Genomic DNA, 115,343 nt, shown 5'->3' with positions numbered 1-115,343 from the left:
TTGCTTACATTTCGCAACACTATGATCCACTTCCGCCAAACTAGCAGCCCACGAGAATCGCGCTGCAATATCAGGTCCAAAGACTGGTTTCTCGTTCTCAATCCAAGCGCCATGAGTTTCCCAAATTTCATTCCCCTGCAATTCTCTAAAAACATCCATCCAGACCTTTAACCCCTCCAAAGCAATCTCTATCTCCATGAGATGATCTGCCCCGGATCGCAAACACCTTAATCCCTCCGATAAAATAGCTGCATTCTCCAGATTAACCAAAGCCCAGCAGTCAGTAGCAACAAATAAAGTACCCATTGTGTTTTTGTCTTCAATATTCTTTTTTACCTTGTTCTCCGGGCCGATCTCTAAAATTTTATCCGTACTCTTCTCAGCACTCTTCTCAATACGTTTCTCCAAAATCGTTTCTAAACTTTCCTTCTGGCTCTTTTCTAAATTATTTTTATCAGTCTTCACCATGTCTCCCTCTAAGTTGTTCTCTAAATTTTCCAATACATTCTTCTCTATGCTCTTCCCTACAGTTTCCTCTATACTACTTTCTATTTTCTTCGCCGTCTTCACAGATGTACTCCCAGCCACAAGCAACACTTCCCCTACCTGCTGGAGCACATCCAAACGATCTGACATCCAGCCAATGGTATCAAAAGCCGGAGATAATGGAATAACACCTTGGAAATCCACAGCTCCATGCGTTGGTCGAAAGCCATATACTCCGCAATAGGAGGAAGGTACTCGAATTGAGCCACCAGTGTCCGTACCGAGCGCAAAATCAACACTACCAGAAGCTACCGCTACTGCCGAACCACTTGAAGATCCGCCCGGGATACGACCTACAGCACGCGGATTAATCGGCGTTCCAAAATGATGGTTCTCGCCGCCCAGACTATACATCAGCTCATCCGTATGGGCAGCACCACGAAGTGTAGCACCCGACAACAGTAAACGATGTACAGCCACCGCATGCTCCGTGGACGGATGGTGGCTATGCAGCCAATCAGGATTACCTGCAGAAGAGCTGTGTCCAGCTACAGCGAATACATCTTTTACTGCAAAGGTCAGTCCATCCAATATCCCGCTACCTAAACTCTCAACCGTAAGCTCAGGATCTATAAACGCACCATACCGATTATCCAAAACCATAATTACTCCTCCTCCCTTCACCATTACTATCACAATCCCTCTAGTAGCCTTTCAGATCCGTCACCTTTTCTCCTACGATTCCTTCAGAGTCCTTCCGGCCGCTCCATCATTCCTATACTTACCACCCAATCGCCGCACCATCGCAGCGCGGGTCCGTTCCCCCACTGCGGTATCCATTGTCATCTATCGAAATCACATGAGCGTGCCCCATAACCCCATCGTAGTCATCTACTTTCCGGACAGTATGACCGGCTGCGGCCAAATCTGCCAGCACCTCATCAGCTACCCTACTCTCCACCTTCAGTTCTTGCGTAGGCTCTCCCCACGTTCTCCCCCACACAAAACGTGGCTCATTCACAGCTTTTTGTGGATTCATGCCATAATGCAGCATCCTTGTGAGCAGCAGAGTTTGAGTCTGTGGTTGACCTTCGCCACCTTGCGTCCCATACAAAATCACAGGTTTGCCCTCGCGGCAGGCCATCGCTGGCATCAGTGTGTGGAAGCTGCGCTTATGCGGCTCAAGCGTATTGATGTGCCCGGGGTCCAGCGAAAAAAACGAACCTCGATTCTGCAGCAGAATCCCAGTATCCCCAGCGACCACGCCCGAACCAAATTCAAAATACAGACTCTGAATAAAAGAGACCGCATTCCCGTCTTCATCCACAACCGCAGCATAAGCTGTATCACTGCCGATAGGCTGACTTGTCAGTTTTGCAGCTTTTTGCATCGAGATCGCCGACGCTACTTGTCCTGCATAACGTTTATCCAGCAGCTGCTCCAAAGGTATAGCACTAAAATCCGGATCCGTAAGCACCCTATCCCGATCGCGGAAGCTTAGCTTCAACGCTTCAACAAGCAGGTGGTAGTATTCATACGATCCATGCTCGATTGCTTCAAAATTGAAATACTCCAACATATTAAGACTCATTAGTCCTGTGAAACCTTGAGAGTTAGGCGGCACTTGGTACACCGTATGCCCGTGATAATCCGTATGAAGCGGCTCGCCCCACTCGCCCTGATGATCCGCAAAGTCATCCCGAGTCAGATACCCGCCAGTTGCCAGCATAAAGTCACAGATGTCCTCCGCAATCTTCCCCTTATAAAAAGCATCCCGCCCACCCGCCGCCAATGTCCGCAGGGTGGCCGCCAGCTGTTTTTGCTGGAATCGCGATCCAGCACAAGGAATCACGCCGCCTGGCGTGTAAATCGCTGCCGCCTCCGGCGACAGCGCAAAGCCCGCAACAGCCGTGTTATTCCGCTGATCCGGAGACAGCGGAAACCCCTCCAAAGCGTAACCAACGGCAGGCTCCAGTACTTCCGCCAGCGTAAAACGGCCATACTTACTCAGTATGGCATCCCAACTGTCTGCCATCCCCGGCACCGTAATGGCGCTGCGAATCCCCCGCCGTGGGATGAAAGCTTCCCCGGCGTAGCTGCTTCTGCGGACTCCATATCCGGAGCGCCCGCTTCCGTTATAGGCCCGAACACGCGCCTCTTGCGTGTTATAGGTCAACCAAAAGGAATCTCCGCCTAGCCCCGTCATATGCGGATATACTACAGCTAATGTCGCACTGATCGCCACCGCTGCATCAAAGGCATTCCCCCCTTTTTCCAACATACGTGCACCAGCAGCCGAAGCTAAATAATGGGGACTAACTACCATAGTTTTTGTGCCTATTACGGGTTTTTCCGCCATATCCCATCCCCCTATGTTTTACGGGTTTCACCGCCATGCCTATCCCTCTACGTTTTACGGGTTTCTCCCCTCCACCATGCCCATCCCCCTATGTTTTACGGGTTTTTCCGCCATGTCCCAACTCCTTATTTTTTGCGGCGGGATTCTTCAACATATTCAATCTCCTATATTCTGCGGCAGGTTCCTCTGCGAGCCCCCTATAACTTCTGGTTTAATTAGTGTCATTTAACATTACACGAAAATCCTTTGTCAATCGGTTACGCTGAAACGCAAAATAAACCTCTTCTTTTTGTGAGCTATGCACAAATAAGAGGTCATCTTTGTTTAACCTTGTAGATTCACGCCTACGAATATTATAAGATCATTTTAATTACAGGGAGCCGCATACTACCATGGCGTACTACCGTGACCTTTTGCCACCAAATCGCTACCTATCTCGAATATATATAGTCACCTTTTGCCACCAAATCGCTACCTATCTCGAATATGTCTAGTCACCTTTTGCCGCCATATAGCTACCTATCTCGGTTATGTCTTGTGGCTGCCTATCTCAGATATATCTAGCTGCATCTAACCTTAGTAAACTTAGCCACTTTTACTTAGGGGGGCTTGTGCTTTGGAACACCGAATAAACAATTTATTTTAAAATATATTGCGATAACACGGCCTGCACCTCGTAAATATTTACGGATTTATTGAAGGTCTTCTTCACCGGAAGCGTGCTGCTGGAAATGTAGATACATAGCTCCGCATCCAGATCAAAATGCCCTGCCGTCTCCACGGAATAATGCGAGATGCTTTTGTAAGGGATCGAATGATATTCTGTTTTTTTGCCCGTCAGACCTTGTTTATCCACCAAAATAAGCCGCTTGTCCGTAAAAATGAACATATCTCTAATCAGCTTATAGGCGCGTTCAATTTTCTCCTGAGGGGCAAGAATTTGTGCGTATTCCCGCTGGACCTCCGTAAGATTCACTTGCGATGCATTGCCCATTAATCCGTCAAAAAGTGCCATATCTCTTCCTCTTTTCATCCGTTAAATTTAGCTACTTGCCCCCCACTACAGAACCATATTATTCTATTTTTCATATTCTATGCTGTGTAAAAATACTCTCTGACATCTTTTTACTTGCTTATTTTTTGATTTTTGATTACACTGTCATTAAATTTACTAAGAGAGGGGTGTGGAAGGAATGGATCACAATTGGACCAACAGTGTTATGAGTCGGCTACCTAAAGCGATAGCTGGCATTGCTCATGTAAATGGCGATAACGGGAGAAGTCTGTCCATTTGTATGAATTTAATAACACTACACAATTGTGAAATGCCTTTCCTGCCATCACCCGGACGGATCAGTTAACCGGAGAATGATAAGGCCGTGGGGAAATTTCCCTACGGTCTTTTTTTATGGTTTTTTACAGGATTTCGGAGCCATTTAGGGTACTGGCGGTGCGAAGGGCATTCTTAAAGGAGAATATATATGATCATCCAATGCCAAAATGTTCAAAAATACCACGGGGCACAACTCGTGCTGAATAGCATTACCTTCGATATCCGCCAAGGGGAAAAAATTGGCCTGATCGGCCGCAACGGTTGTGGCAAAACGACACTATTCCACCTGCTGAACGGGGAAGAACGTCCGGATGAAGGGCAAATTTCAATACGCAAAGGTAGCGTAGTAGGCCTGCTGGCTCAAATACAAGAAGTTAGCGAAAAAGAAACCGTATATGATGTTCTACAGCGCAGCTTTGCTGAACCTTTGCAATGGCAGCACCGCCTGCGGGAGCTTGAGCTGGAAATGTCCAGCTTTAACAGCGGAACGGATGAAACCCTCTGGAATCGGCTGTTAAAAGAATATGGCAGCTTGCAGGATAAGTTCGAGGCCGCCGGAGGTTACGAGATCGAATCCTCTATTCAGCGCGTAGCCTCGGGTCTCGGGATCGGAACCGGACAATACAGCCGACTGTTCGCCTCTCTTTCAGGAGGAGAAAAAACAAAAGTCGGACTTGCGGAGCTGCTGCTACGCCGTCCAGACATCCTTCTACTGGATGAACCAACCAATCATCTCGATATGAATGCCATCGAATGGTTGGAGCAATTTTTACAGAGTTATGATGGAACAGTGCTGGCGATCTCCCATGACCGCTACTTTCTGGACGCTGTAGTCAAGAAAGTCATCGAGATTGAAGATGGCGAGGCTTTTACCTTCCACACCAACTACAGCGGCTATCAAGTGGAGAAGGAAACACGACTTCTTCAACAATTTGCTGATTATCAAGAGCAGCAGAAAAAAATAAAACAAATGCAGGAAAGCATCAAACGTCTCATTGAATTTGGCAATCGCGGGACTCCTCCTAACCCTTCCTTTTACCGGAGAGCAGCATCCATGCAAAAAGCACTGGATCGTATGGTGAAGGTTAAACGTCCCATTCTGGAGCGCAAATCAATGGATTTGCAGCTACAGCAAAATGACCGTTCCGGTAATCAGGTTGTCATTTTGGAGGATATCGGAAAAGCATATGGTCAGCGAAGCCTTTTCACAGAGGCAAACGAAGTGCTTCGCTACGGAGAGACTACGGCACTCATCGGCGGTAACGGGGCAGGTAAAAGTACACTTTTAAGAATTATTTTAGGGCAGGAAACCCCGGACAGCGGAAGCTGTACACTCGGTTCAAGAACTGTGGTCGGCTACCTCGCACAAGAGGCTGTTCCGGAAAATAACAAACAGTCTGTACTCCGCTACTTCCGCGAAGAAGCTGGACTTGAAGAAGGTGAAGCTCGCGGGCAGCTTGCACGTTTCCTATTCTATGGTCCCGATGTATTCAAAGACATTACGAATCTGTCCGGTGGTGAATGGACCCGCCTGCGTTTCGCTGTACTAATGCATCGCAAGCCAAACCTGCTGATTCTCGATGAGCCGACCAATCATCTGGACATAGATTCTCGTGAAGCACTCGAAGAAGCATTAGAGGAGTTTCCAGGCACAGTTCTGGCGGTATCTCATGACCGTTATTTCATCAATCGTCTATTTCACAAACTATGGTCCATTGAAGACGGGCGGTTTGGAGTGTTCAACGGAAACTATGAATATTACAAGGAAAAACAAGCTGAAAAAGCATTATTAGCTCCCTCTTTTGCGGATCAAGCTAAACCTTTCTCTGCAGAACGAACAAGTTCAGGCTCTGATAAGCCTCAATCTAACAATTCAGGGAAAGAAACCAACGCTAAATCCTCCAGTTCCCGTAGGAAAAACACCACCTTCGACTGGGAAACGGCCATTGCAGAGGTAGAGAAACGCCTTGGCGTGATCGATGCCAAGATGTTAGAGCCCCTGATCAGCAGCGATGCAGTTGAACTTGCTGAACTGCAACAAGAACGTGATGCGATACAGGAACAGTTGGATGAGCTCTATACAGGATGGATGGAGACAACTGATCTATAAATTGATCTATAAGGAGATGAGCATATGAGCAACAAAGAGAAAATTAAGTTGTTATGGAAAGAATATACCCAGCTTCATCCACAAAAAGCGGATAAATATGACGCCTGGGCCTTTGGTGACAGTCCCCAGATGGCCGATAAACTGCTCGATCTGGTGATTCATGGGATCAAGACAGGAACTGCTTCAAATTATGATATATTTGAAACTTGTGACGAGACGTTTCCGCAAGTTGGCGGGCACAGTATCGTGCTGGATGGTTCTGGTGATCCGCAGGCAATAATTATTACTACAGAGGTACAAATTATACCTTTTGATGAGGTTAGCGCTGAGTTTGCCTATACTGAAGGAGAGGGTGACCGGACGCTTAAGTCATGGCGTCATGATCATGAGCAGTTCTTCACCCGAGAATCCTTAAAATTCTTAAACAAACCCTTTGATCCAAAGATGAAAGTTGTTTGTGAGAATTTTAAAGTGGTATATACAAAAGGCTAAGATCTTCAGAAAACGCAAAAGGCTGTCTCTTCCACAAGGAAGGGACAGCCTTTTGTGTATACTATAAATTCAACAGAATTAGATCCTCATTAATTTATGGTTTAGTGCCAAAATCCCAAAATCCAGCCAATAACAGAGATCCATAACGGAATGCTGATTAAGATACCCCAAACCAGCCCAGTGGCAATATTGCCTTCTGCAGGACGCACCACATTTTCCTGTTTCAATGGAATGCTCAATTCTTCTTGTTCCATGCGATCCCCTCCTAAAATATCTTATCGTCACAGTAGAGGAAAAAATGTAGACCGCTCGACCCAAAAAATTAAAATTTTGAATTTTGGTAGATATAAAGGCTCAGCGGCCAAACCGTTGTAAGTGCTTACATATTAGATATTAACCAAATTTTGAATAATTAAAAACTTAAATTTGCGGAAGTCATACAGTATATGCAGATTCTTAGTCCAATATTACTACTTTTTCCGGATTTCGTAAATATTCAAACATCGTCCGAATCTGTGCCTCTGTATTCCGCTCTGCTGAGAGCTCAGGCAGCTTATCTTCTGCAAAAAAAGAAACTTCGCTTGTCTCTACCCCTTCCATTGCCTCTCCGCCCACAATGCGGCATAAAATAAAGAACTTATACACGTGATAAGGCTCCGGTGGATGGTTATGAAATTTCTTATCTAATACAGCCAGTAAGCGAACTGCTTCTGCCTCAAAACCCGATTCCTCTTTGATTTCTTTCACAACAACCTCACTCGGGGACAGTCCAATGTCTCCCCAACCACCAGGAAGCGCCCAATTCCCGTCCAACTTCTCGCGAACAAGTAGAATTTCATCCTCCCGGAATACAACACCACGGACATCAACTTTTGGAGTAGCATAACCCCCTTCACCCGCAAAGGAGAGTCTAATTCTCTCCTTGCTTTCGAAGGTATAATTAGCGAGGATATCTACACTGAGCTCCCGCAAAGCTTGATACCGTTCTATATCATAAACATCCTTAGCATAAGTTAATCCAGTCTGTGCGATGGCCTGAATTTCTTTGGCCCACGTTAACCATTTCTGCTCCATTGCTGCACCCCTTTTTCGGTACCTTGATTAGGATTACTGGCAAAGCATTAAATGACGCGAGAAGGCTCCTTTTTTAGCTTCACAACGGTCTATGATTGTAAATCCAGCTTCAGTGATCATCTCGTCCATCGGTTCAATCGCAACGATAACCACCCGATCTGCAATCCGGCGCGCATTCACTAGAATCGCGAACTGCTCCTCAGGTGTAATACTAGAATATAGATTATATGGCATATCTACAATGGCTACATCGTAATGATCAGTGATATCCGCAATATCCCCAAGCGTTACCTCACTGGTGAATCCAAAATGGGCAATATTTGTTCTCGCACCGGTAGCAATCATAGGGTTAATATCACGTCCAACCATGTCGATTCCCATTGACAAGGCTTCTACCATTACAGTTCCAATACCACAGCAAGGATCTATAGCACGTATACCTTCAGGATTCGGAATAGCCATATTAACCGCGGCACGGGCAACACGTGTACTAAGCGCGATAGAATAGCTGCGTGGCTTCTTCATTTGGCGGAACCAAGTTGCCTTGTTTTTATGATAAGATCCGAAGTACCAGCGTCCACCCAGCGTAACAATGCCGTATACCAGCTCCGGATGGTTAACATCCGCTTCTCCTTCAATCCGCAACCCAATTTCCCGCTCGATCACTCTGCGCTCATCATACTCTATTTTGTCTGCAGGGCCCAGATCGTTGGTCTTCACAAAAATAACCTTAAACGTCTTGCCGCCAAGCTCCACCTGCTCCGTTTGATCATAAATCTCAGGCAGACTATCCCCTTCATACATTACATCAATCCGCTCTTTAATGAAGGGACTGCGGCTGACATCCACTTCAACCTCACTCTTAAAAATAGCAGTCGGCACCTGCTCGCCAAAAAGACATCGCAGCTCCATCTGACACAGCGATAACTCGTCCTCTGAACAGGTGTAAGTATAAATAAATGTGTTTGTTCCACTTTCCGTATGCAATATAATCCATCCTCTATCCCAGTGAATTGTTCTGCTGTCTTGTTACTCCTGTGTGTCGTGCTGGTGGTCATAATCTATACGCGCTTTGGCGATCTTCCCATTGTTTTTGTTGACCCAGTCCACAAGCGAGGTTAAAGGTCCCAACAATGATTCTCCTATGCACGTCAGACCATATTCCACAGTCAATGGGACTGTAGGCGTTGCTTTACGCCAAACTAACCCATCCCGTTCCAAATGGCGCAGGGTCTGGGTCAGCATCCGTTGTGATATCCCTCCAGAGCGCCTTTGCAACTCTTTGAACCGCAAAGCTTCAATACCTAAATTGACTATGATCAGCACACTCCATTTGTCTCCCACCCTGTCCAGAATCTGGCGGGTAATGGAGCAATCCTCCAGCATCGGCATGAACCGGGTGGGTTCTTCCTTTGAATGTTCCAACTGTGGTTACCTCCATGTAACTTAAGCATGTAATAGTGCCTTCTTGTCCCTCAAGCCTATTCAGCTTATCATGGTTACTGTTAGTAATCAACAACCGGAAAGGAACTAATAAATCATGAAAAAGACCGTTGCCATCATGGGTGCAGGACCCGGCCTAGGACTCTCAATCGCCAAAAAATTCGGAGCCAACGGATTTCAAGTGGCATTAATCTCTCGAAATGAAGAGAAGCTGAACACCCTTGTTCAGGAACTGCAAGCACTGAATATCGAGGCTGCTGCTTTTCCTGCCGACGTATACAATAAAGAACAAGTAGCCACAGCCTTCGATAATATCAAGAAAAAATACGGCTTTATCGATGTGCTCGAATTCAGCCCGACAAGTGGAAATTACCCTCCTACTCCTGCTTCACAAGTAACCGAAGAAAATGCACAGGATGCCTTTCAGGCACTGGTTGTAGCCGCTATCCGCAGCGTAGCACAGGTATTGCCTGAGATGCTGGAGAAACGCAGCGGCGCACTGCTGTTCACAACTGGATTGTCCTCCGTCTATCCCATGCAGATGATGGGTAATGTTGGCATTGCGCTTAGCGGATTAAGAAACTACGCACTTAACCTGCATGCAGATTTGGCTCCACAAGGAATCTATGTAGGTCATTTAGCACTTGGTGTATTCATTAAACCCGGCACCGCTACAGATCCAGGACTCATCGCTGATGTTTGGTATGAGATGTATATGGACAAAAGCAAAGCTGAGGATACTTTTCCCAAAGGTGTGACACCGGCTACAATCATCTGGTGAGAGGTTTGCCCCATCGCTTTTGATCCATAGTGAGTTCTCCAGTATAATGGTTCCTATAGAATGCTAAACAAGACGGTCACGCATGGCCAATAAGCTTATGCCCAGGCGCTTACAAAGCCGGTTTTGCGCAGCAAAACTTAAGGAGGTACATACTCACTATGTCATACGAAACTTATTTTTCAACCCACCGGGATGAACATCTCGAAGAACTAAAACAATGGCTCAGAATTCCAAGTATTTCTGCCTTATCTGAACATAAGGACGATGTACTGAAGGCAGCCCATTGGCTGACAGACACCCTGAAAAAAGCCGGACTTGAGAACATTGAGTTGCATCCGACAGCGGGACATCCCGTTATATATGCCGATTATCTTCATGCTCCAGGCAAACCAACCATTCTCGTGTATGGTCACTACGATGTACAACCAGTAGATCCATTAAACCTATGGACCACACCTCCATTTGAACCAGAGATTCGTGATGGCAAGCTTTATGCACGCGGAGCAACAGATGACAAAGGACAAGTATTCGTTCACCTCAAAGCCATTGAGGCGATCCTGAAACAAGAAGGTACTCTTCCTGTGAATCTCAAGCTTTGCATCGAAGGTGAAGAAGAAATCGGCAGTGTGAATCTGCCTCCGTTCCTTGAGGCCAATAAAGAAAAGCTCGCTGCGGATGCGGTGTTAGTCTCCGATACATCCCTATTGGAACGCGGTCGTCCTGCCATCTGCACTGGGCTACGTGGACTAGCTTCCCTTGAAGTTGATGTAACTACCGCTTTGACAGACCTGCACTCCGGTTCTTACGGCGGCGGTGTTCCGAATGCACTGCATGCCCTAGTATCTTTGCTATGCTCGCTTCATGACGACAAAGGACGTGTATCTGTAGACGGATTCTATGATGGTGTTCCTGAACTTTCCCCAATGCTGCGGGAAGAATTCGTGAAGCAAGGTGTGAATGAAGATAAAATCCGCGAAGGTCTTGGATTGGAATCGTTATACGGGGAAGAAGGTTATTCCTTTGTAGAACGGATTGGCGCTCGTCCTACGCTTGAGCTTAACGGCGTATACGGCGGTTTCCAAGGGGAAGGCAGTAAGACGGTTATCCCTAAAGAAGCACATGCGAAGATTACCTGCCGCCTAGTTGGCGATCAGGATCCACAGCATATCCTCGATGCCGTTGAAGCACATCTGAAGGCTAATATTCAGACCGGAGCGAAAGTGCATGTTAAGCAAATGGAGAAGGCACGTGCCTTTAACATCGATCCGTCGAATCCTATTCTGCAAACTGCAGCAGACGCATATGGCAAAGTATATGGAACCCGTGCCCTCTTCACCAAAGACGGCGGCTCCATTCCGATCATGGAGAGCTTCTCCCGTGTACTGGAAGCACCTGTCGTTCTGATGGGCTTTGGTCTCGATGATGAGAACCTGCATGCACCGGATGAGCATTTCAACCTGGAGAACTTCGACAAGGGATTACTCACCATTGTTGAGTTCCTAAAGACTGTATAAGCTCCCTACAAACAATTAAAGCCAGGTTCCCTAAATTGGGAGCCTGGCTTTTTAGTATGCGGCCAAACAAAAGAGCATCATTGCTTAGTCCATTTATAAAACCACCATACCATTGCTATCACCATTATTATTAAAAGAAACATCAGGCTTTTAACTGAGCTACTTATTATTAAAGGTCTTAAATAAGCGATCATTATCCGTCCCCCATATAGAATGAATATAAAAGAGATATAATCACCATATCACTTAATACAAAATATTGAAATAGCAGAGAAACTCTGTGCTTAATCACAATTATTATCCTTCATGTAATATCTCCAGCAACAAAAATAAGCAACGTTTCAATCGTCCCTGAGATATTCTCCACTTTGCCATGACCATAAGGATGAGCTTTATCCGCAGAGCGACTCGACCATCGGACCGAGAAAAAAGCAATCAACGAAGCAACTAAATCTAAGGAGGAGTGGATCGCTTCCGAGATAATTGCTACTGAACCTGTAAGTACTCCGACCATAAGCTTTAAAGAAACGATAAATGTATTGCTAAGTACAGATAGGAACGCAATCTTTGCACCATTCAAAAGTTTCACAACCTTTTCTTAAAAGTACGCTATATTAAAGTTTTTCCATTAGGCAAATAGTATAAACAAAAAAATCCCACCAACCATTAATAGGCTGATGGGATATAAAAAAACCCTTGCATCGCAAGGATTTGGAAGTTTGAATTATGGAGCGGGTGATGGGAATCGAACCCACGCTATCAGCTTGGAAGGCTGAAGTTCTACCATTGAACTACACCCGCACTAGAAAGTGAATACAAGAGTTATTGTATCATCTCTACAAGTAAAAATCAACATTTTTTTAGTTTACAGGGAAGCGCCGAGGGGTGCCTTTTTTAAAAATATCGCCTCAAACTCTGCTGGTTGAATAGGTTTGCTGAACAGAAATCCTTGAGCTTCATGACAATGCTGTTCACGCAAAAACTGCAGCTGCTCCTTGTTCTCAACACCCTCAGCCGTAACCTTCAGCTTCAAATGATGCGCCATAGAAGTGATTGTAGAGACTATAGCAGCATTGTTGCTGTCCTCCATAACCTCTGATACGAACGACCTGTCTATTTTCAATCTGTCGATTGGCATGTTCTTTAGATAATGCAGGGAGCTGTAGCCTGTACCAAAATCATCAATACTGATGAAGACACCAAGCTCTTTCAGACGTTTCAGCTGATCAAAGGCTGTTTCTTTATCCAAGGTCATACTCTCAGTAATCTCAAGGTCGACATAACACGGATCTAATCCAATGTCGGTTAAGATGGTATGAATCCTCCCTGCTAGATTAGGCTGAAGGAATTGCCGCATAGATAGGTTGATGGAGACGCAAATCGGCACATAGCCGGCCAGCTGCCATTTTTTATTCTGCAGACAAGCTGTTTTAAGTACCCATTCCCCAATCGGAACAATGAGTCCACTCTCCTCAGCTAACGGGATAAATTCCGCAGGAGAGACCAGACCACGTTTCGGATGATTCCAGCGGAGCAGAGCTTCCATTCCTACGATCTCTTCCGTCTCCAGCAAAACCTTTGGCTGATACACCAGAAAGAATTCATTGCGTTCAAGCGCTCTGCGGAGGTCATTTTCCAGCTTTAGACGTTCCTTTGCTTTCATCTGCATAGCTGGGATATACCGGCGAATCTCCACTCCCTGTTCCTTGGCATTATGTACAGCCGTATCAGCATTCTGAATTAGATGTTCCGCAGTTTCACCGTCACCGGGATAAATACTTAACCCCATACTAAGCGAAATATGGTACTCCCCCGACTCTAAGGCAATAGGTACCTCAAACAATCGATGCAGCTCCGTAGCTCGTACCAAACATTCTCCAAGACTTGCTCTCTCCATCATAAGAAAAGCGAACTCATCCGCCCCCATACTATAAAGCTCTTCAGTAGATTTGGCCTCATTCACAAGCCGCTCAGACACCAGCTTCAATAAATGGTCTCCGGCAAAATGGCCCAGGGAGTCATTAATATTCTTGAAATGATTAATATTCATAATAGCTAACGCTGAGAATTTATCGCTCGTTTTCTTCTCTCCAGCAATAATCATCTCTTCTACACGCTGCGTCAGACGACGTCTATTGGGAAGTCCCGTTAAATCATCATGATAGGCTAAATAATTGATCCGCTCCTCAGCCAACTGCTTTTCGTAAAAAGGTTCTTCAATCGTCAGACGATATACTCCAGTAAGCAGCAAGTAGTAAGCAACTCCGCTACACACCATTCCAAAAAGATCATCTATATTGCCACTACTGAATGGACTCATAAAAAAGGCTTGGCCCAAAGAGAAAAAGATAAGTGCTCGAATAATAATAAGCAGTGAGGCTGACTTTTCATTTTTTTCAGGAAATACAATAACCGCAACACCTGCCAAGTAAACAAAAAGAACTGCTAAATCAGCAATCTGCTTCAATGGATTCATCCAAGGCTTAGTTAATAACTGAGGCAATGCCGAGTGGCTGAAAATAAACAAAACAATGGAAAGCACAATCAACATGAAGGCTATTCTAAACAATTTTCTTTTTTCAGAGACAGACACGGGCTTATCTTCCCTGCTAAAAATAAACAACATTCCTAAACCGCTGATTAGTCGTGAGAGGGTTCGCAGCCACAACGATTCTTCAAAAGTTATGAATGATGAAATCAACGGGACGCCGACAAAACCCAATGTATGCAAGAAATCAAGAATACATATTCCACCAAAAAGAGCAGCGGCATATAATCTTCCTTTAGATAATCTGCTAGAGAAGAATAACCAGCCCTGTGCAAATATTGCAAATCCAAAAGCAACATTACAGCAGCCGACAATGAGATAGAGAGAAGAAATAATATCCCAATCGTCCAATCGGTTAAGCGATGTATGGAAAATTTGAATTAAAAGGTACAGCAAGGCGCCTACAGCAGCTGCTTGAATTGTCTTTTTCTCTTCTTGTCTCATAAGTCCCTCGCGTCTGAAAATAATATCTATTAATTAACATTCAAGTATAGTTATGTCCTATGTATAAATATCGGCGGGATAGGACTTTTAAGTTACATTTCTTTTATGGGCATTCAAAAGGAAGGCGCGTTTATAAGTTATATATTCATAAATCTTGCATAAATATAAACCATTTTCTGCTAGCAGGCAACCAAAAAAGCACTTCCCCCTACGAAAGGGTTCAGTGCTTCTAAGAAACTCAAGTTTATTTGTCACCAAAGGTTACTTCTGGTGTTGTAAGCTTATCAAAAAAATCAACGGATTTATCCTTGTCTGCAGATGCACGAAGTGCCATTGCTGAACGTGGATGCTCATCAAGTGTACCTGTGATCATATAAGGAATGATATAGCCCCACTCCTCTTTCTCACGCAAAGGAATCATCAGGCGTTCAATAATATCAAGCACAGGGCGCAAGGAGTAACGTGTATTCTTCAAATGAGTTACTAACAGCTCTGTAGGGCAATTTCCTGCAGCTCGTCCCATTCCATAACAAGAAGCATCCAGTAACTCTACACCATTCTCAGCAGCAATCAACGTGTTGGAGAACGCCAACTGAAGATTATTGTGAGTATGTACGCCTAGACGTTTGTTTGGCAGATGTGTCTTGAACTTCTCAACCAGATAATTCATGTCATTGTGATCCAAGCTGCCGTATGAATCTACAATATATACCACATCAACAACGCTCTCACGGATCATTTCAAAAGCTTCCAACAATTCATTCTCCATAACATTAGACAAAGCCATAATGTTGATCGTTGTCTCATAGCCTAGATCATGGAAAGTTTGTACCAATTGCAAGGCTTTCTCTACATCTTTGCTGTAGCATGCCACACGAATCAAATCCAGCATACTTTCGCTGCGAGGCAAAATATCATTCTCATCCACGCGGCCGATATCAACCAAAGCAGATAGCTTGGTGTGACCTTTTTGCGGAATCACTTTACGCAGGAAATCATCGTCCAGAAAACGCCATGGTCCGGCACCCTCTGCTCCTTTGAGCAATTTTGGTGAATTTTTATAACCGATTTCCATATAATCAACACCAGCTTCATTCAAGCCGGCATATAAGTTTTGTACAAATTCCACACTGAAATCCCAGTTGTTCACTAGGCCCCCATCTCGGATGGTGCAGTCAACAATCTTACATTGATTAGTCTTCATAATTATCTCCCTTCAACTATTGCAATCATTATAACCGCGAATATAGCTTTACTATGCAATTTATATCGTATAATCATACTTTAATGAAGAATAAAATGTAAAGGAATTTCATCTTCTTCTCTTTAATGCTATTACCACATCGTGTCAGCGACAATGATCACAGTAAATAAGCCCTAAAAATGCTACATTACAAGAAAATCATTGAGATTGATTATCAGTCTCTTTTGGAGGGATAAAAATGGCTTCTACCTCTTGCTCATTACTGCGACTACAACCGGGTTCGACCGGATATATTCATAAAATAGAAGGAATCAACCCCATCCTGCGTCGTCGTCTGGCTGATCTTGGAGTGTCCGAGGGTGTGAGCATTCGCCTGAAAGGAAAAGGACCTTTTTTAGGACCTATTACCTTGGAATGCAATGGACAACTGTTCGCCATCCGCCGGAAGGAAGCTTCATTGATTGAGGTGAACGTGTCTTGAGTTCAATAGCACTTGTAGGTAACCCCAATACAGGTAAAACCTCTCTCTTCAATACATTGACCTCCTCATACGAATATGTTGGTAACTGGTCAGGGGTAACGGTAGAAAAGAAGATCGGCAGCCTGAAGAACGGCGCTGGCAAGCTCATTGATTTGCCGGGCATCTATTCCTTGCACCCACTCTCACGTGATGAGGGAGTTGCTGCCCAGTATTTAATAGAAGAATCTCCTGAAGCCTTAATTAATATCGTGGATGCTTCACAGCTGGAACGAAATCTGCTGCTCACGCTTCAATTACTTGAGTATGGCAAACCTACCTTACTCGGACTGAATATGATTGACGTCGCCAATGCACGTGGAATTCGCATCAATCATGAAGTCTTACAATCACGACTGGGTATAACTGTCCTCCCGCTTGTTGCAAGAACGGGAAAAGGCTGCGCACAAGTCCTCAGTATTTTAGAGAAATCCTCTGCGATTCCCGCTGTAAAGTTCAAGTTGAACTATGGTGAGATTGTAGAGCATGCGATATCTTCTATAGAAAAGGAATTACTTCCTATCAAGGACTTACCCAATCACCGCTGGATTTCTCTACAGCTTATGGAGCAGAATCCGGTTATTCTTCATTTTCTAAAGACACGTATGGACACCTCTCGCCTGCTAAACATCTGTGAATCCTGTCAGAGTGAGCTACAGATCAAAAAGCTGGCCCTGACGCTCCCCCAATGGATTCGCTCACAGCGGATGGAATATATTCACTCCATTTGTGAGGTTGTACTTGATACAACAACGCAGAAGCCTCATAACTTAACAGAAAGATTAGATTCCATATTGACGCATCGTTTTCTAGGACTGCCCTTATTTATCTTCTTTATGTATGCTCTCTTTAAGACCACATTTGACTGGGTTGGCGGACCTCTATCAGATCTCCTCGATGGCCTGATCTCCGGACCGATTAGTGATGGAGCCAATTCCCTGCTACAGACGCTTGGAGCATCCAGCTTCACGCATGCCCTGATCGTCGATGGATTAATTAGCGGTGTAGGGGGCGTCCTCGTCTTTGTCCCGCAAATCTTCATTCTCTTCCTGATCATTTCCTTCTTGGAGGATTCAGGATACATGGCTCGGGTTTGCTTATTAATGGACAGCACGATGGAACGTATGGGACTAAACGGAAAAGCATTTATTCCATTCATCATTGGCTTCGGCTGCAATGTACCTGCCATAATGGCGGCGCGCAGCATCGAACAGCCCAAAGACCGAATGCTGACCACCTTGCTAATGCCACTGATGTCCTGTTCTGCGAGACTGCCTGTTTACGCTTTATTCGCAGCAGTATTTTTCCCGGCGCAAGAGGCCGTAGCAGTTCTGTCCATGTATGTGATGGGTATTGTGTTTGCGCTGATTCTTTGTAAGGTATTCTCTAAATATTTATTCAAAAATGAATCCTCAGTTTTCATGATCGAGCTTCCACCTTATCGTATGCCGCAGATCAAGACCTTATCGCGCAGCACTTGGGAAAAGGGCAAAGGTTTCCTGCGAAAAGCTGGAACTATTATTCTTGCAGGCTCAGCAATTATTTGGTTTATGTCTTATGCGGGTCCTGGCGGGTTTGATGTGGACATGGATCACAGCTTCCTGGCTAAGTTTGGAGGTATGATCGCACCGCTACTGGCACCGCTTGGTTTCGGAACATGGCAGGCTGGCTCTACATTGGTTCCGGGCTTTTTGGCAAAAGAGGTCGTAGTCTCTACCATGAATATCATCTATCATGCACCAGATGCTGCTGGTTTAGAAAATCAAATTTCTCAAGTCTTCACACCATTGAGTTCGATCAGCTTTATGGCCTTTATCCTGCTATATATTCCTTGTTTGGCTACTGTAGGGGTGATCAAAAAAGAAACAGCATCTTGGAAATGGACCTTCTTCTCCATGGGGTATTCTCTCGTTCTGGCGTATATCGTATCTTTAATTATTTTTCAAGGCGGACGGTTATTAGGATGGTCGTAGACTTGTAAATTATAAGATTCTCATGATGAAAGTGGGGTACCATTATGATAAATGTTGTGATTGTCGCCTTAATTTTCGGTTATTCTGGCTGGACCATCTATCGACATGTGCAAAAGGGGAAGCAGGGCGCTTGTGCAGGCTGTGATAAAGGAAAAAGCTGCTCGGCAGCATCGATGGATTCCCCTCTTTCTTGTTGTTCAACACCGGTTAACAACAAGAAGTAAGCTTGTAAAACGAGCAATAAATAGAGATTTATCGTTTAGCCTCCTTAACTAACGGGTATGTTTGTTATAAGCAACTACAGACAATACCAAGGAGGTAATTCCTATGAATACCAAAAAGACATTATTTACAACAGTCGCATTGGGAGCAGTATATTTACTGAAGAATAAGGGAACTCGCGATAAAATTATGAACGGCATTCAATCCTACACTTCCCAATCGAAGGCAAAAAAATCCAGTGGTACTGTTTAAGCTTCTGCTCTTGGATTTCAATAAAGGGGTGTTCCCTAAACCAGACTCTGGTTTAGGGAACACCCCTTGTTGTTTAGAACGGACAGCTCCCCGGATGTTTAGATCTCGCTTTCGCTCAGCAGCCACTGAATGATAGAACGAACCATGACACCTGTTGCTCCCTTAGGATTAACTCCACGTTCTTTAGATACATATGCAGTGCCAGCAATGTCTAGATGAATCCATGGCAAGCCCTCAGCAAACTCACCTACAAATAATCCGCCTGTAGTAGCTCCACCATATCTTCCAGCAGTGTTACGGATATCGGCAACCTCGCTCTTTAGCATCTCACGAAATTCCGGGTATGCCGGAAGCGGCCAGACCTTTTCCCCTGAATAGCTTGAAGCGGCCAGAAATCGCTCCAGAAACGCTTCATCATTAGTCACAGCACCCGTTGCTATATCTCCCAAAGTGGACAACACAGCGCCTGTCAGCGTAGCTACATCGATAATACGTTTCGCTCCCCATTCCCTAGCATAAGTCAGAGCATCTCCCAGGACAATTCTGCCTTCAGCGTCGGTATTCAACACTTCTATCGTTCGTCCGCTCATGGAGGTAATAACATCTCCAGGCTTAAAAGCATTGGCCGATGGCATATTCTCCGCAGAAGGAATAACCATAACGACATTAATTCGTGGACGTAAGCGGCCAAGTGCCTCCATTACTCCGAGTACTGCCGCTGCCCCTCCCATATCACTAATCAGCTCTTCCATACCTGATGCTCTTTTTAAGGAGATCCCGCCGGTGTCAAAGGTAACTCCCTTCCCTACAAGCCCCACTACGTTATCCCAATTCCCTGTCCCCTGATAACGGATGACGATCATTCGTGGAGGGTTTACACTTCCTTTTCCGACGGCGAGCAATCCGCCCATTCCTTTTTGCTCAATTTCCCGTTCATCCAGCACCTCAGAAGGAAAGCCATATCGCTCAGCAACCTCTATAGCGGCCACAGCAAGGTCTGAGGGAGTCAATAGATTACCAGGCATGTTGGTCAAGCTCCGCGCCAAATTCGTGGCCTCACCGAAAGCTAGCCCCTTCTGAATGCCTTGAGTCCAATCCCGCCCGGCAGTACCCTCTAATTTCTCTTTTATAGTGAAAACAACTGCTGTTGGGCCTGTATAAAAAGACTGCACCTGCTTATAGGTAGCCCGACGATAGGAACCAAGCATTAGCCCCTCCGTCAGCGCATAAGCAATAGAAGTCACATCCTTCTCTACGGTAAGCTCCTGTAATTTGTCCGGCACTTCAAATACCAGCTTGAGCGCCTTCAAACGAAGTGCTGCACGGGCTGTCTGAGCCCCCATTTGCCTTAGATCCTCAGTCGTGAGAAGTTGGTCCCCCCTGCCAACCAAAATAACAACAGGACAACCAGATGAATTCTCAGCAGGTAGTACATAAGTCTGATTAAGCTTGCCTTTAAATAAACCTGCCTTTCCCAATAGGCGAATTCTGTCATCCCAGCCCTCGCAAAAGCCTCCATTTTCGACCTCAGACTCAGAAATAATAAGGATAAGGGCATCACCCTGCACATTGTTGGCAACACCACTGTTGTATTCTATATTCATTGTGATTCCCTCCATTTGTTTCCCCAAACCAACACCCATTGTAACATAAGCAAAGGCTGATCTCCGCATCTGTATTATCCGCAGGGATCAGCCTCTTATTACTTATTCTAATGGATTAATGGCAAAGAGATCACAAAATGAGTACCCTCGTTGACTCTGCTGCTAACAGAAATGCATCCGCCATGATTTTTGATGATGCGGTCACTTACGGAAAGACCCAATCCTGTACCATTCTCTTTAGTAGTAAAGAAAGGATTAAATAACCTGTCCAGTGTACGAATATCCATTCCTTTACCGTTGTCAGATATGAACATACGGACCTCAGAGCCTTCTCTGCGGGCACCAACCTCGATTTTCCCCATCGAATCATCTTCTCGATCCGCTACAGCCTCCATTGCATTTCTAATCATATTAAGCACAACTTGCTTCATCTGTTTGACATCGCCAGAAATCACCATGTCCTCTTGAAGAGGATGAAGATTGATCTGGCAGCCCTTCATTAAAGCTTCGCTCTCTGTAAGGAGAACAACCTCCTTGAGCAATGCGGACACGGGTATCATCCCCACCTGCGGAACTGACGGCTTAGAGGAGGACAGAAATTCATGGATAATATCGTTCGCACGATCGATCTCGGCCAATATAATCTTGGCATATTCCTCTTTCCCCAGTTGATGCAAGTATGGATGAAGCAGTTGAATAAATCCCCGGATCGCGGTCAACGGATTCCGGATTTCATGGGCAATAGATGCGGATAATTTGCCTAGCATAGCCAAGCTATCGTTCTGGTAAGCCGTTTGTTCGATTAACTTATAATCCGAGATTTCCTTGACAGTGAACAAATAACAGCCTTTCATTTGCTCTCCGCAGCATAAAGTAACCTTCCAGTAACGGCCATACTCGTCTAGAAACTCATAATTTAATTTTCCTTTGTATACCATCTCTCTGTAGCTCTGCAGTACTTGTTTTTTCTTGGAACGGCTCAGTCGAACATTAGACAGCAGATGGGAAAATGTGCAGCCCACAAGAGAGTGACGGGTAAGCTCAAGCATCCCGTACATTTGCTTATTTACAAAACTTATAACTCCCTCTTCATCAAAAAGCATGATTCCGCTGTCAATATTCTCTAGAACATCCTCGTATGTAGTATCCACAGGTCCAGTTTGATAGGTTCTTCCCGGTAATAGAAGACTTTCTTGATATTGGCTAATCACGATACGAAGTTCCCCCTTTTACTGCATTTGACGAAGACGCTTAAGCGACATCAAATTACTATGTATTTGAGTGTATGACGAAGCCGCCAGAACATTCGGTAATCGTTGCACTTTTTCCAACCGGTTCAATTATATTCCAATCATATCCAAGAGAACTAGACAACGCAATCGGAGAAACTGTCGAATGGTAAAAAAATTCATAAAATGATTCCAAAGACATATGAAACATCACATCAAATTATATTTATCGCTATTTATTCGCCTAAATGATTTAAAACAATCTAAAAAGGATCACGAAAAGCTAAAAAGGATTATAAAAAGCTAAAAAGCCCCCGCGATTGCGGAGGCTTACATGGAAAAATGGGGCATGCCCAAAAAATTAGTAATAAACTTATGCCTTTTGTTGCAGGCGTAGACGGCGCTGACTCATCACAGCTAACCTTTTTTTCAATTCCCGTTCCCACTTGGTATCCTCAATCTGTTTGGCTACAGCTAGCAGGTCAAGCGCCATATCGATCTGATTGCGTACAACGGCTAGAGGATCTTCACTCTCGACGTTAATGACGTTCTCGAATATTGCAGTTTCGTCTTCCATGACATAGTCCTGAAAGTCCACGTCGGTAACACCATCTCCATGTGCATATTCCGCTAAGATCTCATATTCATTCTCGACCTTGTAGTGAACCTCCACACGATGACATACCGGACAAAAAAGCAGGGGAACATTATGGACTTGCGTGCGATAATGTTTTAGGGTCCCCTTTGTTCCTACCATACTCGCTCCACAGCAAAAGCTCATATTTGTTCGCCCTCCTTAGAAATAACCCTTTGATTGTTTATTATTGTATTACATTACCCCAATGGAGATTCCTCCACTCGAGGACATAATATAACTTTTCGCGCCTATTTTCAAATCTATTTAGATATACAAGATCTTTTGGAGCAAAAAACCCCCTTACAGAAAATTTTCTGCAAGGAGGTAGAAATCAGAATATCAAGGATCACTATGATAACGGTCTAAAATTTACAGATTCTTATCTCCCGGCTTCCAGTTCATTGGGCATAAACCACCAGATTGCAAGGCTTGCAGAACACGAAGTGTTTCTTCCACGCTGCGGCCTACATCATTGTGGTTAACGACTTGATATTTCAATTCGCCTTCAGGATCGATTATGAACAAACCACGCAATGCGATACCTTCTTCTTCAATCAGAATGCCATAGTCTTTAGAGACTTGTTTCGTAATATCAGCTGCAAGCGGGAAATTCAAACGACCCAGGCCATTAGAATCCTTAGGGGTATTGATCCAAGCTTTGTGGCTGTGGATCGAATCGATGCTTGCGCCAAGAATCGCTGTATCAAGTGCTTCAAACTGTGCTGCTGCGTCACTGAGAGCTGTGATTTCAGTTGGACATACAAATGTGAAATCAAGCGGATAGAAGAAGAATACAAGCCATTTGCCACGATAATCAGACAAGCTTACTTTACCAAAATCCTTACCATCACCTGATACGGTTTCCATAGTAAAATCGGGAGCCGGTCTACCTACTAAACGTTCCGCCATTGCTAGAATCCTCCCTCTGATTATGTAAGAAAAAGTACCATTTGTATCTCTCAATATACTGAAATATATTGAAATTTGCAGAAATCGATAATATCTTGTCTACTAAACAAATGGTATCATCGCACAAAATCAAAGTCAAGATTAGATCAATTATTTATTTGTAATAATTATAAACTAATAATTAAGCTGTGCGGATTGCTGCAACAATCAGGTCGCCCATTTCAGTTGTACTGATCGCTTTGCTCTTATCCACGGCGATATCACTTGTACGGTGCCCTGCATCCAATACTGCAGCAACTGCAGCTTCGATTGCAGCAGCAGCATCCTCATAACCAAAGGTTAAGCGGAACATAAGGGCCAGCGACAAGATTGTTGCGATCGGGTTCGCAAGCCCTTGTCCGGCAATATCAGGAGCAGAGCCGTGAACGGGCTCGTAGAGACCATAGTTGCCGTCACCCATCGAAGCCGAAGCAAGCATACCGATAGAACCTGTCAGCATAGCAGCCTCGTCGCTCAGGATATCACCAAACATGTTCTCAGTAACGATAACGTCAAAGCTAGATGGACGGCGCAGCAACTGCATTGCGCAGTTATCAACCAGTACATGCTCTACCTCTACCTCCGGATATTCTGGAGCGATCTTATTCACAACCTCACGCCACAAACGTGAAGTTTCAAGTACATTCGCTTTATCAACACTCGCCAGTTTATTGCGGCGCTTGCCGGCAATTTCAAAAGCTTGGCGGACAATTCGTTCTACTTCCATTACGTTATATACACAGGTGTCCACAGCTTCTTCACCATGTTCTCCTTGACGGCGCAATTTATCTCCGAAATAAATCCCGCCAGTCAGTTCGCGAACTACCATAAGATCTGTGCCTTCCAGGACTTCAGGCTTCAAAGTCGAAGCATCCTTAAGACAGTCAAATACGACAGCTGGACGCAGGTTGGAGAACAACCCCAGTGCTTTGCGAATTCCGAGCAGTCCGGTTTCAGGACGAAGTTCCTTTGGATTATTATCCCATTTCGGTCCACCAACAGCACCCAATAACACAGCATCTGCGCTACGACAGATTTCAAGTGTATCTTCCGGCAGCGGAGTGCCCTTCTCGTCTATAGCGATACCGCCAAATAATGCATGCTCTGTTTCAAAGGCATAACCGAATACTTCTTCTGTTACTTTCAATACTTTTTCCGCTTCTGCTACAACTTCTGGTCCAATACCGTCCCCTGCGATAACGGCGATTTTTTTAACTTCACTCATCTCAGTCACTCCTCAAGTTTTCTGCTCTAACAGACATAGTTCTTCTTTATATTGTTGTATCATACCCAGTCGTAAAGGACAAAGATATAGATTCTATTGAACTGATAGGTATAGCCTATAAACAGTGAGAATCAGAACACCACCGTGAATGCTGAGCATATTTGCTCTTAGTTCTGAAGATGTTTACAATTACTATGAAGTCATCTATCAAAGGAGTGAATGCGAAGTGCATTATACAAAGCTTGGCAAATCCGGCATGAAGGTCAGTCGCCTATGTCTAGGAACGATGAATTTTGGCCCACAGACGGATGAAAAAGAAGCCTTCCGCATCATGGACGCTGCACTGGATGCAGGTGTTAATTTTTTTGATACCGCTAACATTTACGGCTGGGGCGAAAATTCTGGCCTGACTGAAACCATTATCGGACGCTGGTTTAAACAAGGCGGCGGGCGGCGGGAAAAGGTTGTACTAGCCACCAAAGTTTATGGAGCCATGAATGATAAGCTTGATGGTCCTAATGATGAAGAAGGATTATCCTCATATATCATTCGCCGCCATCTTGAAGGGTCCCTGCAGCGTCTTCAGACCGATCATATTGAATTGTACCAGATGCATCATATAGACCACAGTACGTCCTGGGAAGAGCTCTGGGGGGCTTTCGAGCTGGCTGTGAGTCAAGGCAAGATTGGTTATGTCGGTTCCAGTAACTTTGCAGGCTGGGATATCGCCATAGCACAACAAGAAGCAAAGGCTCGTGGTTTTCTTGGACTAGTCTCAGAGCAGCATAAATACAGTCTGACCTGTCGGCTTCCTGAACTTGAAGTTTTGCCAGCCGCTCGCCATCTGGGGCTAGGTATTATTCCTTGGAGTCCACTCGATGGAGGTCTTCTCGGAAGAAATGCACTCAAAAAAATAGAGGGCAGCCGAAGTGGCGGAAATGCAGATCGTGTAGAGCAGCACAAGAGCCAGCTTGAGGCTTTTTCCAGCTTATGTATGGAGCTAGGAGAACCACAGGATAATGTCGCTCTTGCTTGGCTACTGGCTAATCCTGCTGTAACAGCTCCTATTATCGGCCCCCGCACACTGGAGCAATTCGAGAGTGCGCTGCGCAGTCTTGAGATTGTACTAGATGAAGCTGTGCTTAAACGACTAGATGAAATATTCCCTGGACCTGGCGGTGAAGCCCCTAAAGCCTATGCTTGGTAGGTAAGTTCTATCATAAAAGGAGCTGAGGCCTCAGCAGAATCCATTCGCTGAAGCCTCAGCTCCCTTTTACTCATACTTATTCAGCTGTGTCCACGGTCACACTTCCATTACTCGTGCTTAAATCCACAGTATACGTAGCTTTACCAAGCACAGCGGTACCATAGCTATCGCCGTCCCGATCCCAGGGTACATTCCCCTTCAGCGAGCCATTACTTGTATCTGCAATAATCTTCGCATCCGACACGGCCGGTAAGCCCACTATAATCTTTCCGTTACTGGATGTACATTTCCAGTTTCCGGTCACTGCTGAGTTTATAGTAATTTTGCCATTGCTGCTCTTGGCTGACAACGCCCCATCAATGTTATCCAATACTATGGCTCCATTAGAGCTCACAAGTTCAACTTCACCTTGGATATTCTGTACGGATAGTGACCCATTGCTGGTATGCGCATCCACTTCGCCGACAATATCATGAATATTTAATGCACCATTACTTGTCTCAACCTCTATACCTGACTTAAGATTCCAGGCTTCTATAGAGCCATCACTTGTCTCAACCTCAACAGCAAGGTTATTGGGTGCACTTATATTTAAATAAGGACTTTTGGTATTGAATCCAAACTGAATGTTAGAGAACCAATTATGATCGGTATCGAGCTCCATAATCAGTGTATCTCCTTCAGTACTAACCTTCCATTTCTTTTCTAATGCACTTTCAGCATCACTTTGCGATTTTCCAGGCAGCAGTAAACTTCCCTCATAATCCAAAGAGCTTCCAGCTACACCCTCAACCTTTACTTTTCCACTTGGAAGTACGATTTTGAGCGTCGTAATATTCTCTTTCACTTCCACATTCCCACTAAGCGGAGTTAGATGTGTATTACCGATCAGATTGCTGAGTGAACCTCCGGCCATTACTGTCTGAGCACCACTTGCTCCGATCAGCACAATAATTAACAGGATGGCCCAGCCGCTTACACGGCTTTTGACATCGGATTTGATAAAAAGTCTAATCAACATCTCAAGTCCGAATAAGACCAACAACGCCGGCCATAAAAAACCAAGCACCTCATAGCTGATCATATCATACTGAGCCATCACGATAATGACACCAAGGGCAATGCAGCCCAAGGCTGCTGTGAAACTTCCTATTTTCCATCTCCCCATAGTTAAATCCCCGTTTCTTATGCTCTCGTATTGTTCCTTAACATCTTCAGTCCGTACGCAATCAGACCCACTGATAATAAGATCGTACCGATGTTGATCTCAGTCAGCATATCCCAAAGGGTAGGGAAAGCTGTGATTACCAACATAAGGAACCCAGCAACAACACAGCCGATTCCCACCCAAGCTGGATTGATCTCTTCATGTGGATATCCAGGCATAGAGGACATCCCCATGGTCCAAGGGGCTCCGAAGCTGTCTGGATGAAACATCATTCGTTCGTGTTCAGCAGCAGTTATTTTCATCCAAGCCGCCTTCTGCAGGGCATCAAACAACTGATAAAACCACAGCGCCGCCAGGGCAAACGGGAAGATCAAGGGCTCGGACGGAATAAACATTATACATAAGGAGGCCCCGATCATAAACTGTAAACCCTGCTTTTTAAAGCCTAAGTACAAATGACCTACTCCAGGTATCATAGCCAGCATAAAAGTGAGCCAACGTCTCTTCTTAATCATAATACATCCTCCTAAAATTTGGGTAGCAAAACTTTAGCCAATTTAAACATCTATTGATGATCAATTATTTTATTACTATCTCCCAAAGCCACCAAACCACTGGGTTACTGAATTCGACATATGGCCGTTTATTTCGGTAATGCCATAGGCTAAATTCTCAAATACCCCAAACTGCAACAATAACAAACTGAGGCAAGCAGCCACTCCATAATGAATCCATGAGGTTTTTGGGGCAGAACGACGTCTTACATTGGTTGCCTTAGTCGCTCGTGATCTGCGCCCTGTTTCGAGCTGCTCAATATGTGTCATAACATCTGCTGCGAGATCCGGGAAGTCCATCTGCGCCTGCAACTGTTCTCTGTCAGCATCCATTTCCGACCACAGCTCCGACATTGCTTTGGCTTCCTCCAGCCACTCTGCGCAATCAGGACATGACTCTATGTGCAATCGGATACTCAGCTCCATCTCTGGAGACAGTAGGCCGTCTATATAATGTGGCATCCATTCCTTCACTATTGCACAATTCATCGCCATTCCTCCCTTTGTTTACGCATCATCTGTCTGGCTCGATAAAGCTGCGATTCGATTGTTTTCACGGAAACTCCCTTTTGCTCTGCAATCTCTTGATAGGAATTGCGCTGAAAATAGTACAGCTGGACGACCGACCGGTACGGTTCCGCCAGACTGTTCACATTCTCTCCTAATTCAGCTGATGTTTCCTGCTCAAGTACCTCATGCTCCGGAGTTTGAGACGTTACCCAATCATTTTCTGTGTAATCAGCTGCACTTCGGTACTTCCACTCCCTATCGTTGGCCCGTTTCCAGTCCAGACAGGTTCGGTAGGCAATCCGATACAGCCATGTCGAGAAGGAGGATTGTCCTCTGAAAGAGGGGAGCGCTTTATATGCTTTTATAAAAACCTCCTGGGCCATATCTTTGGCCGATTCGGCTTCTCCTGTGATTTTGACACATACTCTGTATACCATGCCTTGGTAACGTGTCACCAAATGCCCAAAGGCTTGATGTTGACCGTTCAGCACAGCAGCAATCCATTCTGCCTCTTCCAGCTTTCTCCCCTCCTTCACCTTCATAACGTTAGACGCCAACCAATCGTTCTCCCCTGCAACCTATACATAAATTTTTTTGGATTTTTTGAAATAGGCTGAAGAGAGGAATATATAGTTTGTTGTCGAATAATGTTTAACTACTATGACTAAAAGAAAACTCTTCTTAATTATCGCATTGTTTCTTATTATACTCACTGGATTCCGTATCCTATGGGTAAAGATTTCTCCGCACACCACACAACCACCACTGATCAATGGTGTGTTGGATTTACGGGATAAACAATGGAATCAGGACAAACTCCTTATTTTAAGTGGGCAGTGGGAGTTCTATCCGGGTATGCTGCTTCCTTCATTCAACGAACAATCTGTAACTGCTGCTCCTGCAAAATATATACAAGTCCCGGGGAACTGGAAAGATGCCCTTAGCGATAGCGATAAATCTGCTTATGGCTACGGCTCCTATCGGCTACGTGTCCTAACAGATAATCATAAGAAGCAATCCTATAGTCTTCTAATTTCCGGAGCTCGGTCCTCTTCAGAAGTGTATATCAACGGTGAACGGCTGGACAGCTCTGGCACTCCTGCTGAGAGTAAAGAACACTATATTCCGTACATACTGCCTTATTCAGTATCCTTTACAACCGATAAAAGTGAACTTGAAATTGTGATCCATGTAGCCAACTATTCCTTTTCCCAAACGGGAGGAATTTCTAAAACGATTGTATTTGGCAGCGAAAAAGCTTTAACACAGGAAAGACTGCTCTCTATTAGCCTACAGTTGCTATTATGTGTTGTTCTAATACTGCACGCTGTATATGCTGTTATTTTATATATAATTGGGCTGCGGCAAAAGATGTTGATCTATTTTTTTCTACTGGTAATATCCGCTATAACTACCGTACTCATAGATGATGACAGGCTTCTATTGCACGTATTTCCCTTGAACTATCAATGGAATTTCAAACTATTTTACATCTCTTATATTGCTGTATTTATTTTTATCCTGCAGACAAGCAAACATCTTTTGTTCACGGATTTAAAAATAAAAAGTATTCGTATCCTAACCATCCTGTCCGTAGTAGACATCCTGTTCATATTATTTGGACCCGTTGTTCACTATTATGAATTTCACACACTGATTTTCGGCATAAATTTATTAGTTTTAGCATTAGGTGTCCTAATTCTTTTTCTGAGATCTATTGTTAAAAATTACGAAGGCTCTATTTTCCTGTTGTTATCTATGTTTGCCATCGTTAACAGCACACTTTGGGGAATGTTCAAGAATTATAACTGGGTTAACGTTACCTATTATCCTTTTGATCTAATTATCGCCTTTTTGTGCTTTGCGACTTTTGGATTTAAGCGATATCACTGGAATACCAAGGAGACAGAAAAACTGGCGCACAGCCTGCAGAGAAGTGTTACACAAAAGGATGCTTTTTTGGCTAACACCTCACATGAATTAAAAAATCCGCTGTACAGTATCATTAACATTGCCGAAACTGTCCTGGACAGCGAGCGTGACACTGTAACGCATCAAAATGCTGAGAATTTAAAACTGCTCATTACCGTTGGAAGACGTATGTCTCTTCTGGTAGACGATCTGCTGGATCAATCCCAGCTCCGTGAAAGCAATATACAATTGCAGCTCAGAGAACTTAAGATCCAATCCTTCGCAGTGGGTGTGCTTGATATGCTCAAATTCTTAACGGAAGGGAAATCTTTAACCTTAATCTCAGAAATACCAGATTCATTCCCTTCTATTGTGGCTGATGAAAAAAGACTCATTCAGATCTTGTTCAATCTGCTTCAAAATGCTGTTAAATATACGACTGTAGGCACGATAAGAATCCATGCAGATATTCATAAAAAATCGGCGCAGATTCATATTACGGATACGGGTCTTGGCATGAACGAGGAGACGTTGCTCAGAGCTTTCCAGCCCTATGAACAGGGCGATTCCAGCATGAACGAAGTTAGCGGTGGCATCGGGCTTGGATTAAGCACCAGCAAGCAGTTAGTTGAACTTCACGGCGGGAAAATAAGTGTAGTCTCTACACTTGGAGAAGGTACTACCTTTACATTCACAATGCCATTATACGATTCAACCAGCCGGGTATTGAGTTCAGAACTGCCCTCTATAACTGAATTCTCAGACACGCCATCTATGATCACTTTATCCAAATTAACCGCACCGGGTATCGTTTCATCAGACCATGGAAGGAGACCCAAGCTTCTGGCTGTAGATGATGATCCGGTTAATCTAAAAATACTTACCAACGTACTTTCCATCAAGGACTATGAAATCGTTACGGTGACCAGCGGAAACGATGCTTTACTATTGCTGGATACCGTTCAGTGGGATTTAATTATTACAGATGTAATGATGCCACAAATGTCCGGGTATGAGCTGGCGCATAGAATTCGTGAACGTTACACCATTGCTGAGCTTCCCATTCTGCTTCTGACGGCACGAGGCCAAGCGGAAGATATTTATACCGGTTTTATTTCAGGTGCAAATGACTATGTAATGAAGCCTATGAATGCAATAGAGCTGAAGGCCCGTGTACGCTCCTTAACAGATCTAAAACAGTCCGTAAACGAACGGCTTCGTGTGGAAGCTGCCTATCTTCAAGCGCAAATACAACCACATTTCTTGTTCAACACATTAAATTCAATATCCGCGCTGGCTTCTTTTGATATTAATAGAATGAGTCACCTTGTGGATGCCTTCAGCTCTTATTTGCGTTTAAGCTTCAATTTCCTGAATGCTGAGCCTATGATACCGATTGAACGAGAGCTTGAGCTTGTTCATGCCTACCTCTACATAGAGAAGGAGCGCTTTGAAGATAGGATGACCATTCTTTGGGATTATGAGGAAAGCTTGCATTTTCAGCTGCCGCCTCTGACTATACAGCCACTGGTTGAAAATGCTGTCCGGCATGGTATTTTGAGTCGCTCCCAAGGAGGAACGGTGTCCATAACCATCAAGGAACAAGCTGGCGATATTGAAATCACGATATCAGACAATGGCCAAGGTATGAAAAACGAACAACTCCAGCAGTTGCTCAGCAATCCGTCTAATGATGAAAGAGGAATCGGATTTTTAAATACACATAAACGGCTGCTGCGGGTCTACGGAAAAGGGCTGCAGATTAAAAGCTCCGAAGGGAAAGGAACTTCTGTGAGTTTTATTATTCCTTCTGACAAAAAAAATCCGCTTCGAAAACTTTCTGATTAACAGACAAACTATTGTGAACCGAAATATCAAGTAAGGATTCGACGTATTTTGGCTAAAATACTATATCTGAGTGGTGATTAATAATGATTCAGGCAATATTAGTTGACGATGAACGGCTTGCCCTTGTGAAATTAGAGTTTATGTTAAAAAAAATACCATCTTTACATATAGCCGCTTCCTATACGGACCCCTCACAGGCCATTCTAGAGGCTCCGTCTTATCATCCTGACGTTATTTTTATTGATATTGAAATGCCTGAAATTAATGGTCTTCAAGCTGCGGAGATGCTCCAAGAGGCCTGTCCAAATGCAAATATTATCTTCGTTACCGCGTATAACCATTATGCTGTGGAGGCTTTTGAGATTAATGCGCTCGATTATATTTTGAAGCCTGTGCGAAATGACCGACTATTGAAAGCTGTCCAGCGGTTAGAAGAAAGATTGTCACTTGCACCAAAACTCATAATTGCAAAAGAAGAGGTAACCATTCGTTGTCTTCAATCGCTTCGTTTTGAACGAGGCGGACAATCTCTGAATAATCTGCGTTGGAGAACCTCTAAGGCCCAAGAGTTATTTGCCTTTTTGCTCCATAATCGCAACCGCTTCGTAAGTAAAGACATGCTGATTGAACTGCTGTGGCCAGACTTCAATCTGAAAAAGGCCTCTACCCATCTCTATACAACAATTTATCAAGTCCGGCAATGCTTAAAGCAGAATGAAGTCGACCTGCATATCAGCAACCTTAGCGGGGGGGAAGGCTATACCCTTGAAACCGGATCAATGTTGATTGATGTAGATAAGTGGGAACAGGGTATCCTGGCTCTGGAAACCATCAGTGAAGTTAATTGTGCGGAGCATCAAGTTTTATTCGAGCTTTATTCTGGAGATTACTATGACGATTATGATTATTTATGGGCTGAAAGTGAGCGGCAACGCCTTCGTACCATTTGGCTGCACCATGCAATGGGCATAGCCCAATTTTATATAGAAAGCAACAGAATTGCCGAGGCCGTTACTGTCTATCAACGAGTAGTGCAGCTACAGCCTTATTTTGAACAAGGGCATTTAGGATTAATGAAGGTCTACGACAGCATTGGAGAACGTTCCGCTGTGGAAGAGCAGTACAAGCTGCTCAAGGATTTGTTCCAGCAGGAGCTTAACATTAATCTTCCAGCCAGCGTTGAGCAATGGTACGAGCAATGGGAACAGCTTAACCATAGAGTGCGATGAGCTAAATAACCTATCAAGACATAATAAAGACACCCGGATAAAACCGGGTGTCTTTATTATTACCTTCCTAGTTATTACGTTTGAATCGTCTTGTTAATACAAACCCTAAAAGCACCAGACTTCCACCAGCCAAGTAGATCGGAAACGCGCTGTCTTCTCCTGTTTTCGGAAGCTGAGTCGGTTTATTGCTGTTATTTCCTGGCTCAGTAACTGTACCCTTTGGTACTTCCTCCACATCAATCTCTATGAGGATTTCTTCTTCATTTCCATTCTCATCTGTAACAATAATGGTGAACTTATCTTTACCAATATAGCCCGGATCAGGTGTGTAGACCCATTTGCCATCCTTAGTAATAATTACTTTACCATGTCCCGGCTCATCTCCCAAGCTTGGCACTCCCCCAAGTGGAATTTCACCTTCAATAGGAACATCTTCATTGGTAATCTCTTTCTGCACAGGTGGAGTTACCTGCGGAACAACAGGCGTACTAGTTGCCACAGGCTGGCTTGGAGTAGCTGTTGGCGTAACCGTTGGCGTTGCCGTCGACACTGGCGTTACCATCGGTGTTGGCGAAGGTGTTGCCACCACAACTGGTGTTGCTGTTGGTGTAGAAGTAACGACTACTTCCGGAGTCGGTGATGGTGTCCAGATAGGACCTGTCGGTTCCTCTGGAGTAGACGTTGGTGTTGCTGTCGGCGTCGACGTTGGTGTTGCTGTCGGTGTCGACGTTGGCGTTGCTGTTGGCGTCGACGTTGGTGTTGCTGTCGGCGTCGACGTTGGTGTTGCTGTCGGTGTCGACGTTGGTGTTGCTGTCGGTGTCGACGTTGGTGTTGCTGTTGGCGTCGACGTTGGGGTTGCTGTCGGCGTCGACGTTGGTGTTGCTGTCGGTGTCGACGTTGGTGTTGCTGTTGGCGTTGGCGTTGGTGTTACCGTTGGTGCGGGCGTTACGGTCGGTATAGGCGTTGCTGTTGGTGTCGGAACTTTGTTTTTTACCTCAAGGCTTATCCCTGCCGTCGAAGAAATAGTCACTTCATGTGGTGTTTGATCAAGAACATAACCAGCAGGCGCTGTTTTCTCAATTAATATATATTTCCCACCTGTTAGTTTGGTAAATTCAAGTATCCCGTTTGTATCCGTAGTGCCTTCCTTAATCCAGATCTTATCGGCATCAACTACCCGATACAGATCAAAAACGGCCCCACTTAACACCTTACTCGTATTCCCGTCTTCTACTTTGGTAATCGTCAACGGTCCTCTTACGCCGCTTCCTGTGCCGGAGCCGCTAGAGAGCTTAACGATAATTTCCTCGGTGCTTACACCTGGAACTACCTTGATGTTTTTACCATCGAAACTAACCTTATTGGTTACCTTATCATTGTTTTGTGCTGTGATCAGGGAGTCATATTTCAAAATATAAGCTTCGGAAATATCCTTCAGGAAACTAAGCTTAAAGCTTTCTTTTCCGTCATTATCCGTAGTGATTTCCAGCTTATAATCTGTACCACTCACCAATTCTTGGTTGGTCGATGTTACATCCCCATTGCTTGCAACTTTCGTTTTGTAGACATGGAATGTATTGGACAGCAGGATTTGATTGTCGCTTGGAATATCCGTAATTACCGCTTCTTTTACAAAAGATTGGTTACGGTTGATGTAAACCGTCCAATGAATTTTATTGCCATCCTGCGCACCTTCTTTGTTAACGTATTCCCCGCCCTGAGGGATATTAACAGAAGCTTGCAGTTTAGCGGACTCTACTTTCGCACCGTCATATAAAGTAGCTGTATTTTTAATTTCATTTGAATCAATCGCTTGATCCGCGAACGTTGTTTTGAAAGTGACGTAGAACGCATAATTAATCGTTTTATTAAATGTCACCTTCAGCTCACTGCCATCCAGCTCCACTTTATAGTCCGCGGAATTCACACTAGCTTGAGGAGAAGGATTTCCATCCTTTCCATACTCCCATTTATTCACTTTCACAGAATCCATATTTACAACTTGGCCAGCTGAAATGGTATCAACCAGTTGAGCTTGGATTAACGTTTTCTGATTATAATTAGCCCCAATGTTCCAAGTGATTTCCTTAGTTACAGCATTGTAGGAACCACTCTTCTTCCCATTGTTTTTAACCTCATCTCTTGGATTAAAGGTTACGGTCGCTTCTTTATGCTTAGACTCCTGCACCCCATTAACCGTTTCTTTCCAATCGAGTGCACCTGTATTAGTGAATTGAGTTTTGCCCGGAGCCAGCCAATCATAGTTAAAGCTTGTTGTATAAGTAATTGTGTAAGGCTCATTTATCGGCGCATTAAAAGTAATCACAAATCCATCGTTTACTGCAACCGGATCATGCGCATTGTAAACAACACTATGGACGGTAGCAGTTCCACCTTTAGTTGGTTGAACCTTTAATGTACCCGGGACAAGCTTTAATCCAGCATTGCCAAAAGTATCTGTCACCACTAGATTTTCCATAGTCTTGCTGTCATCGTTAATTTGGATAGTCCAATCGAGGGTCTTAGTCGCATAATTAACGTTACTATAATTTTTATGGAGAATTTGCTGCTTGATATCACTGTAACCCGTTTCTGTTTTTCCATCATAAGTAATCTTGTTCGTAATCTGACCATCAACAAATACTCTGCCGTTTGCCTTTGTCTGATATTCAATACGGTAGGCAGAATTTATATCATTGTTAAATTTCAGATCAAAACCATTTAATCCCGTTACAGTTGTTGGAGTTATTGTATATTCGCTTGAAGCGATTTCCGCGCCTTTAACCCCGTTGCCATTACTGTCGATCGTTACAGGATAAACTTTAACCGAGTTGAGAATTAGATCTTGAGTGTTATTGAATGTATCCTTCAAAATAGCATTTGCCGCTGAAATTGTTTTTTCATTGTAATTGAAATTAACAGCCCAGGAAATCACCTGATTCGCTGCATCGTAATTGGTGGACTCTTTCGATAGTGGTTTGCCACGTCCTACTGTAACTGTAGTGCTAGCCTTTTCAGAAAATCCGTTATCTCCTGTTAAGACTGCCTCATTCAAAAAGGTTTTCGCATCTACACCAGTACCAGTAATATCCGTAGAGAAGCCAATCCGGTAAGCTTTAGTAAGCGGGTTATCCGCAAATTTCAGCTTTAACTCTCCCAAAGTGGATCCTGTCACATCATACTTGCTGCTGTCCACTAGATTGCCAAGACTCACAGTCCCATCGACCTTCACATCAAGCTCATAAACAGCAATAGATACCGTATTCAGTGATAATCCCACAGGAAGTGTGTCGGTGACAACTGCATTTTTTACGCTTTCCAGTGCCTTATTCACATCAACCGTCCAAGCGATGCTTGTTGGGTTATAATACTGCGGCTTAGGCGAACCGTCTTTTTCTATAGTAGAGCTAACCTTCGGCTTAAAATTAAGCTCAATAGTCTGAGTACCGCCTTGTATCGGGAAAATCAGGGTTTGCTTCGTGGAGCCTGTAATTTTCTTGGAGCTCAAAAGCGACCTTACGGAGAAAGTCCCTCCCACTTTATCGTGAGTTTCGATATAAGCATTAAATGTAAATACAACGCGGTTAGTATTTTTGTCGACGGTATAAGACCCTACAGGCTCATCGTCAAAAATAAGATCACCATTCAGATCGTTATAAAGTTCAAACTGTGTTGGAAGATCAAAGGTATAGGTGGACCCATCCTTATATCCATGCCCATCTGGAAGTGACCATGTATAGTTCAATTCCGAATAGGAATCAAGTTCATATACGCTTTCTGTAACCGTATTTGTGTATTTATCATCGGTGTATACAGCAAGCGTAACACTAGTAATGAGGTCATCTCCAATTACAGTACCGTTGCCACTCGCATATGCCTGCGAATTGACTCCAAAGCCAAAGCTGTAAGCCCATTGCGTCACAAGCAAGAATACTACGAGCAATGCGCTAATTTTCTTTTTTGATAACATTATTAAAAATGCCTCCTTTGTCACTCCGTTTATCGTGCTTTTCCTAAGCTTTATCCTTTGAATCCCGTACTCTACTCCCCCGCATTAACCTCCTTGACGCTTTCTCATGATATAAATTTGCAACCTAACAACTATTGTAAATAGTCCATCTATACATAATCTGAACAGCGTCCTATTGCAGTCTTGGAGATCTTTTTATTGCAAAAAAAAACAGGGATATGCGAAATAACTCGCATATCCCTGTCGTATTTACTACTTAGTGGAAAATAAAAATAAAATTGTACATCTTATAGACTAGCGTGATCACGTTTGGTGTAAGTCTTACGCTTCTCCAGAAGCTTGTTCAGCGCATCAATATAAGCGCGGGCACTTGCTTCTAGAATATCGGTGCTAAGTCCACGGCCTTGTGCAGCTACTTCTCCCTGCGAAAGCACCACATGAACCTCACCCTGCGCATCTTTACCACGGGAGACCGATTTAATCGAATAATCTCCAAGGGTAACTTCCTCATTCGTGGCTTTATCAATAGCATTGTAGATGGCATCTACTGAACCATTACCTTCGGCCTCAGCTACAATCGGCTGGTCTTCCGGACCCGCAATAATAACCTTGGCGGTTGGAACAGCTTCATTACCATAAGTAACGAACATCGTTTGCAGCTTAAAGACTTCTGGCGTATCAATTAATTTCTCTTCAATCAAAGCCAAAATGTCTTCATCTGATACTTCTTTTTTCTTATCTGCCAAATCCTTAAATCTAGAAAAAGCGGTGTTCAGCTCTTCTTCGGACAAATCATACCCAAGATCACTCAACTTATCGCGGAAAGCGTGCCGTCCAGAGTGTTTGCCGAGTACCAGCTTGCTCTCTTTAAGTCCAATAGTCTCCGGTGTCATGATCTCGTAGGTAGTTTTCTCTTTCAGCATCCCGTCCTGGTGAATACCCGATTCATGAGCAAATGCGTTAGCTCCTACAATCGCTTTATTCCCTGGAACCACCATACCTGTCAGCTTGCTGACCAGACGGCTTGTGCGAGAGATCTCGGATAACGTAAGCGATGTTTTTGCGCCAAAAAATTCAGCCCGTGTCTCAAGCGCTAGCGCAACTTCCTCAATCGCTGTGTTCCCGGCACGTTCACCGATACCGTTGATCGTTCCTTCGATCTGATCTGCACCATTCTGAATCGCAGCCAGCGTATTTGCTGTAGCCATACCAAGATCGTTATGACAATGGGCACTAAGCTGTACGCGTTCAATATCAGGCACATTCTCTTTTAGATATTTAAAGATAGCTCCGTACTCCGAAGGATTCAAATAACCTACAGTATCCGGGATATTAACAACATTAGCGCCTTCCCGGATAGCCATGCCGACCATTTCAGCCATGAAATCATACTCCGTACGTCCCGCGTCTTCTAATGAAAACTCGAGCTTAGGGAAATATTTTTTAGCGTATCGGATAGCAGACTGTGCAGTTTCCAGCACCTGAGCCTTATCCATCCGTAGCTTATGCTGGCGGTGAATAGGAGATGTAGCCAGAAAAATATGAATACAAGGGTCCTGCGCTCCCTGTAGTGCTTCTTTTACAGCATCAATATCTGTCTCTCTAGAACGAGAAAGGCCGATTACCGTGACGTTCTTCACAGCTCTTGCCACCGCATTAACAGAAGCTAGATCACCTGGAGAAGCTGCAGGAAAACCCGCTTCCATGCGATCAATTCCCAGCTTCTCTAACTGGTAAGCGATCTCCACTTTCTCACGCGTGTTGAGGTTCACACCTGGTGACTGCTCTCCATCTCGCAGTGTCGTATCGAACACATAAATTTTCCGCATGCTAAGCACCTCCCAAAAATTGTGCTGAAACTCTCAAATGCGGCTCGCAAAGTCACGGCCGCATTTGAAGGTAATACTATTTAATCATAAGTATGATTATGATTATTTCTTAATCCAGTGCATCATTTCACGCAATTGGCTACCTACAACTTCTACTGGGTGAGCAGCTTCGTTGCGGCGAGTAGCGGTAAGGAAAGCACGTCCGGATTGGTTCTCAAGGATAAAGTCACGAGCGAATTTACCTTCTTGAATATCTGTCAGAACAGCTTTCATAGCTTTTTTAGTATCTTCAGTTACAATGCGTGGTCCAGTTACATAGTCACCGTACTCAGCAGTGTTACTGATGGAATCGCGCATGCTGGACAATCCGCCTTCGTATACCATGTCAACGATCAGTTTCAATTCGTGCAGACATTCGAAGTAAGCCATCTCAGGAGCATATCCTGCTTCAGTCAATGTTTCGAAGCCAGCTTTGATCAGTGCGGATACACCACCGCAAAGTACAGCTTGTTCACCGAACAAGTCAGTTTCGGTTTCTTCACGGAAGGAAGTTTCGATAACCCCTGCGCGTGTACAGCCGATACCTTTTGCATAAGCAAGACCGATTTCTTTAGCTTTTCCAGTTGCATCTTGTTCGATAGCAATCAAGCCAGGAACGCCAAAGCCTTCAACATAAGTACGACGAACCATGTGACCTGGAGATTTTGGTGCTACAAGCAGCACGTCTGCATCTTTAGGAGCAACGATTTGTCCAAAGTGTACGTTAAAGCCGTGGGAGAACATCAAAGCTGCGCCTTTTTTGAGGTTTGGTTCTACTTCATTTTTATATACCGAAGCCTGTGTTTCATCTGGCATTAGGATTTGCACAACATCTGCACGGGATACTGCTTCAGCTACTGGCAATACTTCAAAACCGTCATTTTTCGCAGTTTCAAAAGATTTACCTTCACGAAGACCGATGACAACTTGAAGACCACTGTCACGCAGGTTTTGTGCTTGGGCATGTCCTTGGCTACCGTACCCGATTACCGCAATTGTCTTTCCTTTTAATACACTAAGTTCTGCATCCTGTTCATAGTACGTTGTAACTGCCATTGTCAATATCCTCCTTTAATTTGAGACCCATCATAAAGAGCGGGTGCTTCAAGAGAACTGGAATCATAGAAGATCTAGCTGCTCCTCAAGCTCCCGCTCTTTAGCGGGAAGTTCATTCATATCATATCAGATTAATGCAATCAAGCAGTAATCCGTTAAAGTCGCAAAATAAAATATTTAAGAGTTACCGCGTACCATAGCCGTAATACCCGTGCGAGACAGTTCTCTGATTCCATAAGGTTTCAAAAGCTCGATCATCGCATCAATCTTCACTGTATCTCCAACTACCTGTACTAACAATGTAGTGCTACCAATATCAACAACTGAAGCCCGGAAGGTTTCTACAACGCCCATAATTTCCGGACGCTCACTTGGATCGGCATTCACTTTAATCAGAGCCAGCTCACGAGCAACCATGGGCTTAGATCCAAGATCAACGACTTTAATTACATCAATTAACTTGTAGAGCTGCTTCTCGATTTGTTCAAGCGTATGCTGGTCTCCAAGAGTAACGATAACCATCCGGGACAATCCAACCTCTTCAGACTGGCCAACCGTTATACTCTCAATATTAAATCCGCGGCGACCGAACAAACCCGACACCCGTTGAAGCACACCCGGCTGGTCATTTACGAGTACAGAAATCGTATGTCTTGTCACTGTTATTCATCCCCCATCAGCATATGATCGATGGTTGAACCTTGAGTTACCATCGGGTAGACATTCTCGTCTTTTGGAACAACGAATTCTACCAATACTGGACCCGGTGTTTCCAGTGCTTTCTGCCATGCATCACGTGCTTCTTCCTTATTCGTCGCCCGTAGACCTTTTACACCATAGGCCTCAGCCAGCTTAACGAAGTCCGGACTGCCTGCGAGGTCTGTAAAGCTGTAACGTTTATCATAGATAAGATTCTGCCATTGGCGAACCATGCCAAGCACCTGATTGTTAATTACTACAATTTTGACTGGTATATTGTTAATCGCACATATCGCTAGCTCTTGGGAACACATTTGCATGCCGCCATCACCATTAATGGATACTACCAGCCGTTCAGGATGTGCCATCTGTGCACCGATAGCTGACGGGAATCCGAAGCCCATCGTTCCAAGACCGCCTGAAGTAATCCATGAACGCGGATGATTGAACTTATAGTATTGTGCAGCCCACATTTGATGCTGACCAACATCCGTTGTAACAATCGCTTCACCTTTAGTGGTGTCATTGATCATTTCAATCACCCATTGTGGTTTAAGCTCTGTTTCTGAATCCTTATACCGAAGCGGCTGATCTAGCTTCCACTGAGCAATCTGTGTTCTCCAAGCATCAGCATTAGATGCGCGGCCAACCTCAGGATTCAGCATTTCCAATACAGTTTTCACATCGCCTACAATCGGAATATCAGGCGATACATTTTTCCCGATTTCTGCAGGATCGATATCGATATGCACGATTTTGGCTTTTGGCGCGAAGCCGTCCAGTCTGCCAGTAACACGGTCATCAAAACGTGCACCGATATTAATGAGCAAATCGCACTGTTGGATCGCATTATTCGCGGTATACGTACCATGCATACCCGGCATTCCCATCCAAAGTTCTTCTGCACTAGGAAAAGCTCCGAGACCCAGCAAGGTTGTAGTAATTGGAATCTCTGTCCGTTTCACGAATTCGAACATAGCTTCATGTGCTCCGGAGTAAATAACTCCACCACCTGCAATGATGATCGGACGTTCAGCAACCGCAATCGCACGAACCAATTTATCAAGCTGCAGTTTGTTTGGAACTGTACAAGGATTGTAGCCCCGAAGATTCACTGTTTTCACTGGTGTGAACAACGTCTTCGCTGCTGACACGTCTTTCGGAATATCGATCAACACTGGACCTTTACGACCGGTATTCGCCACATGAAAAGCTTCATGTATAACACGCGGGAGATCCTCAACATCTCTTACAAAGTAGCTATGCTTAGTGATTGGCATCGTTATCCCGGTAATGTCTGCTTCCTGGAAAGCATCTGTACCGATCAGGCTGGAGAATACGTTACCTGTGATTACAACCAATGGAGTGGAGTCCATATATGCTGTAGCAATACCTGTTACAAGATTCGTTGCTCCGGGACCTGAGGTAGCTATACATACCCCTGGTTTGCCACTTGCTCTAGCGTAACCGTCAGCTGCATGAATAGCACCTTGCTCATGACGTGTTAACACGTGATTGAAATCCGTAAAACCGTACAATGCATCATAGATGTACAGTACAGCTCCACCCGGATATCCGAATACAGTGTCTACACCTTCTAATACAAGGCTGCGGAGTAATATCTCGGAACCGGAAATGACCTCCGGCTCCATCCATTTTTCTTTTAACTGCTCAGTAGACCGTAATTCCGGTATTTGCGCGCTCATCAGTATTCCTCCTCCGATATTTAACATTCATTATGCAAATGACGGACCGTCCTTTATACATCAGCAAATGGTTCCTTATAAAACAAAAAAACCTTTCGCCTCCCACGCACAGTATTAGCGCGTGAGGGACGAAAGGTTGATCTTCCGTGGTACCACCCATGTTTGCATTACATCTCGCGATGCAACGCCTTATCAGGTATACAAAAATCCATCGATGTAGGCAAGGGCCCTAATCTCTGTAACCTGAAGTCCCTAACGCGGACTAAACGATTTCCCCTAATAATTCCACCACTCTAGCCAGTGGACCTTTCAGGAAAACAGCTCCGAGGTGAGCTCGTATATAAGGGATTTCGGTGGAGGTTGCAGCAGATCCTCACACTCTCTGAGCAAAAGAGCCCTTAAAACTTCGTCCTCATCATTGCCGATACATGTATGTTCGATAAAATGTTTAGACACATTATATGATTCCTAACATGGATAAGTCAATACCCTTATTTTTAATATTGTCACAACTCCTACTTCTACGTGCTGGGAACCCCCACCATGCTCCCGACATATGATGTACGACAATGCGTAGAAAGGGGGCGCTCTATGATCCGTTATCGTCGACCCAAGCAGGATGACGTCATTATCCTTGATTTAATCGAGCGACAGCTTGTACCATTATCTCATTTGCCAAAGACTGAAATTGCCAAAATCAAAAAAGATATCCCCCGTCGTCTGGGACACGGTATCACCTTAGTCGCCTGTCCCGACTATGAGAGTGATCCAATGGGGTTTGTCCATTTCCTGCTGCATGGTGATTTACTTTATATCGATATGTTAGCCATAGCACCCGCAGCACGGCGCAAACACTTGGGGAATATGCTCATGGATCGAGCAGAACGATTTGCACTATCACGCGGATGTCATCGGGCTAAGGTATCCGTCGATTTAGGAAACACAGCAGCTCTTGCCTTTTATCAAAAATTGGGCTACAGCGTAGCCCGTTATCAATCCCTAAGCTTCTGTTACGAATTGGAGAAAAGGTTCATCTAGTTAAATCAAATTTCAACTGAACTTAAAAGAATCCGAAAGGTGGATAGGGTGTGCCTCCGTACCCGTAACCTCCATAAGGATTGCCATAGCCAGGACCTCCGCCATAAGGCGCTCCACCGCCATAGCCACCACCAAAAGCATAAGGTGCTGTACCAATGGCTAGCAAATCAAACAACACTAAAGGAATGATTGCTTTGGTTTGTACTTTTTTACCACTTACGCGTTGTAATATCAGACGATTTCCGGATACACGAAGCAGTTTCCCTGTCACCTGAGTACCGTCCTTTTTTACTGCAATGATCTGCTTACCCACGAGTCTCATAACCTGCTTCTTCGTAACTGGCTTAGTCATATGATCCCCTCCTAAATGTTTTGTACGCCTCTCATTTGCATCATCTACAAAACAGTCTATTCGATGGAAAGGACCTTCGCCTGTACACTTGCCCTCCTGCCTCAATGTTTATCCTTGCTGATCCTAATAAAAAAGCCGTATTTCCGGGAAAAGACCGGAAATACGGCTTTGAAAAGTTACATTTCTATCGCTTACCAGGATCGTATGGCTGTCCTAATGCCTTAGGAGCAGAGGATCGGCCTACAGCCCCTACCAGCACGATGATAGTCAGTACATAAGGGATCATAAAGATAAACTCTTGAGGAATATTTTGTGACCACTCATACAATTGAACATAGTTGCGAATCGCTTGGGAGAATCCGAAGAATACCGCTGCACCAAAGGCACCAAGTGGATTCCATTTCCCAAAGATCATCGCTGCAATGGCGATAAAACCTTGACCAGAGATTGTATTATGTCCAAAGGTTCCGGTTGTTGTTAAAGTGATTGTAGCTCCACCAATACCCGCCATCAATCCACTCAACATTACACCGATATATCTCATCCGATTAACTTTTACACCCAGTGTATCTGCAGCACTTGGATGCTCACCTACTGCACGCAAACGCAATCCAAATGGCGTCTTAAACAGAACCAAATAAATAACGATGACCAGTATTATGGCCAGATAAGTTGTAGGATAGGAATTAAAAATCCCTTCACCAATCACTGGGATTTTGGAGAGCCCAGGAATTGCAACCTTGCTAAACCCATCAATGATCGGAGTTTCAGCAGATCCATCAAACAGGAGCTTTACCATATAGAGCGTGCTTCCTGCAGCTAAAAAGTTAATAACCGTACCACTAATCGTCTGATCAGATTTAAAGGTTATAGATGCAACCGCATGAATTAGTGAGCCTAGCACACCAACAGCTATAGCACAGAGTACACCAACCCAAGGAGCCCATTCGCCCATTCCAGCGTCCTGAGCATAATAACCGCCTACTGCTGCCGCAAAGGCACCAAACATCATCAAACCTTCAAGTCCAATGTTTACGACACCGGAACGTTCAGAGAAGATGCCGCCAAGTGAGGCAAAAATGAGCGCTGTGGAAAAAACAAGCGTTGTATTAAGCAGTTGACCTAACGTCTGCAGATCCATCTATAACACCTTCTCTTTCTTGCGCTTGAAGTAAAAGGGCTTAAGCACCCAGCGCACAATCCCTTGTGCCGCAATAAAGAATATGATTGAACCAATAACGATACGAATAAGCTCTGGTGGAACATCTGCAGCAAAACTCATACCCGCAGAACCATAAGTCAGCGTACCGTAGAGAATCGCAGCCAGAATAACACCAAGTGGATGTGTTAAACCAAGAAGAGCAACAGCGATACCATCAAATCCATATCCTGGCGATGCCGCGAAAATAGCTTGATAATGGAATACACCAAGCACCTCTCCTGCTCCGGCCAGACCGGCGAATACACCACTTATGAACATTGCTTTCATAACGTTACGTCCAACATTCATCCCTGCATATTCGGCAGCATGTGGATTGTAACCAACTGCACGCATTTCGTAGCCCTGCTTGGTCTTCCATAAGTACACATAGAAGAATACCGCTGCAGCAAGAGCAATAGCTGTACCCCAGTGTAGACGTGCATTATCAAATATCGAATTCAAAAAGGTCATGGAAAGCGAGGCCGGAATATCCTCGGAACGATTTTGTCCTGGAAGCAACAAAAAGTTTCTAACGATGTAATTCGACAGGTAAAGAGCAATCCAGTTTAACATGATTGTGGTAATAACTTCGTTAATCCCACGTTTTGCTTTCAAATAACCGGCAATCCCTGCCCATAAACCACCGCAGACACCCGCAATAATTACAGCAAGCGGGACAAGCAGGAAGGATGGCAGACCTGCCATCTTAATACCCACCACTGTTGCCGCTGTCATACCAATCATTACTTGGCCATCTGCCCCGATATTAAACATCCCTGAACGGAATGCGAAAGCTACGGCTAGCCCGGTAAGCATTAATGGTGTCATTTCGCGCACAGCTTCACCAAAGTTATACAAATTACCAAACACACGTTTGAACAGTGCGGAGTAAGCAGTTATCGGATCATAACCGCCCAGAAGCATAACTATTGCTCCCACAAGAAAACCAAGCACGATGGCAACCAGAGGAACGATGTAGCTGTCAGTTGTGAAGATTTTTTTGAACTTATTCAACTGCCTTACCTCCCCGCTGCAAGCTGCCTGCCATCATAAGACCCAGTTCCTGATCATTCGTATCTTGCGGGAACACTTCACCGACAATTTTCCCTTCATAGATAACAGCGATTCTGTCAGAGACGTTCATAATCTCGTCCAATTCAAAGGAAATAAGTAGAACAGCCTTTCCTTGATCACGCTGAGCTATGAGTTGCTTCTGAACAAATTCGATAGCCCCAACATCTAAACCGCGCGTAGGTTGTGCGGCAATTAACAATGTCGGATTTTTATCTATTTCCCGCGCAATAATCGCTTTCTGTTGATTTCCGCCGGATAAAGAACGGGCTTTGGTCTCTATTGAAGGTGTACGTACATCAAATTGCTCTATAAGCTTCGCTGCGTACTTATCAATGACATCATTTTGCAAAAAGCCATTTTTGTTGTAAGGACTCTTATAATAGGTTTCCAAAACCATATTCTCACTCATGGTGAAATCAAGCACTAATCCATGCTTGTGGCGGTCCTCAGGAATATGAGAGACATTCATCTCTGAAACCTTCCGCGGTGATAAATTAGCAATTTCATTGCCAGAAACGGTTATCGAACCCGAATCAATTTTGCGCAGACCTGTAATGGCCTGGATCAACTCACTTTGTCCATTGCCATCTACGCCAGCAATCCCGAGAATTTCCCCTGCTTTAACTTCAAAGCTAAGACCATCCAGTACGGAGACCCCGTCTTTACTCTTACTGCTGACATCCTTCAGTTTGAGTACAGATTGGCCAACCTCAGGAGCTTTCTTGTCCACTTTAAAAGTTACGCCACGCCCAACCATTTTTTCAGCTAGCTCATTAGGATTGGTCTCTGCGGTATTCACAGTATCAATTACTTTCCCACGTCTAATAATGGTGACCCGATCAGATATTTGCATGATTTCTTTAAGCTTATGCGTGATCAAAATAATGGATTTTCCCTCTGCAACAAGCCGCTTCATAATCGCCATGAGTTCCGTAATTTCTTGAGGCGTAAGTACTGCGGTCGGCTCATCAAATATGAGAATATCCGCTCCACGGTACAGGGTCTTCATAATTTCTACCCTTTGCTGCATACCTACCGAAATGTCATGAATAACGGCATTTGGATTCACTTGCAGGCCATATTGCTCCGATAGCTTCCGAACCTGTTCCGCAGCGGATTTATAGTCAATTTTAAGACCTTTTTTCGGCTCCATCCCAAGAACAATATTCTCGGTCACCGTAAAAGGCTCCACAAGCTTGAAATGCTGATGAACCATACCAATACCAAGCTCAATAGCTTTATTGGGGTTATCAATAATAACCGGTTTCCCGTCGATTTCAATACTGCCTTCATCCGGTTGATACAATCCAAATACAATGTTCATTAAAGTGGACTTGCCTGCACCATTCTCACCAAGCAATGCAAGGATTTCACCCTTTTTAAGCGTCAAGCTAATGGAATCGTTAGCAACAATACCGGGAAAGCGTTTTGTGATTTGCTTCAACTCTACGACAGGAGCCGCAGCACTCATGGAATCACCCTCATCACAGAATATATAACTACCTTATAGACACGGATGTACCGCCCTTTGTAAGGCGGTATATCTATGTTCCTCTTATCATAACCAGTGCTTTAACAAGGAATAAGGCCAGCACAACACCGGCCTTATTCTTTGATCCTTATTGTAATGCAATAAATGGAGACTAACTATTACTCGGAAGGAACAGTGATTGTTCCATCAATGATTTGTTTTTTGTATTCTTCAACTTTAGCTAGGATCTCTTCAGAAACGTTGTCCTTAGTATCAGAAATACCTACACCATTATCTTTCAGACCAAGAACGGTTGTAGTACCGCCCTTGAACGTACCGTCAATTACTTCTTTAGAAACTTTAAGAACAGCTTCGTCTACACGTTTGATCATGGAAGTCAAAGTAACGTCAGTACCAAACTCGATGGATTGGTCTTTATCTACACCAATAACCCATACTTTAGTACCGCCTGCTTTGTTACGAGCTTTAGCTTCGTTGAATACGCCATTTCCTGTTTGTCCAGCAGCAGGGAAGATAATGTCGTTTCCGTCGTTATACAATGTAGCCGCAAGAGATTTACCAACGTCTGGTTTGTCATAACCACCAGCATAAGTAGGTGTTACTTTAGCTGAAGGGTTAACTGCTGCTACACCAGCTTTAAAGCCAGCTTCAAAACGTTTGATTACAGGGCTTTCCAGACCACCGATGAATGCAACTTTGTTAGTTTTTGTAGTCAGACCAGCAACCACACCAACCAAGAAGGAACCTTCATTTTCGGAGAAAGTAACGGAAGCTACGTTAGGAGCTTCAACTACGCTATCAATGATAGCCAAGTTAGCATTTGGGTTCTCAGTAGCTACTTTTTTAATTGCGTCGCCAAGATCAAAACCAATACCCCAAGTCAAGTTGTATCCATCTTTAACGAAGGAGTTAAGGTTTGGCTCATAGTCAGCATTTGATTTACTTTGCAAGTACTTAACGCCACTACCTGTTTCTTTTTCAAGAGCTTGCAATGCTTCCCATGCGGATTGGTTAAACGATTTATCGTTTACGCCACCAATGTCAGTAACCATACCAAATTTGAAATCGGATTTAGGTGCGTTTGTTCCTGCATTGGTTCCTGCATTAGTTTCACCTTTAGCGGCGTTGTTATTGTTGTTTCCACAGCCTGTCAAAACGACTGTAAGAGACAGCAACATTGCAAGAGATAGCTTTAAACCTTTTTTCATTGAATGTAATCCCCCTTAAAATATTGGATGTCTTCTGTGTTCTGCTTGGACATTCCATTAGTTCAAATTATAACTGCAATAAAATCTAAAATCCAGTGCATAAATGACCTCAGGTCAATAATAATTTGCACTTTTTAGCAAGTAACCGCTTTCCATGACATAGCATGTTACAGTTATGTCTGGTTAATGTCAGAAACCCTGATTTTACTCTGTATAGTATTCCAACACATTACAAATATTATTGCACACTTAAGTGTTTTCTATTATTATGATTCCTTAGTAATTGCACTGAAAGGAAGTTATCAGATCATGACCGAAGAAATAAATCCACAAACAACACCGGCCTTCAAATATTGCCGTGAATCCCGTGTCTTCAAAACCGGACGCGTTTTCCCTAATGATGTCAATAATCACAAAACATTATTCGGTGGCAAGCTTATGAGCGGCATTGATGAAGTAGCCTCCATTTCAGCTATGCGCCATTGTCGAACTAACGTCGTCACAGCCTCTACAGACTCTGTAGACTTCTTGAGACCCATTCGCCCTACTGACTCCGTATGCTTTGAATCCTTCGTCTCCTGGACCGGACGGACAAGCATAGAGGTGTTTGTGAAGATCATTTCAGAAAATCTATATACTGGAGAGCGCGCTGTCGCTGCTACTTCATTCCTAACCTTTGTCGCAGTCGAAGAGGATGGCACGCCTACTCCGGTCCCAGCTATCATCCCAGAGACAGACGAAGAGAAGCTGATCAACGAATCTGCTAATGAACGTTCCGAGCTACGAAAAGTTCGCCGCAATATCAGCAAAAAACTCGCCGCTCAATTAAACACCATAAAGTACTGGGAATAGCTCTGCAGATGCAGAGCTTTTTCTTTTATGTAGGGAATGTCAACGCTGCTTCATCCCTATCTTACCGCACAAAAAAGCACCGCTGCATGGGCAACCCGCAGGCGGTGCTTTTCGGTTATATTACAACACTTACGCGTTGATTTTCTCTTTAGCAATACCAGCCAAGGAGTTGAATGCGTTAAGATCATTCACAGCCAGATCAGCCAGCATTTTACGGTTAACTTCTACACCAGCCAATTTCAGGCCGTATACAAGCTTGCTGTAAGAAAGACCGTTCAAACGAGCTGCTGCATTAATACGAACGATCCACAGTCTGCGGAAGTTACGTTTAGTTTGACGACGGTCGCGGTAAGCGTAAACCATCGATTTCATTACTTGTTCTTTAGCTGTTTTAAAAATACGGTGTTTAGAACCGAAATAACCTTTTGCCAATTTCAACACTTTTTTATGTTTACGACGAACTACAAATCCGCCCTTAACTCTTGCCATATTAATAAACCTCCCAAAAATGTGTAATAAACTATTTCAAGTTAGCCAATCCTTGTTTCAAACGTCTTACATCCCCAGGGGCCATTACTGGATTTCCGTTCAGAACGCGCTTAGCGCGTTTAGATTTGTGGGACAGCAAGTGGTTTTTGTGAGCTTTGTAACGTGTTACTTTACCAGTTCCGGTAATTTTGAAGCGGCCTTTCAGGCTGCTGTGTGTTTTCATCTTAGGCATGGTGTTTCCTCCTTGAATATTATGCGGCGCCAAATTGCAGATAAGCAAGTGACTCCAGATTTATTGAGCTTTAGGAGCCAAAATCATAATCATGCTGCGGCCTTCCAGCTTTGGCTGGCGCTCAACAACAGATATATCAGCCACTTCGTTCTTCACTCGTTCGAGGATTTTTTGGCCGATATTCGCGTGTGTAATCTCACGTCCGCGGAAACGTACGGAGCACTTCACTTTATCGCCCTCACCCAAGAACTTGATCACATTGCGGAACTTAGTTTGATAATCATGTTCCTCAATGTTAGCACGGAACCAGACTTCCTTGATATCAACGACCTTCTGGTTTTTACGCGCTTCCTTCTCTTTCTTCTGCGTTTCATAACGGAACTTGCCGTAATCCATGATGCGGCATACCGGCGGCTTAGCCTGTGGTGCTACATTGACTAGATCCAGATTAAGATCGATCGCCATTTGCAGCGCTTCGCGGATCGGTTTAATTCCGATTTGCTCACCTTCCGCACCAACCAACCGTACCTCTTTGGCCCGAATTTCATCATTGATCATATGTTCCTTACTGATAACTCTCCACCTCCGGATCTTTTTAACAACTATTCTCACGTAACTCCATAAAAAAGGGGTGCCGGTAACACCCGACACCCCGTGTTTGATCAACGTTCATGAACATTAACATTCATAAAGCATTGAGATCAAAACCAGCCGGCGAATATGCCAGTCAGGTGAGAAGCAGGTGCTTCTTCTTGCAATCCCTATGATTTGCGTACTTGAATACTATACACCACACTATTTGGGGTGTCAATCCTTTTATGCAGAAATTTCGTGAATTTTATACCTGCTTACTTTGTACTTCTTCAAGTCGTACTACGCGAGTATGCTTGGTATGGCTCCATTGCTTATTGTTCTGCGTGAAGAACGCATAGAACGTAATCGGATACCACGAGATCAAGTAGATCGGGAAGAATACAAGATAAGCATATACTTTCTTGAACGTAACCTTCTCCAATGCCATCGCAATACCAAAAGTCACCAGATTGGCGCCAATAGCTAGGAAGCTGAGCCAGATCGGCAAGCTGCCGTAAATGTTAGCGATATTCGGTCCGTTAAAGAACGCCATATCCACCCACATTACCGCCGTCATTAAAAAAGTGAGCAATACAATATATACATTCGCTCCATAAAGCGCGAGGTCAAACTTCGTTAAGCTGCGTTCTTTAATACTTTGCCAAAGCAATGGAAAAAAATAACGGCGAGCCACAGTGAAGTGCCCCTGCATCCAACGCAAACGCTGTCTTGAAGAGGCCTTGAAGGTTAACGGCTTCTCATCAAATACCTTTGCATCATAATTGAACTTAGGATATACACCATGTGCTGCACTACGCATCGTAAACTCCAAGTCCTCGACCAAACTTGTAGCTCCCCAGCCCATTTCTTTAAGAAGTGTGGTCTCAAAACACATTCCCGTTCCGCCAAGGAAGTTAGCCATATTTAAATTATGGCGTGAAAGTTGCCACAAACGGTTAATATACCAGTACGAAATACCATAAGCAGCTGTAATCCAGGAATCCTCTGGATTCTTGGTGTCGATATAACCTTGGATTACCCGTGCACCTGAACAAAGATCATTATTCATCTCCATCAGGAACTCAGTATGCGCCAAGTTATCGGCATCGAACATGACAACAGCATCATATTGCCGCGGCATAGCCCACAGCTCTTTAAGCATCCATTCTATTGCGTAGCCTTTACCTCTCAGATTTGCATTGGTGCGGACACAAGCGTTCATGCCGTGTTCTCTAACGATGCGAGCTGTACCGTCTGTACAATTGTCACAAATTACAAATACATCGTACAGTTCTGATGGATAATTAAGCTGCTTCAGATTCTCCATTAATGCGCCGACAACTTCTTCCTCGTTATGTGCGGCAACAAGTACGGCAAAAGATTTTTCCGGCTTATACTGCGTTTTTTTCTTTTTCCTGTGCAGTCCGAATAATGAAAACGTAAACTGATAGACTGCGATTGCTGCCAAGATCACTTGGAGCGTAACAAACAGTGCGTCTGTCATGACCTTTTGATGCCCCCTTTTTTCACTCTTGGTGTTCTTTTTTTCTCTCTAGCTTGCTTGACGTTCTTTCTGACCCTTTTGTTGCATCCCTTAACAATAGACCAAGAGTATTCTTATTCTCGGCAGACTTCACAATTTTTATATATGCTGTTTAAAAGAATTCTATGGATTCCTTTTTTTGAATCCTTATTTATCTCTTACCCTTTTAAACAGGTTTAGTCTGCTTGAATCATTGTAAAGCGTAATAGTGCTCTAAGTCAAAACTGGCAAATTTCGTGTAAACCTGAGCTTTTCCTTGAAATGAACTACCTTTAAAAAGTATGATTAAGACAGATCTAAGCTATAGAACGGATTACTGCATTAACATCTGTTAACGGTAGCCGGACTAGCGGAGGGAATTAGATATGAGACATTTATTCATGAAACTACATCTCTGGGAGCGGCATCTTTTTAAGTGGATCAACGGACGAATGCATAATCGTTTTTTGAACTTTTGGCTCTTTTACCTTACTCATTTGGGTGGAGCTACAAGCACGATTGTTATCAATATACTGGTATGGGTATTAGCTCCTGAGCCTTGGAGAACTACAGGTTTACAAGCCTTAACAGCACTAGCTGTCAGCCATATACCCGTAGCTATCGCCAAAAAACTGTACCCGCGTATGCGTCCTTATCTGGCGTTACCGGAAACCAATACTTTTCGTAATCCATTAAAGGATCATTCTTTTCCATCTGGTCATACTACAGCTATCTTTGCTTCTACGGTCCCTTATATGCTGGCGTTTCCTGCTTTGACCGTTATTCTGCTGCCGCTAGCTTGTATTGTCGGATTTTCTCGTATTTATCTTGGATTGCATTATCCATCAGATGTTATAGCTGGCGCAGTGATCGGTTCCTGCGTAGCAGCTGGTACTATAGCCTTATGGATGTAAAGCATTTATTGTTAATAACCGGGAAAACCCTTGAGAATAGGTGAATCAACATTGCGTAAAAAAAGAATCTTAATACTCTCGGAAGGTTTTGGCGCCGGACATACACAAGCAGCTTATGCGTTGTCGAGCAGTCTGCGCCAATTATCGCCTAATTTACAAACGAAGGTGCTAGAACTTGGAAATTTTTTAAACCCCAAGATGGCACCTATTATTCTGTCTGCTTACCGAAAGACGGTAACGACACAGCCAAAATTGATGGGTTATGTCTACCGTCACCAGAAATCATTCAATCGTCTTACCACGCTTGCCTTGCATCGTATATTTTATACGCATGCCAAAAATATTGTGAGGCAACTGAAACCCGACGTAATTGTCTGCACACATTTTATTCCAGGTGCTGTAGTGTCCCGCCTAAAGAGATTGGATCCTACCCTAAATGTGCCGCTCGTCACCGTCATAACGGATTATGATGCGCATGCAACCTGGATTAGCCCAGAGGTAGACCTTTACCTGGTTTCAACACCTGAGGTTAAATCCAAATTGCGCAGCCGAAATATTCCTGCCACGAAAATTCAGGTAACAGGTATACCGATACACCCTAATTTTTGGAAGCATCCCGGAAAGCAGGAGATTCGAGAGCAATTCAATCTGCGGGAGATGCCAACCGTTCTTGTCATGGGCGGCGGCTGGGGAATCATGAACGACCAAGTCGTAAACGCTTGTCTGGCGGAATGGCGTGAGAAGATTCAGATTGTTTTCTGTCTCGGCAATAACGAACAGCTGCTAAAGGAAATGAAAGAAGACCCGCATTATAATCATCCTAATATTTCCTTACTCGGCTTTACGCGTGAAATCCACAAGCTGATGGAGGTGTCCGATCTGCTGGTTACAAAACCGGGAGGAATGACCTGCAGTGAAGGGCTTGCAAAAGGTATTCCGATGCTCTTCCATCACCCTCTTCCCGGGCAGGAGGAGGAGAATTGCCGCTACTTTACTGCAGCCGGCTTCGGAGAACCCATCGAATCTTTAGAGGTTGTCGAAATGTGGATGGAGCGCCTCTTAAACAACTATGAGGATGTGCAAAACAAGCGCAAACTTCATCTTGAAGAAATTGCGCGCTACCATCCTTTACAATGTGCTCAGAGTATCATTGAATTATTGGAATAGTTAATTAAAAAAGCGGCAGCCTCCAAACTACTTTACTTGGAGAGTTGCCGCTTTTTTATTGAAGCATGCCATTTGAAGCAGTACTTTGTAACTACAGCCGATATTTATCCAATCGGGTAGCCTGATACTGTTTGAGTGCTTCTGCACCTACAATTGCCTCGCAACGATGGATATTCACGCCACGTCCGACAAATTTCGTCTCATATTCTGTCATGATATGATCCTCGTTGATGATGCCATCTGCATGTAGGTCCAAAGAAATATTTTTCATCTGCAAGCCAAAGTCCGCAAAGGCATTTAATGAGAACTCAAAAAGACTGCGGGAATCTGTTTTCAGATGAATTTCACCTAGATCGCTAAGCAAACCGCGATATTTGTCAAGAAAACGCGGATGTGTCAAACGACGCCGGGCATGCTTGCTTTTAGGCCACGGATCGCTGAAATTAAGATAAATCCGTTCAAGCTCTCCCGGAGCAAATACTTCCTCAGCATAATCGATATTTGCAAGAGCCAATTTCAGGTTAGGCGGTGTTTCATGTCCTGCCGGCTCCCATACTGCTCTAGCCTTATCTCCAGCACGGCGGATCAGCTCATCATACATATCCACTCCGATAAAGTTAATATCAGGATATTTAAAGCTCATTTGGCTGATAAACTGTCCTTTGCCCATTCCGAACTCCACATGGATCGGATGATCGTTACCGAACAGCTTGGACCACTCACCTTTATAACTCCGAGGATCTAGAATGACTAAATCCGTCTGTTCTTCCAAACTTTCACGTATTCCTTTTCTTCCGCGTAAACGCATAGGTATTCCTCCGATTATCTCTTATACGATAACTGTCACTTGCAATATTGTGCCGAAATTGTCCCAAAAAGTAAAGGGATTGCGGTAAAAAAGAAAAAGGAATTCTCTGGTTCAGCTCTTAAATGAGCTGTTCAGAGGAATTCCTTCGTTGTTGTATATTGGAATAGATTTCGTTCTTGTCTGGCAAATCAGGATTTACTTTGTGTTTGTGGCAAATGTCTTTTTTTCGAATGCGCTACGAATTTTGCGCTGCGCATCTGTCTTGATCTTAGGGTTGCCGTTAAATTCCACGCCCGTTAGTGCAAGGGCTTCATCTGGTGTTAAGTGGACTTCAATCGAATCTTTACCCTCAGCATATACCGTTTGAGAATTCATTGCTATCACCTCACGGTTATTATTATGGATCGGACGACACGAAATTATGAACTCTTGGATGAATTTCTTTATGCCACAGCAGCTTTTCACACTCTGAATATAACATACTATGTAAGCATTTTCAAGCTGAAAGCGCCTTATTTCCTGCCTATTTTTCATGCCGTTATGAGGAGCCAATGTTACGCCGAGCTCGGTTTTTTGATACAATGTATTGGATTATAAGAAACGGCTGTGCGTTCTCTGGGATAAGGACGCCATCTGTCTCAGAAAAATATAAGGATAAGGAATCTTATCCATAATTATATTTTCAGAAAGGGGCTTCTCGTGTCTAATCTTCAATACACTTCTCCTCCGCAACTTTGGGGAGATAAACGTTTTCATACTTGGAATTACGAAATGCGTGAACACATGAACACCAAGGTATTCAAAGTTATGCTTGATGCAGGCTTTACCTGTCCCAATCGTGACGGCTCCATTGCTAAGGGAGGCTGCACATTTTGCAGTGCCAGAGGTTCTGGTGATTTTGCCGGAAGCCGCCGAGATGACCTAGTCACACAATTCAATAACGTCCGTGACAGACAGCATCTGAAATGGCCAAATGCTAAATATATCGGTTACTTCCAAGCCTATACTAATACGTACGCTCCGGTCGAAGAGCTGAGAGAATATTTCGAAGTTATTTTGCAGCAGCCTGGTGTCGTTGGATTATCGATTGCTACGCGCCCTGACTGTCTGCCGGATGATGTGGTCGAATATTTAGCAGAGCTGAACAAGCGTACGTATCTTTGGGTAGAGATGGGTCTTCAGACTATACATGACTCCACTTCTGAGCTTATTAACCGGGCGCATGATACGCAGTGTTATGTGGAGGCTGTGGAGAAGCTGCGCCGTCACAATATTCGGATCTGTACCCATATCATTCACGGTCTCCCACAGGAGACGCACGAAATGATGCTTGAAACGGTATCTGCTGTAGCTCGCATGGATGTGCAGGGAATTAAGATTCACCTTCTGCATCTCATGCGGAAAACACCAATGGTGAAGCAGTATGAAGCAGGATTGCTCCGATTCATGGAACAGGACGAGTATGTGAAGCTGATTGCTGATTCACTTGAAATTCTGCCCCCTGAGATGATTGTTCATCGCTTGACTGGAGATGCCCCACGGGATCTCTTAGTTGGACCGATGTGGAGTCTCAAGAAATGGGAAGTGCTAAATGCCATTGACGATGAGCTTGTTGCTCGTGATACTTGGCAGGGTAAGTATTGGAGGAAGGGCTAATGGGCTTTATGTCCGTTCTAAGCTTTGCTCATAAATTAATCTCTGAGCGGCTAACTTTAGGTGACCGTGCGATTGATGCAACTGTAGGTACTGGTGCTGACACGCTTTTTCTAGCCAAAACAACCGGAGCTCGTGGCGAAGTCTACGGCTTTGACATTCAAGCTGCGGCGCTGAAGCTGGCAGAAGAACGTCTCCGGCTTGCGCGGGAGGACACTTCCTCACTCTCTGCCGTTACCTTACTGGAACGCAGCCATGCCGAAATGGCAGAAGCCGTCCCGGCTAACTGGCCAGGCACCGTTGGTGCTGTAATGTTCAATCTTGGCTATCTGCCTTCAGGCGATGCCGATAAGAATATCATTACTGAGCCGGATAGCTCTATTGCAGCCCTGGAAGCTTCACTCCAGCTGCTGCGTCCGGGGGGAATTATTACGGCTGTACTGTATCCTGGCCATGCAGGCGGAGATCTCGAAGCCGCCGCTGTTGAAGCTTGGGCTGCGACTGTTTCCCCTAAGGTAGCGCAGAGCATTGTATACCGCCAGTTGCAGCGCACGGACGCACCTTATGTAATTGCCCTCGAGAAGAAAAAAGGTTCCCCATCTTAAGCTTTGTAAACAATCAAACAATCTTGTAATTGGGAAGGAAGATTACGAATGACACAACCATATCCTTTAAAATTTCAACCGGAGTTTAAAGAACGTGTCTGGGGTGGCCGCGCGCTGGAGAAATTCGGCCTGAATCTACCAGAAGGTCATATTGGTGAAGGCTGGATGATTGCCGATCATGCGAATGGAACATCTTCGGTGGTTAATGGAGAATTAGCTGGACAAGGTCTGGATCAAATTCGTGAGCAATTTGGTCACGAGTGGTTCGGAAGCAAGGGAATATCAGAAGCTGGCGGAAGATTTCCACTCTTGATCAAATTGTTGGATTGCAACGACAACCTTTCCGTTCAAGTCCATCCTACGGATGATTATGTAGGATTGCCTAAAGGTGAACTGGGTAAAACAGAGATGTGGTACGTATTAGACGCTAAGCCAGATGCAAAAATCATCTACGGCCTTAAAGAAGGCGTAGACCGTGAAACATTACGCGAAGCACTGGAAAAAGGCACGGTTATGGATAGCCTTCAAGAGGTATCTGTCTCCGCTGGCGATTCCTTCTACATCCCTGCAGGAACGGTACATGCTCTATGCGCTGGTGTCGTTGTAGCGGAAATTCAACAGAATTCCGACACTACATACCGTATTTATGACTACGACCGTCCAGGTCTAGATGGAAAACCACGCGAGCTTCATATTGAGGATTCTCTGAATGTTACAGCTTATGAAGGCGCTGGCGCTACTTCGATGAAGACCGATCATGCAGTGCCTGGAGAGTGGCTGCAGCTTGCCGCTTCACCTTATTTTATTGTCGAAAAAGGGATCGTAAATGGTTCATGGGATCTCACCACTTCAGAAGACAGCTTCACTATTCTGGTTATCTGCGAAGGCAGCGGACATCTGACTTGGGAAGGCGGCTCCCAGCCTTATGCCGCAGGGGAATGTTATCTGATTCCTTCCAACCTAGGCCGTTATACTATCGAGGGTCATTCTACTGTGCTTCGCTCTTATTTGCCATAAGTCGAGAACCTTTAGGAGGAATGGACCATGAAGGAAAACAGCTTTACTCTAACGGATCCCATAGGTGTAACCATCCATGTCTATGAATGGTTACCTGAGTCCGATGTGCCAGTTAGAGGAATCGTGCAAATTTCACACGGGATGTGTGAAACTGCTGCCCGCTACGCTCGTTTTGCGGAAGCTTTAACCGGGGTTGGTTATGCAGTATATGCCAATGATCACCGGGGACATGGTAGAACCGCTGGTCAAGTCAACCTGCTTGGTGATGTTGGGGAGGACGGATTTTATTGGATGCGGCGTAATCTTCTGCAGGTAGGTGCCGCAGCACTCTCCAAGCATGAAGGAAAGCCCATCATTTTATTCGCACACAGTATGGGTTCCTTTCTGGGTCAAAAACTCATGTGCGAAGAAGGCAACGAAATCTATTCAGGGTTTATCCTAAGCGGGACAAACGGTCCACGCAGTATGCTGCGTATTGGAGAATCTCTGGCTAGCGCGCAGCTTAAGCTAAAGGGTGAGCATCATCGCAGTGTACTGCTGAACAGTCTGGTATTCGGCAGCTATAACCGCGCCTTTTCCCCGGTCAGAACAACATTTGACTGGCTGAGCAGCGATACTGCGGAAGTAGATAAGTACATTTCCGATCCATTCTGCGGAGCTATTTGTACAACACGCTTTTTCCGTGGTTTCTTCCACCTCCTAAGAGAGATCCATACTGAGGAATCACTTAGCACATTATGTACAGGTAAGCCCATTTATATATTTGGTGGGGATAAGGACCCTGTCGGGATGAACGGTCAAGGCATTCCCCGTCTTGCGGAGTTGTATAAGAAACGAGGAGTGTCAGACGTTGAGTACCGACTCTATCCAGAAGGCAGACACGAAATGCTAAATGAAGTGAATCGAGATCAAGTCACAGCCGATGTGCTCAACTGGTTAGAGCGCCACCTTCCTTCAGAGGTTGCTAAGATAAGTTAAGAAAAAAGCGCAGTTGTTAGTGAATTTATGAGACGAGAAATGAGACAACATAGAAGCGATGCTCCCGGTATTTGGGAGATCGCTTCTTTGCGGTTTGCGGTTTGCGGTTTGCGGTTTGCGGTTTGCGGTTTGCGGTTTGCGGTTTGCGGTTTGCGGTTTGTGTTTTGCGTTTTGCGTTTTGCGTTTTGCGTAGCTTGTCTCAGCAGACTTCTCAATCTAACAATCTCCAGTTCCTCCGCACATCTGAACTTAGTAAATAAACATCCCCCACCGCTAAAGGACTCAGTTGACGCTGTCTTCAGCTCATCGTTCTCCCACACCACGTACAAACTCGTTGTCGCTAGCTACACATCATCACCATTCCCCCGCTACTTTCGGACTCAGTTGACGCTATTTGCTGATTTATAGCCTTTCGAGCTAGATATCGGACTCCAGTGCAGCTATTCATGTGAAACAGGTTCATATTTGGTGTGTTTCGTGCCAATAGCGACTATGCGGTCCGTTAGCATCCAAAAAACAGGATAATTCCACGTATAAGGTCCGCTGGGTCCGCCTGCGTCGGGTGACTCACCGCTTCCGGACTCAGATGACGCTATTTTCTAATTTATAGCCTTTCGAGCTAGGTTTCGGACTCCAGTGCAGCTATTCATGCGAAACAGGTTCATATTGAGTATTTTTCGTGCCAATAGCGACTATGCGGTCCGTTAGCACCAATAAACAGGATATTTCCACGTATAAGGTCCGCTGGGTCCGCCTGCGTCGGGTTACTCACCACTTCCGAACTCCGTTGTCGCTATCGCCCAAGGCAAAAAATAGACCGTCCCATAAAGGAACGGTCTATCCTTCCACCCGCCTATTACAAAGGCAGTGTGTAGTACTGAGCGCGTTGGCTCTCGTTCTGCTGATACATTACGATTAGTAGCGTGCGCCCTTCCCTAATGGAAGCGGGCTCCGCTACAGCTACAGCCGAGCTTGCTGCTTGCGCAGTCTCTTCTAAACTACTATTCGCTGCTCCCTGTAATGACGAGTCTGCTGAAGCCAAAGCCTCCGGATTAGCCATATCAGCTTCACCATCCTCAAGGCCCTCATCGGCACGCATGCCGCTGATGGAATCCAGCACCGCTTCCAGCGAGAATGGCAATACTTCCAGCACAGTATACTTTTGCAGTTCTCTTTCGTTAAGTCCTGCTTCTGCTAACTGGGCAGAAATTTGACCCGGATTAGCCGCGATATCTTTTAAATAGCTCGACCAATCCGACTTATCCAGCACGAAATCCCACCAGATTTTGCGCGGCTTGTACTTGTGTCCAAGAAAATAGTCCAGCTTCATCAAGCCAGTTATAACATCCATAGACGGCGTCCCGCGATCTATCAGGAAGGACTGCAAGCGGGTAAAGAGATCTTCCAGCTGATGGCCAATCTTTTGCCAGCCTCTCTCCTCCCAATAGTCACCGAACTCCTGAAAGAAATCGAATGGCGAATCAAATACATGACGGATCAAGTACTTGGCCGTATGGTCCATCCGGTGGCTGTTCCAGTATTTCTCCAGCACATCCTCAAGCCGCTTCAAACGGATAATGTCTGAGAAAGGCATCATATGACTGCTAAGGATTTCATAAGGTGCGTGTTCCATATACGTGTACTCATATTTAGACGCCTGCGCCCGCAGCCCCGTTCCCCGCAGCATTTTGAGGAATCCTAGCTGTAGCTCTTCCGGCTCCATAACGAATACATCATTAAAAGTTTTACGGAAGGTACTGTAATCCTCCATAGGTAGTCCGGCAATCAAATCCAGATGCTGATCGATATTGCCGCTTGCCTTAATCTTCATTACGGTACGGGACAGCTTTTTGAAATTCTGGCGGCGTTTAACAAGCTCATTCGTCTCATCGTTGGTAGATTGCACCCCAATCTCAAATCTAAAAATACCCGGAGGCGCATTCTTAGATAGGAAATCCAGAACTTCCGGCCGCATGATATCTGCGGTAATTTCGAACTGAAACACGCAGCCTTGATGATTATCGATCAGGAATTGAAACATTTCCATCGCATAGTTGCGGTTGATATTAAAAGTACGATCCAGAAATTTAATGATTTTGGCGCCATTCTGTATTAAATAAAGCAGATCAGATTTCACTCGTTCAATATCATAATAACGTACGCCTACCTCAATACTGGATAAACAGAACTGGCAGTTAAATGGGCACCCGCGGCTTGTCTCAAAATAAACAATACGTTTACTCAAATCTGGAATATCCTCAGGAAAACGATGCGGCGTAGGCAGGGTATTCAGATCGCTTTTGGGACGTGGTGGATTGACAATGATCTCTTCTCCCTTGCGATAAGCGGCTCCATACACAAAGTGAAACTTACGATCATCCCTTAGCTCCTGTAGCAAATGGTGGAACGTCTCTTCCCCATCTCCATTAACTATAAAATCAATGCCAGCTTCTCTTTTCATCCAATGAAGCGGCTCATACGAAACTTCCGGTCCTCCGAGAACAATCGTAACTTCAGGCATTACTTGCTTAAGAATACCAATCAGCTTCAGCGTCTCTTCGATGTTCCAGATATAACAGGAGAAACCAATCACATCTGGCCGTTTCTGAAACAAGTCGGACACAATATTCATCACGGGATCTTTGATGGTGTACTCTGCCAAATGAATATCCTTAAATTCATGCTCACTGTACGCTTTTAACAAGCGGATTGCGAGTGAGGTATGAATATATTTGGCGTTTAACGTGGTCAGGACGATTTTCATGCTACACGACCTTTTCTACATTTCATTTTGAAAAAACTCTAAGAATGCCTTACCGTACTTCCGGTATTTCACTTCCCCAACACCCTTTACCCTCAGCATTTCCGCTTCGGTCTGCGGGCAAACCACACTCATCTCACGCAGCGTGGCATCATTAAAAATAATGTACGACGGCACATGCTCGCGTCCTGCCAATTCACGCCGGATAAGACGCAGCTGCTCAAAGACAGTCTCATTGACGGCTGATGGCGACAGGTCATGCCCCCGACTACGAACTCTCGTACCAGATGTTGTACCTGTCCGCGAAGGCCGTGCCACACGCTGCATCACCTCACGCTGTCCGCGCAGGACCTCGGCAGCCAGTGGCTGAAGCCGTACTACAGGGTACTGGCCTTCCGACAAGGCAAGATACCCTTCTGAGATGAGCACATTGATACTCTCTGAGATTTCCTTCTCCGTCCGGCTCGACATCGCCCCATGTGTGGGCAGCTTATCGAAGCCGTACTGCATCACCTTTTGATTGCGCGAGCCTTTCAGCACAGATGCCACCAACGCTACACCATAACGCTCCCGCATGCGGTGGATGCAGGAGAAAATCTTTTGCGCATCGACGGTCATATCCACTAGCTCTCGTTCATCCGTACATGAGCTGCAGATACCACATGGCTTGTCCCCATGCTCTTCCCCGAAATAATCCAGCTGGGCACTGCGCAAGCAGCGGGTAGTATAGCAATAATCAATCATTTGCTGAAGCTTGCGATATTCGTTAGCTTTACGGTCAGTATCCTGTGGATTCTGCTCGATCAGGAACTTTTGCGTCATAATATCCTGCGCACTAAACAGCAAAATACATTCACTCGGCTCCCCGTCACGTCCAGCACGACCTGCTTCCTGAACATAAGCTTCCATATTTTTGGGCATATTGTAGTGAATTACGTAACGGACATTGGATTTATCAATCCCCATCCCAAAGGCATTCGTAGCCACCATGACCCGGATATCGTCATAGAGGAACCCTTCCTGGCTATCTGCCCGCTCCTGGTCGTTCATACCCGCATGATAGCGACCTGCCGCTATGCCAGAAGCTTGCAGCCTCTGATACAGATCATCTACTTCTTTGCGGGTTGCCGCATATACAATCCCCGGCTGGTGAGAATGCGTAGCCGCATAATCCATAACGAACTCCCGCTTGTTCTCTCCACGCAGCACGGACATTGCCAGATTATCTCTTCCTAGCCCCGTCATGAAAATACCCGGCTCGCGCAAGCGCAGCAGCCGGACCATATCCTCCATAACCTCCGGCGTCGCCGTGGCGGTAAATGCTGCCAGGATCGGACGTTCAGGCAGCTCATCTACAAATGGAGATACCGACAGATAACTTGTCCGAAAATCATGTCCCCACTGGGATACACAGTGCGCTTCATCAACAGCCACGCAGGAAATAGACAGCTCAGCCATTTCCAGACGGAACCAGTCCAGCTCAAGTCTTTCGGGCGCAACATAGAGCAGCTTCAAATCGCCCCGCCGGGCAGCCCGAATCCGCTCATTCACTTCTTTTCCGCTTAACGTGCTATTAATAAAGGCTGCCGGAATACCCGCAGTAGTTAACGCATCCACCTGGTCTTTCATCAGCGAGATCAGTGGTGATATCACCAGTGTCAGCCCTGGCAGGAGCAGTGCAGGAACCTGATAACAGATCGATTTCCCGCCACCCGTAGGGAGGATTCCCAGTGTGTCGCGTCCTTCCAGCAAGTTCTGAACAATCTTTTTCTGGCCATCCCGAAAGTCTGGATAACCGTAATATTTTTGCAGCTCAGCCTGCGCCTGTTCAATAGTAGGTGCTTGCATCTTCATATCTCTCATAACTCCTTAGGCGTTTCTATCTTTAGTTTAGCGGTCAATGGTGTAATGAGCAACACTTCTTAACTATCATCACCCTGTTCTTCTTTTGAAATATTTACATAAAAGGTCTTCTTTTAAGCCAAGCTTTAATAAGCGTGATTTCATAGAAAGGTGGAGCGACCGTGCAAAATTGGAAACAAAAATATACCTCCTTTAAACAAAAGCCTGCACGTAACGAGTCCTCTGCCCAGGACAATCGTCCAGTAAAGCCATTGGATTCCAGCCTGAAGAGCAATATAAGCTTCATTCGACAAGTCTTTGGAGAAGACAGCGACCTTATTGTCCGTAACTTCAAGGTATACGGTAGATATGATGCGGCTATTATCTTTTTTTCTTCTGTGGTGGACCAGAATCAAATTCAGAACTATGTTTTAAAGCCATTAATGAATGTTCCCTCCGACCACTCAGAAATTCCAAAAGATCTAAAGGATTTACCTGATTACATCTGGAGTATGACGGTACAAGTCACACAAGGTAACCGCACTAAGGACCTAAATACTCTAGTCTCCGTCTTGTTGGATGGAAATGTAGTTCTAATCATAGATGGAATGGATCAGGCACTTTACTTCAATCTGCGTAAAATTGAGCATCGTAGCATTGAGCAACCTCAAACTGAACAAGTTATACGCGGTTCGCGTGATGGGTTTATAGAGAATTTAGAATCCAACATCTCTTTGCTTCGCTATCGACTACAAACGCCGGATTTTCGTGTAGTAACTGCCCCTCTTGGCGTACGGACGCGCTCAAAAGTAGCTGTTTGTTATATCGAAGGAATAGCCGATCCAGGGCTAGTTCAAAAGGTGATGAAGAGATTATCAGCAATAAATGTAGACGGCATCCTTGATGCGGGGTATATCGAGCAATTTATAGAGGATCATCCCCTTTCCCCGTTTCCACAGGTTCAGCCAACCGAACGTCCGGATAAATCTATAGCCTCTTTATTAGAAGGACGAGTCATCATCCTTGTAGATGGCTCACCTTTCTGCCTCATCGTCCCGGCACTTTTCAACCAATTCTTTCAGACGATGGATGACTATACGGAACGTTTTATCGTAGGAAGCCTCCTAAGAATGATCCGCTTGATCGCATTATTATTTTCCCTTTTCTTCCCTGCCTTATATGTATCCATTATCTCTTTCAATCCTGAGCTACTGCCGACAGAGTTCGCCGTAGCAATAACAGGTGCAAGAGCTGGCGTACCCTTTCCAGCCGTATTGGAAGTTCTGATTATGGAAGTCTTCATGGAGGTGCTGCGCGAAGCAACCATTCGCCTACCGCAAATGATTGGCGGGGCTCTTTCTATTGTAGGTGTGCTTGTCATTGGTCAGGCAGCCGTAGCAGCAGGTCTGGCGAGTCCAACTACCGTAGTTGTTGTGGCTATAACGACCATAGGGTCTTTTGCCACACCCGCTTACAATGCCGCAATCTCTTCAAGAATGCTTAGATTTCCATTGATCATATTGGCAGGCTGCTTTGGCCTGTACGGAGTAATGCTGGGCACTATTGTTATTATCAACCACTTATTATTCCTGGAATCTTTTGGCGTTCCCTACATGACCCCCTTTGTCCCTACGATATGGAAGGACCTTAAGGATAGTATCGTTCGGGTACCTTTATGGTGGATGCGAAGCCGCCCAAGCTTTCTTAATACACCTGATCCTGATCTTCTTGCTAAGGATATTCCGAAAATGCATACCGATCTGATTTTTAAGGAGAAAAGTGAAGCTGATGAATAGTAACCGCCCCATAACAACGATCCAAGTCATGGCTGTAATCGTCAGTACGATTATAGGAATAGGAATCTTAAGTATTCCTCGTTATATGGCTGAAGCCGGAGACAGTGGTGCACCGCTCGTGACTGCTTCTGGTGTACCTGTTGCTTTTTTGGGTTGCTGGTTTACAGCAGCTGTCTGCCGAAAATTCCCGAACGAAACGTTGTTCGTATTCAGCCGCCGCCTTCTCGGAACTGGGCTAGCGGATATTTTCTCCATTTTTATTTCTTTGTTTTTTGCTTTCTCTGCCGGGATCACCATGCGCCAATTCGGAGAAGTATGTGTTGCGGTTGTCTTTAAAAAGACACCCATCGAAGCAGTAATTCTCTTAATGCTCCTACTGGTTGCCTTATCAATCCGAAGAAATATTGTGAAATTCACTTATGTTCATGTTTTCTATTTACCTTTTATTCTATTATCTGTTATAGCAATTGCCTTGGTAGCTATGAAAAATGTTGACGTTCTAAACTTGCTACCCCTCACCGGAAATCACACCACCTTTTCAAGCTTTTCCAAAGGAACGATTACGTCCGCTGGCCTTTATCAGGGCACATTTGTCATCATCCTGCTGGTTCCTTTAATGAAAAAACCTCAACAGATCCTTAAAGCAGGCACTGTTGCGCTTTGTATCATTGGATTCATTTATGTAATGATCGTTTGGGTCACTTTAGGCATGTTTGGAGCTCAAGAAACCAAATTACTTTCCTATCCAACCTTAGAAGCAGCTCGCTCCATATCCATCGGCGCAGGACTTTTAGAACGGTTTGATGCTCTTTTTATAATAATTTGGGTGGTTTCTATATTCACTTCCATCTTTACGAACTACTACTTAGCTGCATACTCTCTGCAACAAGTGCTGCGGCACAAGGATCACCGCCTAATATCCAGCTTCTTACTTCCACTTATCATCACTTTTTCACTTTTGCCGAGAAATATATTTCAGGTCTATTCATTTGCTAGCATTACAGCGATAATCGGTTTGATTTTTTTGACCTTCTATCCTCTTTTATTATGGTTAGTCTCTCTAATCCGAAATAAAGGAGCCATTTCTCATGAATAAAAAAATTTACAAGCGTGTAGTTCTTATATTTATTCTCTCACTCATGTCTGGCTTACTCTCAGGGTGCTGGGACCAGCTTGAAATAGAAGACCGTGCATTGGTACTAGGGTTATCCATTGATTCCGTCCCTCCAGACAGCAAAATAAATGATGATCAAACCACTCATCTTAAAAGCGCAAATATTAACCTTCCCAAAATCCGTGTGACCGCCCAAATTGCGGTTCCGGGAAGAGTTCCACTCGGACCAGGCAGCGGGGGTGAAGGCGGAGGCGTGAATCAAAATCCAGTATGGGTCGTAGAAGTGTACGGGTACACCTTAGATGACGCCATGAACAATTTACAGCAGCAAATTTCTGATCCACGTTATCTAATTCATTTACGAGTAATTATTATTAGTGAGGACATCGCAAAAAAAAGCATGAATGACTTAAATGATTATTTGCGGCGAAATCCAGAAGTTCGTCGCCGGACCTGGCTGCTAGTATCCGAAGGGGAGGCTGCTAAATTTATGAATATTAATCCTCCGCTCCAGCGAGTGCCGACCCTTTACATCCTCTCCACCATGGAAAAAGCAGTAACATCAGGAAAATTCCCCGCTGATTATATAGGTGTATTCTGGTCAGCAGAATCCAAATGGGGCGAAAGTGGTTATCTGCCTTACGTCTCATTACATCAGGAAGACAATATCATGATTAAAGGCCTAGCTTACTTTAGTGGTGGAGTGATGGTCGGATCGACGATTCCGATTGAGATTGGCGCATATATGTCCATGAAGGGCATTAATCCCGGGGGATACTCCGATCTTTTTTATGCTGATGAATTCGGTCCGGTGATGCTCAAGGTCAACGACCGGTTCACGAGGGTGAAGGTTCATTTCAAAGAGGGCAAACCTCACATCACTTATAACCTCACTTTAGAGGCGGCTCTAGATGAGCATTTACGTAGTGATATCCCTATCGATTCCAGCCGTTCTTTAGAAAAGATTGAAGATATTTTTCAAAAGAGAGTGATCGGTATTTTCAACCACCTTATCGAAGAAACTCAACAAGCGCATTCCGATGTCTTTGGCATGGGTGAATATATTCGTGCATATGCTCCCTCCTACTGGAAAGCCAATATTCGTGACAAACATGACTGGGAGCAGCAGTATTCCAATCTCAGTATTGAAGTTAAGTTGAAAACTCACATCGACAGAGTAGGTCTTAAACAAAATTAAATGACGTTTATGGGAGGCTCTACTATGCTCTATCACCAGCTAACCTACGTAATTGTTGCGCTGCTGATCTCCAGTGTTCTGTTGCTTACTGTGGATACTAAAATATATGCAGTCAATGCTATGCACCGGGAAAAAAAATATGCCCGCGTGTTAGGCTGGGTATATCTCGGTTTATTCCTGCTTCTTGGATTAGCCCAGCTGTTCTATCTATGAGCATTTACAAACCAAACCAGCAAGCCTGCCCTCTCCATAGTATTTCTTCACAGCCCATGGTATATTGAGGAGTACAATATTAAAGGACGGAGAATGCATCCATGAACTCAAGAAGAAATCCTAAAGAAACAGCCAAAAGAGGTACTCGTTCTCACAGCAAGCCTACTGGCAAGCTTAACCATAAAACTAAAACAACCGCAGCACCCAAGTCTTTTACTGTAAATGAACCTTCTGAACTGTTGCCCTTCTTACTCACCCACGTCACGGGTCGCGGACGAAATGCGATTAAATCCATCCTATCGCGTGGACAAGTGTCGGTGAATGATAAGGTAGTTACACAGCATAATTTCCAACTGCATCCGGGTCAAAACGTTACTATTGATCAAGAGAAGCCTGTACAAACAGCAGAGATGATCGGACTTAAAATCGTTCATGAGGATGAAGATCTGATCATTGTTCAAAAGGATGCTGGACTGCTATCTATCGCCACTGCGGAAGAAAATGAATTGACGGCTTACCGCCAGCTTATGGAGCATGTCCGTGTTAGCAATCCAAAAAATCGGATTTTTGTCGTACACCGTTTGGACAGAGATACTTCAGGCGTAATGATGTTTGCCAAAAGCGAACGGATTCAGCAGGCATTACAAACTACGTGGAAAGATACTGTGAAGGAACGTTCTTACGTAGCGCTCGTCGAAGGCGCGGTTAAAAGACCTGAAGGCAAGATAAGCTCTTGGCTCAAAGAAACCTCAACCCTTAAAATGTATTCCAGTCCTCATGAAGGCGATGGACTACATGCAATTACACATTATAAACTTATTCAGGCTAACCGCCATTTTTCCTTGCTAGAGGTTAAACTCGAAACCGGACGAAAAAATCAGATTCGGGTGCACATGGCAGATATCGGCCACCCTATCGCAGGTGACAAGAAGTATGGGGCAGAGACCAAAACGGTAGGGAGACTTGGCCTACATGCTCGAGTGCTCTCTTTTATTCATCCAACCACTGGAGAACTGATGACCTTTGAGAGCCCGATTCCGAAGACGTTCCTGAAATATACTGCGCCTGCGCCTACAAACTAAGAATTGAACGTATACCCACGACTGACGAGCCTTCCCGCTTATGGGAAGCTGTAACTTCTACACAAGATGCCCGGTCCATTTGGTCCTGGGCGTCTTTTTTTAACTTCCTATCACATCATGTTACAATATAAATAAACAAAGAAGGTGCCCTTATTGTTCCATCCTACTGTTTTCGATAATATTAAGATCGCCTTTGAGAACCAGATTTATGACTACGATAATTTAGACGGAATACTGGTGGTTACGGATCGCTCCGACCTTCTGAATATGGCGCTGATGTCCAGAGAGTTCAGTCTCTCCTTCCAATTAACTGCAGGCAGGAAAGTAACCGCCGAAATCCTGCTCACTTCGACCACGAAAGATCTCAGCGATGAAATCATGGAGGTTCCTAATACGGATCCCGGCTGTAATCTTTCACTTCGTTTTTATATGGAAGTCGAAGATATTCCTAACGAATGTCAGGCGATAGACAGTATTCTAAAAGCGATCTGGGGACCTGATTTCCAGCCTGTGCAATCTTTAAGCTTCATATATGGCCAGGAAAGTGAAACTTACAATAACTGCATCGAGCTGCAATTCAAAAGACAACTTACAGAAGAACAAATGGAGGACATTCCAAACCTGCTAAGCCACCTGCTGCAAAGTGCAGAAGAACTGGAATCCTTCACGGTATAATTCCTACTTTTTAACGTTCGAACTATGGGAAAAGAGGTGTGCATGAAATGAAATTCCTGCCTGCTGCCAAAAGTAAACGTTGGTTTCTCTGGATGATCGTTTATGCCATTCTGCTATGGCTTCTTTTCCCTCTGCACCGATTTGTGATGCTGGCCCAAGAAATGGATACCACACTCTTACTGCGCTTTGCTCTTTTTTCCGTAGTAGTGGCAGGCATCGTCAACACTTTAGGCTGGCTCGGAGCACGTCTGCTCTGGGTATTTAGTACGGCGGGAATAATCATAGGCGCGGCATTTATGCTGGGCTACACCTACAAAGAGATGTCCGGTTGGGAGGATCTCGCAGGCTTCCTCGCATTTTCCCTATTTTCATGTGCCGGATTTGCACTGGGTTTATTAGCGGAAGGTATTCGTCTGCTGTATACGCGAGCATCGAAGTCTTGAATGGAAGAGGTGAAACGCTGTTGTCCAATTCTTTTCTAACCAAAAATGCATTGTCCCATTCTTTAAAAGAACTAATGGAGCATACACCGCTCAATAAAATTACTGTTAAACAACTAGTGGACCATTGCGGACTAAACAGACAAACCTTTTATTATCATTTTCAGGATATATTTGATTTGCTAGGTTGGATCTATAAGACTGAGGCTGTCGAAAGCCTCGCCCAGTATCGCAGCTACAGCACTTGGACGGACGGTTTTTATAGAATCTTCTGCTATATTGAGCGGAATAAATCCTTTTGCTGTAACACGCTAAATTCACTAGGCAGAAATCACCTGGATGCATATCTGTACGAGGTGACAAACGATCTCATCATGGGGGTTATAAACGAGCTGTCCTCCGGGATGGAGGTTTGCGAAGAAGACAAGCATTTTATAGCCAATTTCTATACGCTCGCCTTCACAGGCCTAATCATTCAGTGGATGAGAGAAGGCATGAAGGAACAACCGCACCATATGATTGAGAAGCTAAGTGATCTAATTGAAGGAAATTTTCTGAAAGCTTTACACAAATATGAGAACCATCCGTTGTAACCTTTGGTTGCAGCGGTTTTTTTTGTCTAAAAACTAGACAGATCACCCATAATGACAAAAATCCAGACACTCTAAAGAGTTTGATTATACCTTCAAAATAGGAGTTGGTTTACATTAAGAGTGTGATTATTTAAACAACTACTTGGAGGCGACCATTGTGAAAAAAGAGTACGGTAATAGACAGGTTTATTTTGTCGGTGGCGGAATTGCATCCCTAGCGGGCGCTGCTTACCTGGTCAGAGACTGTGATTTTCCGGGACAAAACATTCACATTATTGAAGAGATGAAGATTCTTGGTGGTAGCAATGACGGCGCAGGTGACGCTGAACATGGTTACGTTGTCCGCGGCGGCCGTATGCTCAACGATGAAGCTTATGAAAATCTCTGGGAACTATTAACAACGATTCCTTCTGTCGACCGTCCGGGGTTGTCTGTGCGGGATGAAATTATTGCTTTTGATACCGCTAATCCAACACACTCAAACGCCAGACTAGTAAATAAAGACGGCAAAGTAGAAGATGTATTGTCCATGGGTTTTGATATGGCTGATCGTCTCGCTATGGGCAAGCTGATTATTACACCAGAAGATAAAATGGGGAAAGCGCGTATCAACGACTGGTTCGCCCCTCACTTTTTCACAACAAACTTCTGGTATATGTGGGCTACTACTTTTGCATTCCAACCTTGGCACAGCGCTGTAGAGTTTAAAAGATATATGCTCCGTTTCTTCCATGAATTCCCAAGAATTCAAACACTGGAAGGTGTAACCCGCACTCCTTATAACCAATATGATTCCATCATTCTGCCTTTGCACAAATATCTTGAACCATTTGGTGTCGATTTCACACTGAAATGTACAGTGACTGATCTGCAGTTCAAAAAAGGTGACGGAATTACCGTAACCCAAATGAATGTAGTGCGCGAAGGTGTCAAAGATGTGATTGATGTAAAAGAAGATGATCTCGTGATTATCACAAACGGTTCTATGACCGAAGGCTCCAGCCTTGGTTCTATGACTTCTGCTCCACGCCTTAACGGCAAGGGAAGCTCGTGGAAATTATGGGAAAACATCGCTTCCAAGAAACCAAGTCTTGGCAATCCTTCTTCGTTCGATGATCATGTAGACGGTTCGAAATGGGAGTCCTTTACTGTAACTTTCCATGACTCCAAATTCTTCGATCTGATGGAAAATTTCACACGTAACCGTGCCGGCACAGGCGCTTTGGTCACATTCAAGGATTCGAGCTGGTTTATGTCCGTTGTACTGGCCTACCAACCGCATTTCCGCAATCAACCTGAGCATGTTAAAGTGTTCTGGGGTTACGGACTGTATCCAGACAAAGTTGGGGATTTCGTGAAAAAGAGAATGTGTGATTGTACCGGCGAAGAAATCATGCAAGAATTGATCGGTCATCTTCACTTTGAAGAACATAAGGACGAGATCATGGCTACCGCCAACTGTATTCCTTGCATGATGCCTTATATCACTTCACAGTTCATGCCTAGACTCAATAGTGACAGACCAAAAGTTGTCCCTGAGGGTTCCACGAACCTGGCCTTTATTGGACAATTCTGTGAAATTCCAGATGACGTTGTATTCACTGAAGAATACTCCGTGAGAGCAGCGAGAATTGCGGTATATACTCTACTTGGTATCGAACGGCCTATCGAGCCAATCAACCAATATCAATACGATGTACGTACACTATTCTCAAGCTTTGTTACATCTTTCAGATAAAACAACAATCAGCGGCGAGCGCTTCCGGATATCGGGAGCGCTTGTTTTTGAGTGTGGGAAGCAACAAAAGAACAGTTTTATCGAAACAAAAAAGAGCTGAGGGCTCCCTCAGCTCTTTTGTTTTACTCGAATCCAAACTTTAAATATTGCAAGATCCATCTGCGCAGCCATCATCGGTGGATACTTCAGAATTCCCCTTACCAACCACTTGTAATGTTGGCCCTGCTTGTTCCTCCGCCCACACAGTATCCAATACCTCTTTAAATACAGGACCTGGTTGTGCACCAGATAAAGCATATTTATTGTTGAATACAAAGAAAGGTACACCGGTAATATTAAGACGGCTTCCTTCTTCAATATCGCCATTAACCTCATTCGCAAAAGCATCCGTTTCCAGCATTGCCGCAGCTTCCGCTTGATCCAGACCTACTTCAGCAGCGAGTGAAGCCAGTACACTGCGATCTCCAAGATTTAATGAATCCGTAAAGTAGGCACGCAGCAGACGTTCGGACATTTCTGCACCTTTTCCCTTTGTGCTTGCAAAATGACTCAGTCGGTGACTGTCAAAAGTGTTGGTATGCTTCACTGTATCAAAATTAAATTCCAAACCCACATCTTTAGCTTGCTCCGTTAGTTGTGCGTTCATTGCTTTTGCTTTTTCAACGGTCATCCCGTATTTGGTAGCCAACAGCTCATGAATACTCTTGTCTGTACTTACCTCTGCATGTGGATCCAATTGAAAGCTACGGAATACTACCTCCACTTGATCACGGTTCGGGAATTGGCTGAGCGCATTCTCCAAACGTCTTTTGCCAATATAACAAAAAGGACATGCATAATCGGACCAGATATCTATTCTCACGAAAAAACCTCCTAATATTATTGATAATTTATAGCTGTTATATAAGAGTAATAACTAAATATACGTCGCTTACTATTATATAGTTAAAAACTCAAAATTACAAACTTAACTTTTATTAAAATAACATTTATAGACGTGAATGTTAAAGCAAAAAGTAAACGAAAGTGGTATATACGCTCCCCTTCAGGGCAGATAGAATAAAGTTAACACCAGAAATTCCGAAGGGAGATCCCCATATGCATGATGTATCTATAGTGATACCTACCCGTAACCGTATAAACGACCTTACAGTGTGCATAGAGTCTATTAGCAAGCAGACACAGCTAGAGAATGTCTCCATCGAGCTCTGGATTGTGGATGACGGTGAGATTCCTGAAGAAAGATTAACCTATTATCGTAACATACTGAACAAATTGCCACAGGCTGAGTTTCGATATCATCGTAAGACTAATCCGGGACTCTGGCTTTCCCGTTATGAGTCACTTGGATTAGTAAATGCTGAAATTGTGCTTCATTTAGACGATGATGCAGAATTAGATGATTCCTTATATATTCGACGATTACTTGATACTTATGCAGCGGACGATTCAATTGTCGGTGTAGGCGGTGTGGCAAAAGGCATGCGCAGCAGCAAACCGGGCCGGCTGTTTGGCATGCTGACCGGACAAATGTCCGGATCCCCGGGCAGATTATCCCCAAGCATGTTTGCAGGCTCCCTATTCCTGTGGGGAGAGAAGGAGCAGGTTTTTGAGACAGATTTTTTTCACGGCTGCAATATGTCATTCCGGCGCTCAGCATTACAAGATATGAAACCCTATCCCTGGATGACAAGTTACTCCATTGCCGAAGATATTTACTTGTCCCATTTGGCTAGCCGTTATGGCAAGCTTGTCATTAACCCGGCTATGAAAATCATTCATCATGAGTCGCCGGGTTCTCGGGATAAGGCGGGCGTTGTTGCAAGAGCTACTGCCATCAATCATTATTATCTGCTCAACTTACGTAAAGCCCCCCCTATGAATTATGCCGCATTGATCTGGACGTTAACCTGTCTGACAGGCAAAGAAACTCTCAAACGAAATTTCAAAGCCGTTAGCGGTTATGCCAAGGGAATCCTTTTCGTAATGAATCCTCGTAAAAACAAATACCGTGAATACATGCTAGATTAGCTTAATAGTTACCTCTATATCCACAGCGTTGCTCCGAATCAGATTGCGGGGCTTTTTTTTCGTGCAGACGGAGTTGTACCTAAATATGCCATGAAATTAATTTCCATCAACTTCTGATCTAGGGTATGATAGTGATAATGTGTTTTAGAAACTAACTTTATGGATGGTGGAATATGTTCAAGAACAAAAAAACGACGTTGATCCTCGTTGTTATCCTCATCGTCGTCATAGCTGTCGGCGCTTGGCTAATTACTAAAAATAAGGATGACAAAGCGACGGAAACACCGGGTGGCGCAACAGCTTCAGGAAAAGGCGAAGCCAAGTCACTCTCACAGACCTTTTATATCTATGACACGGTCGTGAATATCAAAGTGTTCGGAGAAAATGTAGCCCAAAAAAATATGGATGATATCCAGCAAATGCTGGAGCGAATGGATATGGAGCTTAGCCGTACAAAAGAAGGCGGCGAGGTTTACGCAGTCAATCAAGCAGCAGGAAAAGAAGCGGTTGTCGTTTCGGAAGAGACCTTAGATGTTGTAAAACAATCGGTGCAATATGCAAAAGAAATGGACGGGCTATTCGATCCCACGATTGGTCCGCTGATCGACCTCTGGAACATCGGTAGTGGCGGGGATAAAGTCCCTGATCCAGCAGCTATCGATGCAGCCAAGAGCCTAACCAATTACAGGGACGTTGAAATTGACGAAGCTGCTAAGACCGTGAAGCTACTGAAGGAAAATATGGTACTGGATCTTGGAGGTATCGGCAAAGGGTATGCTGCTGACCGTATCGCTGATTATTTAAAAGAGCAAGGCCTTAACAGTGCAATGATCAACCTCGGCGGCAGCAGTATTATTGCGTTAGGTACGAAACCAAACGGAACGGATTGGAATATTGGTCTGCAAGACCCTGACCAAAGCCGCGGCACACAGCTAGGAACGATTAAAATCGCAGATGAGGTCATCGATGCTTCTGGTGTTTACGAACGTTATTTTATGCAAGACAATGTTCGTTACCACCATATTCTTGATCCACGCACAGGTTACCCTTCTCAGAACGGTCTCAAAAGCTTGACCATTATGAGCCCTAATGCAACAGATGCGGACGCTTTGTCCACTGGGGTATTCTTGATGGGGATCGAAGAAGGCATGAAATATCTGGAGTCGTTACCTGAAGATGTAGAAGCTTTCTTTATTACCGATGACAACAAAATCTACGCCACACCAGGCATTAAAGAAAGAATGAATCTGACTGACCCTACGTACAGCTTCGCTGATTAAATGAAATAGAGCTTGCCCCCATAAAGCCATTATTGGCTTTGGGAGGCAAGCTCTTTTGTTGTGGATAAAGGTTCTTTGGCGTGGCTGAGGGATATTCATCGCCCATTCATCGCCCAGCAGCCTGATAATTAGGGAATTCCTCCCTAAAATCATTAGATTTTTTCAAGGTAAACCTTCGATTAGGGAAAACCTCCCTGAAAATCACCCGAATATGGCTATAACCGTGCTTATTTAGGTTTTATTAGGGAGGAAATCCCCAATAACCTCAATTTCGCGCTCTAACCGGTTAATTTCAGGGAGTTTTTCCCTAATTAATTCCTGATCAAGATTTTTGCAGCACCAAAGGCAACTCGCTAAATTCCTTATAATTCGTGAAAATATAACTAGGCTTATGATCCGTAGCCGGCTGTCTGCCTCTCGGATTATACCAGCAGACCTTCCAGCCAGCCGCAAGCGCTCCTACTACATCATTAGCCCAGGTATCGCCAATATAAAGTGAATGGTCTGGTGAAGTACCAGACTTCTGATTTACATGCAAAAAGAGTTGCGGATCTGGTTTGGCCAGACCTACAGCGTCAGAAATAAAAATCATCTCCTCGGGGATCATCTGATCCAGACCTAATCCGCGAATCTTTTTCATTTGATGATCTTTGGGTCCATTCGTAATGATGCCTACTTTATGACCAGCAGTAATGAACCTTTCCAATTGCTCCCGGACTCCATCTATCATTTGAATGGTGTACTGACGGCCAATGTAAGCCGCTTGTACCGCCGTGGCTTGATCACGATCGAGCTGTAAACCATACTCTGCAAAAGCAAGCTCCAATCGGCGTACCCTTGTCTCCTCCAGCGGAATTTCTCCACGTAAATACATAGGCCATAATACATCACTATGATGTCTTACTTTATAAAATAATTCCGCAAAGTCCAGACTGCTCTCATCCGGTTTAAGTACTTGACGCACCGCTTCTTTAAATGGAACCAAATGATCATATAAGGTATCATCAAGGTCAAAAAAGATTGCCAGCTTATTACTTGTATCCACTTTAACGCCCCTTACTCGTCTTTCTCTCTAGCTTTAGAAAAAAAGGTTATAGGTATAAAAATCATCATCCCGAATGTAGCCATGCGCTTCATATAAACGCTGTGCCCCCACATTCGCCATCATTGTTGTCAGGGACAAGCCCTTCGTATTCGTAGCGAGCGCATGAGCTCTGGCACTTTCCAGCAGCTTGGAGCCGAGCCCATGACCTCGCAGTTCCGTAGTTACATATAGATCATTCAATATCCAGAGACGCTCCATAGAGACCGATGAAAAAGAGGGATAGAGCTGGGTGAAGCCCCACGCTCGTTTCTCCTCGCCTTCTCCCTCCACCGCAATAAAGATTACCGAATCGTTCAGCTTCAATCGGTCTGATAAAAAAGCACGTGCACCATCCAGATCAGAGACTGCCCCATAAAATACCCGATACTCATCAAACAATGGGATAAGCCGTTCCAAATCATCATAGATCACACGTTCAATACGATAGTTGTTCATCCTCAACGCTCACTTTCCGGCTTGGGCCGTTTTAACGTTATTGTATATTTCAGCCGTACCGTGCACCATGGAGCGAACGCCAGATCATTTGGACAATTATTCTTATTCTTTGGAATCGTAGAACACATGCCGGGCACTGACTTTACCCTCTTCGATATCCAAAATTCCGATGGAATACAGTTTCTCACGTCGTTTATCCGTTGGCGATCCTGGATTAAAGAGCAGAATCCCATTCTCTTCCCGCAATAAAGGCTGATGCGAATGACCGAATAAAATACAATCCACCTTATCGTTCGCAAAAGCAAGCAACGCATTCCCGTCCGTTCCTTTGCGGGAGTGTGGCGTATGACCATGGACCATTCCGATCCGGACTCCCTCAAGCGTTAGCAGCTTACGCTCCCCGAAACGCTCGATGATCTCTATTCCATCGTTATTCCCAGCAATCCCTTCCACTGGAGCCAATTCAGCCAACAAATCGTAGATTCCCATACTCACCCAATCTCCAAGATGTAGAATCAAGTCTACATTCCGGAATTCAGCAACAAGTGCTTTGGGCAGAGACTTAGCCATTCTTGTCATATGTGTATCTGATACCACGCCTACTTTCATATAACTCAGCTCCTAATCTATCATACTCATCTCATATTCAAATAATTGTACGATTTGCTTAAACGAGAAGCAAGTTCTGTGACTTCTCCCACACAGAAAAGCCGGGTACACCCCACTAACACAGGGCATATCCGGCTGCCATAAAGTAATTCCAAAGAAATCATTTATGCTTACTACCTTCTACAGTATTTAGCATCCCAACTCAGTTCTCTCTATCCTGCCAATTCCATAATCTTACTTCTTCAACATGAATATTACTGACCCATTTTTCTTCCTTTAACTTGAGCAGTTCTTTAACCGGACCGGTTACGACAGCTCCATACAGCCTAACTCCGTTCTTCTCCAGATAACTAATGGAGTCATCCAGATCAATAAACGGAATTACCTTGTTGGCGATCGATTTATGCTCCTGCATTAAGTGCAGTGTCTTAAGGAAGTTCGCATTACGAAGTTCACCATCCCCATATGAGTCAACAGATGGAGAAACACTCGTGCGGCTAGTCACCCCTCCAAACCAACCCCACTTTTTCTTTGACTCTTGTGTCACCTTCATATCATCGGCATGCCAGATGGGCGTACTTGGAAATCCTAAGGGATCATTTATTACTGGCTCTTGTGTCCTTGGACCTGTATCTGCTGCGAACCATAAAAGCTCAAGATTTTTATGCTGAAACTTCTTCAATAGCTCATCTGTCGTAAAAAATTGTTCAAAAGACAAATAGGCTTCTCCTACCGTACCTTCAGGGAGCTTTTCTAGTTTTTCCCACTCACTGCTGTCATCCATCCTATTTTCTGCAGACTGGTTCTCAGTGGGATAGATAAAGTAATTACCTGTCCCACTGCGTTCATATGTCCATGAATAACTATATATTCTGGGCCAGCCTAATAGAAACTTCATCGAATAATCTCCAACATTAATCCGCGCATCACCAATTTGTTTTATTATTTCACCCTGCAGATTCATACTAAAAAACGGTCCGGAATCGCTACTCAAATGGACGATTGTATTCGGCTGTGAAACAGCAATTGCGGAAGAAACGACATCACGGTAAGTCTCTCCTCTTTCTCCAGTGCCATAAAATACCGCTGTGATGATACTGCTGACGATCAAAAAAATCAAAAATGCAGAAATCACCGTCAAAGTATTTGATATGCGTGCTTTCCACTTGCCCCGGCGGATGATCTTTTTTTCTTTACCGGGTCTGTTTCTTTTACCCTTTCCGAATTTTATGCTCTTCTCCTCATCTGAAGCCGGCTTTTCTTCACTCATGAGTTCATCCAGATAAGCCTGGTAAGCTTCCATCTTCTCTAGCTCACGTTCAACCTCATCCCTATCCTTATCAGCAAGAGTGCCTTCACCATACCTTCTTAACTTCTCCTTAAACTCTTCACTCATGTTCATTTCTCCTCCGCTCTGCCTCACGCAGCTTCTGTCTGGCCCGAAAGATCAATATCTTATATTGGGACAAGCCCACATCCATAATGTCCGATGCTTCCCGATAACTCAGCCCATGAAAATCATGCAGCAGCAGTGCATTTCTCTGATTGTCCGGTAGCTCACCTACTGCTATCCTCATCTCTTCCCAACGTTCCTGATGAAGCAGTGTGCTTTCTGTGGTATCTGGATGAGCAAGCTTTTTGAAATAATCCTCACTCTGAACTGTACTGCGGCCTTCCTTTCGCTTGTAATCTACGAAGGCGTTATAAGCGACACGGAACAACCATGGCTTAATCTTCTCTTCTTTACAATCCTCCAAATGTAGATAAGCGCGATAAAAGGTTTCTTGCATCAAATCTTCAGCCGCATAATGATCACCACAAAGGGAGCGCAAATAGCGGTAAATATCCATCACATACATCTGATATATTTCATCCAATGACTTTCGCTTCATGCACTCCCCCCTTAACCTAACCACGTATCCCAGCCTGAAAAGTTACAGATAAATTTAGCAACTAGTATGAATATACCAGTAATTCCATGGAAAAAAGCGAAAAAAAGCCTGCTGGCAAGGAGTATTACTCCTGCCAACAGGCTTTTTAATTCACCAAGCTACTCTGCTTACAGAACAACTTCAACTTCTTTGAGCATTTCGCTAACGGATATTAAACCGCCACCGGACAAATACCAGTAGTTAGGATCCAAGTAAATGATTTTACCGTTTTTAAAGGCATTTGTGTTCTTCACTAGATCGTTTTCAACTGCTTTTTTAGCTGAGCCGGCTTCGCCGCCATCACTCTTCACAGCCGCATCTCTGTCCACTACAAACAGATAATCCGGATTCTTATCCGCTACATATTCGTAGGATACGCTTTGTCCGTGAGTGGATACTTCAATTTTATCATCAGCCTGTGCAAATCCGAACACATCATGGATAATCCCAAAACGGGAACCTGCACCGTAAGCACTGATTTTTCCTTCATTCGCAAGAATAACAAGTGCTTTTTTGCCATCAGCTGTTGCCTTCGTATTCAAAGCTTTGATGGAATCATTGATAGTCGCAAGCTCAGTTTCTACTTCTGCTTCTTTTCCAAAAATTTGACCCAGCATTTTCACGTTATTCGTAAAAGATTCCATGTAGTTTGCATTATCTACAGCCACATACAGAGTAGGTGCAATTTTGCTGAATTCTTCGTAAGAATCCTGTTGTCTGCCGGAAATGATGATCAGGTCCGGAGAAAGACTGTTTATTTTTTCGAAGTCAGGCTCTTTCAAACCCCCAACATTCTCATATTTAGCATCGTTATATTTAGAGAGATAAGCCGGTACATTACTTTGAGGCACTCCAGTCACCTCTACACCCAGTTTATCCAGCGTATCCAGTGTACCGAAGTCAAAAACAACCACTTTTTGCGGATTGCTTTTGATAGTTGTTTCGCCAAGCGCATGCTTGAAAGTAAGCTCTGTCGGTGCTGTAGTAGCTTCCGTTGTTGGTGCAGTAGTAGCTTCCGAATTGCCTGCCGCTGCTGTGTTGTTATTTGAAGTTGCTGCATTATTGGAGCCACAAGCCGCCAAGATTACCGCAAGAAATACTGTCATAATCAGTAAAGATAAGTTCTTCTTCAATGTATTCACCCCTAATTTTTATAGTGAAGCTATTTGAATTATTCGCGTATGCGTTAAGAAGCTGGCGCCTTTCACTTCTTACGTTACGTCATAATAATATCCACATAGTAATAGTTACCTTTTTAGAAATAGACACCGATTTTTCGGCCTCCTATAGTTTCAATAGGAATGTCCATGTCATATACCTCTTTAAGAACTGCAGAATCTATAATTTCATCCGCTGTACCCGAGGAAGCTACTCTTCCATTTTTAAGCGCAACAATGTAGTCAGAGTAACAAGAAGCAAAGTTAATATCGTGGATAACGAGCACAATCGTCTTCCCCTTCTCGTCCACCAAGCGGCGAAGCACCTTCATAATTTGGACGGAATGCTTCATATCAAGGTTGTTGAGCGGTTCATCGAGCAGAATGTACTCTGTATCCTGAGCCATAACCATGGCAATATATGCCCGCTGGCGTTGTCCTCCACTGAGCTGATCAATATATTTATCCTGCATCTCTTGGAGATCCATGTAAGCAATCGCTTCGTCAACGAACGCCCGATCCTCCGGACTCAGCTTCCCCTGTGAATACGGGAATCTCCCAAAAGAAACGAGCTCCTTCACAGTGAGGCGTACGCTAATATGATTGGACTGCTTTAACACCGATATTTTACGAGCAAGCTCATTACTTTTGCAGGTACCGATTTCCTTACCTTCGATCAGCACCTCTCCTGCGTCTTTGGAGATAAGTCTGCTGATCATGGAGAGCAGTGTACTTTTACCCGCACCATTTGGTCCGATAAACGAGGTGATTGCGCCCTTTTTAATGGACAAGGACACATCATCAACGACGGTTACTCCGCCATAACGTTTGGTTAAATTTCTAACTTCTACCACGACTTATTCTCCTTTAACAGCAGATAGACGAAGTAGACGCCGCCTGCAAAATTGATAATCACACTAACCGTAGTATTGAATCCAAAAACACGTTCGACCAGGAACTGCCCGCCGACAAGCGCAACAATGCTCAGCAGAATCGTTCCAGGAATCAGATAGGCATGCTTATAGGTACGGAACAGCTGGTGTCCCACATTAGCTACCAACAAACCTAAGAAAGTGATTGGCCCCACTAGAGCCGTCGAGATCGAAACGTAGATAGATACAATAACTAGCAGCCTTTTGACCACATAGTCATAATTGATCCCCAGATTAATGGCTTCATCTTTTCCAAGCGAAATAACATCCAAATACTTAACAAATCGCAAGAAATACAACGTAGTTAGCGTCAGAACAATGGTGGAAAGAATCAATAGGTCACTGCTGACATTGTTGAAGCTAGCGAACATTTTCCCCTGTAGAATCAGGAATTCGTTCGGATCAATAAGCACTTCCATAAAAGAAGACGCGCTCTGGAACATCGTCCCCATGATCAGCCCTACCAGCAGCAGGAAATAAATATTTTGTCCTTCCCTACGGAACATTAGCTTATACAATACGCCTGAAAACAGGACCATGAGACACGCAGAGAACAAGAAGTTGATGTTTTTATTCATAAAGGTCATATTCGATGAACCTAAGGCATATACACCGAACGTCTGGATTAACATGTACAGGGAATCGAGCCCGAGAATACTTGGTGTCAAAATACGATTGTTCGTGATGCTCTGAAAAACTACGGTAGAGACAGCTATCACAGCTCCGGTAATCAGAATGGCCGCCAGCTTTCTTCCCCGGCTGGGCAGAACGTAGTCCCAATTTCCCAAAGCATGATACGTCATAAACAAGACGATGAGGGCGACAGCACTTATAGATAATATAGTTAGTTTTGTCTTCATCTCTAGTTCGCCTTTCTTCTCATCAGCAAGTAGATAAACAGACCACTACCGATGACGCCTACCGTGAGACTGATTGATATTTCATATGGATAGATAATGAGCCTGCCCAGAATATCGCAGAACAGGAGGAACACCGCTCCGAGAATGGCTGTATGCGCCAGACTTTTTTTGAGGTTATCTCCTATGTACAACGTTACAATGTTAGGTACTACCAGACCCAGAAATGGAATCGTACCTACGGTTAAAATGACAACAGAAGAGATTAACGCTACAATTACCAATCCCACGTTGACAACCGCTTTGTAATTCATGCCAAGATTAACGGAGAAATCCTCGCCCATACCGGCTACCGTAAATTTATTAGCGAAGAGATACGCCAGGATGACAAGTGGAATGCTGATATAAATCAATTCGTATTGGCCTTTGATAATCGTTGAGAAATCTCCAAGCATCCAAGACGAGATATTCTGAATCAAATCATTTTTATACGCAAAAAAAGTGGTAATCGAGCCTACAATGTTGCCGAACATGAGTCCGACCAGCGGGATAAAAATACTATCCTTGAACTTGATCCGATCCAAGATTCTCATAAAAATAAAGGTGCCCAATAGTGCAAAAACAAAAGCAACCAGCAATTTCTGCATTGGCGTTGCGCCTGTGAATAACATGAGGGATACGAGAATACCAAATTTCGCGGAATCCATCGTCCCTGCCGTAGTCGGGGAGACGAATTTATTGCGTGACAGCTGTTGCATAATTAATCCGGCAATACTCATGCTGACTCCAGCGATAATCAATGCGGCTAACCGGGGAATCCGGCTTACCAGCAAGGTCTGTGCTTGAGATTCCGTAAGATGAAAGAGATCTAATGGGGATATATCTTTAACGCCTATAAACAAAGATATAAATGAAAATACTATTAGAAGTAGGGACAAATATTTTAGTTTCATGAGTTGTTCCTTATCTGTTTAATAGTTTACACATGCGATTTTATGATAATGATTTTCATTCGCAATGTTTTAAATTATACCTAAGCCCACTTTGAGGGTCAACCCTTTCATATACTTAAATTTAAAATAATTAAGACTTAGGCTTATCTGCTTAAGTTACCTAAAAAAAGACACCCTAACGGGTGCCTCTTTAATCTTTGCCATATTTTTAGCGCTAAGCTATAGGATTTATTTATATTTCTTCCAATCCTGATTACTGTTCTCCAGCAGATGTGCAAAATCATTATCCAACCGCTTCTGCTCAGCCTTGCGCTGATCTTCCACTGCCTTACGGGCAGCTTCTTTACGGTCATTTTCCTCCGCTTTCAACGCATCAGATTGCGCCTTCAGCTTTCCTAGAACATCACTGCTTAGCAGATCTTTTAACGTAGCAGGGCCATCATTCGTAGCGGCTCTTGGTGTGGTAGGCATTTTCTTTTTTTTAGCCACTGTCCATCATCCTTTCTAGTACTGAATTAAATTGGAATTTGTTTAAGTTATTGGTCTTTTCGTTTATAATGTTTACTAAGAGGTGAGCCCTATGAAGTCCAATGATTTATGTCCCCGGCTACAAAAAAGTATGGATATTATCGGCAGGCGTTGGACTGGTTTAATTATCTACCAGCTCCTTCAAGGACCCCAACGTTTCAATGTAATTGAAGCGGCATTGCCCATCAGTGGAAGACTGCTCTCCGAACGGCTCAAAGAGCTGGAACAGGAAGGGATCGTTCTTCGAGAAGTGTTCCCAGAGACCCCCGTGCGGATCCAATATTCTTTGACGGATAAAGGTCTTGCCCTGGAATCAGTCATCCGAGACTTACAGAGTTGGTCCAAAGAATGGGTCGATTGTGACACCGATAATCTAAATTCAACTCTCAAAATGTAAGCGTTTTATATGAGGCGTTAGATTTTAAGGCCGACAATGACTAAATCACGCTCTATACCGTCAAGTTCAGCCACACCAGGCAGCATTCCCCACTCTTCAAAACCAAACTTTTTCAACAAACCAAGGCTTGGATCATTATGTCCAAATACAAAGCCGACTAGATTCTTAATTCCGAGACTAGGGGCTTTCTCAATGGCCTCTGTCAGAAGAATTCTGCCCGCACCACCACCACGGAACTTTTCATTCACGTATACACTGATTTCTGCTGTTGCATTATACGCTGGACGACCATAGAAGGATTGAAAACTGAACCATGCAGCAATTTCATCTCCTTGCTTCAGTACCCATAAGGGACGGTGATGGCTATTATGCTCAAGAAACCATTTCTCCCGGTCTGCAACAGTAATGGGTTCCAGATCTGCAGTTACCATCCTCCCAGCAATCGTTGAGTTATAAATATCTACAATAGCTGCTAAGTCTGCAGATGTTGCATCTTCAATTCTGCTGTTCTCCCAATTCATCCCTTAATTCCTCCAAATGTATTAATTAACTCAGGCCGACCTGCTCCTGGCTCCATTGCCACAGCCGTTCGGCTTCTATTGTATTCTGCGCTCTGGGAGACAGTTGTTTAATCTTTCTTCGATAATAATATTGACCGGTTACCTCTCCAAGATCGGGATCTGTAGCCAAATAAATCGCTGTATCGGCACCTTGTTCAGGTGTTAAGAAAAAGTATGAGAGTAACTTAAGTACCGACTTGCCGAAACCAGTCTCCCGGTTTACACCTATATTCGTCCCCACTGCTCCTGGATGCAGGCAATTCACCGTCACCCTTGTTCCGTGAAGACGCGAAGCCAGCTCCCGCGTGAAGAGAATATTGGCTAGCTTGGATCGGGCATAGGCTTTTGCAGGATTAAAACGGCGAGCGAGGGTTGGATCTTCATAATGGAGCGCACCTATCTTGTAAGCACCAGAGGCAACCACAATGATACGGCCTTGCTCTGCTGCCTGCAACGACTCAAGTAACAGATTGGTAAGTAGAAAATGCCCCAAATGATTTACGCCAAGATCCATCTCAAAGCCGTCCTTCGTAAGCTGACGCTTAATCGTGACTACCCCGGCGTTATTGATAAGTATGTCTAGCATCGGATATTTCATAGTGAATTCCTCAGCAAAGCTGCGAATGCTCTCAAGTGAAGCCAGATCACACAACATGAGCTCGATATCCTCGGAGTGGCTCTTTTGTTTGGCGGCAGCAAGTGCTTCTTCTCCCCGCTGGCGATTACGGCAAACCATAATAACTTTAGCTCCCTTGCGAGCCAGTTCAACTGTTGTGGCCAGCCCCATACCGGAATTCGCTCCGGTAACAAGTGCGATTGTTCCTCTCATTGCAAGAATCACTCCTCTCTCAACAACCGTACCCGAATAAGCTTCAGCCTAACCTTAGGAGAAGTATATTTAAAGATATGTTACACCAACTAGTAGGGTTAAGAAAAGCTTCATGTCATGATTAGCCAACGATAGTTATAGTTCGTCAGGTGCGTCTGGTCTATTTTTGATCTATAATAGGAATATTGCAGTTCTAATCGTGAAGTTGAAAGGGGAACACCAACTATGAATAATGCTCTGACAAGCCTAGAGCAGCAAATGGCAGGCGAAGGTCTGGATGCCCTGCTCGTAACAGATCCTAAGCATGTCTACTACTTAACCGGCTTCGCCAGCGATCCGCATGAACGTTTTCTGGGTCTGCTGCTGATACGCGGAGAAGAGCCTATGCTCATTCTGCCTGCATTGGATGCAGAAGCAGCTCAAGCAGCCTCTTCGGTCACCAAAATCCTAACTCACACTGACACTGATAATCCCTATAACCTGCTAAAAGATTGTTTCGGCAGCAGTAAGCTAGGTACTCTCGGCATAGAAAAAGAACATTTCTCAGTAGCCCGTTTTGAGCACCTAACCGCTGCTGTTCCAGCTGAAAGGTTTAGTGATATTGGTCCATTGCTGCGCAGCATGCGCTCCAAAAAGACCCCGGATGAAGTTAAGCGCATGAAACATGCCGCTGAGCTAGTTGAGGAAGCCTTGCGCCGCGTTCTTACCCACGTAAAAACAGGCGTTACAGAAAACGATCTAGTAGCGGAGCTAGAATATCTAATGAAAAAGGTTGGCGCTTCCGGCCCTTCCTTCGACACTATGGTGCTTTCTGGTCCGAAAACTGCCCTGCCTCACGGTGTTCCGGGCAACCGGGTCATTCAACCCGGCGACTTCCTGATGTTTGATATCGGGGTGTATGCCGATGGTTATGCTTCTGATATTACACGTACCTTTGCTATTGAATCCGTGGACGACAAGCTAGTCACTATCTATAACACTGTGCTGGCTGCCAACGAAGCTGGGATCGCTGCCTCCAATCCTGGAGCACCTTTCGGCTCAGTCGACAAAGCTGCACGTGATGTGATTGAAGAAGCTGGATTCGGAGAATATTTCTTACACCGTGTCGGACACGGACTGGGCATGGATGTTCATGAATATCCATCACTTCACGGACAGAACGACGACATTATCGAAATCGGCAATGTGTTCACCGTTGAGCCAGGAATTTATGTGCCTGGACTAGCGGGTGTACGTATCGAAGATGATCTGATTATTACAGCTGAAGGTGCAGAGACCTTAACAAGCTTCCCTAAGGAACTGACTATTCTTCATTTATAGAAAAGAATTACAAGCCACAGCCAAAAACACAGAGCAGCGATTCCTCAAATAATGAGAGAATCGCCGCTCTGTGTTTTTTTAAATTCAAACCTGTGTTCCCCACATCCCGCGAACCAACTTAGCCTCTTTCACCATCCTGCCGATCAGCTCCGCGACTGTAGGAATATCTTGGATCATTCCTGTCACTTGACCTGCCCAGCCGATGCCCTCTTCTTTGATATCATCATAGATCCAGCGCTTGTTGGCTGCACCACTGATATACTCTTTTAATGCTTCATAGGTCGGTGTCACGCGCTCGATTTCAAGAATTTGATCAATGTAGTCACTACGTAACACTCGTGCGGGTGCTCCAATAGAACGTTTGATTACAACCGTATCCGACTCTGAGCTTTCTACTAAAGCTTTTTTATAAGAAGCGGCCGCATGAACACATTCCACTGTAGCAACGAAACGAGTGCCCATTTCGATTCCTTCAGCCCCAAGTGCATGAGCAGCCATCCATCCACGGCCATCTCCGATCCCTCCGGAAGCAATCACAGGAATATTAACCGCATCAACCACTTGGGGAACGAGCACCATGGTTCCAACATCGTCACGCCCTAAGTGGCCCCCTCCCTCATGCCCAACAACAATAACCGCAGAAGCCCCTAATTGTTCAGCTTTTTGGGCTTGTCTGCGTGAGGAGACGAGCACGAGTGTTTTAATATCGGTGGGCTGTAACATTTCCAGTATAGGGGCTGGATTCCCTCCAGTGAGGCTCACCACGGGAACCTGCTCTTCGATGGCGACCTGCACCCGATCTTCATAACCAATCCCATGCATGCCGATAGCAAAATTAACACCAAATGGTTTGTTCGTTAGTGTTCGTACCCGACGTATTTCTGCACGTAAGGCCTCCGCATCCGGAAGACTCATTGCTGTGACCTGACCCAGTCCACCGATATTTGAAACCGCAGCCGCAAGGTCTGCATAACCTAAATAAGCAAGTCCTCCTTGAATAATAGGATATTCTATGTGCAATAACTCCGTAATACGGGTGTTCCATTTCATCTTCATCTACACCTTTCCTATCTTTAAGCAAAGCAGAATCACGGCAATTAAAAGGGCAGCTCCCCCTGCCAAATAATCTATTTGTTGAAATTGCAGTCTTTTAAAAGAAGTCCTTCCTTTACCATTCCCATAAGCACGCGCATCAATTGCATAGCTCAGCTGTTCAGCACGTTGAATCGTTGTGAAGAGCAGAGGGATAATGATCGGAATGTACGCATATATCCGTTTAGGCAGTGATAATACTGTAAGATCATAACCTCTAGCCTTTTGTGCGAGAAGGATACGATCAAGCTCCTCCTTGATAGTAGGGATAAAACGGATCGCAATCACTATCATTAAAGAGAACTGTTCTACGGGTACCCCCAATTTGGATAGAGGGGCAAGCAGCTTCTCCAGACCATAAGCTAAGTCTAGCGGTTTAGTAGTTAATGTCAGAATTGAGGCCAACAAGATGAGCAATATAATCCGCCATACAAAACGTAATCCTATCCGCAATCCCTCTTCAGTCACCTCGATAAAAAACCATGACCAGAGAATCGTCCCCTTGGTGAACACGGCATTGTAAACAAAAGTAAATAATAAAATAAATAATACCGGCCGTAGCCCTCGCCAAAAAAAATGCACAGGAACTTTAGACAGTAATAACATTCCCAATACAAAAAAGGTTGCAACAACATAACTAAGCCCCGTACCAAGCATCATAAAGCTAAGCATGAGCATCACGATACTTACAAGCTTTGTACGAGGATCTAAACGATGAAAAATCGAATGTGTCTCCACATATTGACCGACTAATACGGAATCAGCCATGCCCTTGCCCCCTCGAATGCCAAATCGGCAAAATCGCTTCGAAGATATCCTGCTCTTTACAGCTGGCAACTTCAATCTTCTGACCAGATAATTCCTCCACTAGCTTCAAGAGCTGTACGGGTTCAGGCAAGGATAGTCCAAGTTCCAGCAGTAATTCTTCCTTTTCCAGAAACAATGTTCTGGTATCATGATGCCCTTTTAACTGACCTTCATGAAAAACCATGACCTCATCTGAGAATTCGGCAACATCACCCATCTGATGCGAAACGAAGAGGATGGTGCGATTGTCTTGTTGCTGCCATTCCTTTAGTAGCCTCAGCAAAGACACTTGGCTAGCTGGATCGAGACCCGCTGTCGGTTCATCCAATATCAGCAGCTTCGGATTTGTCATCAGTACAGAGGCAATAGCTACACGGCGCTTTTCACCACCACTTAGCTGGAATGGATTTAAGGGGAGAATCCCCTCTGGCAAACCCACTTGCGGCAAGATCATTTCAATCGCCTCTGTAATTTGCTGACGTGAAGCACCCTGCTGATTCAGAGCAAAAGCAAGCTCCTTATGCACCGTTGTTTCGAATAGCTGATGCTCCGGATATTGAAAAACGAAACCCAACTCGGGGACAACCTTTAAGCGTCCTTTAGCATCTCTGCTGGCAGGCTGCTGGTTAATCCAATAGTCTCCTTTTGCGGTGGGAATCAAGCCCTTCAGCACTTTGACAAAGGTAGACTTTCCTGCGCCTGTTGGACCGATAATAGAAATCCATTTGCCTTCAGGAATAGTGCAGTTTATATTGCGCAAAGCCACATGATCGGCATAGTTCACACTTAGATTTTTTAATTGGTAGACCATTGTGATCGAATTTTCCCCTTCCAATCGGCTGTTAGCGGTGCTGCTGAATGGAGCAATGTATGTACACGCACTGCGAAGGGCAGTTGTAATTGATAGTCCGCAACAGGCATGGATTCAAAAAAAGTCAGTGGATCGCCGTCAAACTCAAGTCGTCCTTGGTGCAGGAGCAATACGCGTTCTGCTGCAAGCACTTCCTCCATATGGTGGGTGATATGAATTAGGGTCAGGCCTTGACGATGCAGCTCTTGCATGATAGAAAGAACCTGCTGTCTTCCCTGGGGATCAAGCATTGAGGTAGCCTCGTCAAAAATAATGACTTGCGGGCGCATCGCCAATATAGCTGCGATAGCGACACGTTGCTTTTGGCCTCCAGATAGCTGATGTGGCATAGCTTCCAGATAATCCTCCATATGAACGGCCTGTAAGGCATGATCCAATCGGCTGCGCATTTCCTCCCTCGGCACACGGATATTCTCCAAACCAAAAAGCACCTCATCCATAACGGTTGTGGTGATAAATTGATCCTCTGGATTCTGAAAAACAAAACCGATTTGCTGATGAATCTCCGCAAGATCCGTTGGTTTTGCTGTGTCCAAGCTCTTAAATTGTACAGTCCCTTTTCGCGGCAGCAGCAGTCCGTCCATGAGCTTTGCAATAGTGGATTTGCCAGAACCATTCGCCCCGACTATCGCCACAAACTCCCCTGCGTCTATCGTAAAGCTAATATCCTCCAGAAGAGGTTGTCCTTTTTTATAATAAAAACAAACTTGATCGAAGGTAAGCATTTATTCAGTCCCCTTTTGACGGTGCCAAGCAGCAAAAAATGCCTCAATGCTATTCTCGGAAAATGCAGGTGCAGGCTTCTCCCATTTTGTCACTTTTGATCCATTCACGGCAAAGATTTCACCGGTTAAATCCGCGTCGGACTCCCTCAACAATGCAGTCACGAAGGAAGCAATAGCCTCCGCGTCACCTATTCTCCAAAAATCAGGCAAAGGTTCATTACGACTGGCATGTTTCTCCTTCAAATGGTCAATTATTGGTCTGGTCATATCCGTTAATGCCGCTGGAGAAATCGCATTGACCCTAATCTGGTCACGTTTCAGCTCTGCTGCGAGCGTCCACATCATGCCCAGTATTCCAGCCTTGGCTGCACTATAATTCACCTGACCTACGGAACCTGCTAGTCCAGCAGCAGAGGTCATCAACAGGATATCCCCACCTGTTTCACGCATATGTGGTAATACTCGTTGAATGCAATAATAAGTGCCATTTAAATGCACATCCAGAACATTCTTCCACTGTTCATCCGTCATACGTTGACATTTCTGATCCTGCACAATTCCCGCGTTAGCTATCAACACCTCGATACGACCGTATCGGGCAATGACCTCACCTACCATGGCAGTGACTGCGGCGGAATCGGCTACATTAGCAGCGTACCCTAGTGCCTCTCCGCCTGCCTGGTGGATCTCGCGCACAACCTCATCAATTAAGACTTGTTTCGTACCATTTACAACCACTATATAACCTGACTTGCCAAGTTGCATGGCGATACTACGTCCGATCCCTCTTGTTGCTCCAGTAATTAAGGCTACTCTAGTCATCACTACACCTCTTTCACTGCAAAAGCTCCCGCAGCAATAACATCACCAGCTTCTGTTGTAAGGATCACTTTCACAAAGCAATCGTCCGCTGCAAAATCAAAAATCACGACACTATCGACCTCTATTGGCTTATGAAATTTCATATCATATTGAGTGATCCACTGTGTAGGGTGCTCAGCAATATACAAAGATTGGGCTAATCCCATAAGATACATCCCATGTGCGATGGGTCGCTCCAAACCAGCCTTGGCTGCGGCCTCTGCATCTAGATGTATAGGCGCCAAATCTTGGGAAGCAGTTGCATATTGCCGGATAGCCTCAGCTGTTATGCACTTTTTTATCATGATCATCACCTACCCGAATTAACACCGTTTCTGCGGTGACTATTAGCTTACCCTCACACCTACAAACCAGCGTATGTGTGTAAAAAGTCAGTTTACCCTGTCTGCCTTCTTTTTGCACCTCGCCCGTTAACGCTAATTCACAATCCAAAATCATCCCCGCCGTAATCGGAGCCTGATATGAAAATTTCTGAGTGCCGTGAAGCAAGGGTTCACCGATGATTAACCAAGGAATATCGAAGTCTTGCCAGAAAATAATAGGCATCGTCGCAGGAGCGATCAGCTTTCCATTTATCGTCTGCACGGGTGCTTCAATACTCTGTGCATAGTCCGAAATCCATTCAGCAGTCATATGGATCTGATGTCGGACACTGTTCATTCTATAACCTCCACGAGTGTTGCCAGACCTATCCCACCGCCGATTCCCAGAGTAGCAAGCCCTCGTTGGTAAGGGGCATGTTGCATTTCAGCACATAAGCGAGTCATTAACATAGCCCCGGAAGCTCCGTATGGATGGCCTATTGCTAATGCCCCCCCACCAAGATTGACCTTTTCCTGTGGAATTTGAAGCTCGTTCAGTGATGCCAATACTTGTGAAGCAAAAGCTTCGTTAAACTCTACGATATCTAAATCGGCAACGGTAAGCTTTTGGCGTTTTAACACCTTTTGCACAGCTGGTACAGGCCCCATACCCAAATAGTTCGGATCTACACCCGCAGCTTGCGCATCCACGACCCGCAAAATAGGGGTAAGCTTAAGCTGCTGGCACTTCTCACGAGACATCATTAATAGAAGCGCTGCGCCATCATTAATAGGACAGGCATTTCCAGCAGTGACGGTACCCTTTTCTTCAAAAATTGGCGGCAGCTTTTGCAGCTTGTCCAGACTCGTATTTGCCCGAGGACATTCGTCGGTGCTCACCCACTGCCCCTCTACCTGAAGAGGTACTATCTCCTGCTGAAACCGGTCACTTTGCTGAGCATGAACCGCCTTTTGATGGCTTTTTAAGGCATATTGATCCTGCTCTTCTCGAGAAATCCCGTATTTCCTAGCTACATTCTCTGCAGCAATTCCCATATCCGGATCGCCGTAAGAGCTAGGCGTAAAATGTGCACGGGTATACAGCTGTGGAACCCCCATTAACGTCTGTGGTTTAGCCATTTTCCATGGAGCACGGCTCGTACTTTCGACACCACCTGCTAAATAAATCTCACCAGCGCCGCTTTGAATCAGTCTTGCTGCTATATTAATTGCCTCTAGCCCAGATCCGCACTGACGATCCACGGTGACACCCGGAACCGAAACAGGCAGCCCCGCTTCAAGCGCAGCTACCCGGGCAATATTACCTCCTGGGCCCACAACATTCCCAATAATGACATCATCAATCAGTTCTTTAGGCAAGTTCGTTTCGGCTACAATATGCTGAATAAGCGGCGCCAGTAATGCCTCCGGCTCAAGTGTACTTAATAAGCCACCCATTCTGCCAACCGGTGTACGTTTTGCCATGACAATTACTGCTTCTATCATATCATCGCTCTTTTCACATAGTCTTTCATCGCTTGCCGGGCAATTTTCCCGCTACTTGTATAGATAAATTCATCCACGGTTAGCAGCTGCTTCGGCGCTTTGTAGCTCGCTAAATACTGGCGGCAATAATTCTTAATATCTTCGACAGATAAATGCTGTTCTCCGCTCCACTTCACGAGAGCTATCAGCTGTTCTCCCCAGTAATCGTCAGGCACGCCAAGCACCATCACTTCATCTATTTCCGGAAGAAACTCCAGCACCCTCTCTATTTCTTCCGGATAAACGTTCAGCCCTCCGGATATGATTTTATTCTTCAAACGTCCCGCCATATATAAATAACCAGCTTCATCCTGATAAACATAGTCTTCTAAAACAAGCCATCCCTCTCTAAAAGCTGCTGCTGTCTCATTCGGCAATTGATGGTAGCCTAAAAATATCATATCACTACGCACATATAGCTGCCCAATCTCCCCAGGAGGGACTTCCCGGAACTGGTCATCACGAATGGAAATTTGCACCCCGGGATAAGGTTTGCCTACAGAGGTCGGATTATGCTCGGTCAGAACATTCAAATAACTAATATAGCTCGCTTCTGAAGAACCGTAGGATTCATAAAGCCGCGCTCCACCAAACACTTCCATGCCCCTTTTCTTGGACAACTCCGACCACTTTGCACCTGAGCTAATCATCGCATCAATCTGTATCTGCCCAGGTACAGCCTGCTGCATCATGGATTCGATCATTGTTGGTACGACGAACAGCACCACGCCCGGAATTTGCTGACACAACTCTAACACCTGCGTGGCACTAAATTTTTGTGTGATATGAAAGGTTGCTCCACCATATAGACTCTGCATTACGGCGAATAAGGATAGGGAATGCACAAATGGACCTGGTGCCAAAACATCCTTCATAGCGTCCAATTCAAAAGCAATATTCGAAACCTCAAAGCTTTTTAACCATGATAAATGGGTACGCATATAACCTTTGGGCAATCCGGTTGTGCCTGACGTAAAGCCAATAAATAATAATTCATTCGTCTCATCCAACTCAGCCTCCGGCTTCAGGGCAGCCAACCACTGATCATAGGAACCTGTTCGTTCATTTGAGAAGGTCAATGTTTGGATTACTTGATCCTTGAAAACCAGATTCTTTGCGGCTTCCGGCTCGGCAAAAATCATTGTCGGCTGGCACTGCTCTATAATAACCTGCAGTTCATTAGCACTCCATTTGGGATCTAAGGGAATGGGAACACAGCCCGCATAAATCGCCCCCAAAAAAACCTCAACAAATTCAATACGATTCGTAGATAAAATCGCGATTTTGTCATGCCTCAGACCCTTTTGCTGTAAGCCATTCGCGATTCTCCGCATCGTTTTTACTAATGTGGCATAGGTATGACTTGCTTGGTCATGGGTTAAGGCAATGCTGTCGGGCTGCTGTGCTGCATGACGCAGTATAGGAACTACTAGATTCATCCTGATCACACCTGTTCGTAATTTCTGTGACTACCGATTATATACATTCTCTTCAATCGGACTGCCCCGCAAGTCCAGCCCAAACTAAAGGATATGTGATAAGCGCCATCGCAGGCGCTCCTGTTAAACTAACCCGCTAGAATTGCTACGATAGCTTATTTTAGCTTTATATTATTTTTATGTACACATCTTTCATGTAACGATTAAGTCCATCTTACAACGAAAAAACAGCCAGCACGCATCGATTATGATCGGTACGCGCTGGCTGTATTGTTGTTTAGTCCTTCTTTTGAACGGATGATGGTGAACCCTCTTCAGCAAAAGTAAAGGTTCGGGCGATATATAAGATAGGTGTGCTTACTGCGGTTAGTAAGAACTTCGCTAGATAAGTCGTAAGCAAAATTTCAAGCCATACATTCCAGTCATACAAGCCCGCAAACGCAATGGTACAGAAAATAAGTGTATCCACAAAGGAGCTAATCATCGTACTACCGTTGGAACGAATCCACAGCTGACTTGAGGTGCTGTAATATTTACGAATCCAAGAGTACAACCGAACATCTAGGAACTGACTAATGAAGTAAGCAGTAAGACTACCCAAAGCTAGTCGAGGCATCAGCCCAAAAATCGTCTCCAAAGAAGACTGAGCGATATCGGTCTCCTGCGGCTTAAATACTAATACCATCTGCATAATGACAGTAGTCATAAGCAAGGTGAAGAAACCAAACCAGACCGCTTTACGTGCTTCCGCTCTTCCGTACTTCTCATTAAGTAAATCGCTGGTCATATATAAAGTGACATACATCGTATTTCCGAGTGTCATCACAATATCAAATGGCATAGCAATCGTCTTAGCTACCTGAATGTTAGCAATTACAGTAGCAATACCTACCCAGGCATACATTCCACTTTTCCCGAACAAGCGGTAACAGAGTAGAAAAAAAGCAAAATTGACAATAACAAATAAAACTCCCCACAGCAAATTAAACATATTACTGAAATTCCTCCTAGTTTTGTTTACGCGGGATGGTTACGAACCGCGGCTTACAATATTAAATTTTCGGAACAAAACATTAATACTCTATCACAATAGCGCTTAACAATCCATAAAAATAATATTCTTATATGAAATTGGTAGTTCCATTTCTTTTTTTTCGCCAATTATCTAAAATAGTCAGCAATAATTCATTTTTTTCAGAAAAAAATGCTCTATAGGACAAAACTTTCACTATTCATCCAGAGGTTAATTCTATAGAATAGTATCAAACACCTTATTCCCGATCCATTTAGTAGAAATATGACATAACTATGGAATATATCTCGGGTCGCCAATTTCCAGCAGTTGGCATGGAGTATCTAGTGAAGACCAAAAAGAAATGACCTCACCGTCCATAAAAAAAGGAGAGAACGATATGTTTCGTATCAAGCATTCGATCAGTCGCAAATTTACGCGTTTATTATTTGTTGTTCTGTTGCTCACGTCTCTTTTGTTAAGCACCAGCTTCTATTTTATCTCTATCAGTATCTTCAACAGCTATGTTATGCCGCAGATTAACAAAATCCTTACTGCCGCTGCTCAGGACGTATATAAGAATCTCAACGTAATGCACGCCCAGCAAACCCTAAATAAGAACGATCAGTCTGCCACCAATCTCGAGTTCTATTTTCAGGAAAAGAGGAAACAACATGGAGTGGAAACCATTTTTCTGGTCAATCTGAAGGGAAAAGAAGCTGAGATTCTATCCGCAGATCACGATGCAAAATTGCAACGGGCAGAAAGTGTCACCGTATCCTCTGCAATGCAACAAGCCTCTAAAGGAAAAACTGGACTAAGCGATACATATAGCGACGCACATGGTATACATAAAACAGCTTATATCGGTATTCCCGGAAGTACGATGGTTATCGGTGTAAGCAGTGACGTAAGCTTCATTCAAGAAAAAACAGACAGTATTCTATGGACAAGTGCCGGAATCACACTTCTGACGTTGATCATCGGCCTAACTGGTGCATGGTTCATGAGTGTGCGTATAACACGTCCAATCTCAAAACTGGCAGCTTATAGTGCCCGGCTCGCAGAGGGAGATTTCACCGAAGAATTATCAGTTAAAGGAAATGACGAAGTTGCACAGTTGTCCGTAAGCTTCCAAGCGATGACCCAACGCCTGAAAGAAATGATTGGACATGTACTGGTAACCTCTAATACTGTCGTTGCGGATTCCAACTCTTTAAAAGAACGTGTTGAGGTTCTCAATGATATGGCGGAACACTCCAGCTCATCGGTAGTAGAAATCGGCAAAGGTAGTACGACTATCGCTAGCAGTGCATCAGATAACTCGAGAGCAATGGAAGAAATCAATTTAGGCATTCAAAGTATTGCCTCAGCAGCGAATGAAGTCACGGAGCAAATCAGTGAGGCTTCCACTGAAGCAAGTGGCGGTAATGAAATTGCTCAAAGCGCTGTGCTGCAAATGCGCCAGGTTGAACGTGCTTCCCTACAGTCGCTGGATCAGTTACAAATCATGAATGAGCGTTCAGTAATGATCGGAGAAGTCGTTCACAGTATTACTGAAATTACGAAACAGATCCAAATGCTGTCGCTAAATGCTTCAATTGAAGCTGCACGCGCAGGAGAGCATGGACGCGGCTTTGCTGTTGTTGCGGGAGAAGTACGCAAGCTGTCTGAACAATCCCGTAACGCAAACGAACAGATCCGTGACTTCCTACTTGGGCTTCAAGAAGATATGAGTCGCTCCGTTACCGAGATGAACCACGTGAATTCTGAGGTTGCCTCTGGAGTCGGCAAAGTAGCAGAAGCAGGTGATGCCTTTAATCACCTCCTGATTCTTATCCAAAGCATCAATCACAGCATCCAATCCGTATCTGCGGCTACACAGCAAATCTCAGCAAGTACAGAAGAAGTCAGTGCTTCCGTCGAAGAAACTGCACAAATTACATCAAGATCGCAAGAAAGTGCGGACACACTCGCTGCTAACTCAGAGCGGCAGCGCGTCGAACTGGAAGGTCATGCAGAAACTGTTAAACATCTGTATGAGCAAGCCAAGAAACTCCAAGAAGCTGTGCAGCAATTTAAGATTTAACGCTTGTAAATTAAAACCCCCGTTCACACGAAAGTGTTGAACGGGGGTTTTTAGTTTGCGATGGCTCGCTTAGACTTGGGGGCATACGCTAGGCTTGCGCGGAACCTCGATTAGACTTGGCTACATGCGCTAGCTTGCGCGATACTCTCGTTTAGACTCGGCACGCCATTTGCCGCTGGCTTGCGCGATAATCTCGTTTAGACTCGGCGCGTCATTTGCCGTTGGCTTGCGCGATACTCTCGCTTAGACTCGGCGCGTCATTTGCTGCTGGCTTGCGCGATAATCTCGCTTAGACTCGGCGCGCCATTTGCTGCTGGCTTGCGGACTCAGATGCCGCTATTACTCGAAAAACTGCCATTTGGAGGCTTTTTCGGACTCGAGAGACGCTATTGCCTCATAATCAACCCAGACTCAGCCTATTTCGCTCAAATAGCGCCTCTGGTGTCCGAAAACGCTCCAAATTAACCCTTTTATCGCAAATAAGATCTCCTGAGTCCGGAGCCAAGTTACCTACAGCAAATTACTCAAAGTTCCTCCGTCGATGTTACCTACAGCAATAGACTCGGCTACATGCGCTAGCTTGCGCGAAGCTCTCACTTAGACTCAGCACGCCATTCGCTGCTGGCTTGCGGACTCAGATGCCGCTATTACTCGAAAAACTGCCATTCGGAGGCTTTTTCGGACTCGAGAGACGCTATTGCCTCATAATCAACCCAGACTCAGCCTATTTCGCTCAAATAGCGCCTCTGGTGTCCGAAAACGCTCCAAATTAACCCTTTTATCACAAATAAGGTCTCCTGAGTCCGGAGCCAAGTTACTCACTTAGTAAAAACTAGGTTACTCAGCTTTCATTCCGCTTTTATGGCTAAGCAAACCTCACTCAACCTAGTGCCGCGGTGCCCAGAGGATAACCGATACACCGATCACACAAATAACAGCTCCGACCCAGTCGTATACGTCTGGTGTCTTCTTGTCTACAAGCCATCCCCATAAGACCGCGAGTACGATAAACACCCCGCCGTAAGCCGCATACACTCTACCGAAGGAAGGGAATTTCTGCAACGTAGGGATAATCCCATACGCTATCAGAATCAAAGACCCCACTAAACCGTACCAAAGTGGCCGTGATTCTCTCAACCATAACCATACTAAATATCCGCCACCGATCTCAGCAAGCCCAGCAATTATAAACAGCAGAATGGCAAATAACATGTCATCCCTCTTCCCTATCTATCTCATAAAAACGCAAAGGTTGCTCACAACAAATTGTACTCAAGGTTCACCCGTAGAGCTCCTACAACAAACCACTCAAGGTTCACCCATGGAGCTCCTACAGCAAACTACTCAAAGTTTACCCTTAGAGATACTTACAGCAAATTACTCAAGGTTCATCCGTAGTGCTACTTACAGCAAATTACTCAAGATTCCCCCGTGGAGCTTACATTAAATTGTGCTGGAGCAGCAATAACACTAGCAGCAGCACAACCTCCAGCAGCTCGTTCAGCGCGCCGTACACGTCGCCGGTAAGCCCGCCGAGCCGGCTGCTGATCCGCCGCGCAGCCGCGGTGCCGCAGGCCAAGGCCGCGACCGGCAGCAGCAGAGCTGCCGCCAGATGCAGCGGCCACGCGGCTAAGCCAGCGCCGAGCGCCAGTGGCGCAGCGGCGGCGGCCAGCGAGAGCAGCGCGGCGACTTCCAGCGCGCGCCGCTCATGCGAGGAAGCTAGGCCGGCGAAGTTCGCGGCCAGCCCCTCGTCTCCACGGGCAATGGGATAACGCACCATTGCCCGTACCATATACCAGCGGCTCCAGACCGCTGGTACCAAGAGCAGCGGCAGCTCGTAGTAGGCGAGGCCTTCGATTAGAGCTGCCAGTAAAGATGCTTTAAACAGCAGGAGCAGCACGCAGGCGAGTACGCCCATCGCACCCACACGGCTGTCCTTCATAATCTCCAGGGCCCGCTCCCGTGGCCGATAGCTGAGCAGACCATCCGCGCTGTCCATCCAGCCATCAAGATGCAACCCGCCAGTGAGGCCTACCCACAGAATCAGAGTGAGCACAGCTGCTGGCCAAGCAGGTAAAAGCAATCCCGTCAGGGCTGCTCCAGCAGCTACACACAGCCCAATTGCTGCGCCTACCATGGGATAGAAGATTACACTCCGGCGCAGCAGTTCAGGAGAGAATCCCGGATCACCTTTTACAGGAAATCGGGATAAGAACTGAAAGGCAGCTACGGCCGCATCCCTACGCTCCCTCATAAACGATACTCCCTGCTCTTCAGCTCAATCGGAATTCCAACAGTTACTAGAAAGACCTGTTCGCATTGCCGAGCGATCAGGGCGTTCATTCGTCCCGCCAGATCACGATACAATCGGCCAAGCGCATACTCCGGAACAATCCCGTCGCCAACCTCATTAGTGACCAGAATAAGCGTCCCTTGAAAAGAACGCACACTGTCTTCAAGCCTTGTTATTTCACTCTCAACAAGCTCTTGTCTATTTTCAAAACCTTCCACAGCCAATAATGCATTGGATAACCATAAGGTTAAACAATCTACGAGCACCGCTTTTTCACCCGATAATCGCTTTAGCAGATCTGGTAAATCATACGGTTCCTCAAGCGTCTCCCAAGCGTAACCACTTTCCATTCGTTGATGCTGATGCAGAGCAATCCGTTCCTTCATTTCGTCGTCAAAAGCCTGTCCGGTTGCTACATAGAAGGCCTGATCTGCCAGTGACTGTATCAGTTTTTCTGCAAAACCACTTTTCCCGCTACGTGCGCCTCCCGTTACAAGAATGCTCATCGTTGACCAGCTCCAGAGATGCCTGCACTTTCAAAGGTTGCCATTTCGCTCAAAATGCGGCAGATCGCCTCGATTAAATGAAGGCATAATACTCCCCCTGTTCCCTCACCCAATCGCAGACCGAGGTTAAGCAGCGGTTCAAGCCCAAGCTGCTCCAGCATTAACTTGTGTCCCCGTTCTCCTGATACATGAGACGCTATCATATAAGCGATGGATTCAGGTGCAAGGGCTTTTGCCACAAGCGCTGCCGCCCCCGAAATAAAACCATCCAAAATGATAGGTGTCCGATTAGCAGCCGCACCAAGAATCAGTCCCGCCAAGCCAGCGATTTCCAGTCCGCCAACTTTAGATAATACATCCAACGGATCTGCTGAATTCGGCTGATTTACCTTTAAGGCGCGTTCCACCACTGCAATTTTATGTAGTAAACGTTCATCATCAATTCCCGTTCCTCGTCCCACAGCTACTTCAGGGGCTATTCCTTTGAGAGCACATAGAATGGCAGCACTAGCCGTAGTATTCCCAATGCCCATTTCGCCTGTTATAAAAATCTCCGTGCCGTTCTTAACCGCTTCCTGCGCGACTCTTATCCCAACAAGAAGAGCATTCATGGCATCCTCACGACTCATCGCAGGTCCCACAGCCATATTATCCGTCCCCCGGCGCACTTTACGATCAATCAGATCGACATGACTAAGATCGCCGTTTATGCCGACATCAACAAACTGTACCTCTGCCCCAGCTTGACGTGCCAATACATTCACAGCCGCTCCACCGCTGAGAAAGTTATGGGCCATCTGTAGCGTGACTTCCTGCGGAAATGCGCTAACCCCTTCGCAGCACACCCCATGATCAGCAGCCATCACAACAACTGTTCGTTTGGTGAAACTAGGCTGCTCCGTACCCGAAATTCCAGCGAGCTTAACGGCCAGAGGTTCCAATTGTCCCAAACTGCCCGGAGGTTTGGTCAGAATGTTCAGCCGATGCTCCGCCTTGAGGATGGACTGATCATCAGCCGGAATGATTTGTTTAATTACGTCTTGAATATCTGAAAGCATATAATTACGACCTCCTATTAAATGTATCCGTATAACCTATTCTATCTCATATTCGCAGAAAAGCCCCCATCTATGATAGAGGGGGACTTCTAGAATTACAACTTCACTTTCATAAAATCTTCGATTCTCTCCAGCGCCTCCGTCAATTTTTGTAAGGAAGCGGCATAGGAGCAGCGAATATAACCCTCTCCGCCTGCTCCAAACACATGACCCGGAACCGCAGCGACACCGACCTCCCTGAGCAGCTGCAAAGCGAAGTCTTCTGATTTCATTCCGGTGTGAGCGATGGAAGGAAAGGCATAAAATGCACCCGCAGGTTCATGGCAAGGTAGTCCTATGGATCGAAATCCACTAACCAGCAGCTTTCTCCGCTCATCGAAGCATTGCTTCATGTGTTCCTTATGCTGCATTCCGTTGCGCAATGATTCAATCGCAGCAATTTGACCGAGCACTGGGGCACACATCGCAGTGTATTGATGGATTTTTAGCATCGCAGCAATTAATTCTCGATCGCCACAAGCATAACCCACTCTCCAGCCAGTCATTGCAAAAGCTTTGGAGAAGCCGCTAATCACAATCGTCCTTTCCAGCATCCCGGGAAGAGAGGCGATGCTGACATGCTGACTGTCATACGTAAGCTCGGCATAAATTTCATCTGAAATGACCAGTAGGTTATTCTCTTTTACAATCTGTGCAATAGGCAGCCAATCTTCATAAGTCATTACTGCACCTGTAGGATTAGTCGGAAAATTCACCATAAGAAGCTTGGAACGCGGAGTAATCACCTTCCGTAACGCTTCAGCAGTAAGCTTAAACCCCTGCTCGGCCGATGATTCTACCTCCACCGTAACCCCCCCGTTCAAATGGGTAATCGGCGAATATGCGATATAGCTCGGAGAAGGGACGATAATCTCATCCCCAGGTGTAATGAAAGCTCGTAATGCCAAATCCACAGCCTCGCTGCTTCCCACCGTAACCATAATCTCATCGTTTGGCTCATAGCGAAGCTTGAAACTTGTGTGCAGATAAGAAGCGATCTCCTCTCTAAGCTCCAGTAAACCGGAATTTGGCGTATACATCGTTTCCCCATTATTCAAGGCACGAATACAGGCAGCTCTTACATGCTCCGGTGTAACGAAATCCGGTTCCCCTACACCCAGCGATATAATATCCTGATTCCCCGCACTTAGGTCAAAAAAAGCCCGAATCCCCGAGGGTGCAATCTCCCGCACACGTGGAGCAATCCATTCATTATGCATGGCTGTACACCTCTTCTTTTGCACTCTTTTCCGTTAGGGAAAGGGAGATGATTTCGTCCAGCAGTCCGCTGAAGGTGTAGCCTGCCGCTTGCGCGCTTTTGGGTAAAAGACTGGCCTTCGTCATGCCTGGTAACGTATTCACCTCCAGCACATAAGGAATACCCTCTTTAAGCAGCATATCAACCCGTGCATACACGCTACATTTTAGTGCTTTGTAACAGCTCAAGGCAGCCTCGCGTACCCGCTCATGCACCTCAGTAGGCAGTTCAATGACCCGTTCATCTGCTCCGCCTTCTTCATACTTAGCACTGTAATCGAACCACTCGGCATTTGCTGAGGTAATTCCCAGAATAGGCAGCAGCTCTCCGTTTAGAATAGAACAGGTGATTTCTTGGCCTTGAATGTAGCTTTCAATCAAAATCGACTGATCACAGGCAAAAGCCTTCTGCACTGCGCACAACAGCTCCTCGCTGCTGCTCACTTTTTCCATTCCGATACTCGAGCCGCCTGAACATGGCTTCACCATAACAGGATATCCGAGCCGTTCCACCGCTTCAGCCGAATAATCCTTCATGCTGTCCCAGCATAGCCAATCTGCTGTATTGACGCCTGCGCAGCGCATAAGCTTTTTGGAGAGATCTTTATCCATGCAAATGCTGCTAGACAAAACCCCGCTGCCCGTATACGGAATCCCCATCGTCTCCAGCGTTCCCTGAACCGTACCATCCTCGCCGTAAGCTCCATGAAGTGCAAGCAGTGCGATATCGATCCCTTTTGCCTGCTCAATAAGCTCCTCACGCTTGGTGATCACAATTGGAATAATTTCATATTTATTGGGGTCTAGATTCTTCAATATTTCTCTACCGCTATTCATGGATACCTCATACTCTGAGGATACCCCGCCCATAATTACGCCTACCTTCATCTCAAGCACCTCTTTATCCCATTAGTTGTCGAGCTGTTCTGCCAATAATCTCGATCCCCTTGCGGATATCCTCATCCGTCACTCTGGAGAAACCGATCCGTATCGTATTTTGACCCTTACCATCTGTGAAGAATATATCTCCTGCTGTAAAAATAACCCCTTGCTCATGACAGGCCGCCAACAGCGTCCTTGTATTAAAGCCCTCCGCGAAGGTTACAAAAAGATGCAGGCCACCGTCCCCTGACAGCGCCGTATAAGGGATACAATCCTTGCAGCATTGCAGGGTTAATTCATACTTTCGTTTGTATTCCGCTCTGGCTTTTTTCAAATACTTTTCTAAATGACCACCCAATAAATACTGATACAAAATGGATTGATCCAGCGTCGAGGTATGAATGGTACGGGCGCGCTTGACGCTTTCGAGGGAATTGATCAACTCCTGATCCGCCAGCACCCAACCTACACGTAGTCCTGGAAATAATACCTTGGAGAAGCTGCCGAGATAAATCACGCTGTTGCCGCTGCCTGCTGCTGCGATAAGTGGAGCCACATGTGAGCCCGAATATCGTAATTCCTCGTTAAAACCATCCTCAATCACCGGGACTTGGTAGCGATTCATCAGCTTCATTAGCCGCTGTCTTTTCTCTGGAGACATTACAATTCCGGTCGGATTATGATAAGAAGGGACGAAGTATGCACAGTCAAAAGCTTGCTGTTGCAATGCTTTCTCCAGCTCCGCCAAATCAATCCCATCACGCTCCATCGAAATCCCGGTGATCTCAAAACCGTTCAGCTTCAAATTTTTGATCGCTGTATGATGCGTCGGATTCTCACAAATGACCGAACCATTTTTTTTACTCAGAGCAGACAATACAATATCGAACCCCTCAGTAAAGCCATTGGTGATCAATATATCCTTGCCTTTCATTTCAACGCCCTTGTGCTCCATATACTGCTTCAAATAGTCTATTAAAGGCTTATACCCTTTGGCATAGCCGTAATTTAGCAGAACGTTGCCTTCTACCGACATCCGATCCATAAAGGACCGCTTCACATTATCCAGATCAAAAAGACTCTCATCAGGCGCTATGCTGGTGAAGGAGATCGTCCCCTTCTCCGCTCGAATCCCGCGCTTCATGATATCCAGTTCCTCTGCCAGCACCGCGTGATCATTGAGACGTGACTTCCAGTCCATCGTCCAGGAAGAGATCGTTTCACTGCCAGGCGGCGTAGCAGCAACATAACTTCCTTGCCCTTGCACAGCATAAGCAAAGCCATCATCCTCAAGCCCTGCATAAGCAGAGATTACGGAGTTGCGGCTAACCTTAAGCAATGTGCTGAGCTCTCGTGTGGAGGGCAGCTTTTGATTGCCTTGCAGACCGCCTTTTATGATTAAGTGCTTCATATAGTCTTTAATTTGTATATACACCGGCCGTCCGGCTATGAGCTTAAAATCCTTAAACATCTCTCAATCGCCCCCATGACTATCATGGCACAATCACTCGCTTAAAAAAAGAACCACAGCCATGGGATTTTAATCCGGCTGTGGTTCTATAGGAGGACAAATGCCAAAAAAATCAAGTTACAGATCTATGCTCAATCACAAGCTCCCCTTCTCCAGAAGGGATCTCAAAACCATTTAAAAACCGGGTTAATATGTCCTCAGTAATCGGAAATGCGGCATTGGCGTCAAAACGTTCACTCCGGATAAGCAGTCTCTGACGCAATTCATCCGGCTGAACCTTTAAGTGAATCAGTTCCCACACGCCACCATAACTCTCAATGAGCTGCTTGTAATCGTTCCGTCTCTGACGTTGCCAGAAGCTGAAATCGATAACAACATGATGTTTTGCCTGAAGCAGATGCACCAGCTCCCCCCGCAGCTTTATCTCCGACTCTTCTTTATAAGACTCATAATTGTCCTCTGGATAATCCACCCCGAAACGGCCGTGCGTGGCCCAAATATCTTCATCTATCGAAAGTCTGGCGAATCCCTCTTTCTCCAGCTTTTTAGCAAAGGTTGTTTTACCCGACCCCGCTACACCGCACATCATCACTACGCTGGAAGCAACACTCGTACTCTTTTGCTGAAGCAATTTTTCAATAACCAACTTTTCGGTCAGCATTATAAATGCATCTCCCTTCCAATTGATGGTATACTCATCGTTACAAAATACTTTCTCAAGGGATTGTGATAAGGATATGGTGAAATCAGTCCAGCAGACCTCCTAAAATGAAAAACGAAATAATTTTAGGAGGTCATAATAAATGATTTTTAACCCGATTGTCATTGATAACTGGAGTAGAAAACCCTATTTTGAACATTATTTAAACAATGTCAGATGCACCTACAGCATGACCGTAAATATTGATATCACCCTTCTACTGTCAGAGCTCAAGCTAAAGGGGATTAAGCTGTACCCAGCACTAATCCACATGATAACTACGGTGGTGAACCGTCATAGTGAATTCCGCACATGTTTTGATTCTGAAGGTGGATTAGGTTATTGGGATAGCTTGTCCCCTAGTTTTACAATTTTCCATGATGATGATAAGACTTTCTCAAGCATCTGGACTTCGTACGGTGAACAGTTTAATGATTTCTATAACCGTTATCTCGATGATATGAAAATGTACGGAAGCGTGAAACAATTTATCGCTAAAGCAAACGAACCGCCGAACACCTTCCCTATTTCCAGCATTCCGTGGGTCAGCTTCACAAGCTTTAACCTGAACGTGTATAACGAAGGAACCTACCTACTTCCCATCTTTACGATAGGGAAATATTTTCAGCAAGACAAAAAAATACTATTACCCATCTCGGGGCAATTCCACCATGCCGTGTGCGACGGTTACCATGCCAGCATGCTGTATAATGAATTACAATCACGTGCAGATACCTATAAGGAATGGTTACCTATTACCTAATATCTAATTAACCATGTTATTCTGCTGACAGCAAACGATAGTTCAAACATAAAGGGTTCCACCTATTAGGTTTTCCTAATGACGTGGAAACCTTTTTTCATGTAATCATCCTTTTTCCAAAATATGAGCTTTATCAGCTGACCATTGTCCATGCTGCCAGAGTATTTTTAGTACCATTACATTCCCTGGAGAAGGAGCCACTGCACTGTAGAATGTGAGACCAGGAACTAACTGTGCAAGTAAATTCCTGATAACACCCCCATGCGTCACTACCAATACTCTATTCGATGTAACCTCACTTTTTTTCTCCTTGATAGCACAACATCCAAATGCAGCCACAGCAGCTTGACCTAGGTCCAACAGGAAACTACGCAACCGAGCATCGAATGCTGTCCACGATTCTCCTTCTGGCGGTGTAACCTTTGAAGGATCATCAATCCAACGTCTATATAGAGAGTTATCTTTCAGCTGCTCATAAGTGCAGCCTTCCCAAGCTCCGAAGTTCATTTCACGAAGCCGCTGATCGTAAACAGCGTCCTGCTCTAGTGAAGGGGCTACGAAAGCCAAGGTCTCCCGACATCTTAGCAAATCGCTACAGAACACACGCCAAAAACCACCTGATAACTCAGTCTGCAGGCAGATCTGCTGCTGAGGTTGGGATAGCCGCTCACTTGCTTCAGGAAGCAATGGAAGATCCGTATGTCCCAGGTAACGATGCTCAACATTCCATTTCGTCTGCCCGTGTCGGATAAGCACTAGCTCAAGCTCTATAGAGGGAATTGCCATACCGACGCTCAGCCTCCAATCCATATCCATGCCACAACCGCGCAAAGACCTACAAATATTGAAGAGCAGAGCATCATCATCCGCGAGGTCTGGATGATATCATCCGGTTCCATCGTACGTACCGGATCACCCATATAAGCCCGAAAAGAAGCGACGCCATGATACATATTTTCGCCTCCGAGTCGGATGCCGAGTGCGCCAGCCACAGCTGATTCTGGATAACCGCTGTTAGGGCTTGGATGTAGATGTGCATCCCGCTTCACCATTTGCAGGCATCTGCGCCAATCCAGACGAAGCATCCCTGCACATAGAGCCAAAAGCAATGCCGTAATTCGTGCCGGGATAAAGTTAGCAACATCATCGAGCCGGGCAGATGCCCAGCCGAGATCACGGTATTTATCGTTCTTATAACCAACCATTGAATCGAGTGTATTGACCGCCCGATAAGCCATAGCAAGCGGTGCACCGCCAATCAGCGCGTAGAAAAGTGGAGAAATAATCGCATCGACGATGTTTTCTGCTACGGTCTCCACCGTTCCACGGACAATTTCCGGGGCGTCTAGCGAAGTCGTATCACGTCCCACGATCATCCCCAACGCCTTGCGGGCAGCAGGGATATCGCCCTTCTGCAATTCCACGTACACCGCCATTCCTGCATCCTTTAGTCCCTTGGAGGCAATCGTGGTTGAAATCAACCAAACCTCGGCTATCCAGACGAGCCACGGTGAGATATATGACAGCAGCCATAGCAGGATGGCTGTCAGTGCCCAAGCACCGCCCGCAACACATAGCGGAAGTAACACCCCTGCTCTGCGCAGGCTTTGCGGGCGGGACCATAAACGACGGATCGCCCGCTCCAGAGCCGTGATTGCTTTGCCCATACCAATTACGGGATGAGGCAGGTTACGCGGATCACCTACGATCCGGTCAATCACAAAAGCTGCAAGCAACACCAAAGCGATTGTCACAAGCAATCACCTCTGAACAAGCTTCTACTTCTCCAGCTATCCATTCTCATTAGCTATCCTTCCTTGCCTGCACCGACAGCAGGCTGCCCGTCACAGCGCTATATACAAGCCGGCCGATAGCGCCTCCAAGATCGGTTGCTGTGCCGGCATATACATGCTCGGCGCTGTATCGCCCGCTTTGGCTCACAGCGAGTACAATAGCATCCGTAGTCGTGCCGGTTGCGATCAGGCCATTCTCGGGATCGGTAATCCCGAGATCTGCCAGCGCGGCAGCTTTGGCTTCGACAGCTGTCTGCACAGCATTGACCATGGCCGCCGGTGTCAGGCGGCCATCAATGCAGAGCATGATGTTAATCGTACCCGGCCGATACACAGCCAGCACATTGCGTTCCACACCTGCGCGCGCAGCATTTCCTGCGGCGGCTGTAACGCAAACAAAAATCCCCGCTGAACCCGTGTCCTCTTCAGCTACCGCTGCATGCTCTAGCGGCACAGCCGTCATCAGACCAGCACAGCCGGATAAAGGATAACCCCAATCGTGCAGCTTATTCTCCATATCCTGGACAGGATCACTACATTCGTAATTGCGATCTACATATAAATTGACGGCTCGCTGCAGCCGATTCATTCCTCCGCCGTAGAACACGCTCGATAAACCATCGGCTTCTGCTGGCAGCTCCAGCAGAAGATGCTTATCCTTCCATTGCAGAGCAAGCCCTGGCCAGACGGCCGGACGATACTCCCTGATTCCCCCTGTAAGATTAAATGGAATCTTCACTTCCACCATAACCGATCCCGCTCCTTTCACCGCTCATTTCTTTCATTGAATACTTACAACCATCCGCGAAAGGATGCCCCGCCAATCGCACTGTCAGATCGCTCCGCACATAGAGTCATTAAAGACTACATGCACCTGTCACTTAGTCGCTAGAATCTCCGCCATCTGCAGCAAAAGGCGGGCATTATCCTCATGTCCCTTAACGGCAACTCGAATATGCTCAGCACCTAACCCTGCATACATAGCGCAGCTGCGCACTAGTATACCTACGCGGCCAAGCCTAGTCTGAAACTCAGCCGCGCTCCACGGTGATGGCAAGCCACAGAGCAGAAAGTTGGCTTCTCCCGGTGGGACATCGCAGCCCAGCTGCATAAGACCCTGCCGCAGTTTTTCGCGTTCTGCTGCAATAAGCTCACGCGTACGCTGTTCATAGTCACGTCCACTTGTAAGGCAGGCTTCCCCTGCGAGCAGCGCCAAGCCGTTCACACTCCAGGTGACCTGCTTTCCGCTCATCGCCTTCGCCAGCTTCGGATGTGAAATCGCAAACCCGAGACGCAAGCCGGGAATCGCATAAAACTTCGTCATCGACCGCACCAGAACCGTATGCGGAAACCGCTCCAGCTCCGGCAGGAGTGTATTTCGCTCTGACTCCGGGATAAAGTCAATAAAAGCTTCATCCACAGCTAAATAAGTCCCGCAGCTTTCAGCCTTCTGCGCTAACAAGCGCAGTTCCTCCACAGCATACTGAACGCCATTGGGATTATTCGGCTGTCCGAGAAATAACAGTTCCACCTGTTCCAGCAGCCCGGCAATCTCCTCCACTCCAGCGCGGAAATGCTGTTCCTTTGTCCCCTGAACCGATAATACTTCAGCGCCAAATTGTATGGAAAGCTGCCGATACTCAGAGAAACAAGGCTCCACGATGCCAACCTTTTGCGGAGCTATCGCCAGCAGCAGCAAAGCCATAGATTCCGCTGCTCCGTTGCCCACGGTTAACCAGCTATTATCTACGCCAAGATTTTCCGCCAGTAGGCGTTTAAAGCATCGGTGTCCAGGGTCCGGATATGCCACCACCGTTGACAGTGCTGTTCTGAGCAGCTCCAAAACTTGCGGTGGGGGACCGAGCGGATTGATGTTGGCACTATAGTCGAGAAATGTGCCCCCAGCTTCTCCATAGAGCTCCGCTGCCGTCAGCAAATCACCGCCATGCCCATATTTTTCAAGCATAATTACACTCCCTCTATCTACTTTCTCTAGCACGATATGTATGTCATTGCCACCATTATTGCCTCTTTGCCGGAAGAACGTCAATGCTTTCGCAGAAGGAATCAGCTAAATCCCCCGCTTCCCTCAAACCGACATGAATCTCAACAATGTGATCTCTTTTGTTAAAAAACCGCTTTTGGTTTAAAATGAAGGTTGTAATCAATTTTGCTGCGACGGAGGAATTCACTATGCTTTTTATTGATAACACAGGGATTACTGACGCATCCATCAATTTGGCGATTGAGGAATATGCGCTGAAGCACTTGCCGATGGACGAGAGTTACCTGCTTTTTTATATCAACAGCCCATCCATCATCATAGGGAAACATCAGAATACTATCGAAGAAATTAACCAAGAGTATGTAAAAGATAATAATATTCAGGTCGTACGTCGTCTATCCGGCGGTGGAGCTGTTTATCACGATCTTGGAAATTTGAACTTCAGCTTTATTACCAAGGATGACGGCCAATCCTTTCATAACTTTTTGAAATTTACCCAACCGGTCATCGATTACCTGCAAAGCATGGGTGTTAACGCCGAGCTAAGCGGACGGAATGACCTGCAAGTTGGTGAGCAAAAGATTTCCGGTAACGCTCAGTTCTCCACACGCGGACGTATGTTCAGCCATGGTACCTTGATGTTCAATCTTAATTTAGATGATGTACAAGCCTCTCTAAAAGTGAATCCAGAGAAGTTTAAATCAAAGAGCACCAAATCCGTACGCAGTCGTGTAGCGAATATCAAAGAGCTGCTGGGTACAGATATGACGATCGAGGAGTTCCGCGCCGGCCTGCTGCGTTCGATCTTTGGTATGGATCCTTCTGAGGTTCCTCAGTACAAGCTGCAACAAGCCGACTGGGACAAAATTAATGAGATCTCCAAGGAGCACTACCAGAACTGGGACTGGAACTACGGTCTGTCACCAAAAAGCAACGTTAAGCACACGCGCAAATTCCCTGCCGGAATTATTGATATTCGGATGGATATTGAAGATTCCCTCATTAAAGACATCAAAATCTATGGTGACTTCTTCGGAGTCGGTGACGTAGTAGATGTTGAAAATGCACTTCGTGGCAAACGTTATGACGAGGCTGAGGTTAGAGAAGCATTAGCTGATCTCGATTTGAAGCATTATTTCGGTCGTATTGAGCCGGAGGATTTTATCGGATTGGTCTTCCTAGAGGAATAGGATGAATTCACTGGTCATGATTTGAATCAAAAAGAGGACTCCTGCGCATTCGCCAGAAGTCCTCTTTTGCATGAATTAATACTCTTCGCTTTATCCTTTTACAGCAGATCCAACTGTCATTGCTCTTTCTACCTGCTCACTAAAGAACAAATAGACAATAACCATTGGCAGACTCGCCATCGTCATAACCGCCCCCATGCCACCCCAGTCAGTGCTGTATTGGCCTTGGAAGAACAATAGACCCAGCGGCAGTGTTTTCATCCCCTCATCAGAGATCAGAATATAAGCCAGCAAAAATTCATTCCAGTTGTTCAGGAATTGAAAAATGGCTACTGTTGCGACAGCTGGCGTTACAACCGGCACAATAATCTGCAGAAACATCCGGTATACATTCGCGCCGTCCATACAAGCGGATTCCTCCAGCTCCCCAGGAATACCCTTCATAAAGCCGTAGAATACCAGACAAGAGAACGGCAATCCAATGGCGACATAAGGAACAATCAGCCCACCGTAGGTATTAGTCAGATGTAAGTCCCGCACGAGTATAGCAAGTGGAATCATAATTACCTGCAGCGGCATGAACATTCCGATCGTCATATACAATCTGACCCCTTCACGGAATCTCCACCGCAGCCGGGAAATTGCGAATGAGAACATCAGCGATAATATGATAATAAGTAGCGTTGAAATCGTAGAGACTACCAAGCTATTCGTAAAATATCGCGGTATATTGAACTGTGACCAAGCGGCCACATAGTTTTCAATCCGGAAATTAGTCGGAAATCCGAAAGGGTTGGTGACAAAAATCTCATCGTTATTTTTCAGAGAATAAGAAATCATCCATAATAGCGGATAGATGGAAATGATAAAATAAATCCATAAGGGAAGCTGTATGAGCAATGCTCTCACTTTTTTCATAACGTTCCTTTTCCTTTCCGGCGTACTGCCTTATGCTTCATTTCGGTCAAATGTCTTGTTGATAATAATGGTGGCCAGAAGCGACAGAAGGACAAGCACAACCGATACCGCACAGGCATAGCCGTAGTTGCTTTCCAAGAAAGCATAACGATAAATCATAAAGGTAAGCGTATAATTGCTCGTTCCCGGTCCGCCGTTAGTCATAATCAACATTTGTACAAAAGCACCGATTCCTGAAGTAATGGCAATGATCAGACAGAATTTGAACGTCTCCTTCATCATTGGAATCGTCACCTTACGATGCGCCATCCATTTGGAGCAACCGTCAATCGTGGCAGCTTCCATGTACTGCTCAGGGACAGATTTAACCCCCGCATATAAAAGACTGAACTGGTAACCCATGAACTGCCAGGCATTAACAAAGGCAATCGCAATTATGGATGTGGTTGGAGAAGTGAGCCAGTTTTGTTGATAAGGAATATGCAAAATTTCAAAAAGTCTATTGATCAATCCGTTATTCGGGTCGTAGATGGCAATCCATAGCTGACAAACAACCGTAACCGACAGAACTACGGGGATAAAATAAGCTGTTTTCAACAACTTACGCCCTTTGATTCGCGGATCGGCACAGGCAAGCGCAAGAATGGTTCCCAATCCGATCTGAAATACAGCGAGCACCAGTGCAAAAATAAGGCCGTTACGAAGGGATGTCAAAAGCAATGGATCATCAAACATCTCTACATAGTTGGACAATCCGTTAAAAGTAGCCGTACTGAGCCCGTCCCACTCGAAAAAGCTACGATAAAAGGATTGAAGCACCGGATAGATAATCACTACGCTATAAATCAACAGAGCGGGAAGCAGAAACAGCATTATGGCTTTCTTATTACCTAAGTATTTATGCATGCGGTAAGATTCCACTCCTTCCTTACCAAGCTGCTCACCCGATATAAGGGCTCGATCCGGGTGAGCTGCAGGGCATGGACCAATTTTTATTTATTTTATTTCTCTAATTATTTATTTTCTTTGTTCAGCACTCGGTTCATGTTATCCGTGAACTGCTTAGCCGAGAATCCTTCGATCAACATATTTTGTGTATTGTCGTCCAGTGCATTTTTAATTTGAACACTGCTTACCGCATTGGCGTAACCCTTCACGTTTGGCAGCACTTCTTCAGCGATTCTTTTCATCATGGCAGGCACTTCACCGGTCATTTCTTTATCCACTTTAGTCGCTACGATCGGGCTACCCAGCTGTGTATATTTGTATTCGCTATATTTTTGTGCGATAAAACTAGCTACTTTCACTGCGGTCTCAACATTCTTGCTGCTAGGAGAAACGGCAAAGCCACCAGGACCTCCTGCACCGTTAATGTACATTTTGTTGTTCTCATAAGTCGCTTCGTCCTTAGCTGGCCAGTACATCCAATCCACTTTATCCCCAAGCTTCTCAGCACTGCTGTAGATTTCCCACTGACCGTTGACGAACATGCCAGCTTTTCCTTGGTAGAACAAAGATGAAGCTTGATCATAATTGGTATTCGTAGCATTGACGTCGAACAAGCCTGCTTCTTCCAGCTTCTTCATTTGTTCTGCTGCTGTTACATAAGGCGAAGGCAATGTTGTCGTTCCCTTCGTTTCGAGTGGGCCAAACCCTTTCGTCTCCTCACGAGTCACAAGTCCGCTATAAAAAGAAGTAGTGATCCATTTCTCCTTCGCGAAAATTGAGAGCGGTGTATACCCTGCTGTAGAAAGCTTCTTAGCCGCTTCAGCCAGCTGATCGATCGTCTTGATCGGCATCTCGATGCCTACCTCTTTAAAGATATCCTTGTTGTAAAACAACATTTGGAATTCGATTCCCGTATATGGGAATGCGTATACATGACCGTCTGGGGCAATCAGACGGGACTCATTCCCTGTGTTTAGATTCGCTTTGAAATCTTTGGTGGCTTGGTATTCATCAAGCAGCTCGACATTTTTAGATTTGGCGAAGGTTTGCAGTGTAGGCCAGTCTGTTTCATAAATATCCGGCA

110 protein-coding genes, 1 tRNA gene, 1 pseudogene, 1 riboswitch and 1 other annotated feature (2 of these 114 only partly in view) are annotated in these 115,343 nt (G+C 45.0%); of the genes and pseudogenes, 36 read left to right on the top strand and 76 right to left on the bottom strand.

The genetic code is table 11. The features are described 5' to 3' along the window. The 3 genes from NST25_RS06540 to NST25_RS06530 all read right to left on the bottom strand — a co-directional run. Positions 1-1,149 carry the 5' portion of an amidase family protein gene (locus NST25_RS06540; protein ID WP_340393511.1) on the bottom strand. The gene continues 288 nt to the left of window position 1, outside the view, so only the first 1,149 of its 1,437 coding nucleotides appear in the window; the start codon lies at positions 1,147-1,149; its stop codon lies beyond the left edge, outside the window. Positions 1,150-1,267: 118 nt separating this feature from the next. Continuing rightward, complete coding sequence (gene ggt / locus NST25_RS06535; protein ID WP_340393509.1) at positions 1,268-2,845, bottom strand: gamma-glutamyltransferase; 1,578 nt, start codon at positions 2,843-2,845, stop codon at positions 1,268-1,270. Positions 2,846-3,482: 637 nt separating this feature from the next. Beyond that, positions 3,483-3,860 carry a PH domain-containing protein gene (locus NST25_RS06530; protein WP_036680049.1) on the bottom strand — a complete coding sequence of 126 codons (378 nt, stop codon included), beginning with the start codon at positions 3,858-3,860 and terminating at the stop codon, positions 3,483-3,485. 178 nt (positions 3,861-4,038) lie between these two features. On the opposite strand from NST25_RS06530, the gene NST25_RS06525 reads away from it, so the two are divergent. From NST25_RS06525 to NST25_RS06515, 3 genes are all read left to right on the top strand, one after another. Next, positions 4,039-4,206: a hypothetical protein gene (locus NST25_RS06525; RefSeq protein WP_162636617.1), complete on the top strand. Its 168-nt coding sequence runs from the start codon at positions 4,039-4,041 to the stop codon at positions 4,204-4,206. 120 nt (positions 4,207-4,326) lie between these two features. Next, positions 4,327-6,288 carry an ABC-F family ATP-binding cassette domain-containing protein gene (locus NST25_RS06520; protein ID WP_076125458.1) on the top strand — a complete coding sequence of 654 codons (1,962 nt, stop codon included), beginning with the start codon at positions 4,327-4,329 and terminating at the stop codon, positions 6,286-6,288. Between the two features lie 24 nt (positions 6,289-6,312). Beyond that, on the top strand, positions 6,313-6,780 hold the full coding sequence (locus NST25_RS06515; protein ID WP_340393507.1) for an ASCH domain-containing protein: 468 nt from the start codon (positions 6,313-6,315) through the stop codon (positions 6,778-6,780). Between the two features lie 101 nt (positions 6,781-6,881). Here the strand turns inward: NST25_RS06515 and NST25_RS06510 are convergent, their stop codons facing one another. The 4 genes from NST25_RS06510 to NST25_RS06495 all read right to left on the bottom strand — a co-directional run bounded on the left by NST25_RS06510 (position 6,882) and on the right by NST25_RS06495 (position 9,279). After that, a complete protein-coding gene (locus tag NST25_RS06510) occupies positions 6,882-7,034 on the bottom strand; it encodes a hypothetical protein (RefSeq protein ID WP_155288093.1) in 153 nt (50 codons plus the stop codon). Positions 7,035-7,236: 202 nt separating this feature from the next. Beyond that, positions 7,237-7,854, bottom strand: a complete 618-nt coding sequence (locus NST25_RS06505) for an NUDIX hydrolase (protein WP_076125462.1) — start codon at positions 7,852-7,854, stop codon at positions 7,237-7,239. Positions 7,855-7,887: 33 nt separating this feature from the next. Then, the gene (locus NST25_RS06500; protein ID WP_340393505.1) at positions 7,888-8,841 is read right to left on the bottom strand and encodes an RNA methyltransferase; all 954 of its coding nucleotides are present in this window, start codon (positions 8,839-8,841) and stop codon (positions 7,888-7,890) included. 42 nt (positions 8,842-8,883) lie between these two features. Next, a complete protein-coding gene (locus tag NST25_RS06495) occupies positions 8,884-9,279 on the bottom strand; it encodes a helix-turn-helix domain-containing protein (RefSeq protein WP_340393503.1) in 396 nt (131 codons plus the stop codon). Positions 9,280-9,394: 115 nt separating this feature from the next. On the opposite strand from NST25_RS06495, the gene NST25_RS06490 reads away from it, so the two are divergent. Further along, on the top strand, positions 9,395-10,078 hold the full coding sequence (locus tag NST25_RS06490) for an SDR family NAD(P)-dependent oxidoreductase (protein WP_340393501.1): 684 nt from the start codon (positions 9,395-9,397) through the stop codon (positions 10,076-10,078). A 158-nt stretch (positions 10,079-10,236) separates the two neighbouring features. Next, the gene (locus NST25_RS06485; RefSeq protein WP_340393499.1) at positions 10,237-11,592 is read left to right on the top strand and encodes a dipeptidase; all 1,356 of its coding nucleotides are present in this window, start codon (positions 10,237-10,239) and stop codon (positions 11,590-11,592) included. 316 nt (positions 11,593-11,908) lie between these two features. Here the strand turns inward: NST25_RS06485 and NST25_RS06480 are convergent. From NST25_RS06480 to NST25_RS06465, 4 genes and pseudogenes are all read right to left on the bottom strand, one after another. Continuing rightward, positions 11,909-12,172: pseudogene (locus NST25_RS06480) on the bottom strand (cation diffusion facilitator family transporter); the annotation flags it as partial. A 147-nt stretch (positions 12,173-12,319) separates the two neighbouring features. Then, a tRNA-Gly gene (locus NST25_RS06475) sits at positions 12,320-12,393 on the bottom strand. Between the two features lie 64 nt (positions 12,394-12,457). Next, entirely contained in the window at positions 12,458-14,584 is a 2,127-nt protein-coding gene (locus NST25_RS06470) for an EAL domain-containing protein (RefSeq protein ID WP_340393497.1), read from the bottom strand. Between the two features lie 244 nt (positions 14,585-14,828). Next, positions 14,829-15,788, bottom strand: coding sequence for an aldolase catalytic domain-containing protein (locus NST25_RS06465; protein WP_170914180.1), 960 nt, complete (start codon positions 15,786-15,788; stop codon positions 14,829-14,831). A gap of 238 nt (positions 15,789-16,026) precedes the next feature. Here NST25_RS06465 and NST25_RS06460 point away from each other — a divergent pair, with 238 nt between their 5' ends. The 4 genes from NST25_RS06460 to NST25_RS06445 all read left to right on the top strand — a co-directional run bounded on the left by NST25_RS06460 (position 16,027) and on the right by NST25_RS06445 (position 18,752). Beyond that, on the top strand, positions 16,027-16,269 hold the full coding sequence (locus NST25_RS06460; RefSeq protein ID WP_036680093.1) for a FeoA family protein: 243 nt from the start codon (positions 16,027-16,029) through the stop codon (positions 16,267-16,269). Next, a complete protein-coding gene (gene feoB / locus NST25_RS06455) occupies positions 16,266-18,278 on the top strand; it encodes a ferrous iron transport protein B (protein ID WP_076302178.1) in 2,013 nt (670 codons plus the stop codon). The genes NST25_RS06460 and feoB overlap by 4 nt, the downstream gene beginning before the upstream one ends. Positions 18,279-18,322: 44 nt before the next feature. Further along, entirely contained in the window at positions 18,323-18,502 is a 180-nt protein-coding gene (locus NST25_RS06450; protein WP_038569228.1) for a FeoB-associated Cys-rich membrane protein, read from the top strand. A gap of 103 nt (positions 18,503-18,605) precedes the next feature. Further along, positions 18,606-18,752, top strand: a complete 147-nt coding sequence (locus NST25_RS06445) for a hypothetical protein (RefSeq protein WP_172628785.1) — start codon at positions 18,606-18,608, stop codon at positions 18,750-18,752. Between the two features lie 98 nt (positions 18,753-18,850). Here the strand turns inward: NST25_RS06445 and NST25_RS06440 are convergent, their stop codons facing one another. The 5 genes from NST25_RS06440 to leuB all read right to left on the bottom strand — a co-directional run bounded on the left by NST25_RS06440 (position 18,851) and on the right by leuB (position 24,395). Then, a complete protein-coding gene (locus tag NST25_RS06440; RefSeq protein ID WP_340393494.1) occupies positions 18,851-20,356 on the bottom strand; it encodes a leucyl aminopeptidase in 1,506 nt (501 codons plus the stop codon). A gap of 107 nt (positions 20,357-20,463) precedes the next feature. Beyond that, a complete protein-coding gene (locus NST25_RS06435) occupies positions 20,464-21,567 on the bottom strand; it encodes an ATP-binding protein (protein ID WP_076192990.1) in 1,104 nt (367 codons plus the stop codon). Positions 21,568-21,958: 391 nt separating this feature from the next. Beyond that, on the bottom strand, positions 21,959-22,366 hold the full coding sequence (locus NST25_RS06430; RefSeq protein ID WP_036680100.1) for a hypothetical protein: 408 nt from the start codon (positions 22,364-22,366) through the stop codon (positions 21,959-21,961). Between the two features lie 225 nt (positions 22,367-22,591). After that, on the bottom strand, positions 22,592-23,131 hold the full coding sequence (locus NST25_RS06425) for a peroxiredoxin (RefSeq protein WP_036680102.1): 540 nt from the start codon (positions 23,129-23,131) through the stop codon (positions 22,592-22,594). Positions 23,132-23,312: 181 nt separating this feature from the next. Beyond that, a complete protein-coding gene (gene leuB, locus NST25_RS06420) occupies positions 23,313-24,395 on the bottom strand; it encodes a 3-isopropylmalate dehydrogenase (RefSeq protein WP_076185413.1) in 1,083 nt (360 codons plus the stop codon). A gap of 226 nt (positions 24,396-24,621) precedes the next feature. On the opposite strand from leuB, the gene NST25_RS06415 reads away from it, so the two are divergent. After that, positions 24,622-25,602, top strand: a complete 981-nt coding sequence (locus tag NST25_RS06415; protein ID WP_340393491.1) for an aldo/keto reductase — start codon at positions 24,622-24,624, stop codon at positions 25,600-25,602. A gap of 76 nt (positions 25,603-25,678) precedes the next feature. Here the strand turns inward: NST25_RS06415 and NST25_RS06410 are convergent, their stop codons facing one another. From NST25_RS06410 to NST25_RS06395, 4 genes are all read right to left on the bottom strand, one after another. Continuing rightward, complete coding sequence (locus tag NST25_RS06410) at positions 25,679-26,770, bottom strand: DUF5668 domain-containing protein (protein ID WP_076125478.1); 1,092 nt, start codon at positions 26,768-26,770, stop codon at positions 25,679-25,681. A 17-nt stretch (positions 26,771-26,787) separates the two neighbouring features. Next, positions 26,788-27,285: a hypothetical protein gene (locus NST25_RS06405; protein WP_076125480.1), complete on the bottom strand. Its 498-nt coding sequence runs from the start codon at positions 27,283-27,285 to the stop codon at positions 26,788-26,790. Between the two features lie 75 nt (positions 27,286-27,360). Continuing rightward, positions 27,361-27,813 carry a zf-HC2 domain-containing protein gene (locus NST25_RS06400; RefSeq protein WP_038569222.1) on the bottom strand — a complete coding sequence of 151 codons (453 nt, stop codon included), beginning with the start codon at positions 27,811-27,813 and terminating at the stop codon, positions 27,361-27,363. Beyond that, positions 27,810-28,391 carry an RNA polymerase sigma factor gene (locus NST25_RS06395; RefSeq protein WP_076125482.1) on the bottom strand — a complete coding sequence of 194 codons (582 nt, stop codon included), beginning with the start codon at positions 28,389-28,391 and terminating at the stop codon, positions 27,810-27,812. Before NST25_RS06395 ends, NST25_RS06400 begins: the two co-directional genes overlap by 4 nt. A 103-nt stretch (positions 28,392-28,494) precedes the next feature. On the opposite strand from NST25_RS06395, the gene NST25_RS06390 reads away from it, so the two are divergent. Together NST25_RS06390 and NST25_RS06385 are read left to right on the top strand one after the other, a co-directional pair. Continuing rightward, complete coding sequence (locus tag NST25_RS06390; RefSeq protein ID WP_340393490.1) at positions 28,495-31,593, top strand: ATP-binding protein; 3,099 nt, start codon at positions 28,495-28,497, stop codon at positions 31,591-31,593. Positions 31,594-31,676: 83 nt separating this feature from the next. Continuing rightward, the gene (locus NST25_RS06385; protein WP_280752609.1) at positions 31,677-32,822 is read left to right on the top strand and encodes a response regulator; all 1,146 of its coding nucleotides are present in this window, start codon (positions 31,677-31,679) and stop codon (positions 32,820-32,822) included. Positions 32,823-32,889: 67 nt separating this feature from the next. Here NST25_RS06385 and NST25_RS06380 read toward each other — a convergent pair whose 3' ends face one another. The 5 genes from NST25_RS06380 to ilvB all read right to left on the bottom strand — a co-directional run bounded on the left by NST25_RS06380 (position 32,890) and on the right by ilvB (position 42,121). Beyond that, positions 32,890-36,792 carry a collagen binding domain-containing protein gene (locus tag NST25_RS06380; protein WP_340393489.1) on the bottom strand — a complete coding sequence of 1,301 codons (3,903 nt, stop codon included), beginning with the start codon at positions 36,790-36,792 and terminating at the stop codon, positions 32,890-32,892. 287 nt (positions 36,793-37,079) lie between these two features. Continuing rightward, positions 37,080-38,621 carry a 2-isopropylmalate synthase gene (locus tag NST25_RS06375; protein ID WP_038569217.1) on the bottom strand — a complete coding sequence of 514 codons (1,542 nt, stop codon included), beginning with the start codon at positions 38,619-38,621 and terminating at the stop codon, positions 37,080-37,082. Positions 38,622-38,723: 102 nt separating this feature from the next. Continuing rightward, entirely contained in the window at positions 38,724-39,716 is a 993-nt protein-coding gene (gene ilvC, locus NST25_RS06370) for a ketol-acid reductoisomerase (protein WP_036679485.1), read from the bottom strand. A 177-nt stretch (positions 39,717-39,893) separates the two neighbouring features. Next, entirely contained in the window at positions 39,894-40,382 is a 489-nt protein-coding gene (gene ilvN, locus NST25_RS06365; RefSeq protein WP_170914191.1) for an acetolactate synthase small subunit, read from the bottom strand. Beyond that, positions 40,379-42,121 (bottom strand): biosynthetic-type acetolactate synthase large subunit, encoded by a 1,743-nt coding sequence (gene ilvB / locus NST25_RS06360; RefSeq protein WP_036679490.1) that lies wholly within the window; start codon positions 42,119-42,121, stop codon positions 40,379-40,381. Before ilvB ends, ilvN begins: the two co-directional genes overlap by 4 nt. A gap of 591 nt (positions 42,122-42,712) precedes the next feature. Between ilvB and NST25_RS06355 the strand changes: the two genes are divergently transcribed. Beyond that, on the top strand, positions 42,713-43,159 hold the full coding sequence (locus NST25_RS06355; protein WP_036679492.1) for a GNAT family N-acetyltransferase: 447 nt from the start codon (positions 42,713-42,715) through the stop codon (positions 43,157-43,159). A 22-nt stretch (positions 43,160-43,181) separates the two neighbouring features. Here NST25_RS06355 and NST25_RS06350 read toward each other — a convergent pair whose 3' ends face one another. The 5 genes from NST25_RS06350 to NST25_RS06330 form a co-directional block, all read right to left on the bottom strand. Next, positions 43,182-43,511: a hypothetical protein gene (locus tag NST25_RS06350; RefSeq protein WP_076128060.1), complete on the bottom strand. Its 330-nt coding sequence runs from the start codon at positions 43,509-43,511 to the stop codon at positions 43,182-43,184. Positions 43,512-43,695: 184 nt separating this feature from the next. Then, entirely contained in the window at positions 43,696-44,652 is a 957-nt protein-coding gene (locus NST25_RS06345; RefSeq protein ID WP_036679496.1) for an ABC transporter permease, read from the bottom strand. Next, positions 44,653-45,726: an ABC transporter permease gene (locus NST25_RS06340; RefSeq protein ID WP_076107269.1), complete on the bottom strand. Its 1,074-nt coding sequence runs from the start codon at positions 45,724-45,726 to the stop codon at positions 44,653-44,655. Continuing rightward, positions 45,719-47,257 (bottom strand): ABC transporter ATP-binding protein, encoded by a 1,539-nt coding sequence (locus tag NST25_RS06335; RefSeq protein ID WP_036679500.1) that lies wholly within the window; start codon positions 47,255-47,257, stop codon positions 45,719-45,721. Before NST25_RS06335 ends, NST25_RS06340 begins: the two co-directional genes overlap by 8 nt. Before the next feature lie 179 nt (positions 47,258-47,436). Further along, positions 47,437-48,486: a BMP family ABC transporter substrate-binding protein gene (locus NST25_RS06330; protein WP_076107271.1), complete on the bottom strand. Its 1,050-nt coding sequence runs from the start codon at positions 48,484-48,486 to the stop codon at positions 47,437-47,439. A 309-nt stretch (positions 48,487-48,795) separates the two neighbouring features. On the opposite strand from NST25_RS06330, the gene NST25_RS06325 reads away from it, so the two are divergent. After that, positions 48,796-49,338: an acyl-CoA thioesterase gene (locus NST25_RS06325; protein ID WP_051491073.1), complete on the top strand. Its 543-nt coding sequence runs from the start codon at positions 48,796-48,798 to the stop codon at positions 49,336-49,338. A gap of 129 nt (positions 49,339-49,467) precedes the next feature. On the opposite strand, the gene rplT is transcribed toward NST25_RS06325, so the two are convergent. From rplT to NST25_RS06305, 4 genes are all read right to left on the bottom strand, one after another. After that, positions 49,468-49,827, bottom strand: a complete 360-nt coding sequence (rplT, locus tag NST25_RS06320; RefSeq protein ID WP_036679505.1) for a 50S ribosomal protein L20 — start codon at positions 49,825-49,827, stop codon at positions 49,468-49,470. Positions 49,828-49,858: 31 nt separating this feature from the next. Continuing rightward, on the bottom strand, positions 49,859-50,059 hold the full coding sequence (gene rpmI, locus NST25_RS06315; RefSeq protein WP_036679507.1) for a 50S ribosomal protein L35: 201 nt from the start codon (positions 50,057-50,059) through the stop codon (positions 49,859-49,861). A gap of 60 nt (positions 50,060-50,119) precedes the next feature. After that, a complete protein-coding gene (gene infC / locus NST25_RS06310) occupies positions 50,120-50,617 on the bottom strand; it encodes a translation initiation factor IF-3 (RefSeq protein WP_036679510.1) in 498 nt (165 codons plus the stop codon). Between the two features lie 57 nt (positions 50,618-50,674). Next, positions 50,675-50,819: a sequence feature (ribosomal protein L20 leader region), on the bottom strand. A gap of 78 nt (positions 50,820-50,897) precedes the next feature. Continuing rightward, positions 50,898-52,136: a glycosyltransferase family 2 protein gene (locus NST25_RS06305; protein ID WP_036679513.1), complete on the bottom strand. Its 1,239-nt coding sequence runs from the start codon at positions 52,134-52,136 to the stop codon at positions 50,898-50,900. Positions 52,137-52,540: 404 nt separating this feature from the next. Between NST25_RS06305 and NST25_RS06300 the strand changes: the two genes are divergently transcribed. Then, complete coding sequence (locus tag NST25_RS06300; protein WP_076128062.1) at positions 52,541-53,068, top strand: phosphatase PAP2 family protein; 528 nt, start codon at positions 52,541-52,543, stop codon at positions 53,066-53,068. A 51-nt stretch (positions 53,069-53,119) separates the two neighbouring features. Further along, positions 53,120-54,235, top strand: a complete 1,116-nt coding sequence (locus tag NST25_RS06295; protein WP_340393487.1) for a glycosyltransferase — start codon at positions 53,120-53,122, stop codon at positions 54,233-54,235. A 91-nt stretch (positions 54,236-54,326) separates the two neighbouring features. On the opposite strand, the gene trmB is transcribed toward NST25_RS06295, so the two are convergent. Beyond that, positions 54,327-55,043, bottom strand: a complete 717-nt coding sequence (gene trmB, locus NST25_RS06290; protein ID WP_036679523.1) for a tRNA (guanosine(46)-N7)-methyltransferase TrmB — start codon at positions 55,041-55,043, stop codon at positions 54,327-54,329. Between the two features lie 195 nt (positions 55,044-55,238). Then, positions 55,239-55,418, bottom strand: a complete 180-nt coding sequence (locus NST25_RS06285) for a hypothetical protein (protein ID WP_036679526.1) — start codon at positions 55,416-55,418, stop codon at positions 55,239-55,241. Between the two features lie 324 nt (positions 55,419-55,742). On the opposite strand from NST25_RS06285, the gene NST25_RS06280 reads away from it, so the two are divergent. The 4 genes from NST25_RS06280 to NST25_RS06265 are packed head-to-tail and all read left to right on the top strand — an operon-like array spanning position 55,743 to position 59,296. Next, entirely contained in the window at positions 55,743-56,699 is a 957-nt protein-coding gene (locus tag NST25_RS06280) for a TIGR01212 family radical SAM protein (RefSeq protein WP_076107276.1), read from the top strand. Next, positions 56,699-57,301: a class I SAM-dependent methyltransferase gene (locus NST25_RS06275; protein ID WP_076219068.1), complete on the top strand. Its 603-nt coding sequence runs from the start codon at positions 56,699-56,701 to the stop codon at positions 57,299-57,301. Before NST25_RS06280 ends, NST25_RS06275 begins: the two co-directional genes overlap by 1 nt. Positions 57,302-57,349: 48 nt before the next feature. Further along, positions 57,350-58,318 (top strand): type I phosphomannose isomerase catalytic subunit, encoded by a 969-nt coding sequence (locus tag NST25_RS06270; protein ID WP_076128070.1) that lies wholly within the window; start codon positions 57,350-57,352, stop codon positions 58,316-58,318. Between the two features lie 27 nt (positions 58,319-58,345). Further along, a complete protein-coding gene (locus tag NST25_RS06265) occupies positions 58,346-59,296 on the top strand; it encodes an alpha/beta hydrolase (RefSeq protein WP_340393486.1) in 951 nt (316 codons plus the stop codon). An 856-nt stretch (positions 59,297-60,152) separates the two neighbouring features. Here NST25_RS06265 and NST25_RS06260 read toward each other — a convergent pair. Next, positions 60,153-62,060 carry a B12-binding domain-containing radical SAM protein gene (locus NST25_RS06260; RefSeq protein ID WP_076308057.1) on the bottom strand — a complete coding sequence of 636 codons (1,908 nt, stop codon included), beginning with the start codon at positions 62,058-62,060 and terminating at the stop codon, positions 60,153-60,155. A 15-nt stretch (positions 62,061-62,075) separates the two neighbouring features. Further along, positions 62,076-63,911 (bottom strand): DNA helicase RecQ, encoded by a 1,836-nt coding sequence (recQ, locus tag NST25_RS06255; RefSeq protein WP_076137470.1) that lies wholly within the window; start codon positions 63,909-63,911, stop codon positions 62,076-62,078. A 170-nt stretch (positions 63,912-64,081) separates the two neighbouring features. Here recQ and NST25_RS06250 point away from each other — a divergent pair, with 170 nt between their 5' ends. The 9 genes from NST25_RS06250 to NST25_RS06210 all read left to right on the top strand — a co-directional run bounded on the left by NST25_RS06250 (position 64,082) and on the right by NST25_RS06210 (position 72,748). Then, the gene (locus NST25_RS06250; protein ID WP_179086794.1) at positions 64,082-65,695 is read left to right on the top strand and encodes a spore germination protein; all 1,614 of its coding nucleotides are present in this window, start codon (positions 64,082-64,084) and stop codon (positions 65,693-65,695) included. Next, positions 65,688-66,791 carry an endospore germination permease gene (locus NST25_RS06245; protein WP_076185704.1) on the top strand — a complete coding sequence of 368 codons (1,104 nt, stop codon included), beginning with the start codon at positions 65,688-65,690 and terminating at the stop codon, positions 66,789-66,791. The genes NST25_RS06250 and NST25_RS06245 overlap by 8 nt, the downstream gene beginning before the upstream one ends. Continuing rightward, positions 66,784-68,007 carry a Ger(x)C family spore germination protein gene (locus tag NST25_RS06240; RefSeq protein WP_076308058.1) on the top strand — a complete coding sequence of 408 codons (1,224 nt, stop codon included), beginning with the start codon at positions 66,784-66,786 and terminating at the stop codon, positions 68,005-68,007. The genes NST25_RS06245 and NST25_RS06240 overlap by 8 nt, the downstream gene beginning before the upstream one ends. 24 nt (positions 68,008-68,031) lie before the next feature. Continuing rightward, on the top strand, positions 68,032-68,220 hold the full coding sequence (locus tag NST25_RS06235) for a CLC_0170 family protein (RefSeq protein ID WP_076185706.1): 189 nt from the start codon (positions 68,032-68,034) through the stop codon (positions 68,218-68,220). 101 nt (positions 68,221-68,321) lie between these two features. Next, positions 68,322-69,302 carry an RluA family pseudouridine synthase gene (locus NST25_RS06230; protein WP_076128083.1) on the top strand — a complete coding sequence of 327 codons (981 nt, stop codon included), beginning with the start codon at positions 68,322-68,324 and terminating at the stop codon, positions 69,300-69,302. A 153-nt stretch (positions 69,303-69,455) separates the two neighbouring features. Beyond that, the gene (locus tag NST25_RS06225; protein WP_076128085.1) at positions 69,456-69,977 is read left to right on the top strand and encodes a hypothetical protein; all 522 of its coding nucleotides are present in this window, start codon (positions 69,456-69,458) and stop codon (positions 69,975-69,977) included. Positions 69,978-70,024: 47 nt separating this feature from the next. Next, the gene (locus NST25_RS06220; RefSeq protein WP_076308059.1) at positions 70,025-70,420 is read left to right on the top strand and encodes a hypothetical protein; all 396 of its coding nucleotides are present in this window, start codon (positions 70,025-70,027) and stop codon (positions 70,418-70,420) included. A 20-nt stretch (positions 70,421-70,440) separates the two neighbouring features. Further along, positions 70,441-71,010 (top strand): TetR/AcrR family transcriptional regulator, encoded by a 570-nt coding sequence (locus NST25_RS06215; protein ID WP_036681438.1) that lies wholly within the window; start codon positions 70,441-70,443, stop codon positions 71,008-71,010. Between the two features lie 157 nt (positions 71,011-71,167). Continuing rightward, entirely contained in the window at positions 71,168-72,748 is a 1,581-nt protein-coding gene (locus NST25_RS06210; protein ID WP_076128088.1) for an oleate hydratase, read from the top strand. 139 nt (positions 72,749-72,887) lie between these two features. Here NST25_RS06210 and NST25_RS06205 read toward each other — a convergent pair whose 3' ends face one another. Beyond that, positions 72,888-73,610: a DsbA family oxidoreductase gene (locus tag NST25_RS06205; protein ID WP_076308060.1), complete on the bottom strand. Its 723-nt coding sequence runs from the start codon at positions 73,608-73,610 to the stop codon at positions 72,888-72,890. A 236-nt stretch (positions 73,611-73,846) separates the two neighbouring features. Between NST25_RS06205 and NST25_RS06200 the strand changes: the two genes are divergently transcribed. After that, positions 73,847-74,779, top strand: coding sequence for a glycosyltransferase family 2 protein (locus tag NST25_RS06200; RefSeq protein WP_036681860.1), 933 nt, complete (start codon positions 73,847-73,849; stop codon positions 74,777-74,779). A 173-nt stretch (positions 74,780-74,952) separates the two neighbouring features. After that, positions 74,953-76,059: an FAD:protein FMN transferase gene (locus NST25_RS06195; RefSeq protein ID WP_076128094.1), complete on the top strand. Its 1,107-nt coding sequence runs from the start codon at positions 74,953-74,955 to the stop codon at positions 76,057-76,059. A gap of 322 nt (positions 76,060-76,381) precedes the next feature. On the opposite strand, the gene NST25_RS06190 is transcribed toward NST25_RS06195, so the two are convergent. The 10 genes from NST25_RS06190 to NST25_RS06145 form a co-directional block, all read right to left on the bottom strand. Next, positions 76,382-77,104 carry an HAD family hydrolase gene (locus tag NST25_RS06190; protein ID WP_036681855.1) on the bottom strand — a complete coding sequence of 241 codons (723 nt, stop codon included), beginning with the start codon at positions 77,102-77,104 and terminating at the stop codon, positions 76,382-76,384. A 33-nt stretch (positions 77,105-77,137) separates the two neighbouring features. Then, positions 77,138-77,599, bottom strand: coding sequence for a GNAT family N-acetyltransferase (locus NST25_RS06185; protein WP_036681853.1), 462 nt, complete (start codon positions 77,597-77,599; stop codon positions 77,138-77,140). A gap of 102 nt (positions 77,600-77,701) precedes the next feature. Next, positions 77,702-78,208, bottom strand: coding sequence for a metallophosphoesterase (locus NST25_RS06180; protein ID WP_076128097.1), 507 nt, complete (start codon positions 78,206-78,208; stop codon positions 77,702-77,704). Between the two features lie 202 nt (positions 78,209-78,410). Then, the gene (locus NST25_RS06175) at positions 78,411-79,604 is read right to left on the bottom strand and encodes an anti-sigma factor (protein ID WP_076308061.1); all 1,194 of its coding nucleotides are present in this window, start codon (positions 79,602-79,604) and stop codon (positions 78,411-78,413) included. Then, positions 79,597-80,100: a sigma-70 family RNA polymerase sigma factor gene (locus NST25_RS06170; protein ID WP_036681849.1), complete on the bottom strand. Its 504-nt coding sequence runs from the start codon at positions 80,098-80,100 to the stop codon at positions 79,597-79,599. Before NST25_RS06170 ends, NST25_RS06175 begins: the two co-directional genes overlap by 8 nt. 167 nt (positions 80,101-80,267) lie before the next feature. Continuing rightward, positions 80,268-81,272 carry a siderophore ABC transporter substrate-binding protein gene (locus NST25_RS06165; protein WP_282579687.1) on the bottom strand — a complete coding sequence of 335 codons (1,005 nt, stop codon included), beginning with the start codon at positions 81,270-81,272 and terminating at the stop codon, positions 80,268-80,270. A 122-nt stretch (positions 81,273-81,394) separates the two neighbouring features. After that, the gene (locus NST25_RS06160) at positions 81,395-82,150 is read right to left on the bottom strand and encodes an ABC transporter ATP-binding protein (RefSeq protein WP_340393485.1); all 756 of its coding nucleotides are present in this window, start codon (positions 82,148-82,150) and stop codon (positions 81,395-81,397) included. Further along, complete coding sequence (locus NST25_RS06155; RefSeq protein ID WP_036681842.1) at positions 82,144-83,088, bottom strand: iron chelate uptake ABC transporter family permease subunit; 945 nt, start codon at positions 83,086-83,088, stop codon at positions 82,144-82,146. The genes NST25_RS06160 and NST25_RS06155 overlap by 7 nt, the downstream gene beginning before the upstream one ends. 2 nt (positions 83,089-83,090) lie before the next feature. Beyond that, positions 83,091-84,038, bottom strand: coding sequence for an ABC transporter permease (locus NST25_RS06150; protein ID WP_036681839.1), 948 nt, complete (start codon positions 84,036-84,038; stop codon positions 83,091-83,093). Positions 84,039-84,266: 228 nt separating this feature from the next. Then, on the bottom strand, positions 84,267-84,527 hold the full coding sequence (locus tag NST25_RS06145; protein ID WP_036681837.1) for a YqkE family protein: 261 nt from the start codon (positions 84,525-84,527) through the stop codon (positions 84,267-84,269). A gap of 91 nt (positions 84,528-84,618) precedes the next feature. Between NST25_RS06145 and NST25_RS06140 the strand changes: the two genes are divergently transcribed. Further along, the gene (locus NST25_RS06140; RefSeq protein WP_076128100.1) at positions 84,619-84,963 is read left to right on the top strand and encodes a helix-turn-helix domain-containing protein; all 345 of its coding nucleotides are present in this window, start codon (positions 84,619-84,621) and stop codon (positions 84,961-84,963) included. A 17-nt stretch (positions 84,964-84,980) separates the two neighbouring features. Here NST25_RS06140 and NST25_RS06135 read toward each other — a convergent pair whose 3' ends face one another. Together NST25_RS06135 and NST25_RS06130 are read right to left on the bottom strand one after the other, a co-directional pair. Continuing rightward, the gene (locus tag NST25_RS06135) at positions 84,981-85,484 is read right to left on the bottom strand and encodes a GNAT family N-acetyltransferase (protein ID WP_076185721.1); all 504 of its coding nucleotides are present in this window, start codon (positions 85,482-85,484) and stop codon (positions 84,981-84,983) included. 25 nt (positions 85,485-85,509) lie between these two features. Then, a complete protein-coding gene (locus tag NST25_RS06130) occupies positions 85,510-86,352 on the bottom strand; it encodes an SDR family oxidoreductase (RefSeq protein ID WP_076142168.1) in 843 nt (280 codons plus the stop codon). Between the two features lie 225 nt (positions 86,353-86,577). On the opposite strand from NST25_RS06130, the gene NST25_RS06125 reads away from it, so the two are divergent. Next, on the top strand, positions 86,578-87,672 hold the full coding sequence (locus tag NST25_RS06125; RefSeq protein ID WP_076128106.1) for a Xaa-Pro peptidase family protein: 1,095 nt from the start codon (positions 86,578-86,580) through the stop codon (positions 87,670-87,672). 84 nt (positions 87,673-87,756) lie between these two features. Here the strand turns inward: NST25_RS06125 and NST25_RS06120 are convergent, their stop codons facing one another. The 10 genes from NST25_RS06120 to NST25_RS06075 all read right to left on the bottom strand — a co-directional run bounded on the left by NST25_RS06120 (position 87,757) and on the right by NST25_RS06075 (position 96,326). Then, positions 87,757-88,722: a nitronate monooxygenase family protein gene (locus NST25_RS06120; protein WP_076302281.1), complete on the bottom strand. Its 966-nt coding sequence runs from the start codon at positions 88,720-88,722 to the stop codon at positions 87,757-87,759. Positions 88,723-88,728: 6 nt separating this feature from the next. Beyond that, positions 88,729-89,532 (bottom strand): energy-coupling factor transporter transmembrane component T, encoded by an 804-nt coding sequence (locus NST25_RS06115; protein ID WP_340393483.1) that lies wholly within the window; start codon positions 89,530-89,532, stop codon positions 88,729-88,731. After that, positions 89,525-90,382: an ATP-binding cassette domain-containing protein gene (locus tag NST25_RS06110; RefSeq protein WP_339172036.1), complete on the bottom strand. Its 858-nt coding sequence runs from the start codon at positions 90,380-90,382 to the stop codon at positions 89,525-89,527. The genes NST25_RS06115 and NST25_RS06110 overlap by 8 nt, the downstream gene beginning before the upstream one ends. Beyond that, on the bottom strand, positions 90,367-91,167 hold the full coding sequence (locus NST25_RS06105; protein ID WP_340393482.1) for an energy-coupling factor transporter ATPase: 801 nt from the start codon (positions 91,165-91,167) through the stop codon (positions 90,367-90,369). The genes NST25_RS06110 and NST25_RS06105 overlap by 16 nt, the downstream gene beginning before the upstream one ends. After that, the gene (locus tag NST25_RS06100; RefSeq protein ID WP_340393481.1) at positions 91,168-91,989 is read right to left on the bottom strand and encodes an SDR family NAD(P)-dependent oxidoreductase; all 822 of its coding nucleotides are present in this window, start codon (positions 91,987-91,989) and stop codon (positions 91,168-91,170) included. It abuts the gene before it with no gap. Positions 91,990-91,991: 2 nt separating this feature from the next. Continuing rightward, positions 91,992-92,333 (bottom strand): MaoC family dehydratase, encoded by a 342-nt coding sequence (locus NST25_RS06095; RefSeq protein WP_076142163.1) that lies wholly within the window; start codon positions 92,331-92,333, stop codon positions 91,992-91,994. Further along, positions 92,308-92,709, bottom strand: coding sequence for a MaoC family dehydratase N-terminal domain-containing protein (locus tag NST25_RS06090; RefSeq protein WP_076128119.1), 402 nt, complete (start codon positions 92,707-92,709; stop codon positions 92,308-92,310). Before NST25_RS06090 ends, NST25_RS06095 begins: the two co-directional genes overlap by 26 nt. Then, the gene (locus NST25_RS06085; RefSeq protein ID WP_076142162.1) at positions 92,706-93,857 is read right to left on the bottom strand and encodes a thiolase family protein; all 1,152 of its coding nucleotides are present in this window, start codon (positions 93,855-93,857) and stop codon (positions 92,706-92,708) included. Before NST25_RS06085 ends, NST25_RS06090 begins: the two co-directional genes overlap by 4 nt. Then, positions 93,854-95,335 (bottom strand): AMP-binding protein, encoded by a 1,482-nt coding sequence (locus tag NST25_RS06080; protein ID WP_340393480.1) that lies wholly within the window; start codon positions 95,333-95,335, stop codon positions 93,854-93,856. The genes NST25_RS06085 and NST25_RS06080 overlap by 4 nt, the downstream gene beginning before the upstream one ends. A 277-nt stretch (positions 95,336-95,612) precedes the next feature. Beyond that, positions 95,613-96,326: a queuosine precursor transporter gene (locus NST25_RS06075; protein WP_076128125.1), complete on the bottom strand. Its 714-nt coding sequence runs from the start codon at positions 96,324-96,326 to the stop codon at positions 95,613-95,615. A 10-nt stretch (positions 96,327-96,336) separates the two neighbouring features. After that, a riboswitch (PreQ1 riboswitch) is annotated at positions 96,337-96,382 on the bottom strand. Positions 96,383-96,747: 365 nt separating this feature from the next. Here NST25_RS06075 and NST25_RS06070 point away from each other — a divergent pair. Next, entirely contained in the window at positions 96,748-98,436 is a 1,689-nt protein-coding gene (locus tag NST25_RS06070; protein ID WP_076128127.1) for a methyl-accepting chemotaxis protein, read from the top strand. A gap of 885 nt (positions 98,437-99,321) precedes the next feature. Here the strand turns inward: NST25_RS06070 and NST25_RS06065 are convergent. The 8 genes from NST25_RS06065 to NST25_RS06030 all read right to left on the bottom strand — a co-directional run bounded on the left by NST25_RS06065 (position 99,322) and on the right by NST25_RS06030 (position 106,603). Then, the gene (locus NST25_RS06065) at positions 99,322-99,648 is read right to left on the bottom strand and encodes a YnfA family protein (protein ID WP_076128128.1); all 327 of its coding nucleotides are present in this window, start codon (positions 99,646-99,648) and stop codon (positions 99,322-99,324) included. 226 nt (positions 99,649-99,874) lie between these two features. Then, on the bottom strand, positions 99,875-100,690 hold the full coding sequence (cobS, locus tag NST25_RS06060) for an adenosylcobinamide-GDP ribazoletransferase (RefSeq protein WP_340393479.1): 816 nt from the start codon (positions 100,688-100,690) through the stop codon (positions 99,875-99,877). After that, a complete protein-coding gene (gene cobU / locus NST25_RS06055; RefSeq protein WP_076137512.1) occupies positions 100,687-101,235 on the bottom strand; it encodes a bifunctional adenosylcobinamide kinase/adenosylcobinamide-phosphate guanylyltransferase in 549 nt (182 codons plus the stop codon). The genes cobS and cobU overlap by 4 nt, the downstream gene beginning before the upstream one ends. Beyond that, entirely contained in the window at positions 101,232-102,293 is a 1,062-nt protein-coding gene (gene cobT, locus NST25_RS06050) for a nicotinate-nucleotide--dimethylbenzimidazole phosphoribosyltransferase (protein ID WP_076104822.1), read from the bottom strand. The genes cobU and cobT overlap by 4 nt, the downstream gene beginning before the upstream one ends. A 95-nt stretch (positions 102,294-102,388) precedes the next feature. After that, positions 102,389-103,552 carry an aminotransferase class I/II-fold pyridoxal phosphate-dependent enzyme gene (locus tag NST25_RS06045; RefSeq protein ID WP_076128136.1) on the bottom strand — a complete coding sequence of 388 codons (1,164 nt, stop codon included), beginning with the start codon at positions 103,550-103,552 and terminating at the stop codon, positions 102,389-102,391. Further along, entirely contained in the window at positions 103,545-104,477 is a 933-nt protein-coding gene (locus NST25_RS06040; RefSeq protein WP_076185745.1) for a D-alanine--D-alanine ligase, read from the bottom strand. The genes NST25_RS06045 and NST25_RS06040 overlap by 8 nt, the downstream gene beginning before the upstream one ends. A 13-nt stretch (positions 104,478-104,490) precedes the next feature. Continuing rightward, the gene (locus NST25_RS06035; RefSeq protein WP_076277713.1) at positions 104,491-105,942 is read right to left on the bottom strand and encodes a PLP-dependent aminotransferase family protein; all 1,452 of its coding nucleotides are present in this window, start codon (positions 105,940-105,942) and stop codon (positions 104,491-104,493) included. Between the two features lie 112 nt (positions 105,943-106,054). Next, positions 106,055-106,603 carry an ATP-binding protein gene (locus NST25_RS06030; RefSeq protein WP_339172006.1) on the bottom strand — a complete coding sequence of 183 codons (549 nt, stop codon included), beginning with the start codon at positions 106,601-106,603 and terminating at the stop codon, positions 106,055-106,057. A 142-nt stretch (positions 106,604-106,745) separates the two neighbouring features. On the opposite strand from NST25_RS06030, the gene catA reads away from it, so the two are divergent. Beyond that, positions 106,746-107,405 carry a type A chloramphenicol O-acetyltransferase gene (gene catA / locus NST25_RS06025; protein ID WP_076128143.1) on the top strand — a complete coding sequence of 220 codons (660 nt, stop codon included), beginning with the start codon at positions 106,746-106,748 and terminating at the stop codon, positions 107,403-107,405. A 105-nt stretch (positions 107,406-107,510) separates the two neighbouring features. Here catA and NST25_RS06020 read toward each other — a convergent pair whose 3' ends face one another. From NST25_RS06020 to NST25_RS06005, 4 genes are all read right to left on the bottom strand, one after another. Continuing rightward, complete coding sequence (locus NST25_RS06020; protein ID WP_076128145.1) at positions 107,511-108,191, bottom strand: histidine phosphatase family protein; 681 nt, start codon at positions 108,189-108,191, stop codon at positions 107,511-107,513. Positions 108,192-108,199: 8 nt separating this feature from the next. Further along, complete coding sequence (cbiB, locus tag NST25_RS06015; protein WP_340393478.1) at positions 108,200-109,159, bottom strand: adenosylcobinamide-phosphate synthase CbiB; 960 nt, start codon at positions 109,157-109,159, stop codon at positions 108,200-108,202. Between the two features lie 49 nt (positions 109,160-109,208). Continuing rightward, on the bottom strand, positions 109,209-109,946 hold the full coding sequence (locus NST25_RS06010; protein WP_340393477.1) for an adenosylcobinamide amidohydrolase: 738 nt from the start codon (positions 109,944-109,946) through the stop codon (positions 109,209-109,211). Between the two features lie 129 nt (positions 109,947-110,075). After that, entirely contained in the window at positions 110,076-111,164 is a 1,089-nt protein-coding gene (locus NST25_RS06005; RefSeq protein ID WP_339171996.1) for a threonine-phosphate decarboxylase, read from the bottom strand. Between the two features lie 227 nt (positions 111,165-111,391). Between NST25_RS06005 and NST25_RS06000 the strand changes: the two genes are divergently transcribed. Continuing rightward, a complete protein-coding gene (locus tag NST25_RS06000; protein ID WP_076128152.1) occupies positions 111,392-112,393 on the top strand; it encodes a lipoate--protein ligase in 1,002 nt (333 codons plus the stop codon). A gap of 90 nt (positions 112,394-112,483) precedes the next feature. Here NST25_RS06000 and NST25_RS05995 read toward each other — a convergent pair whose 3' ends face one another. The 3 genes from NST25_RS05995 to NST25_RS05985 all read right to left on the bottom strand — a co-directional run. Beyond that, a complete protein-coding gene (locus NST25_RS05995; RefSeq protein WP_036681776.1) occupies positions 112,484-113,311 on the bottom strand; it encodes a carbohydrate ABC transporter permease in 828 nt (275 codons plus the stop codon). 30 nt (positions 113,312-113,341) lie between these two features. After that, on the bottom strand, positions 113,342-114,217 hold the full coding sequence (locus NST25_RS05990; protein ID WP_038569153.1) for a sugar ABC transporter permease: 876 nt from the start codon (positions 114,215-114,217) through the stop codon (positions 113,342-113,344). A 107-nt stretch (positions 114,218-114,324) separates the two neighbouring features. After that, positions 114,325-115,343, bottom strand: partial view of an extracellular solute-binding protein gene (locus NST25_RS05985; protein WP_076128153.1) — the 3' portion only. It continues 313 nt past the right edge of the window; the window shows 1,019 of its 1,332 coding nt (coding positions 314-1,332); its start codon lies beyond the right edge, outside the window; the stop codon is at positions 114,325-114,327.

The sequence above is a fragment of the Paenibacillus sp. FSL E2-0190 genome, from assembly GCF_037992965.1.
Lineage (GTDB): Bacteria > Bacillota > Bacilli > Paenibacillales > Paenibacillaceae > Paenibacillus_AQ > Paenibacillus_AQ odorifer.
The sequence above is the reverse complement of the archived record's forward strand: the minus strand, read 5'-3'. Positions and strand labels throughout refer to the sequence as shown.

Coding starts and splice junctions, on each gene's coding strand:
- ggt (WP_340393509.1), bottom strand. CDS start 2,845: ATGGCGGAAAAACCCGTAATAGGCACAAAAACTATGGTAGTTAGTCCC.
- NST25_RS06530 (WP_036680049.1), bottom strand. CDS start 3,860: ATGGCACTTTTTGACGGATTAATGGGCAATGCATCGCAAGTGAATCTT.
- NST25_RS06525 (WP_162636617.1), top strand. CDS start 4,039: ATGGATCACAATTGGACCAACAGTGTTATGAGTCGGCTACCTAAAGCG.
- NST25_RS06520 (WP_076125458.1), top strand. CDS start 4,327: ATGATCATCCAATGCCAAAATGTTCAAAAATACCACGGGGCACAACTC.
- NST25_RS06515 (WP_340393507.1), top strand. CDS start 6,313: ATGAGCAACAAAGAGAAAATTAAGTTGTTATGGAAAGAATATACCCAG.
- NST25_RS06510 (WP_155288093.1), bottom strand. CDS start 7,034: ATGGAACAAGAAGAATTGAGCATTCCATTGAAACAGGAAAATGTGGTG.
- NST25_RS06505 (WP_076125462.1), bottom strand. CDS start 7,854: ATGGAGCAGAAATGGTTAACGTGGGCCAAAGAAATTCAGGCCATCGCA.
- NST25_RS06490 (WP_340393501.1), top strand. CDS start 9,395: ATGAAAAAGACCGTTGCCATCATGGGTGCAGGACCCGGCCTAGGACTC.
- NST25_RS06485 (WP_340393499.1), top strand. CDS start 10,237: ATGTCATACGAAACTTATTTTTCAACCCACCGGGATGAACATCTCGAA.
- NST25_RS06470 (WP_340393497.1), bottom strand. CDS start 14,584: ATGAGACAAGAAGAGAAAAAGACAATTCAAGCAGCTGCTGTAGGCGCC.
- NST25_RS06465 (WP_170914180.1), bottom strand. CDS start 15,788: ATGAAGACTAATCAATGTAAGATTGTTGACTGCACCATCCGAGATGGG.
- NST25_RS06460 (WP_036680093.1), top strand. CDS start 16,027: ATGGCTTCTACCTCTTGCTCATTACTGCGACTACAACCGGGTTCGACC.
- NST25_RS06450 (WP_038569228.1), top strand. CDS start 18,323: ATGATAAATGTTGTGATTGTCGCCTTAATTTTCGGTTATTCTGGCTGG.
- NST25_RS06445 (WP_172628785.1), top strand. CDS start 18,606: ATGAATACCAAAAAGACATTATTTACAACAGTCGCATTGGGAGCAGTA.
- NST25_RS06440 (WP_340393494.1), bottom strand. CDS start 20,356: ATGAATATAGAATACAACAGTGGTGTTGCCAACAATGTGCAGGGTGAT.
- NST25_RS06430 (WP_036680100.1), bottom strand. CDS start 22,366: ATGAGCTTTTGCTGTGGAGCGAGTATGGTAGGAACAAAGGGGACCCTA.
- NST25_RS06425 (WP_036680102.1), bottom strand. CDS start 23,131: ATGGCGGAACGTTTAGTAGGTAGACCGGCTCCCGATTTTACTATGGAA.
- leuB (WP_076185413.1), bottom strand. CDS start 24,395: ATGAGTGAAGTTAAAAAAATCGCCGTTATCGCAGGGGACGGTATTGGA.
- NST25_RS06410 (WP_076125478.1), bottom strand. CDS start 26,770: ATGGGGAGATGGAAAATAGGAAGTTTCACAGCAGCCTTGGGCTGCATT.
- NST25_RS06405 (WP_076125480.1), bottom strand. CDS start 27,285: ATGATTAAGAAGAGACGTTGGCTCACTTTTATGCTGGCTATGATACCT.
- NST25_RS06400 (WP_038569222.1), bottom strand. CDS start 27,813: ATGAATTGTGCAATAGTGAAGGAATGGATGCCACATTATATAGACGGC.
- NST25_RS06390 (WP_340393490.1), top strand. CDS start 28,495: ATGACTAAAAGAAAACTCTTCTTAATTATCGCATTGTTTCTTATTATA.
- NST25_RS06385 (WP_280752609.1), top strand. CDS start 31,677: ATGATTCAGGCAATATTAGTTGACGATGAACGGCTTGCCCTTGTGAAA.
- NST25_RS06380 (WP_340393489.1), bottom strand. CDS start 36,792: ATGTTATCAAAAAAGAAAATTAGCGCATTGCTCGTAGTATTCTTGCTT.
- NST25_RS06375 (WP_038569217.1), bottom strand. CDS start 38,621: ATGCGGAAAATTTATGTGTTCGATACGACACTGCGAGATGGAGAGCAG.
- ilvC (WP_036679485.1), bottom strand. CDS start 39,716: ATGGCAGTTACAACGTACTATGAACAGGATGCAGAACTTAGTGTATTA.
- ilvB (WP_036679490.1), bottom strand. CDS start 42,121: ATGAGCGCGCAAATACCGGAATTACGGTCTACTGAGCAGTTAAAAGAA.
- NST25_RS06355 (WP_036679492.1), top strand. CDS start 42,713: ATGATCCGTTATCGTCGACCCAAGCAGGATGACGTCATTATCCTTGAT.
- NST25_RS06350 (WP_076128060.1), bottom strand. CDS start 43,511: ATGACTAAGCCAGTTACGAAGAAGCAGGTTATGAGACTCGTGGGTAAG.
- NST25_RS06345 (WP_036679496.1), bottom strand. CDS start 44,652: ATGGATCTGCAGACGTTAGGTCAACTGCTTAATACAACGCTTGTTTTT.
- NST25_RS06335 (WP_036679500.1), bottom strand. CDS start 47,257: ATGAGTGCTGCGGCTCCTGTCGTAGAGTTGAAGCAAATCACAAAACGC.
- NST25_RS06330 (WP_076107271.1), bottom strand. CDS start 48,486: ATGAAAAAAGGTTTAAAGCTATCTCTTGCAATGTTGCTGTCTCTTACA.
- NST25_RS06325 (WP_051491073.1), top strand. CDS start 48,796: ATGACCGAAGAAATAAATCCACAAACAACACCGGCCTTCAAATATTGC.
- rplT (WP_036679505.1), bottom strand. CDS start 49,827: ATGGCAAGAGTTAAGGGCGGATTTGTAGTTCGTCGTAAACATAAAAAA.
- rpmI (WP_036679507.1), bottom strand. CDS start 50,059: ATGCCTAAGATGAAAACACACAGCAGCCTGAAAGGCCGCTTCAAAATT.
- infC (WP_036679510.1), bottom strand. CDS start 50,617: ATGATCAATGATGAAATTCGGGCCAAAGAGGTACGGTTGGTTGGTGCG.
- NST25_RS06305 (WP_036679513.1), bottom strand. CDS start 52,136: ATGACAGACGCACTGTTTGTTACGCTCCAAGTGATCTTGGCAGCAATC.
- NST25_RS06300 (WP_076128062.1), top strand. CDS start 52,541: ATGAGACATTTATTCATGAAACTACATCTCTGGGAGCGGCATCTTTTT.
- trmB (WP_036679523.1), bottom strand. CDS start 55,043: ATGCGTTTACGCGGAAGAAAAGGAATACGTGAAAGTTTGGAAGAACAG.
- NST25_RS06285 (WP_036679526.1), bottom strand. CDS start 55,418: ATGAATTCTCAAACGGTATATGCTGAGGGTAAAGATTCGATTGAAGTC.
- NST25_RS06275 (WP_076219068.1), top strand. CDS start 56,699: ATGGGCTTTATGTCCGTTCTAAGCTTTGCTCATAAATTAATCTCTGAG.
- NST25_RS06270 (WP_076128070.1), top strand. CDS start 57,350: ATGACACAACCATATCCTTTAAAATTTCAACCGGAGTTTAAAGAACGT.
- NST25_RS06265 (WP_340393486.1), top strand. CDS start 58,346: ATGAAGGAAAACAGCTTTACTCTAACGGATCCCATAGGTGTAACCATC.
- NST25_RS06260 (WP_076308057.1), bottom strand. CDS start 62,060: ATGAAAATCGTCCTGACCACGTTAAACGCCAAATATATTCATACCTCA.
- recQ (WP_076137470.1), bottom strand. CDS start 63,911: ATGAAGATGCAAGCACCTACTATTGAACAGGCGCAGGCTGAGCTGCAA.
- NST25_RS06245 (WP_076185704.1), top strand. CDS start 65,688: ATGAATAGTAACCGCCCCATAACAACGATCCAAGTCATGGCTGTAATC.
- NST25_RS06240 (WP_076308058.1), top strand. CDS start 66,784: ATGAATAAAAAAATTTACAAGCGTGTAGTTCTTATATTTATTCTCTCA.
- NST25_RS06235 (WP_076185706.1), top strand. CDS start 68,032: ATGCTCTATCACCAGCTAACCTACGTAATTGTTGCGCTGCTGATCTCC.
- NST25_RS06230 (WP_076128083.1), top strand. CDS start 68,322: ATGAACTCAAGAAGAAATCCTAAAGAAACAGCCAAAAGAGGTACTCGT.
- NST25_RS06220 (WP_076308059.1), top strand. CDS start 70,025: ATGAAATTCCTGCCTGCTGCCAAAAGTAAACGTTGGTTTCTCTGGATG.
- NST25_RS06200 (WP_036681860.1), top strand. CDS start 73,847: ATGCATGATGTATCTATAGTGATACCTACCCGTAACCGTATAAACGAC.
- NST25_RS06195 (WP_076128094.1), top strand. CDS start 74,953: ATGTTCAAGAACAAAAAAACGACGTTGATCCTCGTTGTTATCCTCATC.
- NST25_RS06185 (WP_036681853.1), bottom strand. CDS start 77,599: ATGAACAACTATCGTATTGAACGTGTGATCTATGATGATTTGGAACGG.
- NST25_RS06180 (WP_076128097.1), bottom strand. CDS start 78,208: ATGAAAGTAGGCGTGGTATCAGATACACATATGACAAGAATGGCTAAG.
- NST25_RS06175 (WP_076308061.1), bottom strand. CDS start 79,604: ATGAGTGAAGAGTTTAAGGAGAAGTTAAGAAGGTATGGTGAAGGCACT.
- NST25_RS06170 (WP_036681849.1), bottom strand. CDS start 80,100: ATGAAGCGAAAGTCATTGGATGAAATATATCAGATGTATGTGATGGAT.
- NST25_RS06155 (WP_036681842.1), bottom strand. CDS start 83,088: ATGAAGACAAAACTAACTATATTATCTATAAGTGCTGTCGCCCTCATC.
- NST25_RS06150 (WP_036681839.1), bottom strand. CDS start 84,038: ATGAAACTAAAATATTTGTCCCTACTTCTAATAGTATTTTCATTTATA.
- NST25_RS06140 (WP_076128100.1), top strand. CDS start 84,619: ATGAAGTCCAATGATTTATGTCCCCGGCTACAAAAAAGTATGGATATT.
- NST25_RS06135 (WP_076185721.1), bottom strand. CDS start 85,484: ATGAATTGGGAGAACAGCAGAATTGAAGATGCAACATCTGCAGACTTA.
- NST25_RS06130 (WP_076142168.1), bottom strand. CDS start 86,352: ATGAGAGGAACAATCGCACTTGTTACCGGAGCGAATTCCGGTATGGGG.
- NST25_RS06125 (WP_076128106.1), top strand. CDS start 86,578: ATGAATAATGCTCTGACAAGCCTAGAGCAGCAAATGGCAGGCGAAGGT.
- NST25_RS06120 (WP_076302281.1), bottom strand. CDS start 88,722: ATGAAATGGAACACCCGTATTACGGAGTTATTGCACATAGAATATCCT.
- NST25_RS06115 (WP_340393483.1), bottom strand. CDS start 89,532: ATGGCTGATTCCGTATTAGTCGGTCAATATGTGGAGACACATTCGATT.
- NST25_RS06110 (WP_339172036.1), bottom strand. CDS start 90,382: ATGGTCTACCAATTAAAAAATCTAAGTGTGAACTATGCCGATCATGTG.
- NST25_RS06105 (WP_340393482.1), bottom strand. CDS start 91,167: ATGCTTACCTTCGATCAAGTTTGTTTTTATTATAAAAAAGGACAACCT.
- NST25_RS06100 (WP_340393481.1), bottom strand. CDS start 91,989: ATGACTAGAGTAGCCTTAATTACTGGAGCAACAAGAGGGATCGGACGT.
- NST25_RS06095 (WP_076142163.1), bottom strand. CDS start 92,333: ATGATAAAAAAGTGCATAACAGCTGAGGCTATCCGGCAATATGCAACT.
- NST25_RS06090 (WP_076128119.1), bottom strand. CDS start 92,709: ATGAACAGTGTCCGACATCAGATCCATATGACTGCTGAATGGATTTCG.
- NST25_RS06085 (WP_076142162.1), bottom strand. CDS start 93,857: ATGATAGAAGCAGTAATTGTCATGGCAAAACGTACACCGGTTGGCAGA.
- NST25_RS06080 (WP_340393480.1), bottom strand. CDS start 95,335: ATGAATCTAGTAGTTCCTATACTGCGTCATGCAGCACAGCAGCCCGAC.
- NST25_RS06075 (WP_076128125.1), bottom strand. CDS start 96,326: ATGTTTAATTTGCTGTGGGGAGTTTTATTTGTTATTGTCAATTTTGCT.
- NST25_RS06070 (WP_076128127.1), top strand. CDS start 96,748: ATGTTTCGTATCAAGCATTCGATCAGTCGCAAATTTACGCGTTTATTA.
- NST25_RS06065 (WP_076128128.1), bottom strand. CDS start 99,648: ATGTTATTTGCCATTCTGCTGTTTATAATTGCTGGGCTTGCTGAGATC.
- cobS (WP_340393479.1), bottom strand. CDS start 100,690: ATGAGGGAGCGTAGGGATGCGGCCGTAGCTGCCTTTCAGTTCTTATCC.
- cobU (WP_076137512.1), bottom strand. CDS start 101,235: ATGAGCATTCTTGTAACGGGAGGCGCACGTAGCGGGAAAAGTGGTTTT.
- cobT (WP_076104822.1), bottom strand. CDS start 102,293: ATGCTTTCAGATATTCAAGACGTAATTAAACAAATCATTCCGGCTGAT.
- NST25_RS06045 (WP_076128136.1), bottom strand. CDS start 103,552: ATGCATAATGAATGGATTGCTCCACGTGTGCGGGAGATTGCACCCTCG.
- NST25_RS06040 (WP_076185745.1), bottom strand. CDS start 104,477: ATGAAGGTAGGCGTAATTATGGGCGGGGTATCCTCAGAGTATGAGGTA.
- NST25_RS06035 (WP_076277713.1), bottom strand. CDS start 105,942: ATGTTTAAGGATTTTAAGCTCATAGCCGGACGGCCGGTGTATATACAA.
- NST25_RS06030 (WP_339172006.1), bottom strand. CDS start 106,603: ATGCTGACCGAAAAGTTGGTTATTGAAAAATTGCTTCAGCAAAAGAGT.
- catA (WP_076128143.1), top strand. CDS start 106,746: ATGATTTTTAACCCGATTGTCATTGATAACTGGAGTAGAAAACCCTAT.
- NST25_RS06020 (WP_076128145.1), bottom strand. CDS start 108,191: ATGGCAATTCCCTCTATAGAGCTTGAGCTAGTGCTTATCCGACACGGG.
- NST25_RS06010 (WP_340393477.1), bottom strand. CDS start 109,946: ATGGTGGAAGTGAAGATTCCATTTAATCTTACAGGGGGAATCAGGGAG.
- NST25_RS06005 (WP_339171996.1), bottom strand. CDS start 111,164: ATGCTTGAAAAATATGGGCATGGCGGTGATTTGCTGACGGCAGCGGAG.
- NST25_RS06000 (WP_076128152.1), top strand. CDS start 111,392: ATGCTTTTTATTGATAACACAGGGATTACTGACGCATCCATCAATTTG.
- NST25_RS05995 (WP_036681776.1), bottom strand. CDS start 113,311: ATGAAAAAAGTGAGAGCATTGCTCATACAGCTTCCCTTATGGATTTAT.
- NST25_RS05990 (WP_038569153.1), bottom strand. CDS start 114,217: ATGCATAAATACTTAGGTAATAAGAAAGCCATAATGCTGTTTCTGCTT.